This window comes from Streptomyces sp. 8N114, from assembly GCF_052245835.1.
Classification (GTDB): Bacteria; Actinomycetota; Actinomycetes; order Streptomycetales; family Streptomycetaceae; genus Streptomyces.
Map to the genome: position 1 here is coordinate 1 of NZ_JBQQBT010000016.1, position 110,152 is coordinate 110,152.

Sequence of the window (110,152 nt, forward strand, 5' to 3'; positions counted from 1 at the left end):
CAACAGCGGCGTGGTTCCGGTCTCCCCCTTGACCCCGGCACCCGCACTACCGGAAGGAGTCGGCGATCAGCTCTGGCCGGCCTTCTTGCGCTTGGCCAGGAAGAGGGCCGCGCCGCCGATCACGACGAGGGCACCCGCACCGCCGACGAGCATCGGGGTGTTGGAGTTGCCACCGGTCTCGGCGAGGTCGCCGCCCTTGCCGCTGTCGCCCTTGTCGGAATCACCTGCGGGCGCCGGGGTGTTGGCGTCCGAGGCGTCGTCGCTGGGCTTCGACGGCTTGCTGGTGGGCTTGTCCGAGGGCTTCTCGGTCGGCTTCGGAGCCGGCTTCTCGGTGGGCTTCTCGGTCGGCTTCTGGGTGGGCTTGTCCGGGTCCCAGTCCGGAGCGTCGACCGAGTAGTTCATGGTCTTGGTGTTGTTGCTCGGGTCCGGGTCGGTCGTGTCGCCCTTGATGCTGGTGCGCAGCGTCTGCTTCTTGCCGGAGATGTAGCCCGGGACGTCGACCTTCTCGAGCTCGTCGCCGTTCCCGGCCAGGTCGACCGTCATGACGACCTGCTTCTCCGTGACGGACTTGACGGTGAAGTTGTGCTTGTCGTTCGCGGCGTCCTCGTCGAACGTCGGCTTCTTCTTGGTGTCGAAGTGGATGTTCTTGACCGCGGTCACGGTGAGGGTGGCCTTGGTGGCGTCGGGGCCGTAGCTGCCCAGGTTGATGCCGAAGCCGCCCCGGACCTCGCCGGTGCTCTTGTTGTACATGAAGCCGGTCGCGGCGCCCGAGTTGAGGTCGGCGCCGCCGGCCGCGAACGCGCTGCCGGCGGTGGCGAACTGAGTGACCGCCAGTCCGCCGACCAGCGCGACGGTGGCTGCTGCGGAAGTGATGCGAGAACGATTCACAGAAAGAGCCTTTACCCCGTTAGGGCAGCCGAGTGCAGCGGCGAGCGGGCGCGGGAACGCGCGACAGGGCCTCGCCGGCGCTCGTGCCGGTGAATGGATTAACGCCATTCTTATCACTCGGGGGTACGCATTAGCCTATCCACAAAGAGTGATCGATGAGACACAGTGAGTGCACGCAACCGCTGTGACCTGGAGATTTGCAGTGTCTCCGGCGTCAAAAGAGAGTTCCCTTACAGCGCACGAACAACGCGCTATTTCATAGCTTTCACAATCGTGACACCGTCGAGACGTCCGATGACCTGTCAGTTCGGCTGACGGAGGACGGTTGTTCAAGAAGAAAGGGCAGCTGTCGGCCGACAACTGCCCTGGGAAGGCGGGCATCTGCGCCCTGGGAAAAGGTCAGCGGAAAAAGGCGATTCCGTCGTCGGGAAGATCCACGACGTCCTTGGCCCACTCCTTGGGGTCGACGACCTTCTTCAAGTGCGCCGACATGTAGGGCCGTAGCGGCACCTGGGGTGTGGACTTCTCGCCGACCCACATCAGATCGCCGTTCACATATCCGTACAGCCGCTTGCCGCCGCTGTACTCGCCCGCGGCAGCGGTACGGGCTACCGCGTCGGTCGCCAGGTCGATCTGCGGCTTCTTCTCGGCCAGCTCGCCGTACCAGACCTCCGCGATGCCCTGGTCGCGGATCATGACGACCTCGACCTTGCGGTCCTTGTCGATCCGCCAGTAGCCCGTTTCGGTCTCCAGCGGGCGGACCTTCCTGCCCTCCGCGTCCAGCTCCCAGGAGTGCGAGACGTACTCCAGGAAGTCACGGCCGTCATGGGTGAAGGTGACTTCCTGCCCGAAGTTGCACTTGTCCTGTCCCTCGAACTCCGCCACTCCCGCCCCGGTCCAGTTGCCGAGGAGGAAGGCGAGGGGCACGAGGTCCGGGTGGAGGTCGGACGGAATCTCGATCATGGAGCTGGTCGATCCCTAGGAGTGGCGGGGCGGCGAGCGGTCAGCGCTGGCCCTGGTAGAGCTTCTTGAAGGTCAGCCCGGCGAAGGCCACGGTGCCGACGCAGACCAGGACCATCAGGGCGGTGAAGAATGCCTCAAGCACGGGGTGGCTCTCCTTGCGCGGTATTCGGTGACCCGGCCGAGTCTAATCGCCGCGGCCGGGAGCGGCCTCCGGAGGGTACGGCCCCCGCGCTGAGGGGCCGCTCGGCGGCCCTTCGGTGCCCCTCGGAGGACTCTCAGTAGACGAGGGCCTGGACGCCCTCGGGCATGATCTCGCTCACGAAGAGCTGGGCGCCCGCGATACGGACCCCTTCGATGACGTCCTTCTCCTCGATCCCCCTGCGGGCCGCGCACTGGGTGCACAGGGTGATCCGGCCGGTCGCCTGGACCGCGGCCATCAGATCGGGCAGCGGCGCCGCGTGCGGCAGCTCGAACTCCGCGGCGCGGCCCGGGAGGGCGAACCAAGCGGATTCGCCGGTCAGCCACAGGCTGACCTCGGTGCCGCTGGCCGCCGCGACGGAGGCGACCGTGAACGCCTGCGAACACCTTTCGGGTGCGTCCGCGCCCGCGGTGACCTTGATGACGAGCTTGCTACGGGGTGCCATACACCCAGCATATGGGGGCTCCGCCCCTGGTCCCCTGCGCCGGGGCCCAGGGGCGGAGCCCCCGGAAGGAAGGGTCAGACCGCGATGGTGACCTCGGCCAGGCCGCCGTTCTGGGCGACCACGGTGCGGTCCGCGGTGCCGCCGGGCACCAGGGCGCGGACCGTCCAGGTGCCCTCCGCCGCGTAGAAGCGGAACTGGCCGGTGGCGGAGGTCGGGACCTCCGCGGTGAACTCGCCGGTCGAGTCCAGCAGCCGCACGTAGCCGGTGACGGGCTCGCCGTCACGGGTCACGTTGCCCTGGATGGTGGTCTCGCCGGGCTTGATGGTGGAGGCGTCCGGGCCGCCTGCCTGTGCTCCGCACATGGGGGTGTTCCGTCCTTTCGGGGAATGCCGCGAGGGCGTCAGTTGGAGCCCAGCTCGACGGGCACGCCGACGAGGGAGCCGTACTCGGTCCAGGAGCCGTCGTAGTTCTTGACGTTCTGCTGGCCCAGCAGCTCGTGCAGCACGAACCAGGTGTGCGCGGAGCGCTCACCGATGCGGCAGTAGGCGATGGTGTCCTTGCCCAGGTCGACGCCCTCGGTCTCGTAGAGCTCCTTGAGCTCGTCGTCGGACTTGAAGGTGCCGTCGTCGTTGGCCGACTTCGACCAGGGGATGTTGCGCGCGCTGGGCACGTGGCCGGGGCGCTGCGACTGCTCCTGGGGCAGGTGCGCGGGGGCCAGCAGCTTGCCGCTGAACTCGTCGGGGGAGCGGACGTCCACCAGGTTCTTGGCGCCGATGGCGTCGACGACCTCGTCGCGGAAGGCGCGGATGGAGGTGTCCTGCGGCTTGGCCTTGTAGTCGGTGGCCGGACGCTCGGGGACCTCGGCGACCAGGTCACGGGAGTCCAGCTCCCACTTCTTGCGGCCGCCGTCCAGGAGCTTGACGTCCTGGTGGCCGTAGAGCTTGAAGTACCAGTAGGCGTACGAGGCGAACCAGTTGTTGTTGCCGCCGTAGAGCACGACCGTGTCGTCGTTGGCGATGCCCTTGGCGGACAGGAGCTTCTCGAAGCCCTCCTGGTCCACGAAGTCGCGGCGTACCGGGTCCTGGAGGTCCTGCTTCCAGTCGATGCGGATCGCGCTCTTGATGTGGTTCTTGTCGTAGGCCGAGGTGTCCTCGTCGACCTCGACGATCACTACCTTCGGGTCGTCGATGCGGGCCTCGACCCAGTCGGCGTCGACCAGAACGTCGCTGCGGCTCATGCTGTCTCTCCTCGTGAGGTGGGTGGATGCGGCGGAGGGCGAACAGGGGTACGCGTACGCGGTGGCGCCGGCGGGGCGCCGATACGGGTCGGGCGCACAGCGGAGTGCGGCCGTGCGCGGGGAGACGTACGCGGGAAACTGCTCTGCGGCACGTACGCGCTGTGGTGCGCCGGGTGTTCCGGGGCGCGGATGCGCCGGACACCGGCGGCGTCAGCGGACGCGCGGACGGTCGGCGGTCAGCGGGAGCCGCGACAGAGCATGGCGGCGATGCGACACAGGTCCACTGCCCGGCGCTTCGTGAGGTCCGCCTGTCGCTTCATGCGCTCGATCGTAAGGACGAGAGCGGGGCTGTGTCACCGCTGATCCACCATTTGAGACGCACCCGTCCGCAATGTGAGAGTGATCGCTCCGGGTGAGGGCGGCGGAAGCGCCGCCGGGCAGAACGGGGCGCGGCGGGCGGAGCCGCGTGGACCTGGCTGTCTCGGATGCCGGACCGAAGATCTCGTGCCCGGCACGGGTGGCTGCGCTTGCCCACCCTGCGCCCTGGGGGTACCCCCTGCTCGAAGAGCTTGGGGGAGCAGACTGCCCAAGCTTCGCGGAATGAGTTGCGCCCCTAAGGGGCGCGGGGAACTGCGCGAGCGGCCACGACGCGCCCGCAGTCTGCGACGGACAGCCAGGGGCAGCCTCTCCCCAGGAAGCCCGCGCCGGGCACGCCTCAGCCGGCCAGGTTGACGCCGGTGCCCGCCATGGAGACGTCCACGCCATCCTTGGTGGCCTCGACCTTCTCCAGCTTCAGGCCGTCGGGGAGGCTGTCGATCTCGCGCTCGAAGTCGATCTTCTTACGGATCGCCTCCTCGACGCCGGGCACCTTGGAGCCGGGCACCTTGTCGGCGTGCAGCCGCACCGTGTCGCCGCCCGAGACGCTGACGGTGCTGTAGACGCTGCGCTCGACGGCGCGGCCCACCAGCGGGAGGGCGACGCTGGCGGTGACCTTCACCTGGTCCTTGCCGGAGGTGCTCTTGCCGCCGTAGCCGACCCGCACGCCGTCGTCCGCGGCCTTGGACAGATCGGCGTAGGAGAGGTGGACCGTGCCGGTGGCCCGGTCCGCGACGGCCGAGCCGTAGTTGTCCGACAGCTTGACGTCCTCGGCCGTCATATTGACCTTGCTCAGCCGCACCTGGCGGTCGCTCGCGGTGGCGGTGACGCCCTCCACCTCGACGGTCACCTTGTCCAGGTCCTTGCCGGCGATCTGGGTCAGGAAGGGGAAGCCCTCGATGGAGACGGACGGATCGCCGGACGAGGTCGATCCCAGCTGGCTCTTCAGCTTCTTGGCCACCTCGTCCTCGGCGAGGTTCACCGCGATGCGGTCGGCCGCCACGAAGAGCCCGGCGAGTACCACCAGGATCACAAGCCCTATGCGTAGTGCGCGCATCGCGTCCGTATCCCCCCAGAGTCGGCTGACCACGAGTCGGCTGGCTAGCTGCGAGCGTAACCCGCAGGCTGCCAGGCACTCCTGGGGCGGTTGCGGTTGGTGGGGCGTTGTTACATCAGAGTACGGCCCAGCAGATAGAGAGCCGGGGTGGCCAGGGTGAGGGGGAGGGCGACTCCCGCCGTCATATGGACGAACCGGGAGGGCCAGTCGTAACTGGCCACCCGCAGACCCAGCAGCGCACACACGCCGGCCCCCAGGCCGAGCAGCGCGGCCGGGACCGGATCCACGCCGCCCAGCTGTCCCGTCGCTGCCCCGGCCCCCGCGGCGGCGGCGAGCGCGAGCAGGACCGAGAGCGGCGCGGGAAGCGGCACGGCACGCGCCAGGGTGCCCAGCGCGACGGCGGTGGCTCCCACCGTCACGGCCTTGGGATCGGTGGGGAGCAGCCCGGCGGCCAGCACCGTCAGGCCGGTGGCGGCGAAGCCCGCGCTGAGCGCGTAGAGGCGTTCGTCGGGACTGGAGTTGTTGCGCAACTGCAGCACGAGGGAGAGGACGCACCAGACGCCGGCCGCGCCGAGCAGCACCGTCGGCGCGTCCTTGCCGTCGGTCAGCAGCAGCCCGGCGTCGGCCGTCAGCCCCGCCATGAACGCGAGGGCGATGCCCTGCCGGGCCGGCCACATCCCGTTCAGCCGGTACCAGCCGGCCGCCGTCAGCGCCTGCAGCAGTACGAGGGCGCCGGTGAGCGCGCCGTGCCCCAACGGCGCGGTCCCCGCGAGCAGCGCCGCCAGCACCGTGGTGACGGCCGCGGGCTGGAAACCCGGCGCGATGATCGGCGACCCGGTGCGCGGCCGCGTACCCGGCGCGGGGGACGGGGCGGCAGCCTGCGGGGGCTGGGCGGGCTGTGGGGCCGGTGCGGCCTGTGGGGCCTGTGGGGGTGGTGCTGCGGTGCCGTACGGCTGAGGCTGTGGTTGGGGATGTGGCTGTGGTTGGGGATGCGGCTGTGGCTGGGCGTACGACTGCGGCTGCGGCTGGGGTTGTGGCTGTGCGTACGGGTGCGGCTGGGGCTGGGGCATCGGCTGTGGCTCGGAGTGGTCTTCCGGGGGGAGGGGGCCGGGTGCTCCGGGCAAGGGTCGGCCGGAGGGTGCGGGGAGGGGCTGGTGTGCGTGCGGAGTCCCCGGGGGCAGCGCTCCGGTGCTGTCCCAGGCGGCCCCCCGCCAGTGCTGCGGAGCCTGGGAGTACGGGGGTGCGTCGGCCCGGGTCACTTCGTACGTCACGTCGTACGCGCTCTCATAAGAGTTCTCGTAGGAGCCCTCGTACGACGGGTGGTGCGGAGGCAGCGGCTGGACCTCGGCGTGCGGGAGGGGGCGGCCGTACTCGTCGTACGCGCCGCGGTAGGGGTCCTCGTACCGGCCGTCGTTCATCGGGCGCCCCCGGCGAACGGGGGGAGGACCTCGACGGTGCCGCCCTCGCTGAGCCGGACGGTCTCGTGGGCACGGGTGCCGACCGGGTCGCCGTCGACCAGGAAGGAGCAGCGCAGCAGTACGCGGGCGAACTCGGGCTGCTCGGCGTGTGTCTCGCGGGCGCGCTGCAGCGCGCCCGCCAGGGTGCCGGCGTCGTACGGCTCCTCGGCGGTGCCTGCCGCGGCCTTCGCCGCCGCCCAGTAGCGGATCGTGCCGCTGGCCATGGTGGGGTCCCTCTCAGCCGTCCGTGCCCTCTATCGCGTCCTGTTGTCGCGGCTCCCATGATGCGGCCTCGCAGCGGGTGCTTGTAGCCGGGTGGCCGCCCAGTCGCCGATCCGGTCCAGCAGTGCGGGGTCGGCGGAGTTCTCCGCGTGTCCGAAACCGGGCACCAGCCACAGCTCGCACGTTTCCGGATCCGCCGCCTCGGCGAGCGCGAGGGGGTGGTCGACGGGGAAGTACGGGTCCTGGTCGCCGTGGACGACCAGCAACGGCACCGGAGCGATCAACGGTGCCGCGGCGACCGGCGAGAGGGGAACCGGGTCCCAGTCCCGGTGGTGGACCCGGGTACGGAGTCCGTAGCGCGACACGAGCCGGCCGACCGGATGCTGGATCGCCCAGTGCAGCCGCCGCATGGGGGCCGTGCCCCGGTAGTACCAGCGGGCGGGTGCGCTGACGGCGACCACGGCGTCGGCGTACGCACCGCCTTGTGACTCCTCCACGCCCTGTGTGCCGCCCCTGTCTGCCGTGCGCGCGACCGTGCGCCCCCTGTGCATCACCGAATCGAGGGTTGACACAGCGTGACCGGTTCCGTGCTCCGTGCGGTGCAGCGCCCCGTGCCGCAGGACCACCGAGCCGCCCATCGAGAAGCCGACGGTCGTCACCCGGCGGTGCCCGAACGAACGCGCCCACGTCACGGCCGCAGCCAGGTCCAGCACCTCCCGGTCGCCCACCGTCGAGCGCCCGCCCGAGCGGCCGTGCCCCCGGAACGAGAAGGTCACGACGGCCGCGTACGCGGTGAACGCGGTGGCAGCGCGGCGCAGCGCAGGCCGGTCCAGGGCGCCGGTGAAGCCGTGCGCCAGCACGATCGCGCCAGGGGCCTCTTCCGCACCGGCGCCCTGCTCGCCCGCCCCCGGGCCCGCGCCCCGGCCCGCGTACGGCTCGTACCGGGCCTCGATCCGCACCCCGTCCGCCGTCCGCAAGTCCGCGCGAACCGCGCCCATAGGGATACTCTCCGTAACGCTCTGCTGGTGATCGCGAGCGACGTCACATGCCACTCGGTCTCTCATGCGGGTATTCTGCAAGGCAAGCAGGATCCGGGCAGCGTCGCCCCCGGGTCCTTTTGTGCTTTCTGGGGGCCGGGCCGGTGGACAGGCCGTGGCCAGGTCCTCGGGCAGTGCCGTACGAAGCAGTGCCGCCATATTCCCCCGGGCGCCAGCCCGGGTGGCGCCCCCGGCGCAGGGCGCCAGGAGGGAACTCGACGTCATGGGCAAGCGAACCGTGCAGAACCGAGACCGGAACCGAGGCCGTTCGAAAGCGCACCAACCACGTGCCACGTGGGTCCTCTCTGCGAGGGAGGGTGTCACCGCATGAGTTCACTGCTTCTCCTCACCAACGCACTCCAGCCCTCCTCCGAAGTGCTGCCGGCGCTGGGGCTGCTCCTGCACAACGTGCGCGTCGCCCCGGCGGAGGGGCCCGCGCTGGTGGACGCGCCGTCCGCCGACGTGATCCTCGTCGACGGCCGCCGCGACCTTCCGCAGGTGCGGTCGCTGTGCCAGCTGCTGCGCTCCACCGGGCCCGGCTGTCCGCTGATGCTGATCGTGACGGAGGGCGGGCTCGCCGCCGTCACGGCGGAGTGGGGCGTGGACGACGTCCTGCTGGAGACCGCGGGGCCCGCCGAGGTGGAGGCCCGGCTGCGGCTGGCCACCGGTCGCCAGCAGATCGCCGCCGACGACAGCCCGATGGAGATCCGCAACGGTGATCTGTCGGTCGACGAGGCGACCTACAGCGCGAAGCTGAAGGGGCGGGTCCTGGACCTGACCTTCAAGGAGTTCGAGCTGCTGAAGTTTCTCGCGCAGCACCCCGGCCGGGTGTTCACCCGCGCCCAGCTGCTCCAGGAGGTGTGGGGCTACGACTACTTCGGCGGCACCCGCACCGTGGATGTCCACGTACGGCGCCTGCGGGCCAAGCTGGGCCCCGAGCACGAGGCGCTGATCGGCACCGTGCGCAACGTCGGCTACCGCTTTGTCTCTCCCGAGAAGGCCGAGAAGAGCGAGAGCTCCGCGGAATCCGTCGCGGATGAGGCGGAGCGTGTTGCGAGGGAGGCCGCGGCTTCCGGGAGGGGCGGCGACTAGGCCGTTTCCAGCACCTTTGTGCCGGTAGGGGGTGCCCCTGCCCGTTGCTTGCGGGGTGCGGGTGAGCTGTGGCTGGGCGCGCCCACGCGGCGGAGCCGCACATGAACACAGCCTCCCGCCCCTTGGGGCGCAGTTCGTCCCGCCCCTTCGGGGTGCAGCCCCGTGCCCGCGAGGATGTGCGCGGCGGGAATGAGTGCGCCGTGGAGAAGAGGTGCGGGGCGGGAAATGGGGCGGCGGAAAAGAGGCTCATCCCGCGTAGACTCTCGGCGTGGCCAAGGTGACGCGGGACGACGTGGCGAGGGTGGCGGGGACCTCGACAGCCGTTGTCAGCTATGTGATCAACAACGGTCCCCGACCGGTCGCCCCGGCGACGCGCGAGCGGGTGCTCGCCGCCATCAAGGAGCTGGGGTACCGCCCCGACCGCGTGGCCCAGGCCATGGCGTCGCGGCGTACGGACCTCATAGGGCTGGTCGTCCCGGACGCCCGCCAACCGTTCTTCGCGGAGATGGCGCACGCCGTCGAACGCGCGGCGGCCGAGAGCGGAAAGATGGTCCTGGTCGGCAACTCGGACTATCTGGACGCGCGTGAGGTGCACTATCTGCGCGCGTTTCTCGGGATGCGCGTCTCCGGCCTCATTCTGATCAGCGCCGGCCCCAGCGAGCACGCGGCGGCGGAGATCGACGCGTGGGACGCTCGCGTCGTACTGATGCACCGGCGGCCCGAGGCCATCGACGACGTCGCCGTCGTTCTCGACGACGTCGGCGGCGCCCAGCTGGCGACCCGGCATCTGCTGGAGCACGGGCACGACTACGTCGCCTGCCTCGGCGGGATGGAGTCCACTCCGGAGCAGGGCGACCCCGTCACCGACCACATAGAGGGCTGGGCCCGGGCGATGAAGGAGGCGGGCAAGTCCGTCGAGGGCCGGCTCTTCCAGGCCCCGTACAACCGGTACGACACCTACCGGATCGCGCTGGACCTGCTGCGCCGTCCCGACCGGCCCACGGCGCTGTTCTGCGCCACCGACGACCAGGCCATCGGGGTGCTGCGGGCCGCGCGCGAGCTGGACATCGACGTACCCGGCGAGCTGGCGGTGGCGGGCTTCGACGATGTGAAGGAGGCGGGGCTGACCGATCCCCCGCTGACCACCGTCGGTTCGGACCGCGAGGCGATGGCGAAGGCGGCCGTGGACCTGGTGCTGGACGACTCGCTGCGGATTCCCGGTACGCGCAACGGCGGCGTTCCCGGCAGCAAGGGCAGGGTGCGGCAGTTCCCCTCCGGCCTGGTCATCCGGCGCTCCTGCGGGTGCGATCCGGCGTGACGCGGATCCGGCACAGCTCGGATCCGGCATAACTCGGAGGTTTCTCAGGACGCCTTCAGGGAGCTCTCATTTTGCCGGAGCACTCTCAGTGGCATGGAAAGCTTCGAGCGGGAGCACCCGCACACCCCGCAGAACACCACGTCCTTCGGCGCCGTACCGCCGCCGCCGGCCGAGCCGCCGTACGCGAGGTTTCCCGTAGCGTCCGGGCGCCCGCCGCGGCGCCGGATGCGGCGGCCCGCCGCACTGCTCACCACCGTGGCCGTGGCCGCGGCAGTGATCGGCGGAGGCACCGCTTACAGCATGGAGCAGCTGCTCGGCGGCGACGGCGGGTCGAGCGGGTCGGTGCTCACCGCCTCCGGCACCAACGCGACCGCCAAGGGCAATGTGTCCCAGGTGGTGGAAAGCGTCCAGGACAGCGTGGTGGAGATCAAGGCGACCAGCGGTTCGGAGCAGGCGACTGGCTCCGGCGTCGTCATCACCAAGGACGGCCAGATCGTCACCAACAACCACGTCGTCTCCGGCGCCGACACCGTGAAGGTCACCTTCAGCAGCGGCAAGACCGCGCAGGCCCAGGTCGTGGGCACCGACGCCGACAAGGACCTGGCACTTCTCAAGGTGAACGGGCAGAACGATCTCCAGCCCGCCACGCTGGGCGACTCCGACGCGGTGGGCGTCGGCGACCAGGTCGTCGCCATCGGCTCGCCCGAGGGCCTGTCCGGGACCGTGACCAGCGGCATCGTCTCCGCCAAGAACCGCGAGGTGAAGGTCCCCAAGGAGGACGGCGACCACAACGAGCTGCAGGGCGGCCAGAGCGACGGCGACGGCGGCTTGCCGTTCGAGTACGGCGGCGGCCAGTACAACGGCGGTGTCCAGGGGGAGACCACCACCTACAAGGCCATACAGACCGACGCCTCTCTCAACCCGGGCAACTCCGGTGGCCCGCTGTTCAATATGTCCGGGCAGGTCATCGGGATCAACTCGGCCATCTTCTCGGCCGGTTCGGGCGACGGGCAGGCGTCCCAGGCGAGCGCGGGCAGTGTCGGGCTGGGCTTCGCCATCCCGGTCAACGACGTGAAGCAGGACCTGGGCTCGTTGCGGGACGGCGGTGCGTGACCCGCACGGCGGCACGGCGGTGCATGACCCGCACGCCGTTCAGGACGGTGCCAAGCTGGTAGCCATGCCCTCCGAGATCACCGCCTCCTCCCCGTCGGGCCCGGCGTCCGAGAAGCAGACCATCCTCGTCGTCGACGACGAGCCCGCCGTCCGGGACGCGCTGCGTCGCAGCCTGAGCTTCGAGGGGTACGAGACGCAGCTGGCCGCCGACGGCGCCGAGGCCCTGGAGAAGGTGGCCGAGCACCGGCCCGACCTGGTCGTCCTCGATGTGCTGATGCCCCGTATGGACGGACTGACCGCCGCGCGGCGGCTGCGGGCCACCGGAGTGCGGGTGCCCATCCTGATGCTGACCGCGCGCGACACCGTCGGCGACCGCGTCACCGGGCTGGACGCGGGCGCCGACGACTACCTCGTCAAACCCTTCGAACTGGATGAACTCCTCGCCCGCGTCCGGGCGCTGCTGCGGCGCAGTTCGTACGCGCGTGCCCAGGCGCAGGCCGAGGCGGCTGCGGAGCCCGAGACGCTGTCGTTCGCCGATCTGCGGATGGATCTGCGGACGCGCGAGGTCACCCGGGGCGAGCGCCCGGTGGAGCTGACGCGCACCGAGTACACGCTGCTGGAGATGTTCCTCGCCCACCCGCGGCAGGTGCTCACCCGGGAGCAGATCCTCAAGGCCGTCTGGGGCTTCGACTTCGAGCCGTCGTCCAACTCGCTGGATGTGTATGTGATGTATCTGCGCCGCAAGACCGAGGCGGGCGGCGAACCGCGCCTGGTGCACACGGTGCGCGGCGTGGGCTATGTCCTGCGGGACGACACGTGAGCTCTCCCGGCAGTGCCGACTCTCCCGGCAGTGCCGACTCCGCCGGCGGCGCCGAGTCCCCCGACGGCGTCGGCGGCGTCGGCGATACCCGCAGTGCCGAGGGTGCCCGCAGGGCCCGCAGTGCGCTGTTCCGGCTGCGCCGGCAGGGTGCCCGGGCCGTCTCCATGCCGCTGCGCGGGCGCCTCGCGCTGCTGGCCGCGGCGACGGTGGCGCTGGCGGTCGCCGCGTGCGCGGTGGCCTGCTGGTTCCTCGTACGCGCACAGCTGCTCGGCTCGCTGGACGACTCGCTGCGGGACAACTCCGTCTCGCCCAGTACCGTCGTCGACCGGGTGCAGTCCGGCCAGTGCGCCCCGCCCGACCAGCCCGCGCCCAACCCCTTCGGCGCCACCGTGCAGGTGGTGGACACCTCCGGCGGCAGCTGCGTGATCGTCGGCAGAAAGCTGGATGTGACCGACTCCGACGTACGGGTGGCCGGGCAGCGGCGCGGTGAGTCCCTGCACACGGCGCGCGCCTCCAACGGCACCGAGTACCGGGTGCGCACCACGCCGGTGGCGGGCACCGGGCTCGCGGTGTCGGTGGCCCGGCCGATGGCCGAGATCCAGGAGTCGCTGCGCAACCTCGCGCTGATCCTCACCCTGGTCGGCGGGGCCGGTGTGCTGGGGGCCGCGGGCGCCGGTGTAGCGCTGGCCCGCGCCGGGCTGCGGCCCGTGGACCGGCTCACCGAGGCCGTCGAGCACATTGCCCGCACCGAGGACCTGGCCGTACGCATCCCGACGGACGGCCACGACGAGATCGCCCGGCTGTCCCGCTCCTTCAACGCCATGACCGAGGCGCTGGCCTCCTCGCGCGAGCTCCAGCAGCAGCTGATCGCCGACGCGGGCCACGAACTGCGCACCCCGCTGACCTCGCTCCGTACCAACATCGATCTGCTGGTGCGCAGCGAGGAGACCGGGCGGGCGCTGCCCGAGGAGGACCGCAGGGAGCTGCTGTCGTCGGTGCAGGCACAGATGGCCGAGCTGGCCGAGCTGATCGGCGACCTCCAGGAGCTGTCGCGCCCGCAGGCGATGCCGGAGGGCGCGGGTGACCCGGAAGAGCCGGGCGCTCCCTCCCGGACGGGCGTCGTCGGGTTGCACGAGATCGTCGAGCGCGCCGTGGAACGGGTGCGTCCGCGCGGGCCGCGGCTGACCCTGACCACGGACCTCGCCCCCTGGTACGTACGGGCCGAGTCCGCGGCGCTGGAGCGGTCGGTGGTCAATCTGCTGGACAACGCGATCAAGTTCAGCCCCGAAAGCGGCACCGTGCACACCGTGCTGCGGGACGGCGAGCTGACGGTACGCGACGAGGGGCCGGGCGTTCCCGCCGACGAACTCCCGCACGTCTTCGACCGCTTCTGGCGCTCCCCCTCCGCGCGGAGCCTGCCCGGCTCGGGGCTCGGGCTGTCGATCGTCGCCCGCACCGTGCGGCAGAGCGGCGGCGAAGTCCGGCTCCAGCGGCCCGCGGACGGCGGCCCGGGGACCGAGGCGGTACTGCGGCTGCCCGGCGCACCCACGCCACCGCCTGCCGAACCGCCCGGCTGACCGCTTTCGGCAGGCAGGCACCGGTCCGCTCGCCCGCGTTCGGCCGTAGGGTCGTTCCCATGAGTGACGTGGATGTTGTGGACGAGGTGTCCGCGGAGGGCGTACGAGAGGTCCAGGCGCTGATCGACGCCGCCGCGCGGGAGGACGGTCAGGCCGCCGTCTCCGAGCAGGGCAGACTCCAACTGCGCGGCGGCCCGCGCCCGGGCGTACGCCACCTGCTGCTGCGCGACGGCGACGGGGTTCTGGCCGGTTACGCGCAACTGGAGGACACCGACCCGGTGGAGGCCCCTGCCGGGGAGCTCGTCGTCGCACCCACGCGCCGCGGCAACGGCTTCGGCCGGCGGCTCGGCCAGGTACTGCTGGAGCAGTCCGGGCGGCGGCTGCGGGTCTGGGCGCACGGCGGCCATCCCGCGGCCCGGCATCTGGCCCAGAGCCTGGGCATGACCCTCTTCCGCGAGCTGCGGCAGCTGCGGCGCCCGCTGGCCGGGTTGGACCTGCTCGATCCGTCACTGCCTGAGGGGGTGACGATTCGCAGCTTCCGTCCTGGGGAGGACGACGCGGCGTGGCTGGCCCTCAACGCCGCCGCCTTCGCCCACCACCCCGAGCAGGGCAATCTCACCCAGCGTGATCTCGAGGACCGCAAGGCCGAGCCCTGGTTCGACCCGGTCGGCTTCTTCCTCGCCGAACGGGAGGGGCGGCTGGTCGGCTTCCACTGGACGAAGGTCCACTCGGCGGAGGAACTGGGCGAGGTCTACGTCCTCGGCGTCAGCCCCGAAGCCCAGGGCAGCGGCCTGGGCAAGGCCCTCACCACCATCGGCCTCCGCTACCTCTCCCACGAGCGCGGCCTCCCCACCGCCATGCTCTACGTCGACGCCGACAACCCCGCCGCCCTGCGCGTCTACGAGGGACTCGGCTTCCGCACCCATGAGACGGACCTGATGTACCGCACGGAAACGTGAGGGCTCCGGCCCTCACCGCGGCGGATCAGGGCACCGCTCTCCGTCGCGCGGGCACACCAGCGCGCACCGGACCACCAGCTGCCCCTGCGCGTAGTAACCGGCGTACGCATCGGCACCCCGCTCGATACAACCCCGCAGATGCTCCAGCTTCCCCTCGACGTCGCGGGGCGGCGCAGCGCGCACTTCCCTCTCCAGCCAGGCCCACGCCTCGCCCGGATCGGTGAAGGTCCCCGCCCGCATCTGCTGCGGTTTGCGGAACCAGTGGCTGATCGTGTTCGGGGGAACGGCTGCCTGGAGGCTCCGGGCCTCGCTGTCCTTGGGCCACTGTCCTCCGGTGTAGGCGTACGCGTGCCAGTGCACCGTCCGGCGTTCCTTCCTGGCAGGCGTGGCGCCCCGCTCCGCGAACGGGGCGCCACGCGTGACGAGTTGTTACCGGTCGCCGCCACAGCCCTGGACGCTGCCGCAGTCAGGGTCGTCAGCCGGATGGGTAGGCTCCTCGTCCTCGGGATCGGCGGCCAGGATCAGCGCATGCATGGTGCTCCTCCTTCTGCTGGATTTCTCGGGGACCCGCCTCCGGGGCCGCGACCGTCACGCGTTGGAGTGGAAGCCGTGCGCGACGGCCCGCCCGGGGGCGGGGGTCAGGTGTCCTTTTGCCGGCTCCTCACGGGTGACCCCCACGTGGGGCGCGGGCGCGGGTACGGACCCAGCGAACGATCGTCCTGTTGCTCCTTCGGAGCTTGTTCGCCCCGGACGAGGGTGAGGTGGTGTGGCGCGGCATGCTTGTCCTGCCGGTGCTTGACCAGCACATTGCTCAGCACCGTTGCGATCTCGGTCTCTCCCCGGTTCTGCGCGAGGGCGATCATGTCGCGTACCTGCTCGCATAAGCCGCACGGAGCGGCGGTGCCACTCATGCAGGGCCAGTTCCGTCCTTGCCGGAGGCGGCGCGTTCCTTGAGCGAGGCGATGGCCTCGAATGCGGCCTGGCCGTAGTGGGTCAACGGGAGGCGTGCGGCGCACGGCAGGCAGGCGTATTCCCCGCCACCCGGGCCCGATCCCTGTTCATGGACGACGATCAGTGCAACGTCGTCCGCAGGGCCCTGGTGCCATGTGCAGTGTCCGTGATGCATTCGGTTCTCTCTCATTGCGTTGAAGGACAGGCACATGTGCCCCGCACGGTGACCCAGTCGGGGCAGTCCTCGCCCGGCGACGGCTCCGTGCTGATCACGACGGTCGGCAGTTGGCAGCAGTGCGGGCACGGCACACCTTCTTCTTCGACAACCGCGCGTACGGCAGCCACAGCAGGGTCACGCTTCACGAATGCCACGTCCCTGACGGGAGCGGAGGTATCGGCAGGGCCGACAGGCCGAGGTGACGGCGAGCGTGCGGGCGCGGATGGTGCGCCATCTCGTCCAAGAGCGGCGGGAGTTGCGGGAGAAGCGAATCGTCACGGGGAGCAAGCTCAGGAGGTGCGGCATTCTCGTCGGCTTCACACGCACAGCATGTTGTGACGGAACGTACGCACTCGATACCGTGACGGTTATCTCACGGTGAGATGACTTCCCATCCCGTCATGAAACGGGGGCCTGATGTCCGCACTTGTACCTGTGGAACTTCCTGAATGGGCCTGGCAACGTGCGGAGGTGCGGCAGGCATTGCGGGCTCGCGACGTTGGCGCCGTGTTCCGATACGTCCAACAGTACGGAGGCACCAGCCAGTCGAGAATCGCCACCGCTACGGGTATGACCCAGGCCCGCGTCAACGAGATCATCAACGGTCGCCGGGAAGTTATCCGGCTCGATGTCTACGAACGCGTCGCCGACGGCCTCGCCATGCCGGACGACGCACGCCATCTGCTGGGTCTGGCTGCCGGCCGAGACACATGGAACGGTGGCCCCGCCTTCGACCTGGCACCCTTCCCGGAAGTCATCCGGGTCTATTCCGCTCAGGCTGCTGCCGCTGAAGAGATCCGCAGCCAGGCCGCCACGGCTAAGGAACTCGACGTTCTGGCCGTGCGTGGCCTGGGGCTCATCGGTTTGAACGACTCGTTGCTGCGCTCCTCACTGGTCCGTGAAGCTGGGGAGCGCGTACGAGTGCGCGTGCTACTGCTCGATCCCGAATCACCCGCGCTGGCGCTGCGTGCTGCCGAGATTGGCGAGTCCGCCGAATCTCTTGCCGGCGGAGTGCACCTGACCGAAGCTCGGCTGCGCGAACTCTCCGCCTCGTGTGACATGCATGTCTACCGCTACCGCCTGCTGCCGACATGGCGCTTGGTCCGCGTTGACTCCATCGTGTTCGTCTCAGCGTTCGATGCGGGCTGGGAAGGCCACGAATCGGCTACATACAAGGTGGTCGAAACACCCCACGGGCCGCTGTACCGAGGCTTTCGCCGCATGTTCGAGGCGATGGCGGGCGAGGGTGTACGCACGGTCTGACGAGTGGGAGGTACCAGTGATCGAAGCGGAGCTGAAGGCGCGAGTGCGGGATCCGAAGGCCGTGAAACAGCGGCTGGACGAATACGCCCTCGGCCGCGCCGAGGTGTACCGGGACACCTACTACGACACAGCCGAGGGACAGCTGGAGTCGCGGGACGCCGAGCTGCGGGTCCGGACGGTGCACGGTGAGACGGAGACGCGCTCCTTCCTGACCTACAAGGAGGCGAAGGTCGACGAGGCTTCTGGCTCGAAGCCGGAGCATGAGACCCGCGTGGAGGACGCGGATGCGGTGCACCGAATGCTCCGTGGCCTCGGGTACCAGCCAGTCATTGCGTTCGAGAAGCGGTGCCGGAACTACGAGGTTCAGGCTGGTGGCCGACAGATGCTGGCGACGCTGGTGCGGGTCCCGGAGATCGATGGGACGTTCATCGAGCTGGAAACTCTGGTGGACGAAGAGGCCGACGTGCAGGCGGCGTTGGTCGACGTCCGCGCCGTCCTTGGAAGCCTCGGTATTGCGGACGCTGACCTGACGTGCGAGCTCTACACGGACGCTGTCGTCGCGCGTAGGGCAGGTGACGAGGAGCAATGAGGTAGACATGTCTGGCCGAGTGCAGAGTGCCCGGCTGAGGTCGTAGTGGCCAGGCTGGAGATCCGGCGTCGCGGGGCCGAGGGGCTGGACGAGATCAGGCCGCAGCTCCTCGCGGTGTATTCCGAGGTGTACGCGGACCGGCTGTCCGAGGAGTTCCACTCGGTCGCCCGATTCGACGAGCGGCTGGGCTGGAACGCTGAGGTGCCCGGTTTCGCTGCGGCCGTCGGGTACCAGCGCGATCAGCCGGTGGGCTATGCGTTCGGGTGCGTGTTGCAACCGGGCACGAACTGGTGGTCCGGACTCCGCACGCCGGTGCCGGACGGTGCAACCGCCGAGACGGGAACGCGGACGTTCGCCCTCTCGGAGCTGATGGTCGTCGAGTCGCTCCGCGGCAGTGGGGCCGCGAAGCAGATCCACGATGCGCTGCTGGATGGTCGAGCAGAGGAGCGGGTGACCCTGCTGGTGGAGCATGACCACCCTCGTGTGCGAGCCCGCTACGAGGAGTGGGGGTATCGGCGGCTCGGCGAGGTCGTGCCCTTTCCGGACGCCCCCGTCTACGACGCGATGCTGCTGACGCTCTGAAGTGAAGGGCGCACCCATGGCCACTCTCGCGGTGACAGGACACATGGATCTCACGGAGGCGACCGTCCCGCTGGTCCGGGATGCGTTGGACAAGCTGCTCGCCGACTATGAGCCGTACGACCTGGTCGGTGTCTCGTGCATCGCGAAGGGCTCGGATTCGTTGTTCGCCGAGGCTGTGCTGGCGGTGGGTGGCCGTCTCATCGTCGTGCTCCGTCCCGGGACTACCGCGAAGTGAAGGCCAAGGCCGAGCATGCGCCGACGTTCGATCGGCTCTGCGCGGCAGCGTCGGACGTAGTGGTGATGCCGCACGCGACCGCGGACCGGGCGACATACGAGGCTGCCAACGCAGAGCTGCTGCGCCGAGCAGACCGGCTGGTCGGTCTGGGATGGTGGTGAGCCGCCGCCCTCCGGGAAGGGCGGCGACATCGCGGACACCGTGCAGCAGGCGCGGGCCGCGGGGCTGGTAGTACGACCAGAACGGCGGTCGCCGGGCCGCCGCCGCGGGGCCGGGGGTTCCGGGGGCGAGCCCCCAGGAGAAACGGGCACATGCCCCCGGCGCGCAACCGTCGGCACCCCGCGATGCCATGTCGGCGTAACCGTTGATTCAAACTTTCGTGCGAGCCTCGCGGAATGGCCCGGTCCTCCCTGGCAGAGAGCCTCGCAGCGCACAGCACGGACAATGGCGGTATGAGCCAGCCCGGAAATGTCCACGGCAATGTCCCCGGCAAAGTTTCCAGCAATGTGCCCGGGGCGGGCCCCGACCTGGGCCTGGACCCGGACCTCGACTCCGACGCCGATGTGTACGAGGGGGACCGGGAGCACCCGGATGGCGACCCGGCGGCAGCCGATCTGCCGCCGGACCGCTTCCTGGACCGCGAACGCAGCTGGCTGGAGTTCAACGAGCGGGTGCTCGAACTCGCGGAGGACCCCGAGACGCCGCTCCTGGAACGGGCCAACTTCCTGGCGATCTTCGCGGGCAATCTGGACGAGTTCTTCATGGTCCGCGTCGCGGGTCTCAAGCGCCGGATAGCGACCGGTGTGGCGACCCGCAGCGCCTCCGGGCTCAAGCCGCGGGAGGTGCTGGAGGGGATCTGGAACCGTTCGCGGGAGCTCATGGGCCGGCACGCCGCCTGCTACCAGCGGGACATCTCCCCGGCCCTGGCCGCCGAGGGGCTGCATCTGATCCGCTGGGCGGAGCTGACCGAGAAGGAGCAGGCCCGGCTGTTCACCCTCTTCCGGCGGCAGATCTACCCGGTCCTCACCCCGCTCGCGGTCGACCCGGCCCACCCGTTCCCGTACATCTCGGGGCTGTCGCTCAACCTGGCGGTGGTCGTCCGCAACCCCGTCAGCGGGCACAACCACTTCGCGCGGGTCAAGGTGCCGCCGCTGCTGCCGCGCTTCCTGGAGGCGTCGCCGCACCGCTACGTCCCGCTGGAGGACGTGATCGCGGCGCACCTGGAGGAGCTGTTCCCCGGCATGGAGGTGCTGGCGCACCACATGTTCCGGGTGACGCGGAACGAGGACCTGGAGGTCGAGGAGGACGACGCGGAGAACCTGCTCCAGGCCCTGGAGAAGGAGCTGATGCGGCGCCGGTTCGGTCCGCCCGTACGGCTGGAGGTGGAGGAGTCCATCGACCCGTACGTCCTCGATCTGCTGATCCGCGAGCTGAAGGTGAGCGAGGCGGAGGTCTATCCGCTGCCCGGCCCGCTCGACCTGACCGGGCTGTCCGGCATCGCGTCCGCCATGGACCGGCCGGAGCTGAAGTACCCGAAGTTCGTGGCCGGCACCCACCGGGACCTGGCGGAGGTCGAGTCCGCCTCGCCGCCGGACATCTTCGCGGCGCTGCGCGAGCGCGACGTACTGCTGCACCACCCCTACGACTCGTTCTCCACCTCCGTGCAGGCGTTCCTCGAGCAGGCGGCGGCCGACCCGGACGTGCTGGCGATCAAGCAGACGCTGTACCGCACCTCGGGCGACTCGCCGATCGTGGACGCGCTGATCGACGCCGCCGAGTCCGGCAAGCAGGTGCTGGTGCTGGTCGAGATCAAGGCGCGCTTCGACGAGCAGGCCAACATCAAGTGGGCGCGGAAGCTGGAGGAGGCGGGCTGCCACGTCGTCTACGGGCTGGTCGGACTGAAGACGCACTGCAAGCTGTCGCTGGTGGTGCGCCAGGAGGGCGAGGTGCTGCGCCGGTACGCGCATGTGGGCACCGGCAACTACCACCCCAAGACGGCCCGGCTGTACGAGGACCTGGGGCTGCTGACCGCCGACCAGCAGGTCGGCGCCGACCTGTCCGACCTGTTCAACCGGCTCTCGGGGTACTCACGGCGGGAGACCTACCGCCGGCTGCTGGTCGCCCCGCGCTCGCTGCGGGACGGGCTGGTCTCCCGTATCCAGAAGGAGATCACCCACCACCGCGCCGGGCACGAGGCGTACATCCGGATCAAGGTCAACTCGATCGTGGACGAGACGGTGTGCGACGCCCTCTACCGCGCCTCCATGGCGGGGGTGCCGGTGCAGGTGTGGGTGCGGGGAATCTGCGCGCTGCGGCCCGGGGTGCCGGGGCTGAGCGAGAACATCCAGGTGCGCAGCGTGCTGGGCCGGTTCCTTGAGCACTCGCGGGTCTTCTGCTTCGGCAACGGCGGCGAGCCGGAAGTGTGGCTCGGCAGCGCCGACATGATGCACCGCAACCTCGACCGGCGGATCGAGGCGCTGGTGCGGGTCACCGACCCCGTGCAGCGCGCCTCCCTCAACCGGTTGCTGGAAAGCGGCTTGTCGGACACCACGGCGTCCTGGCACCTGGGCCCGGACGGCGGGTGGACCCGGCACGCGCACGACGAGAACGGGCAGCGGCTGCCCAACGTGCAGGAAATGCTGATCGAGGGGCGGCGGCGCAAGCGTGGTCCGACGACGACGTGACGTGCAGGGCCGCGTGGCTGTTGGGGGGCTGAGGGCTATGCAGCGACGTGAGTGCGGTTCGGCACGCGCGCGCGGTGCGGGGAACGTGCGCGGTGCGCGGAAGGGGACGTGAACGCGATGGGACGGAGCCGGGACGTGGTCGTCGGGTCCGGGCACGGCACGCGGGAGCCCGCGCAGCCGGCCGGGACGGGTACGGCAGGGGGCACGGCGACAGATCCGGCCACGGGTACGGCGACGAGTCCGCCCACGGCTACGGCGACGAGCGCGCCCACGGGTACGGCCGCCGAGGTGCTCGGCGGGTATCTGCACGAGCGCGCCGCGGAGTTCTTGCGCGGGCTGCGTGCTCATGCGCAGGGCACGGGTGCCGGGGGCGGCGCGGGCGGCGGAGGAGGGACCGGCGGGGGCGGTGCGGCGGACCCCGCGCGGGCCGCGGCGTCCGTCGACGTCCTCCGTTCGGCCGCACGCCGGCTGAACGGAGCGCTGGTGACCTACCGCGCGCTGCTCGACCCGGCCTGGGCCGACAACCTGCGTACCGAGCTGAGCTGGCTGGCGGGCGCGGTGGCCCGCGAGTACGCCTACGCGGCCCGGCTGGAGCGGCTGCTGGGCGCCCTGCACCGGCTGGCGAGCGGCGGGGGAACGGGCCGCGAGGGCGTCGAGACGGGTGGCAGGGCTGCGGGCTCGTCCGCGCCCCCGCCCAGCAGCGTGGGACGGCAGGCGACCGGTGGCGGCGGCCGGGGCGGCGCGGCAACGCATGAGCGGGGGGCGCTGCCGGTGGGCGCGGCCCGCGCAGGCGCGCTGCTGGAACGCCAGCTCACCCTCTCCCGTACGCGCGCTCATTCGGCCGCGCTCCAGGCGCTGGGCTCGTCCCGCTTCCATGCGGTCGCCGACGCGGTGGCGCTGCTCGCCTCCGAGGCCCCGTTCCGCCCGGGCGGCGAGAGTGCCGACCAGCCCGCCGGAGCCGTACTGGCCCCGCTGGCCGACCAGGCCCGCCGCCAGCTCACCGAGGCCGTCGCCGCGCTGCCCCTCTCCCGCGCCGGAGCCCCGTACAACGCCGACGGACTCTCCCGCTCGCTGGCCACCGAGGCCCGGCAGGACGCGGTCTGGGACCACGTACGGGTGCTGCTGCGGCTGCACCGTTACGCACAGGAGGTGCTGGGCCCCTCCGCCGAGCCCGATCCGCGGCTACGCCCTGCGGGCGACGCTCTGGAGCGGCACCGAGAGGCCGCCGCCGCGGCTGCTGCCGCCGCCTCTGCCGCTGCGACCCCGCGTATCGCTCCGGCCACCGCCTACGCGCTCGGCGTGCTCCACGCCGACCAACGCCTCGAGGTCGAGGCGGCCCGCTTCACCTTCGGCCACCATTGGATGGAGGTCTAAGGCTGCGTGCCCCGCGTGGGGTGCTGCGCTTGCCCACCCTGCGCCCTGGGGTACCCCCTGCTCGAAGAGCTTGGGGGAGCAGACTGCCCAAGCGCAGGGGGTGCGCCCCGTCAGGGGCGCGGGGAACTGCTCCCCCAGCCTCCGGCCGGGAGGTGCCCCCACCAGCCAGAACGCGCCCGCAGCCCGCGGACGGCGGAAAGGGGCACCCCCTCACCGCGGGGCCAGCGCAGGCCAGCGGACCGTCACCTCGCCCTGGCGCCAGCGCCGCGGGCCGTCGGCCAGCGGCCAGTCCGCGGCGAGGGCACGCACAGCGCGCACCCAGCGCTGGCGGGCACTGAGTGCGCCGTACGGTGCAGCCGTCGCCCAGGCGCGGTCGAAGTCGGCGAGGAAGGCGTGCACCCCCTCGCCGGGCACATTGCGGTGGATGAGCGCCTTCGGCAGCCGTTCGGCCAGGTCGGAGGGGGCTGTCAGGGCGGCGAGGCGGGCCGCGAAGGTGACCGTCCTGGGGCCCTCGGGACCGAGCGCCACCCACACGTGCCGACGGCCTATCTCGTCGCAGGTGCCCTCGACCAGCAGACCCCCTGGCGCCAGCCGCGCACACAGCCGCTGCCACGCCGGGAAGACCTCCGCCTCCGGGTACTGGCGCAGCACGTTCGCCGCACGGATCAGCGTCAGCCCGTGGCCGCCGGGGACGGGGAGCTCGAAGCCGCCACGTACGAAGCTGAGCCCCGTACGCTCGTACGGGCGGGCTGCCGCGACCCGCTCCGGGTCGATCTCGACGCCGTACACCCGCGCGTCCGCGCGCACCTTGCGCAGCCGTTCCAGCAGCTCGACGGCGGTCCAGGGCGCGGCCCCGTAGCCGAGGTCGACGGCGGCGGGCGGGGCGGCGGAGCGGCGGAGCGCGGGGCCGTGCGCGGCGGCGATCCAGCGGTCCATGCGCCGCAGCCGGTTCGGGTTCGTCGTTCCGCGCGTGACCGTGCCGACCGGGCGTCCGAGTGGACGGGACGGTGCAGGGGTACGCGGCATGGGTTCGAGGATACGAGGGCACCCCCACGGCAATCCGACTGTCACATTTTGGCAAAGTGAAGGGAAATACGGGAAGAGGAAGCAACCTTTCCGCTGTTCCCCGTCGAGGGCCGCGCCCGGCCCGGTCCCGTACCGCACCGTCCGCAACGGAGGAGGCATCGGAACCGTGAGCCATTACGTGTCCCGGCTCGACGTGTCCCGGCTCGGTCAGTGGCGCGGCGCACGCTCCGCGCTCCCGCACCCGCCCAGGACCCCGTTGCTGCGCTTCCCCGGCCCCCGCCGTGCCCGCCGCGTGGCGATGCTCAGCGTCCACACCTCCCCCCTCCACCAGCCGGGGACGGGCGACGCGGGCGGCATGAACGTCTACATCGTCGAACTGGCGCGGCAGCTCGCCGCGCAGGGCACCGAGGTCGAGATCTTCACCCGCGCCACGACCGGTGCGCTCGAACCCACCGTCGAGCTGGCCCCCGGCGTCCTCGTACGGCACATCGACGCGGGCCCCTACGAGGGCCTGTCCAAGGAGGAGCTGCCCGCGCAGCTGTGTGCCTTCACACACGGGGTGATGCAGGTGTGGGCAGGGCAGCGGCCCGGCTACTACGACCTGGTGCACTCGCACTACTGGCTCTCCGGGCACGTCGGCTGGCTCGCCGCGCAGCGCTGGGGCGTCCCGCTGGTGCACGCCATGCACACCATGGCGAAGGTCAAGAACGCGGCCCTCGCCGAGGGCGACACCCCTGAGCCGGCAGCGCGCGTCATCGGCGAGACGCAGATCGTGCGCGCCGCCGACCGCCTCATCGCCAACACGGCCGAGGAGGCGGGCGAGCTCGTGCATCACTACGAGGCACCCGCCGACCGCACCGCGGTCGTGCACCCCGGCGTCAACCTCGACCGCTTCCTCCCGGCGGACGGCCGCGCCGCGGCCCGCGCCCGCCTCGGCCTGCCCCAGGAGGCGCTGATCCCCCTGTTCGCCGGGCGCATCCAGCCGCTGAAGGCCCCCGATGTGCTGCTGCGCGCCGTCGCCCTGCTGGTGGACGAGGACCCCTCGCTGCGGCGCCGGATGGTCGTCCCGGTGGTGGGCGGGCCCAGCGGCAGCGGGCTGGCCAAGCCGGAGGGCCTGCAGAAACTCGCAGCGCGGCTCGGCATAGCCGACCTCGTGCTCTTCCGGCCGCCGGTCGGCCAGGAGCAGCTCGCCGACTGGTACCGGGCGGCGTCCGTGCTGGTCATGCCGTCCTACAGCGAATCCTTCGGCCTGGTCGCCGCCGAGGCGCAGGCGTGCGGCACCCCCGTGGTGGCCGCCGCCGTGGGAGGGCTGCCGGTCGCTGTCCGGGACGGGGTCAGCGGCTATCTGATCGCCGGTCACGACCCCGCCGAGTACGCCCGTGCCCTGCGCCGCTTCTCCGCCGACCCGGGTTTGGCCGAGAGGCTGGGCTCCGCGGCGGCCCGGCACGCGGAGGGCTTCGGCTGGGGCGCCGCGGCGGAGGCCACCGCGGAGGTGTACGCCGCCGCGTTGCAGGAACGGCGGCGTCGCCTACGATCGCCGCATGGGTGACGTTGACGTTGCTGCCGCCGCGCGGGCGGCGATCGAGCAGACGCTGAGGGACGCCGAGCTGGAGTGGGAGAGCCCTGCGGACGGCACGTACGTCGTCACGCTCCCCGGCACCCGCAAACTCCAGACGACCTGCTCCCTGGCGGTCGGCGCACACTCCCTCTCGGTCAACGCCTTCGTCGTCCGAAACCCCGATGAGAACCACGCCGCCGTGCACCGCTGGCTCCTGGAGCGCAACACCAAGCTGTACGGCGTCGCTTACGCCGTGGACGGACACGGCGACATCTATCTCGTGGGGCGGTTGCCCCTGGCCGCCGTCACCCCGCAGGAGATCGACCGCCTGCTGGGCAGCGTCCTGGAGAACGCCGACGGCTCTTTCAACACCCTGCTGGAGATGGGCTTCGCCACCGCCATCCGCAAGGAGTACGCCTGGCGCACCTCCCGCGGCGAATCCACCCGCAACCTGGACGCGTTCACGCATCTGACGGAACGGCAACGCTAGTTCCCCGCGCCCCGTAAGGGGTGCGGGGAACGGCGCGACAAACCACGAGGCACCCGCAGTCCGCGAAATACAGGCAGGGGCACCCCCTCATCGACGCCTTCTCCTCCCGTGCCGCGCCCTCCGGCTCCGCCGGACGAACAGCACGAGGGCGACCAGGGCCGCGCCCGCGGCAGCCACGGGCACGGACGGGCTGCCGCGCGTCGTCTTCGCCGCGCGCTGCGCCTTACTCTTGAACTCGGCGGCCTTGCGCCGCCCCTGCGCTTTGACGTCGGCCCGCGCTGCCAGCGCCTCGACGGTCTCGCCGAGCTCCCGGCGCGTCTCCTCCACCTGCGCCCGCAACTCCTCCGGGCTCGGCGCGGGCCCATGGCCGTTGGTCTTGGTGCTGTCCGTCATCGGTGCGACCTCTCCTTCACCTCGGCCACGTCGGCTTTCACGCTCTGTACGGTCCGTTCGGGTGTCGGCGGAGTGGCCTTGCTGAACTGGCTCTTGCCGGCAAGGGCCAGCGCGCCCGCGACCACCGCCAGCAGACCGGTCACCACCAGGGCCGCCAGCCACAGCGGCAGCACGATGTCGAGGGCCACGATGACCGTGGCGGCCAGCGCCTGCAGGGCGATGAAGCCCATCACTCCCGCTCCGCCGAACATGCCGCCGCCGATGCCGAAGCGCTTGCCCTTCTGCTGCATCTCCATCTGCGCCAGCCGCATCTCCTGCCGTGCGAGCTGGGAGATCTGCCCCGACGCCTGCTGCACCAGGTGGCCCACCGACTCGTCGGTGGCCGCCTTCTTGCGTATGTCCGTGCGGGGCGGGGCCTCAGGCGTCGTGGTCTGGCTGCGAGGCGGGGCCTCATGTGTCGTGGTCATGGCCGACTCCATTCGACTCTGTACGTCGGTCTGGTGTGGTGTCACCCAGCCCCCGGCGGTACCCCTGCGCTCCCTGCCTATGCGCCCGCCCCGCGATGAGGTGCGGGGCACCGGCTCGTGTTGCGGGTCTCAGGGCCCGGTGTGACGGTGGGAGGCGTGTCGACGGGCGTGGAGGGGTGCGCCTTCACGAGTACGAGAGGGGGGAGCAGACCGAAGCTCACAGAAAGCGGGTAATCAATGGCGAACGGACCTATGGACAGGCGCGCCTTCGGCGAGCAGCCCGGTCGGCCCAACGGGCACGTCACGGGCCAGGGATCGGAGTACACCGGTCGGTACGTGGTCCTGCTCGAGCCGGGTGACCAGGAGAGCGGGCTGAACGCACTGCGTTCTTCGGCCGACATCGCGTCCGTCGAGCGCGTCCGGGGAACCGAGACGGCGAACGTCGCCGAGCTCCTCGAACGTCCCGACGTCTCGGTGCTCTTCGAGGAACTCGGGGCCGCCGTCGTCGAGGTGCGGCCCGAGCAGCGCCAGGCGCTGGTGGCCACGGCCGAGGCGGAGTCCTCGATCATCGCTGCAGAGCCGGAGCGCAGGGTCTACGCCTTGCCGATCACCGCCCCGCAGCAGGCGCCGACCGAGTTCTTCCCGGCGTACCGCAGCGACGAGGAAGTGGTCGCCCACCACACCAGGGCCGAAATGGCCGCTGCCCAGGGCCCGTCCTTCGACGAGCGGGCATGGACCTGGGGCCTGCAGGCGATCCGGAGCAACCGGTCCAGCCTGACCGGCCGTGATGTGAAGATCGCCGTCATCGACACCGGTGTGGACACCCGCCACCCGGATCTGGCCGGCCGCATCGAGGCGGCGGCCTCCTTCGTGCCCGGCGAGACCGCCGAGGACGGCCACGGCCACGGCACGCACTGCATCGGCACCGCCGCCGGCCCGGCCGAGCCCCAGCAGGGACCCCGCTACGGCGTGGCCTGCGAGGCCAGGATCCTTGCGGCGAAGGCGCTCGACAACGCGGGTGACGGCAGCGACGGCCCCATCCTGGCGGCCATGGCATGGGCCGTGGCGCACGGTGCGCGGGTGATCTCCATGTCGCTCGGTGCCCGGGTCAGGCGGGGTGAGCTCTTCCCGCAGACGTACGAGAAGCTGGCCCAGCGTGCTCTCAGGCGCGGCACGGTGATCATCGCTGCCGCGGGTAACGACAGCCGTCGGCCCCCGCGCATCGAGCCCGTCAGCCGACCCGCCAACTGCCCCTCCATCCTTGCGGTAGGCGCGCTCGACAAGGCACTTACGCCGTCGTTCTTCTCCAACGGCGCCATCAACGGCCAGGGCGGCGAGGTCGACATCGCCGCGCCGGGCAGGGACATCCGCTCGGCTGCTCCTGGTGGCGGGTACGAGTCCCTGAGCGGTACCAGCATGGCCACACCGCACGTCGCCGGAGTCCTCGCGCTGCTGGCCCAGGCGAACTCCCAGGCGTCCGCGGCCGATCTCAAGGCCAGCCTGCTGACCGGTGCCTTCCCGCTGGCGCTGCCCGCCACGGACGTGGGCGCTGGTCTGCTCCAGGCGCCGTGAGCGAGTCGTCCCGGTCCGCGCCGGTCGGGGTCATCCTCGCGGTCGACCCCGACCGGTTCGCGGACGTGGTCGGAGCCCTGCGGCGAGCCGGACTGACGGTCACGGGGGAGCAGCCGGCCCTCGGTACACTCTCCGGCTCCGTCGCGGAGGACCGGATACCCGCGCTGGAGGCGGTCGACGGCGTCGAATCCGTCGACCGGGAGCGCACTGTCCGGCTCCCTCCGCCCGACTCCCCGATCCAGTGAGTCCGCGCTGCCGTCACGGCGAGCGCACCGGCCGCTCACGGTCGTGACGCGGGGAGGACGGCGGCGCCGAGGACGGTGGGTCGCTCTCCTCCCTCTCCTCCATGCCCTCCTGCTGGTCGTCCGCCCGCATGCTGCGCAGCAGCAACGCGTAGCCCAGCGCCGCGATGGTGCCCACCACAGCGCTGGCGGACCAGAGGGTGGTGGTGCCGAAGTGGTCGATGACGGTGCCGCCCAGCAGGGGGGCGCCGAGGTTTGCGGCGGACCAGGAGAGGGTGTACATGCCCTGGTAGCGGCCCCGGCCGTGGGTGGGGGAGAGACGGACGACCAGGCCCATCTGGGTGGGGGAGTTGATCATCTCCCCCAGTGTCCACACCACCACGGCGAGCGCGTAGAAGGCCGCCGAGCCGTCGGCGAACGCGTTCAGCCCGAACCCGTACCCCGTCAGCAGCGCCGAGACGATCAGCAGCTTGGCGGGATCGCGGTGCTCTATGAAGCGGGTGAGGGGGAGCTGGAGCAGCACGATCAGTACGCCGTTGACGGCGATGACGGTGCCGAAGTCCGTGCTGGACAGGCCCTGTTCGCCCATGGCGATGGGGAGCGAGACGAACGCCTGCTGGATGAGCGCTGCCAGCAGCAGGTTGAGCGCGACGACCACCATGAAGCGGGTGTCCCGCAGCACCGTCCACATGGAGATGTCGCTCTCGCGGTCGGCGCGGGGACCCCGTTCCGGCGCCGCGGTCTGCGGCCTGGACTCCGACAGCTTCCAGAAGGTGATCAGCGCGGTGGCCAGCACCATTGCCGCTTCGCCGAGGAAGAGCAGATGGTAGCTGTACTGCGCGATGAGCCCCGCGCTGGTGGAGGAGATGGCGAAACCGAGGTTGATCGCCCAGTAGTTGAGGGAGAAGGCCCGCACCCGGTCCTCGGGGCTGACGATGTCGGCCATCATCGCCTGCACGGCCGGCCGCGAGGCGTTGGTGGCCATACCGACGAGGCCCGCGACGGCCGCGATCGCCACCGGGTGGGTGACCAGGCTGAGCGAGGCGACGGACACCGCGGTCGAGAGCTGGGCGACCAGCAGGGTCGGACGCCGTCCGATGCGGTCGGTCAGTACCCCGGCGCCGATCGACGAGACGACCCCGCCCAGGCCGTAGAGAGCGCCGACGAGACCCGCGTACGAGGCCGAATAGCCGCGCTCGACGGTCAGATACAGCGCGAGGAACGTCGCCACGAAGGCGCCGAGCCGGTTGACGAGAGTGCCGATCCACAGCCACCAGAACTGCCGGGGCAGCCCACCGACGCTCTCGGCCGCAGCCCGTCCGAGCCTGCGGAACGACAGTTTCCCGCCCACGACCGCTCCCCCTTGGAAACCCGCACACCCGGTGAGGCGTAAGTGGCTTACCGGTGGCGTGCACGTTACTCGCGGCGCTCCTGAGGCCGCCAGCGAATTGACGACTCCCGTCAATCGGCCGCTCGGGGGCGCGGGTTGGGAACGGTCTGGGAAACTGCCGTCACAGCGGGACGGGATGGGGGATGGGGGCATCAGGGTGGCCGAGCGTGACACTTGGGAACCGCCGGACGATCTGACACCGGCGGAGTTGGGGATGTGGCAGGCGTACCGGAACGGCAGCACGTACGACCTGCGTACAGGGGATTCCCGGCATGACGAAGTGTGCAGCGACGTCCGCTGGGGGCCCGAACGCACCGTACGGGCCCGGATAGTGGCGCTGCTGCTGCTCGACGGCCCGCCTGCGCTGCCTGGCAGGGCGCCCGCGCTGAAACTGACGGGCTGCGTGATCGAGGGGCCGCTCGACCTGTCGAACTCCGAGATCACCGTGCCCGTCGAGCTGAGGCAGTGCCGCTTGGAGAAACCGGTGCGGCTCATCGACTGCCGGGCGGGCACGGTGATCCTGCACCAGTGCTGGGCGATGCAGCTGGAGGCGACGCGGCTGACGGTCGAAGGCGATCTGCGGCTGAACGAGAGCGAGCTGCCGCTGGGCCTGGTGCTGGCGCAGGCCAACATCGGCACGGACCTCACCATGGAGGGCCTGCGGTTGGGCCCTTCCAGGAGAGGTAAGTCGCTGGACGCCGACGGGCTGAACGTCGCCCAGGACGTGAACGCCGACCGGCTCGAGACGTCGAGCGAGCTGTCCCTGCGCGGTGCACGTGTGGGCGGCACGATGAGCTTGCGCGGTTGCCGGCTGAGTCATACCACCGGCAGGTCGGTGCTCACCGCGTCCCGGCTCACCGTCGAGGAAGATCTCATCGTCGCTCCCAGCATGCTTCCCACGGACCCCGACGCCGGTTCCAGGATCGTCACTCCCAGCATGCTTCCCACGGACCCCGACGCCGGTTCCAGGACGTGGGCCAGCCTGTGGCAGCGCCCGTCTCTCCAAGGCGGCGTCTGCCTGGACGGTTCCACCATCGGGGGCGCGTTGGTCCTGGAGAACGTAGAGCTGGAGCTGGCAGCGGACCAAGAACTCTCGCTGCGCACCATTCAGGCCACGGAGCTGACGTTCACTCCCAAGTGCCCGGAACGCGGCCTCGTCGATCTTCAGGACGCCGTCGTGAGCCGGCTGATCGACGACGCCGACAGCTGGCCGGGCGACGGCCGTCTGCGACTGCGCGGCTTCACCTACGAATCCTTGGCGCCGAGGGGCCCCTTCCCCCTGGTCCGCCGCCTGGAGTGGGTGCACGCGGCAACCCCGGAGTTCAACCCCGAGCCGTACGACCGCCTCGCCGCCTGCCTCCAGGCCGGCGGCGAGGAGGCCGATGCGCACACCGTCCTCCTCGCCAAGCTTCGGCGCCGGCGGGAGTCCCTGCCCCTGCTGCTCAGGATCTGGGACCACATCCAGGACCTCGCCCTGGGCTACGGATACCGGCCCGGCCGCGCCGTCCTGTGGCTGGTCCTGCTGCTGACGGGCGGGTCGGTGTGGTTCTCCAGCAATCCGCCCCCGCCCCTCAAACCCGACGAGGCACCGCACTGGGAGCCCTTCATCTACACCCTGGATCTCCTCCTGCCCGTGCTCGACCTCGGGCAGGAGGCGGCCTGGCGGACCACCGGGGCATCCCAGTGGATAGCGCTGACCCTTGTCATCCTCGGCTGGCTGCTCGCCACGATCGTCACGGCCGGAGCGGCAGCGGTCATCCTGCGGCGGAACTAGCACTCAGTTGCTCAGGTTCCAGTCCCGGGTGAGGTACGACGTCGAGCAGACGGTGTCCAGGAAGTGCGCGCCCGCCTTCCCGCACCCCTCGCCCGGTTTGACGGGCGTGCCGTGGTTCATGCCGTCCACCAGGTAGCTGCGTACCGCGACTTGGCCGTCGCTGTCCTGGTAGTCGGACTGCGTGGTGCCGCCGGGGAGTTGGTGGGTGGCGTCGGCGGTCTGATCGGCGCCCAGGACGTTGGTCCACTGCTTGACGGACTCGGTGGCATTGCGGGGGACGACGGTGGTGTCTGCAGTGCCGTGCCAGACCGAGACGCGGGGCCGCGGGCCGGTGTGTACGGGGTGCGCGGCGCGGACCAGGTCGCCCCACTGGTCCGGGGTCTTGCTGACGCCGGGGTTCATGCAGCTGTACGCGCCGACCAGCGAGGTCGCGCAGCCGTGCGGCAGCCCCGCGATGACGCCGCCGCCCGCGAAGGTGTCGGGGTAGGCGGCGAGCAGCGCGGAGGTCATTCCGCCGCCGGCCGACAGCCCGGTGACGTACACCCGGGAGGGGTCCGCGTCCAGGTCCCGTACGGTGCGGTCCACCATCTGCCGGACGGAGAGCGCCTCGCCGCTGCCCCGCCCGGTGTCGCCGGACTGGAACCAGTTGAAGCACCGGTTGGCGTTGTTGGCCGTCTCCTGCTGCGGCGCGACGACGGAGAAACCGTGCTTGTCGGCGGCCTGCTGCCAGCCCGCGCCGTCGAAGTACGTCGCCGCGTTCTGGGTGCAGCCGTGCAGGACGACGACCACGGGGCGCCCGGCGCCGAGCCCGTCAGGCGTGTAGCGGTACATGGACAGGGCGCCGGGGTTGGAGCCGAAGTCGGTGACCGGTTCGAGCGCTGCGGTCGCGGAGTGCCGTCGGCTTTCGTCGGCGGAGGACGTACCGGTGACGCCCAGCGCGGAGAGGGTGAGGGCGGCCAGCAGGGCTGCCGCGGTGCGCACGGAGGTTCGCATGAGGGGTTCCTTCCGTGGTGCTGGTGTGGGGGATACGGGCACGGGGCCCGGACAGCCGCAACGTAGAGCGCGGGCCGCGACGGGCGAACGTGCCGGTCCGCCAGCCGTCCCGGCGCGCCGCTGTGGGGCAGCCACATTGCCGCCGCCGGACCGCACCGGATGTGTCCCCGGCACATATGAGCCGGGGAAAGTGCGGACAGCCACCACATCCGGGCGCCCGCGGAGCGGCCCTAGGCTGCGGCCATGACGCCTCAGTCGCCTCGGCCCGCATCCCCCGGCCGCGGGCCCGCCGGGTCCCGTTCCGTCGACCTGGACCTCACCGGCCGTACGGCCCTGGTCACCGGCGCGGCCAGCGGTATCGGGCGGGCCTGCGCGGTGCGGCTCGCGGCGGCGGGCGCACGGCTCCGCGCGGTGGACCTGGACCCGGAGGGGCTCAAGTCGCTCGCGGCTCAGGTGGCTGCGGAGGCGGCCCGGGGCACCGCGGGGGAGGAATCGGTCGAGATCCACCCCCTCGATCTGACGGCCCCCGCGGGACTGGACGCGGTCGAGCGTGCTGCGGACGGCGTCGATGTGCTGGTCAACGCGGCCGGCACCCAGCTCGTGCGGCCGATCGAGGAGTTCCCGCCCGAAGCGTTCCGCCGGATGCTCACCCTCATGCTGGAGGCGCCCTTCCGTACCACCCGGGGCGCGCTCCGCCATATGTACGCGCAGGAGTGGGGCCGGATCGTGCACATCTCCTCCGTGCACGGGCTGCGGGCCTCGGCGTACAAGTCGGCGTACGTGGCGGCCAAGCACGGGCTGGAGGGGCTGTCCAAGACGACGGCGCTGGAGGCGGCGGCGCACGGGGTGACCGCCAACTGCGTCAACCCGGCCTATGTGCGGACGCCGCTGGTGGAGCGGCAGATCGCGGACCAGGCCGAGGCGCACGGCATTCCGGCCGAGCGGGTCGTCTCCGAGATCATGCTGGCGGATTCGGCGGTCAAGCGGCTGCTGGAGCCGTACGAGGTCGCCGAGGCGGTCGCCTATCTGTGCACTCCCGCCGCCGCGTTCCTCACGGGATCCGCTCTGCCCCTCGACGGCGCGTGGACCGCTCACTGACCCTGTGGCCATGCAACGCCCCACCGACAACAGCCCCGAATCCCTCGACCGCGACGCCGAGGCCGCCTGCCTCGGCTACCTCGAACTGCTGACCCGCGGCGCCCCGGCCGAGGCGTACGACGGCCCGGCGGCGCACAGCGCCGACCCGCTGCCCCCAGGCACCGTCCCCGCCGAGCGCGGCAGGCAGCTGGCCCTGCGCATCCGCGCCGAGCTGGAGGGCAGGCGGCGCCGGGAGGCCGAGCTGACGGCGCTGTTCGAGACGGTGCACGACTTGGCGGGCCTGCGCGACCTGGACGATGTGCTGCAGGCGATCGTGCAGCGGGCCCGCCGCCTGCTGGGCACCGAGGTCGCCTATATGACGCTCAACGACTCCGAGCGCGGCGACACCTATATGCGGGTCACCGCAGGCTCCGTCTCGGCCCGCTTCCAGCAGCTGCGGCTCGGCATGGGGGACGGGCTGGGCGGGCTCGTGGCGCAGACCGCGCGCCCCTACGCGACCCAGAACTACCCGCGCGATGCCCGCTTCCAGCACACCGACACCATCGACCGGGCCGTCGGCGAGGAAGGGCTGATCGCCATTCTCGGGGTGCCGCTGCTGCTCGGCGCGCGGGAGGTCATAGGCGTGCTGTACGCGGCCGACCGCCGGGAGCGTGTCTTCGAGCCCGAGCAGATCGCCCTGTTGCGCTCGTTCGCCGCGCACGCCGCCGTCGCTCTCGACAACACCCGGCTGCTGACCGAGACGACGCAGGCGCTGGCCGGGCTGCGCGCGGTCAACGAGACCATCCGCCGCGCCTCCGACGTCCACGACCGGCTGACCGAGCTGGTGCTGCGCGGGGGCGGCGTGGACGAGGTGACACGGGTACTGGCGGAAGTGCTGGGCAGGAGGGTGGAGTTCACCGAACGCGTCCGGTTCGGAGAGCGCGGAGAGAGCGATGGGAGCGAAGGGAGCGGAGGGGGTGAAGCGGGCGACGGGACCGGCGAGTTCGGGCGGGACGGCGCGCGTACGGACTCCGCGTGGACGTCGGCCGTCGAGCGTTCCCGCCGCGACGGACACGCCGTACGCGAGGGCGACACCTGGGTGGCGGCCGTCACCGCGGGCGGCGAACTGCTGGGCGCGCTGCTGCTGCACGGGCACGCGGAGCTCGCCCCCGTCGACCAGCGCACCCTGGAGCGCGCCGCGATGGTGACCTCGCTGCTGCAACTCGCCCGCCGCTCGGCAGGCGAGGCCGAACAGCGGGTACGGGGCGAGCTGTTGGACGATCTGCTGGACGCCGCACACCGCGACCCCCATCTGCTGCGCGACCGTGCAGCGCGGGTCAACGCGGACCTGGACGTACCGCACACCGTGCTGGCCGCCCGCCTCGACGCCTTCCGGGAGGCGGCCTCCGCGCCCGACGAGGCCGACCGGCAGCGCCTCTGGTCGGCGGCCACCCACCTCGCCGCGACCCGGCACGGCCTGGCCGCCACCCGGGACGGCGGCCCGGTGCTGCTGCTGCCGCTGGAGGGGCCGCATGTGCAGTCCGTCGAGGGGACGCACGGCGGCGAAGGGGCCGCCTCCCGTACGGCCCGGCAGGTTGCCGCCGAGCTGGGCCGCGCGGTCGGCGGGCCCGTCACCGTCGGTGCCTCCGCGCCCGTACCGTCCCCGGCAGCCCACCCCGGCTCCGTCGCCGCCGCCTACCCGGAGGCCCGGCGCTGTCTGGAGGTGCTCAGCCTGCTCGGCCGCCGCGGTGAGGGCGCGGCGGCCGAGGACCTGGGCTTTCTCGGGCTGCTGCTGACACAGACCCGGGACGTCGGGGGCTTCGTACGCCGCACCCTCGGTCCCGCACTCGACTACGACGAGCGGCGCGGCACCGAGCTGGTGGCCACCCTGGACGCGTACTTCGCCAGCGGCATGAGCCCTGTACGGGCCAAGGACGTGCTGCACGTCCACGTCAACACCGTCGCCCAGCGGCTGGAGCGGGTGGGCCGGCTGCTGGGCGACGACTGGCAGGCACCGCACCGGGCGCTGGAGATCCAGCTCGCGCTACGGCTCCACCGACTGACGGGAGCCCTCGGCGGCTGAGGGTGCCGCGTCGAGGGGAGCGGCGCCCGGCGTGGTGGGCTCACCCACCGTCGCCAGGTCCCGCTGCCGGGTCTCGCTCGCACAGGCCAGCGCGACGACGGTGAGCAGCGCGGCAACGATCACATACACCGACACCAGCGCCGACCCGTCGTACTCGGCCAGCAGCGCCGTCGCGATCATCGGCGCGGGCGCACCGGCCGCAACCGACGAGAACTGCGCCCCTATCGAGGCACCCGAGTACCGCATACGGGTGGCGAACAGCTCGGAGAAGAACGCCGCCTGCGGCGCGTACATCGCGCCGTGCAGCACCAGCCCGACCGTCACCGCCAGCACGATCAGGCCGAAGCTCCCGGTGTCCAGCAGCGCGAAGAACGGGAAGATCCACCCGCCGACGCCGACCGCTCCGAGGAGATAGACGGGACGCCGCCCCAGCCGGTCGGAGAGCGCGCCCCACATCGGGATGACGGCGAAGTGCACGGCGGAGGCGATCAGCACCGCGTTCAGCCCGGTCTGCTGGGACAGGTCCAGGTGGTCGGTGAGGTAGACCAGCAGGAACGCCGTCAGTACGTAGAAGCTGATGTTCTCCCCCATCCGGGCGCCCATCGCCACCAGCACGTCACGCCAGTGATGCCGCAGTACGGCGAGCAGCGGCATCTCCTCCACCACGCTCCCCCGGCCCTTGCGGGCCTCCGCGCGGGCGCGGGCCTCCTTGAAGACCGGCGACTCGTCCACGGCCAGCCGCACCCACAGGCCGACCAGCACCAGCACTCCGGAGAGCAGGAACGGCACCCGCCAGCCCCAGCTCTCGAACGCGCCGTCGGACAGCAGCGCGGTCAGCGCCGCCAGCACCCCGGTCGCCAGCAACTGGCCCGCGGGCGCCCCGGTCTGCGGCCACGAGGCCCAGAAGCCGCGCCGCCGCGGATCCCCGTGCTCGGAGACCAGCAGCACCGCGCCGCCCCACTCGCCGCCCAGCGCGAAGCCCTGCACCAGCCGCAGCGCCGTGAGCAGGACGGGAGCGAACGCGCCCACCGTCGCGTGGGTGGGCAGCAGCCCGATGGCGAACGTGGCGCCGCCCATCAGCAGCAAGCTGATCACCAGCAGCTTCTTGCGGCCGACGCGGTCTCCGTAGTGGCCGAAGACCAGCGCCCCGATAGGGCGGGCCGCGAAGCCGACCGCGTAGGTGAGGAACGCCAGCAGGGTGCCGACCAGCGGATCGGAGTCCGGGAAGAACAGCTTGTTGAAGACCAGCGCGGCGGCCGAGCCGTAGAGGAAGAAGTCGTACCACTCGATAGTGGTGCCGATGAGGCTCGCGGCGACGATCCGGCGCAGCGACCGGGGACCGACAGCAGGCGCGCGCTCTGTCGACTCTGGGGACGAAGAAGGGGTGACCATGACGCCGCACGCTAGGGAAACCCGCCCCCGCCCCCCATGTGGCGGCGCCCCACACTTCGCCGCCCGGCTGTGCGGCGGGACCCCACCTGGGTCGGGGCCCGCAGGGGGGCGGCTAGGCTCTCGGGTATGGCCGACGCACCGTACAAGCTGATCCTGCTCCGCCATGGCGAGAGCGAGTGGAACGCCAAGAATCTGTTCACCGGGTGGGTGGACGTCAACCTCACCGCGAAGGGCGAGAAGGAGGCGGTCCGCGGCGGCGAGCTGCTCAAGGACGCCGGCCTGCTCCCCGACGTGCTGCACACCTCCGTGCAGAAGCGCGCCATCCGCACCGCGCAGCTGGCGCTGGAGGCCGCGGACCGCCTGTGGGTCCCCGTACGCCGCTCCTGGCGGCTGAACGAGCGCCACTACGGGGCGCTCCAGGGCAAGGACAAGGCGCAGATCCGCGACGAGTTCGGCGAGGAGCAGTTCATGCTCTGGCGCCGCTCCTACGACACCCCGCCGCCGGTACTGGAGGACGGCGCCGAGTTCTCGCAGAGCGACGACCCGCGCTACGCGGGCGTCCCCAGCGAGCTGCGGCCCCGCACCGAGTGCCTCAAGGACGTCGTCGAGCGGATGCTGCCGTACTGGTTCGACGGCATCATCCCGGACCTGATGGCCGGCCACACCGTCCTGGTCGCCGCGCACGGCAACTCGCTGCGCGGCCTGGTCAAGCACCTCGACGGCATCTCCGACGAGGAGATCTCCGGCCTCAACATCCCCACCGGCATCCCGCTGGCCTACGACCTGGACGCCGACTTCCACCCGGTCAAGAAGGGCGGCACCTACCTCGACCCGGACGCCGCCAAGGCCGCCATCGAAGCCGTCAAGAACCAGGGCAAGAAGTAGCCCACGCGCGAGAAGCAGCCCACGCCCGTCCCCGAGCAGCCCCCTGTCTGCGGTTCCGCCGCCGGGCAGGGGGCTGCTCGCTGCGGAGCCGAGGTGGTGGCGCTCCCCCTCCGCCCCGGATGCGATCACCTGGTGCCCGCCGGACGATGGCGGGGACGCACGGTCGACAAGGACGAGGGAGCGTGTCCGATGGCGGGAATCGTTCGCAAGAGCTTCGACTCACCCGAGGAAGTCCGGCCCTTCGAAGGGGGCACGGGGCAGCTCGAGGTCGTCGATCTGGACGGGGAACTGGGCAGGGCGACGTTCCAGCCGGGCTGGCAGTGGTCCAAGCACGTCAAGCCGATCGCCCAGACCGAAAGCTGCCAGGCGGCGCACGCGGCTTACGTCATCTCGGGCCGGATGAAGGTCGTCATGGACGACGGCGAGGAAGCCGAGATCGGCCCCGGCGACGTCCTCGACATCCCGCCCGGCCACGACGCCTGGGTCATCGGCCAGGAACCCTGCGTCATGATCGACTGGCGAGGCTTCGCAGGCTACGCCAAACGCTGACGCCTGACGCCTGACGCCTGACGCCTGACGCCTGACGCCTGACGCCTGACGCCTGACGCCTGACGCCTGACGCCTGGGCCCGGCCACCCCTCCCGCCCTTGACGCGGGCCCGCACCCGGCGAGCAATGGTGGCTCGGGCGGCGCTGAGCGGGGGGCAAGCGGCGAAGCGGTCGAGAGGCGGTGTCCGTTGTGCCGCATACGCTCGGAGCATGACCACTCATCCCACCTCGGCGCTGGCCCGGCGGTTGCTGCCGGGGGAGCTGACCGCCGGGGGGCCGCCGCGCCCCGGGCGGGTGCGGCGGAGTGCGCGGGACTGGGTCGTGGACGTACTGCTGTTCCTGTGGGCCGTGCTGTGCTGGGCGGCGCTGTTCGAGCAGGCCGAGTCGAAGACGTATCTGCCCGGGTGGCTGGTGGCGCTCGACCCGCCGCTGGGGGCGCTCGCCTGCCTCTCGCTGTGGCTGCGGCGCCGCTGGCCGCTGGGGGTGGCGCTGGTCGCGGTGCCGGCCGCGGCGCTGACGGACACCGTCGTGGGCGCGCTCGCCGTCATCATCTTCAACCTGGCACTGCGCATCCCGCCGCGTACGGCCGCGCTGGTGCTGCTGCTGCATCTGGCGGCCACGCTCCCGTATGTGCTGCTCTACGGGGTGCCGCACGACGAGCGCTGGACGGTTGCCGCGTTCGTGCTCATCTTCTACCTGCTCTTCTTCACCTGGGGCAGCGCGACCCGGGCCCGGCGCCAGCTGGTGCTCAAGCTGCGGGAGGACGCGGTGCGCGCCCAGGCGGACCACGAGCGGCGGCTGGCCGACGTACGGCGGGCCGAGCGGCGGGCGATCGCACGGGAGATGCACGACGTACTCGCGCACCGCGTCTCGCTGCTGTCCGTGCACGCGGGCGCGCTCGCCTACCGTACGCAGCGCACGGCGGCGGGCGAGGGCACAGCACTGGACGACTCGGAGATCGCCGAGAGCGCCACCGTCATCCGCGACAGCGCGCACCAGGCGCTGGAGGAGCTCCGCGACGTGCTGCATGTGCTGCGCGAGGACGAGAAGGAGGAAGAAGCTCCCCTCGGGGCGCCCGGTGTGCCGGGTGCGCCGGACGGCGCGCGACCGCAGCCGGACCTTTCCCGGCTCGGGGAGCTGGTCGACGAGGCGCGGGCCGCGGGCCAGACCGTACGTTTCGACCAGGACCTGCCCGAGCGGGCCGACGGCGAGGGCGGCTACCCGCTCCGCCCCCAGCTGCAGCGCACCGCATACCGCGCGGTGCAGGAGGGGCTCACCAACGCGCGCAAGCACGCCCCTGGCCGGCCGGTGGAGGTGCGGGTTGCGGGTGCCGTGGGAGGCGAGCTGACGGTACGGGTCAGCAACCCCCTGCCGGAGGGACGTGAACCGGCGGGTCCTGCCGGTTCGGCGATCCCCGGCGCCGGTGCCGGGCTGACCGGGCTGCGGGAGCGGCTGGAGATCGACGGCGGCACCCTCGTCTACGGTCCCAGGAACGGGCACTTCACGCTGGACGTCCGGCTGCCGTGGCCTGCTCCGGAGTCCGGGTACGACGCGGGGCCCTGACCCGTCGAACCGGTCAGGGCCCCGCGCCGTGCTTCGGCGGGGCTGCGCGGGGTCAGCCGCAGGAGCCTCCGCAACTACAGGGACCGCCGGACTGGCAGCCGCATCCGCAGCCGGGACCGCATCCGCAGGCCCCGACAAGGGGCAGGTGCCGCGCTTCCGGGGGTGCGGTCGGCGGCTGCTCGGCCGTGGTCCGGGGCGATCGGGGGGAGTCAGCCATCGTGCCCTCCTCGGCAGGGACAGTCATGGACAGGCATGACACAGCCCTATTGCACGCCGGACGGGCATGGGCGCATCAAGGGCGCGCGGTTGCACACCCCAGCTGCGCCCCGACGTCTCCTTCGGTCCGTACGGCCCTTCGGCCACAGCCCCGGTCATGGTCCCCGGCCTCAGCCCTGGCCTCAGCCCTCGGCGGAGGCGCCCTCCGAGCCGGACGCAGCCTCGCCCCCGGAGGGATTCGCACCGGTCGCGGCGGCCAGCGCGGGGTCGATCTCGTCCGCGTAGTCGCCGGTCACCAGGTAGACGACCCGGCGGGCCACCGACACCGCGTGGTCGGCGAACCGCTCGTAGTAGCGGCCCAGCAGCGTGACGTCCACGGCGGTCTCGATGCCGTGGTGCCAGCGGTCGTCCATCAGGTGCTGGAAGAGGGTGCGGTGCAGCAGGTCCATGGCGTCGTCGTCCTGCTCCAGCTGCATCGCCAGGTCGACGTCCTTGGTGATGATGACCTCGGCCGCCTTCGCCATCAGCCGCTGTGCCAGCTGCCCCATCTCCAGCAGCGTCGCCTGGAGGTCCTGGGGGACGGCCGACTCGGGGAAGCGCAGCCGGGCGACCTTCGCCACGTGCTGCGCCAAGTCGCCCGAGCGCTCCAGGTCGGCGCTCATCCTCAGCGAGGTGACGACGATCCGCAGATCGGTGGCGACCGGCTGTTGCCGGGCCAGCAGCTGTATCGCCCGGGTCTCCAGATCGCGCTGGAGGTCGTCGACCTTCTCGTCGGCGGCGATGACGCTTTCGGCGAGCTTCAGGTCCGCGTCCAGCATCGCCGTGGTGGCGCGCCCGATCGCGGAGCCGACGAGCCTTGCCATCTCGACCAGGCTGTCCCCGATCGAGTCCAGCTCCTCGTGGTACGCGTCCCGCATGGCTGTCCTTCCCTCGCACGAATGTTCTCGTGGGGCGCTCGCCCCGGCCGTTCTCCTGGGGCCGCTCGGGCCCCTACGTTCTCAACGATGCGCCCGAAATGCGACCGGTTCGGCCCCCCACGGTGAACCGAAGGCGCCCTGAGGGTAAACACTGGGCGACAGCTCTTTCGGTCGCCCCCTCCAGGACTGGGGCACTGTCGTAAGAGGCGCATAACCTGGCTGTATGGACGTTAATGCGGCGGTCGCCGCGGCAGCTGCGATCGCCGGTGTGTGTACCGGCGTGATCGCGATGCTGGCGTTCCGGTGGAGCGAGCGGGAGCAGGCCCGCCCCACCCGCACCTCCCTGCACACCGAGCCGGGGCTGCCCCCGGGCGTCGACACCGTTCTGTCGGTGCTCCGCTCCTCAGCCGTGGTGCTGGATGAGAGCGATGCCGTCGTCAAGGCCAGCTCCGCCGCCTACGCGCTGGGTCTGGTACGCGGCGGCAAGCTCGCCGTGGAGCCTATGCTCCAGATGGCCAGGGACACCAGGCGCGACGGCGAGATACGCCAGGTCGAGTTGGACCTGCCCCGGCGCGGCACGGGACGGGGTGATGCCCTCGCGGTCTCCGCGCGGGTGGCTCCGCTCGGCTCCCGGCTGGTGCTCCTGCTGGTGGAGGACCTGACGGAGGCCCGCAGGATCGAGGCGGTGCGGCGCGACTTCGTCGCCAACGTCAGCCATGAACTCAAGACCCCCGTCGGCGCCCTCTCCCTCCTCTCGGAGGCGGTGCTGGACGCCTCCGACGATCCGGAGGCGGTGGAGCGCTTCGCCGGGCGGATGCAGAACGAGGCCACCCGGCTCACCAACCTCGTCCAGGAACTGATCGACCTCTCCCGGGTGCAGAACGACGACCCGCTGGAGGACTCGGAGTCGGTCCGGGTGGACGAACTGGTCACCGAGGCCATAGAACGCAGTCGGCAGAGCGCCGACAGCAAGCAGATCACCCTCCTCGCGGGGGGCACCGAGGGGCTGCACGTATGGGGCAACCGCGGCCAGCTCGCCGCGGCCCTCGGCAACCTCGTGGAGAACGCCGTCAACTACTCACCCGCACGCACTCGCGTCAAGATCGCGGGACGCCTTGCCCAGGCCCCTGGCGGAGACCTGATAGAGATCTCCGTCACCGACCAGGGCATCGGTATCTCCGATCGCGACAAGGAGCGCATCTTCGAGCGGTTCTACCGCGTCGATCCGGCCAGGTCCCGGGCTACCGGTGGCACCGGGCTCGGCTTGTCCATCGTCAAACATGTGGCCGCCTCGCACGGCGGGGAAGTCACCGTATGGAGCGCCGAGGGACAGGGCTCCACCTTCACCCTGCGGCTGCCCGAGGCGGGCAGCGCGCGGGAGCAGGCCGAGGCGGACCGGCTCGGCCGGAACCGCCTGTCCGGCGCACTGCAGGAACCGGCCGCCTTCGACGAGGAGGAGCGGCCGTATGTCGACCAGGCTGACGAACAACTTTCCGCCCCGGAGGTCCTCCCGTGACCCGAGTGCTTGTCGTCGAGGACGAGGAATCGTTCAGCGACGCACTGTCGTACATGCTCCGTAAGGAAGGCTTCGAGGTCGCCGTCGCGGCCACGGGTCCCGACGGGCTCGACGAATTCGAACGCAACGGCGCCGATCTGGTGCTGCTCGACCTGATGCTGCCGGGGCTGCCCGGCACGGAGGTGTGCCGCCAGCTGCGCGGCCGCTCCAACGTCCCGGTGATCATGGTGACGGCCAAGGACAGCGAGATCGACAAGGTCGTCGGCCTGGAAATAGGCGCCGACGACTACGTGACCAAGCCGTTCTCCTCCCGCGAGCTGGTCGCCCGCGTCCGCGCGGTGCTGCGCCGCCGCGGCGAGCCGGAGGAGGTCGTGCCCGCGGCCCTGGAGGCAGGACCGGTCCGGATGGACGTGGACCGGCACGTGGTCACCGTAGGCGGTGGCAAGGTCGATCTGCCGCTCAAGGAGTTCGACCTGCTGGAGATGCTGCTGCGCAACGCGGGCCGGGTGCTGACCCGGATGCAGCTGATCGACCGGGTCTGGGGCGCGGACTATGTGGGCGACACCAAGACGCTCGACGTCCACGTCAAGAGACTCCGCGCCAAGATCGAGCCCGACCCCGGCGCGCCCCGCTACCTGGTGACGGTCCGCGGCCTCGGCTACAAGTTCGAGCCGTAAACCGGCAAAACCGCGCCCCTTCGGGGCGCGCCCCGCAGGGGCGCGGGGCTCTGACATGTGCGGCTCCGCCGCGCGGGCGCGACCAGCCACAACGCGCCTGCACTCGGCGCTGCACACCAGCCCATACGGCGGGAGGCCGCACCCAAGCCCTGGTGCGGCCTCCCGCCGTATGTGTTACGGGCTCAGTGCCCGGCGTGCTCCCCCTGCTGCTCCTCGGCGCCCGCCGTGGCCGAGGAGGACGGGCTCGCGGAGCGCTCACCAGGCTTGGCGGAGCCGCCAGGCTTCGCGGACCCGCTCGGCTCGGCGGAGCCACTCGGCTTGCCCGACCCGGAGGGTGACGCCGAGCCGGAGGGGCCCTGCTCCGGAGTCCGGGGGGACGGCGAGGAGCTCGGGCCGACCGTCTCGTACGCGTCCTCCGCGGGCACCACCGTCGCCCGCAGCTTGACCGGGCCGGTGCGGCTGAGGTCGAAGGTGAGCGGCTGCGCGTTGCCGTCCTTGACGCCCGCCTTCTCCGCGTCGGTGAGCAGCGCGGACGCCTTGCCCTTGCCGCCCAGCGCCAGCGAGCCGCCGGCCGGCACGACGAGCCTCTTCTTGCCCTTGGCGGGGCTCAGTTCGGCACGGGCGCCCTTGATGTAGATGCCCTTGAGGGTCTGGTCCTTCTCACCGTCGTTGAAGATCCGCGCCGTGACGGTCGCCTCGCCCGACCCCTTGGTGTCGGTGACGAGGTTGGCGTTCTGGATCTTGATGACCCCGACGTGCGTCGCCGCGTTGTCGGGCTTGACCTCCAGCGTCTGCGCGTCGTTCCCCGCGCCGCAGGCGGTCAGCGAAACGGCGGCGAGCGCGAGGGTGGTGGCGGCGAGGGTGCCGCGACGAAGGCTGCTGCTCACGGCGGCGGCAACTCCTAGGCGAGCTATGGCGGCGGGCACGCTCCTCAAGCGCGTGCCGGTCGCGTACGGATGGGCTTTCGCGTGCGGGCTCAGGTTACCGACAGCCTGTGGACGCCCCGCACCCGACCCTCCGGCCCGGGCTTCCGGCGGCGTGCTGCACCCTGCGCGGTACGCCGCGCCGTACGCCGTCGAATAGCGACGGCCGATGTGCGGGTGACCTCCGTACGGGCGATTCCACGGGAATGCGAGAGGTTGATGAAGAATTGATCAACAGGCTCTTACACGGCCATTGATCAATTCTTGGGAAAGCCGGAAGGCGCAGCGAAGATGCCGCTCCCTACAGTCGGACAAATCGGTCACCGCGGACGTGTCGCGAGCGTCTTCCGGGAGCTGGCCGGGCCCGTTTCTGCGGGCGCGCAGAACCGCTCTCACCTGCGAATACCCGCTTGCATTGACCGGTCGATGCACGATAGAGGGTCGCTTGTCAAGCCCCGAGATATGCCCTGACCTGCGAAAACGCCATTCAGAAGACGTCGTTCCCGTGTTACCCTGGATAGCCACGGAAGGGGTACCTGACACATGACGTTCAAGGTTGGCGACACCGTGGTCTATCCCCATCACGGGGCCGCGCTGATCGAGGCTATCGAAACTCGCCAGATCAAAGGCGTGGACAAGACCTACTTGGTTCTGAAGGTCGCGCAGGGCGATTTGACCGTTCGCGTACCGGCGGACAATGCGGAGTTCGTAGGCGTGCGCGACGTCGTTGGTTCGGACGGGCTGGACAGGGTCTTCGAGGTGCTCCGCGCGCCGTATGCCGAGGAGCCGACCAACTGGTCCCGCCGCTACAAGGCAAACCTCGAAAAGCTTGCGTCCGGCGACGTGATCAAGGTCGCCGAGGTGGTGCGTGACCTGTGGCGCCGTGAGCGTGAGCGCGGTCTGTCCGCCGGTGAGAAGCGGATGCTGGCCAAGGCCCGTCAGATCCTGGTGAGCGAGCTGGCTCTGGCGGAGAACACGAACGAGGACAAGGCCGAGGCGCTGCTCGACGAGGTTCTCGCTTCCTGACACTCGATATGCCCCACGATGCCGCGGTGCCCGGATGACATCAGTCGTCACCGGGCGCTGCGGCATGTTGTGACACATTCGGTGTGGGCATGCTGCCCGGTGTGGGCATGCTGCCCGGTGTGGGCATGCTGCAACACGGTCAAGCATGGTGCCCGCATATACAACTGCGCATCGCTGGCCGAGGAGCCGGCGTGCCGGGCCCGGGCAGCCGGCTCGACCGATGTTCACGGAAGGGCTCGGTCGAGCGGTCGCGCCCGGCACTCCCCAACCCGTGGCCGGGGGTACCCCCAGGCCATACCCACCCCGGCTGAGGACACAAACCCTGAACGCGCTACCGATGTCAATCGATTCCACAGACTTTGCCCCTTCCGGGGACCCCCGGCCCTCCGCTGACGCCGGTCCTCGCACCGCTGTCGTCATCCCGGCCGCCGGCAAGGGCGTACGGCTCGGCCCGGGGGCGCCCAAGGCGCTGCGCGAGCTGGGCGGTACACCGATGCTCGTCCACGCCGTACGGGCGACCGCGCGGGCGCGCGCCGTCGAGCTGGTCGTCGTGGTCGCACCGCCCGACGGCGCACCCGCCGTCCGCACCCTGCTGGACGGGCACGGGCTGCCCGAGGTCGCCGTCGTACCCGGCGGCGACACCCGCCAGGACTCCGTACGCCTGGGGCTGGCGGCGCTGCCCGACACCGTCGAGACCGTGCTGGTGCACGACGCGGCCCGGCCGCTCGTCCCGGACGAGACGGTGGACGCCGTCGCGCGGGCCGTCCACGAAGGCGCGCCCGCCGTGGTGCCCGCGCTGCCCGTCACGGACACCGTCAAGCAGGTGGAGCCCCGTACGGGCGGCGAGCCCGAGCCGGTCACCGGCACCCCGGACCGGGGCCGGCTGCGCGCCGTGCAGACCCCGCAGGGCTTCGCCCGCAAGGTGCTCGCCGAGGCGCACTCCCGGCTGGTGGCGGAGGGCGACGGCGCCACGGATGACGCGGGGATGGTCGAGCGGCTCGGCTTCGAGGTGGTCGTCGTCCCCGGACACGAGGAGGCGTTCAAGGTGACCCGCCCCCTCGACCTCGTGCTCGCGGAGGCCGTGCTGGCCAGGAGGAGGAGGCACGATGCGTACTGAGGACGCCGCCCGGCCGGCCGCGCCCGGAGCCGCCCTGCCCCTGGTCGGCATCGGCACGGATGTGCACGCGTTCGAGGAAGGGCGCGAGCTGTGGTGCGGCGGGCTGCTGTGGGAGGGCGAGCGGTACGGACTGGCCGGGCACTCCGACGGCGACGTGGCGGCGCACGCGGCATGCGATGCGCTGTTCTCCGCCGCCGGACTCGGCGACCTCGGCGCCCACTTCGGTACGGACCGCCCCGAGTGGTCCGGCGCCTCCGGCGTCACGCTGCTCACGGAGGCGGCGCGCATCGTGCGCGCGGCGGGGTACGAGATCGGCAATGTGGCCGTGCAGGTCATCGGCGTCCGACCCAAGATCGGCAAACGGCGTGCGGAGGCCATGAAGGCGCTGTCCGATGCTGTGGGTGCCCCCGTCTCGCTCTCCGGCACCACCACCGACGGGCTCGGCCTGACCGGTCGTGGCGAGGGCCTGGCAGCCGTCGCCACCGCGCTGGTTCTGCGACGCGCGTAAGGCTCCGCGACTGACGGTGCGTGAGATACGGTCCCAAGAGGCAAGACCTCCGCAGCGAGAGAAAGAGGAGCCGTTTCCGTGGCCCAGCAGGTGCTCTCCGACCAACTCAAGAAGGTCCTCGACAGCAAGGTCTTCATCGCCGTCGCCACCATCCAGCCCGACGGCAGCCCGCAGGTGTCGCCGGTGTGGGTGAAGCGCGACGGCGAGGACCTGCTGATCTCCACCACCGTCGACCGCCGCAAGACGAAGAACCTCAAGCGCGACCCCCGCGTGACGATCTTGGTGCAGCCCGCCGAGGAGCCGTACACCTACGCCGAGCTGCGCGGCACCGCGACCCTCACCACCGAGGGCGGCCAGGAGCTCATCGACGAGCTGGCGCACAAGTATGCCGGGAAGAGCTACGCCGAGTTCAACCCCGCCTCGGGCCAGGACGCCGAACGCGTCGTCGTACGCGTCACCGTCAACAAGGTTGTCGGCTGGCTCTGAGCGGTCCCGGCCCCGGGCCCTGCCGCCTCTCTTCCGGGAGGCGCACAGCGGGGCCCGCCGGGCTACTACCCTTGGCCCCGTGACCCTTCGCCTGTACGACACCAGCGCCCGGCAGATCCGCGATTTCAGCCCGCTCGAACCCGGCTGTGTCTCGATCTACCTGTGCGGTGCCACCGTGCAGGCGCCCCCGCACATCGGGCACATCCGCTCCGGGCTGAACTTCGACATCATGCGCCGCTGGTTCAGCTACCGCGGCTACGAGGTGACATTCGTCCGCAACGTCACCGACATCGACGACAAGATCATCGCCAAGTCCGCCGAGCAGGGCCGCCCCTGGTGGGCGATCGGCTACGAGAACGAGCGTGCCTTCAACTCCGCGTACGACGCGCTCGGTTGCCTGCCCCCCACCAACGAACCGCGTGCCACCGGCCACATCCCCGAGATGGTCGAGATGATGCGGGTGCTGATCGACAGCGGCCACGCCTACGCCGCCGACGGCAACGTCTACTTCGACGTCCGCTCCTTCGGCGACTACCTCTCCCTCTCCAACCAGGAGCTCGACAACCTCCTCCAGCCCGCGGGCGAGGGCGAGACCGGCAAGCGGGACCCCCGCGACTTCGCCATGTGGAAGGCCGCCAAGCCCGGCGAGCCCTACTGGGAGACCCCCTTCGGCCCCGGCCGCCCCGGCTGGCACCTGGAGTGCTCCGCGATGGCGCACAAGTATCTCGGCCGCGCCTTCGACATCCACGGCGGCGGTGTCGACCTGGTCTTCCCGCACCACGAGAACGAGATCGCCCAGTCCCGCGCCTTCGGTGACGACTTCGCCCGCTACTGGGCGCACAACGCCTGGGTCACCATGAGCGGCGAGAAGATGAGCAAGTCGCTGGGCAACTCGGTGCTCGTCAGCGAGATGGTCAAGCAGTGGCGCCCCCTCGTGCTGCGCTACTACCTGGGCGGCCCGCACTACCGCTCCACCATCGAGTACAGCACCGAGTCGCTGCGCGAGGCGGAGTCCGCGTTCGGCCGGATCGAGGGCTTCCTCCAGCGCGGCACCGAGCTCGCGGGCCAGGTGGCGCCCGCGGAGCGCGTGCCGGACACGTTCGCCGAGGCCATGGACGACGACTTCGCGGTGCCGCAGGCGCTGGCCGTCGTCCATACGACGGTGCGGCAGGGGAACGCCGCGCTGGGCGAGGGCGACAAGGCCGCTGTCGCGACCGCGATCGCCGACGTCCGCGCCATGCTCGGCGTCCTGGGGATGGATCCGCTGGACGCCACCTGGTCCGGTGGCGCCTCCGGCAGCGGCGCCGAGCTGCACTCCGTGGTGGACTCGCTGGTCGGGCTGGTGCTGGAGCAGCGGCAGGCAGCCCGGGCACGCAAGGACTACGCGACGGCGGACGCCATCCGCGACGAGCTCAAGCGCGCCGGCCTGACGATCGAGGACACCCCCTCCGGCCCCCGCTGGGAGCTCAGCGGGGAGTGAGGGTCTCTTCGGTACCGGTACCGTTGTAAAGCCGTACGTACATCCGAGCGCGCGTACTCGACGCGCAAGCCGCTAAGAGCAAGGTAGGTGCCCCAGCATGCCCGGGAAGAAGAAGGGGCCGCAGATCGGCAGCGGCGGCAACCGCCGCCGTGGCCTGGAGGGCAAGGGCCCCACCCCGCCCGCCGAGATGCGCAAGGGCCACGCCAAGCAGCGCGCCGCGCAGGCCAGGGCGCGCCGCACGCAGAGCCGCCAGCAGCGTGGCGGCAAGGGCACCTCGGAGCTGGTCGTGGGCCGTAACTCCGTCGTGGAGGCCCTCCGCGAGGGCGTGCCGGCCAACGCGCTCTATGTGCAGCAGTTCATCGACAACGACGAGCGGGTCCGCGAGGCCGTCCGCTTCGCGGGCGAACGCGGCGGCATCCGGCTGGTCGAGGCCCCCAGGCCCGAGCTGGACCGGATGACCAACGGCCTCAACCACCAGGGCCTCGTCCTCCAGGTCCCGCCGTACGAGTACGCGCACCCCGAGGAACTGGCGGCTGCCGCGTTCGACCGCGGTGAGGACCCGCTGATCGTGGCGCTGGACGGGGTGACCGACCCCCGGAACTTGGGCGCCGTCGTCCGCTCCGTCTCCGCGTTCGGCGGGCACGGTGTGGTCGTACCGGAGCGGCGTGCGGCCGGGATGTCGGCCGGCGCGTGGAAGACGTCCGCAGGTACGGCGGCGCGCACGCCGGTCGCGCGCGCCACCAACCTCACCCGTGCGCTGGAGGGCTACCAGAAGGCGGGCCTGATGGTGGTCGGGCTCGCGGCGGACGGCGAGGTGGAGCTCGGCGATACCGCCGCGCTCGACGGTCCGCTCGTGGTGGTCGTCGGCAGCGAGGGCAAGGGCCTGTCGCGGCTGGTCGGCGAGACGTGCGACCTGAGGGTACGCATCCCGATGCCGGGCGGCGCCGAGTCGCTGAACGCCGGCGTCGCGGCCGGTGTCGTGCTGTACGAGGCGGCGCGGCGGCGCGGCTGAGGCGGGTCCGCGCTGCGGCCCGGACCCGCGAGCGGTCGATGATCTATTGACGGGCCTCGGACAGATCGGGCCGGTCAAGGCAGTGTCCTAACCGTCCGTCACTCGGTTAGATGAGTGTGGACACCAGAACACCCCGCGCACCCGGCGCTTCGGGCCGCGGCTCCGGGCACAGCCCAGGGGGAAGCCCACGCGGTTTCTTCGACGACGAACCGGTGCTGAGCACGGTCAAGGTCCCGTCCGACCCCGCTGAGGTGGTCGTCAATCACGCGAGTTTCCGAGTGCGGCTCGGCGCGGCGTCCGCCACGTCGGCCATGCCGGCCGCACCGTCCGTCGCCTCGCCCTCCGTAAGCGCGCGCGGCGCCCTGTCGCCTGCGGCCACCACCGCTGCCGTGGCCGCCGGAACGTCCGCGTCGGCAACGTCCGCGTCGGCAGGGCGCGAGGCGGCGGCGTTCGAGGACACCGAGCCCATTCCCGTCGTCACCGGCGGCACTGCTTCGGCCGGGGCCCGCCGTCCCGGCTCCGGCCATGCCGGGCGCCGCGCACCCGTGGTGTGGAGCGGCGGCCCCGAGCCGGACGACACGGGCGCCACGAAACTGATCCAGGCCGCCCGCACGGCCGGTCTCGTCGGCTACGAGGGCCCCGCCACCGGCGAGTCCGACCCCTCCGCCACCCAGACCCTGCCCCGCGTCAAGGGTCCCGGCGGGCCCGGCCGTTCCGGGAGCGGGGCCACCGGGAGCGGCCCCGCCACCGTGGTCGGCCCGCCCCGTGGTCCGCAGCCGTCCGAGAGCGGGCGGCCGGTGCCGCACCAGCCCGAGCCCCTGCAGCCCGAACCACTGTTGAAGGGCGTACGCCCGGCGCGCGGCGCCTTCGACGAGGACACCGGCGAACTCGTAGCCGCCCAGCAGGACACCGGAGAACTGGCGCCGGTCGGCTACCAGGGCCACCGCTACCGGGGCGACGGAGGCTCCGACGGCTACGGCCCTCACGTCCGCTACGCCCGTTTCGAGGAGCACGAAGGCTACGGCTCGGAGGGCTACGAGAGCGACGACGGTTCGGCGGACGCCGAGGATCGGCGCCGCCGCGACGCCGTACGGCACGCGTACTACCCGGGCCGCCGGATGAACCTGGGCGTCGTCCTGCTCCCGCTGCGGCTCTTCCTCGGCTTCATCACCGTCTACGCCGGAATGGGCAAGCTGTGCGACCCCGTCTACTTCGACGGCGGCGAGCGCGGCTCCATGGTCACCTGGCTGCGCTCCCTGGACCCGTGGACGGTCGCCTCCCCGCTGCGGGACTTCGCCCTCGCCCATCCGGTCGGCGCCGGACTCACGGTGGCCTTCCTCCAGGTGATCGTCGGCGTGCTGACCATGTTCGGGCTGTGGCAGCGCGTCGCCGCGGGCGTCGGCGCGCTGCTGTCGGCGGCGCTGCTGATGACCGTCAGCTGGAGCAGCGTCCCCGCCTACGAGGCGCCGGACATCATCTACCTCGCCGCCTGGAGCCCGCTGATCATCGCGGGCGCTCCTGTCTACTCCGTCGACGGGCGGCTGGCGAGCGAGGCATGGCGGAAGCTCGGGCCTCGCGTCGAACTGCGCGATCTGCGGCGCCGGGTGCTGCGCAGGGGCACCGTCATCGCCACGGTCGTCGTCGGTCTCGCCCTGCTCGTCGGCTCGCTGCTGGGCAGCGCCGTCCGCTCCTCGCAGCCGGCCACGGCCCCCGAGCGCGGCAAGACGCCCACCAACCGGCTGCCGGGCTCCCCGATGCCCCAGGGGCCGGGCGGCTCGGGCGCCGGCCAGGCGACCCAGGGCCCGGCCGGTCTCGACGGGCGGCGCGGCGATCTGGACCGGCGCCGCAAGGACGGCCGCCCCTCCGCGCACGAGACCAGGCCGGGCGAGCGCCGGGCCAGCAGCGGCCCCGAGTCCACCCCCAGCCAGGGCCGGACGCAGGGCGCGAACGAGGGCGGCCCGCAGGGCGCCACGCCGGGTCAGCAGGGCACCACAGCACCGCCGGCCCAGCAGCAGTCAGGACAGCAGCCGCAGGCCACCACCGGCTCGGGCTCCCGCACCGGTATGTCCCGCGAGTCCTCCTCCACGAGTGACGACTCGTCGTCCGGCTCCGGCGGCGGAGCGTCCTCGTCCGGTGGTGGCGGACGCGGCGCGCTGGGTGGGCTGTTTGGCCACTGAGCTGTTGGGCCACTGAGCCGCGCGGGCGCGCCTTGCGGGGCGCGCCCGGGTTGTTGCGCGTACGGCCATACGGAAGGGCCTTCGGCGCTCCCCGGGGAGGGAAGCCGAAGGCCCTTCCGCGTGCGCGAGTGGCCGTATGCCGCATGGCCATTTGGCCTTACAGCCGTACGGCCGTACGTGTGCGGGACTCAGCGCGGGTTGCCGTCCGCGAGTTCCTTGGCGGCCTCGCGCAGGTCCTTGGCGGTGTCGATGGCCCGCCAGTAGGAGCCCTGGGGGAGCGGGAAGCCCGCGAGGGCGCGCTCGCGCGCGAGGCGGGGGAAAGTGGTGCGCTCATGGTCCCCGCGCTCGGGCAGCAGCCCGGTGAAGCGGGGCGAGAAGACGTAGACGCCCGCGTTGATCAGATACGGGGAGGGCGGCGCCTCGATGAAGTCGAGTACGTGGCCGAACCGGTCGGTCTCCACGGCGCCCCAGGGGATGCGGGGGCGGGCGAGCGCGAGCGTGGCGGTCGCGTCGCGCTCGGCGTGGAAGGCGGCCATCTCGCGCAACGAGAAGCGGGTCCAGATGTCGCCGTTCGTCGCGTACCACGGCTCGTCGGGACGCGGGAGGGAGCGCGCCGCGAACTTCAGTCCGCCGCCGCGCCCCAGCGGCTCGCGCTCGATCACCGTAGTGACGCGGCAGGGGAGTTCGGCCTTGGCGAGCCACTCCTCGAGCACCTCGGCGAGGTGTCCGCAGGAGACGACGACGTCGGTGACGCCCTCCGCCGCGAGCCAGGCCAACTGATGGCCGATGATCGGGACGCCCGTACCGGGGATCTCCACCATCGGCTTGGGACGGTCGTCGGTGTACGGCCGCAGCCGTGATCCCTGTCCACCGGCAAGGATCACGGCCTGGGTCGGGTGCTGGGTCATGTGCCGCAGCCTATGCGCGCGGGGCAGGCGCCGGGCGCCGCACCCACAGCTCGGGCCGGCCCGAATCGGGCTGGCCCGGTTCCGGCTGTCTCCGCGCGGGCTGCCTCAGCTCAGCTGCGCGACGCCGGAGGCGAAGGACGTGTCGCAGACGGGCCGCGCGAAGCGCTGGGCGCGCTGGGCACCGTACTTGTGGACGGCGGCCTTGCCGAGCGCCCGCGCGATCGTGGCGCAGTGGCGGGCCAGGGACGGCTTGCGGGTGATCGCGCGCTGAAGACCGCTCAGCGCCGCCCCAGGGTGCTGCTCCTGGAGTTCGGCGATGAGCCGGTCACGGAGTACGTCCTGCGGGGCGCGACGCGTCGTCGGCCCGGCCGGCGTCGAGGCGGTGCGCGCCGACGCCTTGTGCGCGGAGTCCGGCGCCGAGTCCTCTGCCGAGGAGGCGAGGACCGGCGAGTCCGCGGGCGCTGGCGCCCATGGGACATGGGTGACGGCGAGGGTCCCGGACAGGACGAGCATGACCGGGAGTACGAGGGCGAGGGATCGGCCGATACGGCGGGCTGCGTGGTTCACGACCGCGATGGTAGCGAGCGGTAGTGATTTGGCGACATTTTGTCACCACATCGAGCGACGGGAAAAGTGGGTTGTTCGAGCGGTACCGGATGGGGGGGAGCCGGGAGGCGGGGGAAACGGGCGGCCGGGCAGCAGGGCGGCCGAGCGGTGGGGCGGAAACGGGCGGCGGGGCGGAAATGGGCGGCGGGGCAGTGGGGCGGTGGGGCGGAAACGGTGAAGGGCCGTGACGGGGATGCCGTCACGGCCCTTCACGCCCCACAGGCAGGGGTCGGGCGTCGTCAGTCGCTCAGCCGCTCGCCGGAGGAGGTGGAGAAGACGTGGGTCTCGCCACCCTGCGGCACCACGTGGATCGTGGTGCCCTTCTCCGGGACTGCGCGGCCCGGAACGCGGACCACCAGGTCACGCTTGTCGCCGCCGATCTCGGCGGTGCCGTAGACGTAGCCGTCGGCACCCAGCTCCTCGACGACGTTCACGGTGACGGGGACGCCGGCCTTCTCGTCCTTGGACAGGGCCTTGCCATTGCCGTCCCCGTTCACCAGGTCGAAGTGCTCGGGGCGGACGCCGACCGTGACGGTCTTGTCACCCTTGTCCGAGGCGGCAGTGAGGGCCTCGCGCTCGACCGGCACCACGCTGTTGCCGAACTTGACGCCGCCGTCGGTGATCGGGACCTCGACCAGGTTCATGGCCGGGGAGCCGATGAAGCCCGCGACGAAGAGGTTGTTGGGACGGTCGTACATGTTGCGCGGGCTGTCGACCTGCTGGAGCAGTCCGTCCTTGAGCACCGCCACGCGGTCGCCCATCGTCAGGGCCTCGACCTGGTCGTGGGTGACGTAGACGGTGGTGATGCCGAGGCGGCGCTGGAGGCTGGCGATCTCGGTACGGGTCTGGACGCGGAGCTTGGCGTCCAGGTTCGAGAGCGGCTCGTCCATCAGGAAGACCTGAGGCTCACGGACGATGGCCCGGCCCATCGCGACCCGCTGCCGCTGACCACCGGAGAGCGCCTTGGGCTTGCGGTCCAGGTACTTGGTCAGGTCGAGGATCTTGGCCGCGTCCTCGACCTTCTTGCGGATCTCGGCCTTCGGCACACCCGCGATCTTGAGCGCGAAGCCCATGTTGTCGGCCACGGTCATGTGCGGGTACAGCGCGTAGTTCTGGAAGACCATCGCGATGTCCCGGTCCTTCGGCGGAAGGTGGGTGACGTCGCGGTCACCGATGCGTATGTTGCCCTCGTTCACGTCCTCCAGCCCCGCGAGCATCCGCAGCGAGGTGGACTTACCGCAACCGGAGGGACCGACGAGAACGAGGAACTCCCCGTCCGCGATCTCGATGTCGAGCTTGTCTACGGCGGGGGTCTCGGCGCCGGGGTACACCCGGGTCGCCTGGTCGTAGGTGACCGTGGCCATGTTCTCTTCTCCTTCACCGGCAGGTACGTGCCGGACGATCCGTCGTAAAGGGAGGTGTAGTCCACCGCGTGGACCTGGCGAGACGCTAGCCCCTCCCCGCGCTTTTGTCAGTAGCCCCAGACATCACGATCCCGCTCCCAGGTACACTGCTCGAGCGACGACACCCCGCCGCCTTAGCTCAGCTGGTTAGAGCATCTGTCTTGTAAACAGAAGGTCGTCGGTTCGAATCCGACAGGCGGCTCCGCAGGTCAGAGGCCCCGTACCGGGATTGGTACGGGGCCTCTTCAGTGCCGTACAGCAGCGAAGTACGGCAACCGGGGTGATCGCTATGGGCCGGTAACTACTTGGCAGCTCGCTTCGCTCGCGCAGGGCGCAGGGCTGCGCCATTGCTGCTGGGGACGACGAACCCGCATTCAGTCATCTGGCGAAAACGGTGGTCGGGGGCTCGTGGTGTCTGGACGTCCGGGGTGGTGTCAGCCCCACTCGGTGTAGGTGGTGTCAACGCCCGATGCCTCGGGACCTGACCGGTGTGTGGTGCGTCGTGCTCTGCAAGAGCATCGGAGGCGCCAGAAGCAGACCGGCGACCGAGCTACCGGATGGAGACTGTGGTGACGCCTTTCACCGACCCGATGACGAGCTCTCAGTTCGGCTCCCACGCTGGCTCGCGGTCCGCCGCTGCGCCCCCAGGACCAGTTCATTGGGCATTCGTGTGGTGGGTGACGGCTGTGGCCGCCGGAGCCTTCGAGACGGTGCTGACCGTCGGGCGGATGGTTGCCGACGGCTCAGGATCAGTCCCTGGGATCGCCGTCGGTCTCCTGCTGCGGCTCGCCGTCTTCACCGCTGCGCTGCTTGTCGCTGCCCGCATGCGCCGTGGACGTGCCTGGGCCCGCGTCACTTTGGCGCTCGGGCTCGGCGTGGTGGGGACGGCGTCGATGGTGGTCGAGCCCCTTCGTGCCCTTGCCGGAGATGAGACCCTGCGGACGGCGCTGGCGGAAGCCAGCGCGCTGGACCTGGTGTTCGGTGCCAGCCGTACGCTGCACGTGACCGCCGTGCTGACTGCGGTGGTGCTGATGTTCCTTCCGGCCGCCAACGCCTACTTCAGTGCCGCGCGGATGGCCGGGGCGGCCGAGCCGAGCTCGTAAACAGAAGGTCGTCGGTTCGAATCCGACAGGCGGCTCCGCAGGTCACAGGCGCCGTCCCGGTAATCCGGAGCGGGCCTCTGCGGTGGGGGCAGCAGTGACGTACGGCAACCGGGGTGATCGCTGCGAGCTCGGGTGTCTCACGGTGGTGACCCAGGAGAGAGTGCCCGTCGCGTGAAGCGGGCCGCTGTCGGACGCGCCGAAGGTCGCCCGTCGGCCTCGAACACGGTGAGCCACCGGTGGCGGGCCAGTACGCGACGATGCTCAGAGACGCCGCCAGTGAGTCTGCTGGTGGATGGCCCGGGCCTTTTCTTCGGCGGCGAGGCCACGTTCCCGCTCCTCCGGCGTCAGGGTCCCGCCGGAACCACCGACGCCACGACGATGGGCAACGTAGACCACCGCACCTACGAGAGCCAGGCATATGACTATTACGAGCACGACCATGTCCGTCTCCATCTCCCGACTCCCAACTCTGTTGCCAGAGTAGCCCGTTGGGTAGCGGTGTCCCATTCCGGATCGGTACGGGGCCTGTGTGGTGCCGAGCAGTGGTGCCGAACAGCAACCGGCCGTTGCCTTGGCCTGGCCTGGGGCGGTGCCGGGTCGGCGGAGGGGACGTTAGGCTCGCCGTTTTCGTGCTGATGGTGAGCAAGAGGGGGCCCCTTGTTCGATGACAGGTTGGAAAGCTTTTCCCGTGAACGGCTGGGTGGACGCCCGGTACCGAAAGATTTGCGGGTGCTGCTGATTGCGCAGTGGGAGGGACGCCAGGCGTTCTACGAGCAATTCGGCATCACATTTCTGGAGCCGGGAGAGATCGACCCTCTGCTGGAACAGAGTTCCCGTGATGAGCGGGCCCCCGCCGCACCCACCACCGTGGGCGGCGTAGCCGACAGTCAGATGGCCCAGTACCTCAAGGTCGTCGCCAAGCATGAGGACGGGGACTGCTACGGATACTGGGTGCACCCGGACGAGCCGACAGACCGGCCGGCGCGGATCGTCCACCGCGACACCGAGGGAAGTTTCACGCTCATGGGAGGGAATAGCTTCGCCGGGGCGATCGTGGACGACTATTTCAGCGTCCCGGAGGAGGAGTTCGCGGAAGCGGCCAAACATTTCAGTGCTGAGGTGGTCGAATTGCTCACCGAGTTGGGCATTCCGGTTCCCGCCCGTTCCACCGCTGACCTGGATTGGCCCGAGACGCTCCTCGACCCGGACGACGTTTACGCCGTGCTCTTCGACGCCGAATGCGAAAGGCGGGGATTGAAATAACGCCGGGGCCGTCGCTGAACGGGCGCCGTCAGGGCACGAGGAGGAGACCGAGGAGGAGGGAGGCGGTGTTGGCGGTGAGGGAGAGGGCGTAGGGGAGGGGGCCGCGTAGGCCCAGGCCGTAGCGGAGCAGGAGCGCCTCTGCCAGCCACACCGCGGCCTCGCTCAGCAGAAGAACCACCGGGTACGCTGCCGAGGTCGTACCCGTCGCAGGTGCCCCGCTCGGGAAGCCGCTGGTCAGGAACCACCAGAGCGGCGGATGCGTCAGGCAGTTGACGAGCAGGGCTGCGGTGAGAGCCCGGCCGGCGCTTACGCGTCCGAGTGCCGGCAGCGCCACCGAGTAGACCGGTACCTCGACGAGCAGGGTGAGGCCGAGGGCCAGGGCGTAGGGCACGACCGGGATCGTGTCATGGGGGAGGGGTGACATGGCCACGGGGGTGACGGGCGTACACCTCGCCGGTGCGGCGCAGGACGCGGCCGGGGGCGGTGGCCCGCCAGGGACCGTGCCGCGGAGGACCGTGCTGGGGCCGGTGGCGATGGTCGGGTTTCCGCTGGCGGTGGTGGGTGCGCTGGCCCTGGCGTTGCGGCTGCCCGTGGGGACGACGGTGTTCGGGCTGGCGCTCTTCGGCATTCTGCACAACGTCACGGAGCTGCGTTATGTGCTGGGCCGCTTCGACGCCATACTGGCCGGTCGGTTTCTACGCCTGCTGCTTCTCCTGATCTCCGGGATCGTGCTGTGCCGCCTGCTGCCGGCCGGCGAACTGCCGCGGGTGGCGGAAATCCTGCTGGCCTACGGGCTGCTGGGCGCCGCCTGTGTGCACGGGCTGCGCGGGCGGCCCGGGTTGTGCGTGGCGGCCGGCGGGGTGCTGGTGTGCGCGGCTGCCTGTTCGCTGGCCTATCCCGACTACCACTTCGTGGTCCTCGCTCACCTGCACAACGTGGTGCCGCTGCTGTTCCTGTGGGAGTGGTCACGTGGGCTGGAACGGGGGAGGCGGCTGTTCCGCGCGGTGCAGTGCGGGTGGGTGCTGGTGGTGCCCGGGTTGCTGCTGGCGGGCGCGTTCGACGGCTGGTCGGCACCGGGAACGGCGTGGGCGGACCGGCTGTCCGCGGCGTACACGCCACCGGCCTGGCTGGACTCGGCGGTGGCGTTGCGGTTCCTGGCGCTGTTCGCCTTTCTCCAGACGATGCACTACGTGGTGTGGGTCTGGTTCCTTCCGCGGTACGCGCCGGAGACGACCGCCTCCTTCGAGCGGCGGGTACCGCTGCTGCAAGGGTGGCGAGTGTGGGCGCTGGGGCTCGCTGGCGGCGCGGCGCTGGCGGCGCTGTTCGCCAGCGACTACGCCTCGGGGAAGCAGCTGTACGCGGCGGTCGCCACGTATCACGCGTACCTGGAGTTCCCCGTGCTGTTGATGCTTGTGCTGGGGCTCGGCGCGGGGTCTCGCCCACTCGTACGACCTGACGATGCGCCCCTGAGGGGCCGAGCAACCATGGAGACAACACGATGAATCTCGCTGATATCGCCCCCGACGAGCCGACCGTGCCCGGCGGGGACGGCGGAGACGGCGGCGCCATGGGCGTCGTCATCGTGGTGGTGGGCGTACTGCTGGTGGCCGGGGTGATCTGGCTGGCCCTGATGGCGGCCCGCAATCGGCGCCGAGACGGCCAGGGTCCGACGGGCCTGTCGTGAACGAGCGTGCCCCGTAAGGGGCGCGGGGCTGTATTGATGTGCGGCTCCGCCGCGTGGGCGCGACCAGCCACAACGGAAACCCGCAGCCTGCGCGCATAGGGAAGGGGCACCCCCTCACCGGAACAAGGGCGCAGGCTGCGGCTCAGGCGCCGTTGGCCTGTTCCGAGTTGAACTCCTCCACCCACTTCTTGTGCTGCTCGTAGTCGTCCGTGAAGCGGGTGTCGCCCGGTTTGACCGTGACGAAGTAGAGCCAGTCACCGGAGGCGGGGTGCTGGGCGGCTTCGAGCGCTTCGGAGCCCGGGTTGTCGATGGGGGACGGTGGCAGGCCCTTGTGACGGTAGGTGTTGTAGGGGGAGTTGACGCGGGTGTCTGCGTGGCTGGTGTTGAGGGTGGAGCGGTCGAGGGCGTAGTTGATGGTCGAGTCCATTTGGAGCGGCATATCGCGCTTGAGGCGGTTCTGTATGACGCGGGAGACCTTGGCCATGTCCTCGGGGTTGTCCGCCTCGGCCTGGATGACGCTGGCGATGGTGAGGGTGGTGTAGTCGGGCGCGCCTGCCGCGGCGTGCCGCTCATGGGCCCTCTTGGTCATGGCCTTGACCAGTGCGGTCGGGGTCGTCTCGGGCCGTACGACATACGTGGAGGGGTGGAGATACCCCTCCGGGTTGCCCTTCGCCGCCGCGGGCAGCCTGAGCTTGCCTTGGCGGGCGGCGCGCTTCGCCGCTTTCTCCGTCGTCCCTTCGGGTACGGAGAGCGCCTTGTCGGCCTCCTCGTATACCTGGGAGGCACGCCAGCCTTCCTGCACGGAGAGGGACGTGGACTGCCACTCCCGCTGGTACTGCCGGATCAGCACCACGGCTGCCGTCACCACGGCCAAGGCGCACAGCAGGGTCACCCCGACGAGCCAGCGCTTCCGGTTCCCGGTCCTGGTGGTCATGGGAGGAACGCTAGGCCAGCGCACCGGTTCTCCGCGCCCGAACGGCGGTTATGGGACCAGCACCACCTTCCCCGAGGTGGCCCGCGTCTCCAGTGCACGGTGGGCGTCCGCCGCCTGCGCGAGCGGAAACGCGTCCACGAGCGGCGTCAGCACCCCCTTGGCGGCCAACGCCAGCGACTCGTCCTCCAGTTCCCGCTTGTGCTCCATCATGAAGGCGCCTTCCAGGGGACGGACGGTGATGCCCCGGGACGCGAGTTCCTCGGGGGTGAGGGCTTCCACGGGCGGCGGCTGCTGGCCGTCGCCCGCCGACAGCGTCGACGAGCCGCCGTACGCGTAGTGCGTGCCGCCGGGCGCCACCAGGTCCAGCGCCGTACGGGCGAGCGTGCCGCCGGGGCCGTCGAACAGATGGCGTACGGGGCGTTCGCCGTACGCCGCGCGGATGCTGTCGGCCCAGTCGGGAAGCGTGTAGTCGACGGCGAGATCGGCGCCCAGCTCGCGGACGGTCGCCGTCTTGGCCGGGCCGCCCGCCGCACCGATGACGCGGGCGCCGCGGTCCTTGGCGTACTGCGTCAACAGTGCGCCCATGCCGCCGGCGGCGCTCAGTACCAGAACGGTGTCCTCGGGATCGATCTCGGCTCCGCGCAGTACGCCCATGACGGTGCGCCCGGTGCCGACCATGGCGACGGCCTGCGGTGCGGAGAGCGGGTCGGGTACGGGCTGGAGGGCGTCGGCGTCGGCGACGGCCAGCTCCGCGTAACCGCCGGGCGCCGCGCCCAGATGCACGGTGACGCGGCGGCCGAGCCAGTGTGCGGGCGTGCCCTCACCCAGCGCCTCGACGGTCCCGGCGACCTCACGCCCGGGGATGGTGGGCAGCTCGGGGAGGGGCAGCGGGCCGCTTCTGACACCCGCGCGCAGAGTGGTGTCGATCAGGTGCACGCCGGCCGCCTGGACGGCGATCCGCACCTGGCCGGGGCCTGGGAGGGGGTCGGGCACCTCCTCGTACGTCAGATTCTCGGCGGGCCCGAAGGCGTGCAGGCGTACGGCATGCATGGGCGTTCGCTCCTTTGCGGAGGGGCGGTGGACGGGTCGGTCCGGAGCAACCGGCTCGCCCAAGACTCCGACTTGAAGTGTGGTTCAAGTCAACTGGCCACCGGCTGAGCGGCTCGATGGCTCGATCCCGTGCGCCGTTGTCAGTGGCCGAGGGCAGCATGAGGGCATGGCGACATCGGCAGTACGTGAAGCACGGCGCCCAAAGGTCTCCCTGCCCGAGCTGCGGCCCTTCGACGGCCGGGGCCTGGAGCCGGACGGGGACTACGACGGAGTCCGGTTCGAGGGGCTCGATCTGAGCGGGGCCGACGGGGGCGGGGCCACGTTTCTGGATGTGGGGATGTACCGGTGTGCGCTCGACGAAGCCCGCCTCGACCGGCTGAGAGTGATCGACTCGGTGCTGGAGGGGGTCTGGGGCGTCGGCGCCCAGCTGGCGAGGGCTGAGCTGCGCGATGTGGAGCTGCGGGACGCGCGTCTGGGCGGCATCCAGTTGCACGGAGCGCGGCTGAACCGGGTCCTGGTGCGGGGCGGGAAGATCGATTACCTGAACCTGCGTCAGGCACGGCTGACCGATGTGACGTTCGAGGGCTGTGTGCTGAATGAGCCGGATTTCGGCGGCGCTTCGCTCGAGCGGGTGGCGTTCCGTGACTGCGTACTGCGTCGTGCTGAGTTCAACCAGGTACGGCTCACGGATGTGGACCTGCGCGGGGTGACGGAGCTGGACCTCATCACGGGGGTGGACCGGCTGGCGGGCGCCGTCATCAGTCCGGGGCAACTGCTGGAGCTGGCCCCGGCGTTCGCGGCGCAGATCGGGGTGCGGGTGGAGCCCTGAGAGAGGGGAAGGCGAGGAACCGCACGGAAACAAACATTTGACCAGAGGGTTCCAACAAGGCCGAACACAGTTCTACGGTGTGGCCGTCAACAGGGCTGCCCTGGCGCCCGGTTCATGGGTGAGCGGGGGACGGGGAACAGTCTGCCGAGCCTTGAGGAGGACGGGAATGCGCCCCACCGTATTGCACCGTGCCACCCACCCGAGACCGACCAGCGCCCTCGTCGCCGTGCTGCTGTGCGGCGCGGGACTGGCCGCGCCTGCTGCCGCGGCCGGACCTGCTGCCGCCGCCAGCGGTCCTGCCGGCGCCGACGCACGGATCCCGGCATCGGCGGCACCTCCCGGTGACGATCTCGCCAAGACGCCGCCCATGGGGTTCAACAACTGGAACGCCACGCACTGCGGGCCCGAGTTCGACGAGGAGATGGTCAAGAAGACCGCCGACATCTTCGTCGAGAAGGGCCTCAAGGAGGCGGGCTACGAGTACGTCAACCTCGACGACTGCTGGGCGGAGCCGGAACGCGACGCCGACGGCAAGCTCGTCCCCCACAAGGAGCGGTTCCCCGGCGGCATCAAGGCCCTCGCCGACTACGTACATGCGAAGGGGCTCAAGCTGGGCATCTACACCAGTGCCGGCACCCGCACCTGCAACACCGAGCCGGGGATGCCGGGCGCGCTCGGCCACGAGGAGAGCGACGCACGGCAGTTCGCGGACTGGGGCGTGGACTACCTCAAGTACGACAACTGCAACAACGAGGGCGTCCCGGCCCAGGAGCGGTACCAGGCGATGCGCGACGCGCTGGACAAGACCGGCCGCGACATCGTTTACAGCATTTGCGAGTGGGGCGAGAACAAGCCGTGGGAGTGGGCCGGCGCGATGGGCCATCTGTGGCGCACCACAGGCGACATCTCCGACAACTGGGACAGTATGCTGGGCATCATGAAGCAGAACCTGCCGCTGGCCCCGTACGCCGGTCCCGGGCGGTGGAACGACCCCGACATGCTGGAGGTCGGCAACGGCGGTATGAGCGAGACCGAGTACCGCACCCACTTCTCCATGTGGTCGGTGATGGCCGCCCCGCTGCTCATCGGCTCCGACCTGCGCAAGGCCGACGGCAAGACGCTGGAGATCCTCGGCAACAAGGAGGTCATCGCCGTCGACCAGGATGCGCTCGGCAAGCAAGGGGAGGTCGTCTCGCAGCAGGACGGGCGCTGGGTCGTGGCCAAGGAGATGTCCGACGGCAGCCGGGCCGTCGCGCTCTTCAACGAGACCGACAGGCAGCAGACGATCTCCACCGAAGCCACCGACACCGGCTTGCCGCAGGCCGGTTCGTACGACGTACGCGACCTGTGGAAGCACGAGGACAGCACCTCGACAGGGCAGCTGTCGGCAACCGTTCCCGCGCACGGGACCGTGCTGCTGCGGGTGTCCGCGGACGGCTGACGCGGAGCGGTGCCGGGAGCCGGCGCGAGCCGCGCGCCCTCCCCGCACCGTCGCGCGGTCACTGCATCCGCGGGAAGCGGGCCGTCAGGGTCCACAGGGCCGGGTTGCCGTCCAGGCCCTCGTGCATGTCGGTGAGGTCCGCGACGAGATCGTGCAGGAAGTCGCGGGCCTCCCGGCGCAGCTCGCTGTGGGAGAAGGAGAGCGGGCCTTCGTCGTCCGCCGACCAGTCCGCGGTGATCTCCACCCAGCCGAAACGGCGGGTGAAGCGGAGCAGTTCGGCGGACTCGGTGAAATCCAGGGTGGCCCGGTGCGGGCCGGGAGAACGACTACCGCGGTTGTCGCGGTCCAGCTCTTCGACGATGTCGCACAGCGCCCATGCGAAGTCGAGCACCGGCACCCATCCCCAGCCTGTGGACAGCTCGCGGTCGGCGGCGGTGTCGGCGAGATAGATGTCCCCGCAGAAGAGATCGTGCCGCAGCGTGTGTACGTCAGCGCTGCGGTAGTCCGTCTGGGGCGGATCGGGGAAGCGGCGGGAGAGGGCGTAGCCGATGTCGAGCACGGCGCGATCGTGTCACGGCCACCCAGCCGTCCGCCGGGGCGGTGGGCACCGGAGTGGCGCGGGTGGCGCTCCCTCGGCGGAGAGCGCCACCCGCGTCGCGTGGGCCGCTTCAGACGTTGACGCCGAAGTCCTGGGCGATGCCCACCAGGCCGGAGGCGTACCCCTGGCCGACGGCGCGGAACTTCCACTCCGCGCCGTTGCGGTACAGCTCGCCGAAGACCATGGCGGTCTCGGTGGCGGCGTCCTCGCTCAGGTCGTAGCGGGCGATCTCGGTGCCGCCGGCCTGGTTGATGATGCGGATGAAGGCATTCCGCACCTGGCCGAAGTTCTGGCTGCGGCTCTCCGCGTCGTAGATCGAGACCGGGAAGACGATCTTGTCGATCTCGCCGGGCAGCGCGGCCAGGTTGACGTTGATCTGCTCGTCGTCGCCCTCGCCCTCACCGGTGACGTTGTCACCGGTGTGCACGATGGACTGGTCCGGCGTCGCCTTGTTGTTGAAGAAGATGAAGTGCTGGTCGGAGTAGACCTTGCCCTCTGCCGTCACCGCGATGGCGCTCGCGTCGAGGTCGAAGTCCGTGCCGGTGGTGGTACGCACGTCCCAGCCGAGGCCGACCGTGACGGCGGTCAGGCCCGGTGCCTCCTTGGTGAGCGAGACGTTGCCGCCTTTGGACAGGCTTACAGCCATGGGGTGCCCTTCTGTCGTGTCTGGCTCTGATGGTGATCCCTGAGGAAATCACCGGCGTCGGATCGCAACCACACCGGGGTCTGCGGCCGCACGCCTCACACCCTCCACAACGCTACCGAGGGACGGACGGGTTCCAGCTTTCCGGTCGGACTTTGCATTCTTTACCGTCGCGGCGCTTTTCCGTAGCCGTACGGAAAAGCGGATGACGGCCGCGCCGGGAGGCCGGACCATGGAACCCATGTCCGGTCCCTACTACATCCGAGGCGCGGTCGCCCTGCCCGAGGCCGAGCTGACGTGGCGCTTCACGCGTTCGTCGGGGCCGGGCGGCCAGCATGTGAACACCAGCGACAGCCAGGCCGAGCTGCGCTTCGACCTGGCGCGCACCCAGGCGCTGCCCGAGGTGTGGAAGCGCCGCGCGCTGGAGCGGCTGGCGAACCGCCTGGTGGACGGCGCCGTGCTGGTCGTACGGGCGAGTGAGCACCGTTCGCAGTGGCGTAATCGGGAGACGGCGGCGGTGCGGATGGCCTCCCTGCTCGCGGAGGCGACGGCGCCCCCGCCGCCCCCGCGGCGCAAGAAGAAGATGCCCCGCGGGATCAACGAGCGCAGGCTCCGCCAGAAGAAGCAGCGCAGCGAGGTGAAACGGGGCCGCACGGGGCGCGGCTGGGACTGACACATGGGGGCTGCGCCCCGTCAGGGGCGCGGGGAACTGCGCGATCAACCACAACGGACCCGCAGCTCGCAACCGTCGGGTATGGGCACCCGCTCCCCGGAACCGGCGAAGCCCCGCAGGGTCAGCGCAGCGACCGGTAGCGCCCGCTGTAATACAGCAGCGGCCCGCCCTCGCCGTGGGTGAGCCGCGTGGCCAGGACGCGCCCGATGACCAGGGTGTGGTCGCCCGCCGTCACCCGCTGTTCCGTACGGCACTCGACGGCTGCCAGCGCGCCGTCCACCAGGGGTGCGCCGCTGGCGGTACCGCGGGTGTGGGGGAGCTCCTGGAAGAGGAGCCGGTCGCTGAGCCGCGCCTTCATAGCGAAGCGACCGGCGGTCTGGTGCTGGGCGTCCGTGAGCAGGGAGACGGCCCAGTGGTCCTGGCGGGAGAGCAGCTCGTCCATCCGCGACTCCTCGCGCACGCTGATCAGGACCAGCGGCGGGTCCAGCGAGACGGACATGAACGCGGTGGCCGTCATGCCGACGTCCTCGCCGCGTGCTCCCTCCTCGGGGTCGTGCGCGGTGACAAGCACCACGCCGGCCGCCAGCCGCGCCATCGCCGCGCGGAACTCCTCGTCGCTCACCCCATCAGCATGGGGCATCGGGTGGGCCTGGGGCACGGGGGTCGTTTGCTGCTGCACTGCGTGGGACACGCTGGCTACGCTAGCCGCCACCTTTTCGGCCCCGCATCGGGCTCCGGGACCAGGCAGGGACTAGGACCATCGGCACTCTCCCCGGGTATGACGAGACACCACGGGCATGTGCGGCGGCTGCCCAGGGCACACGTTGCGCAATCAACTAGTCGCGGACTGTTGTGACTTGAGTCACAGAGGGCATTAATTGTTGACCCTGTGTACCGGGTGAACAGCTCGCTGTGATTCAGTGGCCATGGCAGCCGAGAACGCAGCCGAGACGCTGAGGCAGTGAGGCCCCGAAGCGACGCCACGAGCATCTGGAGTTGACGAGCAAGGCTCAGGGGGAGGGCTATGGAAACCGAGTCGGAGCCCTACGTCCGCCTCGCCAGTCTGCGCCAGCTGCACCGCGTCGTGGCGCAGCTCAACACGGCCCGCAGCCTCGCCGACACCCTGCAGACGGTCGCCGACGGGGTGGTCGAGGGCCTCGGCTTCGAGATAGCCGCGGTCAACCTGGTGCGCGCCGACGGAGACCTCGTCGTGGCCGCCGTCGCGGGCAGTGCCGCCGCCGAGTCGGTGATGGCGGGCCGAGTCGGTTCCCGCGCCTCCTGGGAACGCCGGCTGACGATGGGCGAGCAGTGGGGAGTGCTCTGCTTCATCCCCTACACCGAGGGCTGGGTGCTGGACAACGACGAGGTGCCCGAGTGGCACGCGCCCTCCGCGGTGCGGGACACGCCTGACGCCTGGCACCCCATGGACCGTCTCTTCGCACCGCTGTACGCCCCCGACGGCGAGCTGCTGGGCGTGCTCTCGGTCGACCGGCCCCGCAACGGCCGCCGCCCCGGCGCATGGGGCTGCGAGGCGTTGCAGATGTACGCGTCGCAGGCCGCCATCGCCATCAGCAACGCGCGGCTCCGCTCGAACATGCAGCGGGCCTTGGTGCGGCTGGAGCGCGAACAGCAGGCGCTGCGGGCCAGTGAGGAAAGCTTTCGACAGGCGTTCGAGTACGCGCCGAGCGGGATGGCCGTCGCCGAGATGGGCGGTGACCAGCAGGGGCGGCTGCTGCGGATCAACGACGCGCTGTGCCGGCTGCTGGGCCGCCCCGCCGCCGCGATGCGCCGCTACTCCTTCTCCGACCTGGTCCACCCGGAGGACATCCGTACGCTGCTGCGCACCTCGGCCGAGGGCGGCCGGGCCGAGCTGCGGCTGCAGCGGCGCGACGGCAGCTATGTGTGGGTCTCGCTGCGCAACTCCGTGGTCGCCGACACCGCCGACGGGCCGCGCTATCTGCTCACCCACGTCGAGGACATCGAGGAGCGCAAGCGGCACGAGCTCCAGCTCGCGCACCGCGCCAGCCACGACTCGCTGACCGGGCTGCCGAACAGCGCCGAGCTGCGGGCCCGGCTGGCCGGCAGGCTGTGCTCCATGCCGGGCCGGCCGGTGGCCCCGGCGGACGCCGCATCCGGCGCCGACCCAGCCGCCGGGCACCCGGGCGGCGGGCCCGGATACGGGTACGGACCCGGGGACGGCTTCTGGGACCTGGAAGGGCTGGGCGGGATATCCGGCGCGGGCCCCGGAACGGAGCCGGGAGCGGGCACTGCCGCGGGCCCCGGGGGCGGGAGCCCGGACCCGCACCATGTGCACGCGGTGCCGCCGAAGGGCGACGGGCCCGGTGAGAAGGGGCTCGCCGTCCTCTTCTGCGATCTGGACGGTTTCAAGTCCATCAACGACCGCTACGGCCACCACTGCGGCGACGCGGTGCTCATCGCGGTGGCCCGCCGCCTCGAGGCCGGGGTGCGGGACGACGACACGGTCGCCCGGCTGGGCGGCGACGAGTTCGTGGTGCTGGCCGATGGGCTGGGCCCGGCGGAGGCCCAGGACCTGGCCGTACGGCTGCGGAACGCGATCATCCCCCCGATCCAGGTTGACGGGCGTGCGGTGCGGGTAGGCGCCAGCTTCGGCATCGGCTGGGCGGGCTGCGGAATGACGGCCGAAGAGGTCCTGCAATCCGCTGACCAGCGCATGTATGTGGAGAAGCGGTCCCGGTCCAAGGGGCAGCGCCGGGCGGGCTAGCACAGTCCGGGTCCTTCGGCCAGCAACCGTGCCAAGCCGTTCACCCAGGAGAGGTAGGCTCGCCCGGATACCTGACGCAGTAGGGAGTGAGGGGATGACCGCCGAGAACAACGGCACGGGGGCTGCGCCGGAAGGGGGCGACGAGGACCCGTTCGCGTATCTGTACCGGCAGGAGGGCGACGCCCAGCAGTCCGCCGCACCCGGCCAGCAACCCGGCGTTCCCCGTCGCTCCTTCAACCAGGTCCGTGCCGTCGGCGAGCGGCAGTACGGCTACGGCTACCCGCAGCAACAGCAGCGCTCCGGCTACGGCTATCCGCAGCAGGGATCCGGCTACGGTCACCCCCAGCAGCAGTCCGGTTACGGCTATCCGCAGCAGCCCCCGCCGCCGGAGAGCCGGCCCAGCCCGCACTATGCGGCGCCCGAGACGGTGCCCGGCGGGCGAGCGGCGGCACGGCAGCAGGGCGGAGCGGGCAACGGTCGCGGCGGCCGCAACCGGACCGGCCTGCTGGTGGGCGCGATAGCCGTCGTCGCCGCGGTGGTCCTGGGTATCGGCGCCGCCATCGTCTTCAACGACGACAACACCGCCGAGGACCCGCAGGCCAACGACACCGGCGGCAGCAGCCAGCAGGACGACCAGAACCAGGGCAACGACGGCAACGGCGACAAGAAGGACAAGAAACCCGCGCCGAAGACGCTGCCCAAGGAGGACGCGGCCAGCCTCAACCTCAACGGCGCCACCGTCGCCAAACAGGTGCCGGGCGCCCAGGCCCGTGGCGGCGCGTACGTCGACATGAACCAGCCGGGTGCCGCGGCGACCTGGGAGATGAAGGGCGTACCCGCAGCCGGCAAGTACACCCTGCACGTCCGCTACGGCGTGCCCGGCAAGGACACGGCCGCCGACCTCACCGTCAACGGGAAGCCCGAGAGCCGGCCGGTGCGGCTGAAGAACTTCTCCCACGCCAAGGAAGGCGACTGGGAACAGGGCTGGACGGATACGTATTCGTACATCCTGCTCGAAAAGGGCCAGAACTCGATCAAGATCGCCTGCGGCTCCGGGTGCGAGGCCAACCTGGACAAGGTCTGGCTCACCAAGGGCTGGAAGAGCGACGGCTGAGAGGCCGCAGGCCGGGCGGAGGTTCCACGGCCGTCACCGCAACCTCTGCTCACCCCCTCAAGGGGTCTCCGCCTTGCGGACCCGTACCGAGGTGAGCATCCGCGTGTAGGTCGGCTCGTCGAACTCGCCGGCCACCGGAGAGCGCACCGTCGCCGCGGACAGCGCGACCGCGCGGGTCAGCCGGTCCGGCCAGGGCAGGCCCTCGGCGAGGCCGGAGAGCAGGCCCGCGACCGCGGAGTCGCCCGCGCCGGTCGGGTTGCCGGCCAGCCGCTCGGGCACCGCGGCGCTCCAGGCGCCGTCCTGGGTGACCAGCAGCATCCCGTCGGCCCCCAGCGAGGCCGCCACCGCGTGGGCGCCGCGCCGCTGGGCCGCGCGGGCTGCGCGCAGCGGTTCCGCGGTGCCGGTGATCCCGGCCAGCTCCTCCGCGTTGGGCTTGACGATGTCGGGCCGGGCGGCCAGCCCGCGGCGCAGCGGCTCCCCGTCGGTGTCCAGCAGGACGGGAATCCCGGCCGTACGCGCCTCGCGGACGAGCGTCGCGTACGCACCGACGGGCACGCCCGGCGGCAGGCTGCCGCACAGTGCGACGGCCTCGGCGCCGCGGCCCAGCAGCGCGCGGTAGGCGGTCAGGAAGCCGTCCCACTCCTCGGGCGTGATGTGCGGTCCGGGCTCGTTGAACTGGGTGGTGTCGCCGGTGGTCTCGTCGACGACAGCGACGGTGCGCCGGGTGCGCCCGGCCACCTGGAACAGCGCGTCGGTGACGGTGGCGGTGCCGCCGCCCGCGATGTGCTCGGCGGCGTCCGCCGCCAGCAGAGCCCGTAGGACGCGGCCCATCTCGCCGCCGACGAAGCCGGTGACGGTCGTCCTGAAGCCGAGCGCACCGAGCACCCGGGCGACGTTCAGCCCCTTGCCGCCGGGGCGCTCGGTCACCTCCCGCACCCGGTGCGAGGCGTGCGGTACGAGGTGGGGCACACGGTAGGTGAGGTCGAGTGCGGCGTTGAGCGTGACGGTCAGGATCATCTGCTCGCACCACCCTCACCCGGCTGACGACGGTTCATGACATACAACCCACGGCTTACAACCACGACATACGACACTTCGGCGGCCCGCGACCGCACGAGCGGCTCCACAGCCCGCGAGCGATCCGCGACCGCGCGAGCGATCATGCCATTCGAACCCGTGCCGGGCGACCCCTCGGCCCGGCTCAGCGGGTGCGCGGCGGCACGATCCAGCTGCCCTGGCGCATGACTCCGGCCAGCGTGAACTCCTCGTCCAGCACCACCAGGTCCGCCAGCTTCCCGGTCTCGATCGAGCCCACCCGGTCGGCCATGCCCAGCAGCCGCGCCGGGGTGGCGGACAGCGCCGTGACGGTGTCGGTGACCGGCAGCCCGTCCACGGTGACCGCGCGCTTGAACGCCTGATCGAGCGTCAGCGTGGAACCGGCGATGGAGCCGCCCTCCACCAGCCGGGCCACGCCGCCCCGCACCTCGACCTCCAGGTTGCCCAGCGGGTAGCGGCCGTCGCCCATGCCCGCCGCGCCCATCGCGTCGGTGATGAAGGCGACCCGGTCGGCGCCAGCCGCCTCGAACGCCAGGCGGAGGACGGCGGGGTGCAGATGGATGCCGTCGTTGATCAGCTCGACGGTGACGCGCTCGTCCGCCAGCAGCGCGGCGACCGGTCCGGGCTGCCGGTGGCCGAGCGGCGGCATCGCGTTGAACAGATGGGTGGCGACCGTGGCTCCGGCGTCGATGGCCTCCTGGGTGCCCTCGTAGCTGCCGTCGGTGTGGCCGACGGCGGCGATCACGCCGTTGTCGACGAGCAGCCGTACCGAGTCCAGCCCGCCGGGCCGTTCAGGCGCGAGCGTCATCATCACCGCCCGGCCGCGGGCCGCGTCCAGCAGCTTGCGTACGTCGCCGGGGTCGGGGTCGCGCAGCAGCGACTCCTCGTGCGCACCGCGCCGTTCGCAGGAGATGAACGGGCCCTCGAAGTGGATGCCCGCCAGCTCGCCCTGTTCGACCAGTTCGCTCAGCGAACCCGCCTGCCGGGACAGATCGTCCAGGTCGCCGGTGACCGTGGAGGCGACCATGGTGGTGGTGCCGTGCTCGCGGTGGGTGCCGATGGCGGTCAGCGACTCCTCGTGGCTGCCCGCCGAGAAGGAGGCGCCCCCGCCGCCGTGTACGTGGGTGTCGACGAAGCCGGGCACGATCCAGTGCCCCGTCAGATCGAGCGTCCCGGCGCCCGGTTCGGGACTCCCGGCCGCCGGTCCGGGCCCATGACCGACGGCGGTGAGGGTGCGGCCCTCGACCGTCAGCCTGCCGTTCTCCCGCACCCCTTCGGGCAACACCACCCGGGCACCGGTCAGCACCGTTCGCTTGCTCATCGGCTCGCAACCTCCGCGGAGAGTAGATCCCAGGCGAGGAGCCCCGCGCCCAGGCAGCCCGCGGCATCACCCAGGGCCGCGGGCACGATGGCCGGGAGTGGCTGAAAGGTGACCTTCTCGCGCACCGCCTCCCGGAGCGGAACGAAGAGGGTGTCGCCCGCCTCGGCGAGGCCGCCGCCGATGATCAGTGTGCGGGGGTCGAGCAGGGTAAGTCCCGTGACCAGGCCGCTGGCCAGCGCATCGATGGCGTCGGCCCACACCCGCTGGGCACGTGGGTCGCCCGCCTCGACGGCCTTCGCCGCGTCGGCCGCCGTCGCCTCGGGGTCGCCGCTGGCCGCCGCCCAGGCCGCGCCGACAGCGGACGCCGAGGCGAGCCGTTCCAGACAGCCGCGCTGTCCGCAGCCGCAGGGCGGGCCGTCGGGCCGTACGACGATGTGGCCGATCTCCCCCGAGCTGCCGTGCGCGCCCGGTTCGACCCGGTCGCCGATGCCGATGGCGCCCGCGATGCCGGTGCCCAGCGGCACGAAGAGGTAGCGGTCCACGCCCTCCCCGGCGCCGATGCGGCCTTCCGCGAGCCCGCCGGTACGCACGTCGTGCCCGAGCGCCACCGGCAGCGGCGGCAGTTGGGCATCCCGCCCCTGGCCGAGGCGGTCGCTCAGCAGGGCGCGCATGGGGACGTCGCGCCAGCCGAGGTTGGCGGAGAAGACGGCGACGCCGCCCTCTTCGTCGATGGTGCCGGGGATGGCGACGCCCGCGGCGGACGGCTCGGTGCCGTACAGCTCCAGGCCCAGGGCGCGCAGTTCGGCGGCGAAGTCGAGGATTCCGGCCACCACGGCCTCGGGCCCGCGCTCGCGTCCGGTGGCCCGACGTGCCTCGTGCAGCAGTTCGTTGCCGGTGCCGATGAGAGCGGCCTTCATGCCGGTGCCGCCGACATCCAGGGCGATGACGTAACGCACGGCAGAGGTGTGGGGGGCCTCGTCACGGGTGTTCACGGGAACAGTTTCCCGTGCGAGAGCCCAAAAGGTCTAGTCCACTCTGCCGGCTTCCGGTTCCGGATCACCGAATGGAAGCCAAGCTGATTCCTTACCGGTATCCGGTTTCGGTAGACGCTCGGGCCCTCCTGGGGGGAGACTCCCGCCCATCGGGCCGGGGCCGGTGGTGCCAGGGGGGAGAGTGTGGGCATCGGGGCCTGTGGCACCTTCTGAGGTCTCAGGGTTGAGGGGTAGTAGAGAATGGATCGGCGTCGTTTCCTGGGGATGGCCGCGACCGGAGTGGCCGGAGCGGCCGGGATGACCGCACTGTCCGGCTGCGGCGGTGGCCCGGGATCGGGAGAGGTGAAGCTGAAGCTCGTCGCCGCCGACTACGGGAACCCAGGTGCGGAGAACAGCTCGAAGATCTACTGGCGGAAACTCGCCGACGCTTTCACCAAGAAGAACCCCGACATCACTGTCGACGTCACCGTCTACAGCTGGAACGACATCGGCAAGAAGCTCACCGAGATGGTCGAGGCGGGCGACCCGCCGGACATCGCCCAGGTCGACTCGTACGCCAACTGGGCAGCAGAGGGAAAGCTGTACAAGGTCAGCGAGCTCCTTCCGATACCGGCGCAGGCCGAGTTCCTCGTCGCACTCGCCGAGGCGGGAGAGGTACGGCGCGTCCAGTACGGTCTGCCGTTCGTCGCCAGCACCCGGGTGCTCTTCTACAACAAGGACCTCTTCAAGAAGGCCGGGCTGGACCCCGACGAGCCGCCGGAGAGCTGGCGCGACCTCAAGACCGCGGCGCGAGCCCTCAAAGCGGCCGGCGTCAAGATCCCCTACGGTCTGCCGCTCGGCCCCGAGGAAGCCCAGGGCGAGTCCCTGATGTGGATACTCGGCAACGGCGGAAGCTTCGTCGACAGCGTGGGCAACTACACCCTCAACTCCCCCGAGAACGTCGAGACGTTCCAGTGGCTGCGCGACAACCTCGTCACCCCCGGCTACACCGAACCCAGCCCCCAGCGCGTCGACCGGCAGAAGATGTTCGAGGCGTTCACCGAGGGCGACGTGGGCATCCTCAACGGCCACCCCACCCTGATGCAGCAGGCCGACAAGAAGAACATCTCCTACGGCACCGCCAAGCTGCCCGGCAACGACGGCCCCGCCGAGGGCACCCTCGGCGTGGCCGACTGGATGATGGCCTTCAACAAGAACGGCCATCGCGAAGCGTGCGGCAAGTTCCTCGCCTTCGTCTACGAGGAGAAGAACCACTACGCCTTCACGTCCCAGTACGGGCTGCTGCCCGTCACCAGCAGCGCCTCCCAGCGGATGCGCAAGGACAAGAAGCAGAAGAAGCTCTGGCCCTTCCTCGACCAGCTCGCCGGGGCCGAGTTCTACCCGGTGGGCAAGGTGTCCTGGGCGGACACCAGCGCGATCATCAAGAAGACCATCGGCCAGGCGGCCATGAAGGACGGCGACCCGAGGGGCGTCCTGACCACGCTGCAGCGCAAGGCGGCGGCCGAGGAGGACGCGGCGCCGTCCTGATGCGGGCCGCTCCTGGCGCGGCGTCGCCGCTGATGCGGGGCCGCTCCTGACACCCCTCCCGCGTACGGTGGAGGGGTGAGCGGTACGGAAGACGAGCGTGACGGTGCGGACAGCGGCGAGGCGGTGGCGGAGCTCTCGGACGAGGACCGGATGGCGGAACTCTCGGACGAGGACCGCGCCGTGCTCGCCTTCGCCGCCCGCGGGTGGGCCTCCCCCGGCGAGAAGGAACGCGCCGTCCGGGAGCGGCTCGGCATGTCGCCCGTGCGCTACTACCAGTACCTCAACGCGCTGCTCGACGACCCCCGCGCTGCCCGGCACGATCCCGTGACCGTCAACCGGCTGCGGCGCGTCCGACAGGCCAACCGGGACCGTACCCACCAGCCGTAACCACAGCTGGTTATGGTGCGGCCATGTCGCTTCCCTCGCTCCCGGAGACGGAGGCCGGGCGTGCCGGGCTCGCCGCCCTGCTCTCCGACCCCGCGCGCGCCGTGCTCGCGTTCGACTTCGACGGGACGCTCGCGCCCATCGTCACCGACCCGCAGGACGCGCGGGCCGACCCCGAAGCAGTGCACGCGCTGGCGCGGCTGGCCCCGCGGCTGGCCGGCGTCGCCGTCATCACCGGCCGGCCCGCGGCTGACGCCGTACGGTACGGCGGCTTCGAGAGCGTCGCCGGGCTGGAGGGACTGACGGTGCTCGGTGCGTACGGGGCCGAACGGTGGGACGCCGCGGACCCGGTCGTGCGGGCACCCGACCCCCCCGCAGGGGTCGCGGCGGTACGGGCCGAACTCCCCGCCGTGCTCGCCGAGTCGGGAGCGCCGGAGGGTACCTGGACGGAGGACAAGGGCCGGGCGCTCGCCGTACACACCCGCCGCGTGACCTCGCCCGAGGCCGCCCTCGACCAGCTGCGCACCCCGCTGTACGCCCTTGCCGAGCGGCATGGACTCATGGTGGAGCCGGGCCGCATGGTGCTCGAACTCCGCCCGCCGGGCGCCGACAAGGGCGCGGCACTCGCGGACTACATCCGCGAACGGGCCGCCACCACTGTCGCCTACGCCGGTGACGACCTGGGCGACCTTCCCGCGTACGCCACCGTCGCGGCGCTGCGCCGGGAGGGCGTGCCGGGGCTGCTGGTGTACAGCGCCCCCGAGACGGCGACGGAGTCGGTCGAGCAACTCCGCACCGCGGCCGACGTCCGCGTCACGGGCCCTGCCGGGCTGGCGGCCTGGCTGCGTGCGCTGGCGGACGCGCTGTAGCGGTCCGCGGCCGTCAGCGGAGCGCTTCCAGCTGGTTCAGCAGCCAGCGGGTCGGGGGCTGGGAGGTGGCGGTCTTTGCCAGGCGGCGGGTCCGCTCCGCGCGGGTGGAGGCGTCCAGTTCCAGCGCTGTCCGCAAGGCGGCGGCCGTCTCCCGCACATCGAAGGGGTGCACACAAATGGCGTCGGGCGCCAGTTCCTCGTACGCTCCGGCCTCCCGGGAGAGGACCAGGGCACAGCCCTCGTCGGAGACGACGGGGATCTCCTTCGCCACGAGGTTCATCCCGTCGCGGATCGGGTTCACCAGCGCGACGTCCGCCATCCGGTAGGCGGCCAGCGAGCGTGCGAAGTCATCCTTCACATGCAGCAGGACCGGCGTCCAGCCATCGGTGCCGAACTCCTTGTTGATCGCGTCGGCGACCCGGCCGACCTCGGCCGTGTAGTGGCGGTAGACGGCGAGATCCTGCCGCGAGGGGTAGGCGAACGCCAGATGGACGACGCGTTCGCGCCACTCGGGATGGTCGGCGAGCAGCCGCCGGTACGCGTACAGGCCGCGGACGATGTTCTTGGACAGCTCGGTCCTGTCCACCCGAACGATGGTCCGGCGGGGGCTTCCGTCCGGGCCCGTACCCACCTGTTCGCGCAGCTGTGCCATCCGCTCGGCGACGTCGTCCCGGTGCGCCCGCTCGCGCAGGAAGTCGCCGTCCGCGCCGAGCGGGTGCACCCCGATCTGCGTCGTACGGCCCTCGTAGGTCACCGAGAGCGCATCGCCCGCTCCCTCCCCGGTGACCGTCGCGCCCAGCACCCGTTCGCAGCACTCGGTGAACAGCCGGGCCCAGCGTGCGGTCAAGAACGCGGTGCGGTCGGCGCCGAGCATGCCGCGCAGCACCTGCGTGGCGACCTCGTCCGGGAGCAGCCGGAAGTAGTCGGCGGGCGCCCAGGGGGTGTGCGAGAAGTGGCCGATCCGCAGATCGGGGCGGCGCTCGCGGAGCATGCCGGGGACGAGGGTGAGGTGGTAGTCCTGCACCAGCACCGTGGCGCCCCGCCCGGCCTCCTGCGCCAGCGCCTCGGCGAAGGCGGCGTTGTACGCCTCGTACTCCGCCCACTGGCGGCTGAAGTCCTGGTCGAAGACCGGTTCCAGCGGCGTCTGGTACAGCATGTGATGGGTGAACCACAGCACGGAGTTGGCGATGCCGTGGTACGCCGCCTCGAAGGTGCCGGGCGGGATGTCGAGCATCCGTACGGACTGCCCGCCGACGTCCCCGCCGTCCAGGTGACCGCCCGAGCGCCGGACCGCCTCGCGATCGCCCGCACCGAGCGCCGCGCACACCCACACCGCGTCGGTCCCGGAGCCGATGGCCGACAGTCCGGAAACCAGGCCGCCGCCTCCGCGCTTCGCGGTGAGCGTGCCGTCGTCGCCCAGCGTGTAGGACACCGGTCCACGGTTGGACGCGACGAGGACCATCGCGGATGTCACCCGCGGTCCCTGTGCTCCCTGCGATGTTGCTGCTCCAGCGACCATGCGGCGAGCCTAGCCGCCGCCGAAACCGCTCAAACGTGCCCGTACCGCAGCCTCGTCCGCCGACGCCCTCACGCCGCCACCCGCTGCCCGTACTCGGGCACCGTGCACATCGGAGGGCGCTCCTCCGCATCCACCAGGTGGCCGCGGGGGACGAAACAGCCCGCCTCGTCCCGCTCGAACTGGGTCAGCGCCGTCCCGCCGGACCGTCCCTCGAACACGCTCCGCGCACCGTGCGCCACCGTCGGGCCGCCCCGGCCGATGCGGCGCTCGGCCGCCGCGTAGATGGCGGTGGCCATCCGGCCGAGTGCCTGCCCGTCCTGGTTGCGGTGCAGCCGTACGCCCACATCGACCTGGGCCAGCGCGTCCAGCCCCACCAGCTCCAGCGCGTCGACCAGCAGCGCCAGCTCCACCCCGTAGCCGACCGGGAAGGGCAGCCGCTCCAGCAGCGAGCGGCGCGCCGCGTACTCGCCGCCCAGCGGCTGGACGAGCCCGGCCAGCCGCGGCCAGTGCAGATTGAGCAGGGGGCGCGCCACCAGCTCGGTCACGCGCCCGCCGCCGGCCGGGCTGCCGGGCAGCGGGCGGTCGTACATCGCCTTGACCAGCTGTACGTCCGGCTCCGTCAGCAGCGGCCCGACGATGCCGGTGACGAAGTCGGGCGAGAACTCGCGCAGGTCCGCGTCGACGAAGCAGATGATGTCGCCGCTGGTCGCCAGCAGGGAGCGCCACAGCACCTCACCCTTTCCGGGGCGGGTCGGCAGCCTGGGCAGCACCTCGTCCCGGTGGATCACCTTGGCCCCGGCGGCTGCCGCGACCTCGGCGGTGCGGTCGGTGGAGCCGGAGTTCATCACGATCAGCTCGTCCACCAGCGGTGTCCCGGAATCGAGGTGGGGCGAGGCCAGCTCGCGGCGGATCACCGAGACGATGTCGCCGACCGTGGCCTCCTCGTTGAGCGCGGGCAGCACCACGCTGACGGTGGTGCCGGTGCGGCGCTTGGCCGCCAGCAGCGCCTCCAGCGGCCGGTCGGCGACGCGCCAGGAGCGGCGCCGCAGCCATTGGCCCACTTCATCGAGCACGTGCGCCGCCTTCCTGTAGTCGGGTCCCGCTGGTCGGGCTGAGGTGGGACGGGTGGTGCGGTGGCCGGCCCCGGGCGAGGGCCCCAGGCCATGGCCCCAGGGCCGCGGAGGCGAGCGACGGGTGATCCATCTCGCGGTTCGGACGTCCCTCTCAAGCGTGACCGCCGTCAGTTACAGTCTTGAACAACGCAGGTGACCTCCGCATCTCGGGGTCGCCGCGACAAACGCCCGAGCGGCCCCTGGCCGCCCGGCGCCATAGTGCAGCTCATCCAGAGGGGCAGAGGGAACGGCCCGTTGAAGCCCCGGCAACCATCCCGCGATCCGCGTGTACGCGGACCCTCCAGGCGAGACCGCCTCGTGGGGACGGTGCCAATTCCGGCCCGTGACGAGATACGCCACGGGGAAGATGAGGAGAAAGGGCCTCGCCTCCATGGCTGTGCAGACAGTTGCAGCGAACAGCACCACTTCCACCGACGCCTCTGACGCGTCCGGCGCCACCTCGCACGATCTCGGCGCCGCTGTGGCCCTCTCCTGTCGCGAGTGCGGCACCCGCACCGAGCTGGGGCCCAGCTTCGTGTGTCTGGAGTGTTTCGGCCCGCTGGAAGTCGCCTACGAGCTGCCCACCGGTGACCCGGAGGGCCTCCGCAGGCGGATCGAGGCCGGTCCCGCCTCGATGTGGCGTTACGCACCGCTGCTGCCGGTACCGGCCGACGTCGCCGAGAAGCCGAACCTGAACCCCGGCTTCACCCAGTTGGTGAAGGCCGACCGGCTGGCCGCCGAGCTGGGAGTGACCGGCGGTCTGTACGTCAAGGACGACTCCGGCAACCCCACCCACTCCTTCAAGGACCGTCCGGTCGCCATCGCCCTGGAGGCAGCCCGGGCGTTCGGGTTCACCACCCTCTCCTGCTCCTCGACCGGCAACCTGGCCGGTGCGGTGGGCGCCGCCGCCTCCCGGGCCGGGCTGCGCTCGTGCGTGTTCATCCCGGACGGGCTGGAGCAGTCCAAGGTGGTGATGGCCGCGATCTACGGCGGCGACCTCGTCGCGATCGACGGCACCTACGACGACGTGAACCGCTTCTGCTCCGAGCTCATCGGCGACCCGCTGGGCGAGGGCTGGGGCTTCACCAACGTCAACCTGCGGCCGTTCTACGCCGAGGGCTCGAAGTCCCTGGCGTACGAGATCTGTGAGCAGCTCGGCTGGCGGCTGCCCGACCAGCTCGTCATCCCCGTCGCCTCCGGCTGCCAGCTGGTGAAGATCGACAAGGGGCTGCGGGAGCTGATCCAGCTCGGGCTCGTCGAGGACAAGCCGTTCCGGATCTTCGCCGCGCAGGCGGAGGGGTGCTCGCCGGTCTCCCGCGCGTACAAGGAGGGCACCACCGCCGTCCGCCCGGTCAAGCAGCCCGACACCATCGCCAAGTCCCTCGCCATCGGCGACCCGGCGGACGGTCCGTACGTCATCGACATCTGCCGGCGCACCGGCGGGGCCGTCGAGGACGTGAACGACGCGGAGATCGTGGACGCGATGAAGCTGCTCGCGCGGACCGAGGGCGTGTTCGCGGAGACGGCCGGAGGTGTCACGCTGGGCGTGACCCGCAAGCTGATCGAGTCCGGCGCCATCGACCCGAGCCTCACGACCGTCGTGCTGAACACGGGTGACGGCCTCAAGACCCTCGACGCCGTGGCCCCCACGGCGCGGCCCACCGCCGTGATCCGCCCCAACCTGGCCGCCTTCCGCGAGTCCGGCCTGGCCTGACCGAGGTGCCCCGGGTGCCCTGGGCGCCCAGGTTGCCGGAGGCGCCTCAGACGGCTGAAATCGGCCCCCCGGTGTTTAGCGGGTGGGAATGCCGGAGCGGGGCCCCCTGGGGTGCTTTCCCTCTTACGTTAGGAAGATCGACATGAGCGTCAACGTCCGGATCCCGACCATCCTCCGTACCTACACGGGCGGTCAGGCCGAGGTCACCGCCGAGGGCGGCACCCTCGCCGAGGTCCTGGCGGACCTGGAGAAGAACCACGCGGGCATCAGCGCCCGTGTCCTGGACGACGCGGGCAAGCTCCGCCGCTTCGTCAACGTCTACGTCAACGACGACGACGTCCGCTTCGAGCAGGGCCTGGAGACCCCCACCCCGGACGGTGCGGGCATCTCCATCATCCCGGCGGTGGCCGGCGGCTGACCCGTCCGGCCGCGCGGTCGGGGCTGCGGCCCCGCAGCCGCCCGCCGCTGCCCCGCCGACCAGCGCTCGGGCTCTGTGATCGCCCCTTCCGAGGAAAAACGGAAGGGGCGATTCCATGTGACGAGAGGCGGTTCGGGAGACGGTAGAGTTACGGCAGTTCCCCCTCCCGGCGGTTGCCGGACGCGTATGAGAACGCGCCAGGGGCGGATCAACACCGCGACAACAACGGGACAAGTTGCTGTCGAAAACCGGACGGCAATTGTCGTGAAGGCCCCGAATGTCTGGCCCGACTTGCCCTGCTCCGACGGCAGTTGAGGCTTATTTCCGATCAGTCGTGCCCAGAATTCTCGTCCGATTGACCTGTTGCACAGGGCGTCCGTGCAGATACATTCAGCGGCGGTCGACGCGTTCCGGCGCACGCCCCCGCTTGCTTGTGGGGGTGAGGTCTGACCCGGGTTCGCGAAGTGCGGGCTCGTGCAAGGGCCAGTAATAGGGGAGTTAGGAATGGCTCAGGGCACCGTCAAGTGGTTCAACGCGGAGAAGGGGTACGGCTTCATCGCGGTCGACGGTGGTGCGGACGTGTTCGTCCACTACAGCGCGATCCAGATGGACGGTTACCGCACCCTGGACGAAGGGCAGCGGGTCGAGTTCGAGATCTCGCAGGGTCAGAAGGGGCCGCAGGCGGACATGGTCCGCGTGACCGGCTGAGTGTCGCCGGACTGCGCAGAGCTTGTAGACACAGCAGAGAAGAGAAGGGGCCGCACCCACGGTGCGGCCCCTTCTTCGTGCCCAAGCTGCGAGGGAGGAGTTTCCCCCCGGAGGGGGCCCGGGGCTGTGCTTACATGCGGCTCCGCCGCGTGGGCGCGCCCAGCCAGGGAGCACCCGCAGCCCGACGGACAGGGGCACCCCCTCATCGGCATGGCGAGCCCCGCCAACGTCGCTTGCACTCTCCATGCCCGAGTGCTAATCATTGGGTTAGCACTCTGCGAGTGAGAGTGACAAAGAAGGACCGGGTCGGTGAGGCCGCAGGCCGGTGGGGAAGGAACCGCCGGGTCGCAGGCCGTCCGTCGCGGGCGCCACGCGGTCCGGAGAAATCCAACCCTCCCCTTGCGCTCGGCGCATGGGGGAATCCAGGGAGGACCAACCCACATGGCCAAGATCATCGCCTTTGACGAGGAGGCGCGGCGCGGTCTTGAGCGTGGCATGAACCAGCTTGCCGACGCCGTCAAGGTCACGCTCGGCCCGAAGGGCCGCAACGTCGTTCTGGAGAAGAAGTGGGGCGCCCCCACGATCACGAACGACGGTGTCTCCATCGCCAAGGAGATCGAGCTCGAGGACTCCTACGAGAAGATCGGCGCCGAGCTGGTCAAGGAGGTCGCCAAGAAGACGGACGACGTCGCCGGTGACGGCACGACGACCGCCACCGTGCTGGCTCAGGCGCTCGTGCGGGAGGGTCTGCGCAACGTTGCCGCGGGCGCCAACCCGATGGCCCTCAAGCGCGGTATCGAGCAGGCCACCGAGGCCGTCTCCGCCGCTCTTCTGGAGCAGGCGAAGGACGTGGAGACCAAGGAGCAGATCGCTTCGACCGCCTCCATCTCCGCTGCCGACACCCAGATCGGTGAGCTGATCGCCGAGGCCATGGACAAGGTCGGCAAGGAAGGCGTCATCACCGTCGAGGAGTCGCAGACCTTCGGGCTCGAGCTCGAGCTCACCGAGGGCATGCGCTTCGACAAGGGCTACATCTCCGCCTACTTCGCCACCGACATGGAGCGCATGGAGGCGGAGCTCGAGGACCCGTACATCCTCATCGTCAACTCCAAGATCAGCAACGTGAAGGACCTCCTTCCGCTGCTGGAGAAGGTCATGCAGTCGGGCAAGCCGCTGCTGATCATCGCGGAGGACGTCGAGGGCGAGGCGCTGTCCACGCTGGTCGTCAACAAGATCCGTGGCACCTTCAAGTCCGTCGCCGTCAAGGCCCCGGGCTTCGGTGACCGCCGCAAGGCCATGCTCGGCGACATCGCCATCCTCACCGGCGGCCAGGTCATCTCCGAGGAGGTCGGTCTCAAGCTGGAGAACGCCACCCTCGACCTGCTGGGCCGGGCGCGCAAGGTCCAGATCACCAAGGACGAGACCACCATCGTCGACGGTGCGGGCGACAGCGAGCAGGTCGCGGGCCGGGTCAACCAGATCCGCGCCGAGATCGAGAACAGCGACTCGGACTACGACCGCGAGAAGCTCCAGGAGCGCCTGGCGAAGCTGGCCGGCGGCGTGGCCGTCATCAAGGCCGGTGCCGCCACCGAGGTTGAGCTCAAGGAGCGGAAGCACCGCATCGAGGACGCCGTCCGCAACGCGAAGGCGGCCGTCGAGGAGGGCATCGTCGCCGGCGGTGGCGTGGCCCTGCTGCAGGCTTCCTCGGTCTTCGAGAAGCTGGAGCTGGAGGGCGACGAGGCCACCGGTGCCGCCGCCGTCAAGCTGGCTCTCGAGGCCCCGCTCAAGCAGATCGCGGTCAACGCCGGCCTCGAGGGCGGCGTCATCGTGGAGAAGGTGCGCAACCTGACCCCGGGCCACGGTCTGAACGCGGCCACCGGCGAGTACGTCGACATGATCGCCGAGGGCATCCTCGACCCGGCCAAGGTGACGCGCTCCGCGCTGCAGAACGCCGCCTCCATCGCGGCGCTCTTCCTCACCACCGAGGCCGTCATCGCCGACAAGCCGGAGAAGGCCGCCGCGGGCGCCGACGCGGCTGCCGGCGGTGGCATGGGCGGCATGGACTTCTGATGAGTCCGAGCCGTTCGCACGGCTCCGCCGCCTGCTGAGGCAGTACGAAGGCGGGTACCCCCGAGGGGGTGCCCGCCTTTGCCGTTCCGGCGGTTTCTGGAGTCGGCGGCGTTGTGGCGGTTCAGCCGACCTCGATGTCCGGGAAGCAGAAGTAGCCCTTGATCTCGGACACCTGGTCGAAGGGCTCGGGGTAGGACCAGGCGATGTCCTGGGCCGTACCGTCGGCCAGCGACCAGTAGTCGGCGGTGCCTTTGAAAGGGCAGCGGGTGTGGGTGTCGGACAGGGCGAGCAGGTCGGTGCGTACGTCCTCGGCCGGCAGGTAGTACCGCACCGGGTAACCCGTCTCGCTCAGCAGCAGCGGTCGCCGGCTGTCCGCCAGCACCTGGCCGTCGCGCGCGACCGCTCGCACGCGCTCGGTGCCTTCCTCGATGGTGATCGTGTGACCTTGTGCGGTCATGGCGCGGTCCTTCCGTCGGGGGTTGTCACGCGGGGGTTGTCACGGCGCAGCCTCGGCCTCAGACCCCGAAGAGGGCCAGGGCCGACCGTTCCAGCCCCGCCATCTTCACCGGTACCGCGCGGTGCGCCTCCCAGTCGACACGGTCCAGTCGGAGCCGCTCGAAGGTGCGGGCCTTGCCCAGTACGGCCTCGGTCAGCAGACCGTCCGGTCGGTAGCCCAGCTTCTCCGAGACTCGCCGCGAGCGCGGGTTGTCCGTCATGGCGGCGGACGTCATGCTGCGCGCGCCCAGCCCTTCGAAGGCCAACTGCAGTGCGGCCGCCCGCATCTCCGTACCGAACCCCTTGTTCTGGTGCGCCGCGCCGAGCCAGGAGCCGGTCTCCGCTTCCCGTACGACCGCGAAGTCGGTGCTGCTCACATCCTGACGCCCGATCACCCGCCCCTCGTGCAGTACGGCGAGGCTCAGCGTCCACGCCTCCGGCCGCCAGTTCGCAATGGTGCTCAGTACATGCTGGAAGCAGCCGCGCTTGCGCTCCTCCGGGCTCGCGGCGGTCCACGGGATGCTGAACGGCATCTCGGCGTCGTCATGCACCTTTCCGGCGGCGAGCTGCGCCAGCTCGGCGAGCGTTTGTTCGTCCGGAAGGCGCAGCTGAAGGCGGGGAGTTGTCAGGCGCAGCGCGTACAAGGGCCAGATGTCAGCTTCCATGACGAGAGCTTGCCGAAGAGGGGGAGCAGGGTCGAACGAATTACCTCCCCCTGCGGCTCGTCTCACGGTACGTATTGCGCGCCCAGTTTCACGGCTCGTCGATGAGTCCACCGCGCTGCCCCGCTACGAGGAGCGCATGCGCCCCTACGCCGCCCTCAACCAGGCCCTCGCCACCGAGAACCCCGGCAAGGGCGCCTCCGAGGAATCCCTCACCCACGCGAAGAATGCCCTCACCCTGGGTGATGCGGGCGGGGGTGGATTGTGAGGGCGCCCATAGGACCCAGATCACTTACGAAGCAGCTTCGTATGTCCGCGTTGCTCCGACCTGGGGCGGGCGGGGAGTGATCGACCCTCTGTCCGGATTGTTCCGATTCTGGATCGTACGTCACATATTTGCCGGGTGGGGGAGCCGGTTCCCAGGGTGGGTGCCAGGCCGCGACAAGACCGGGACAACGCACCACTCCCGGGACGCGCGGCCGGAACGTCCCCCCACGAAAGGCTCCCCGCTCGCATGCGTAACGCCCTGCGTACCCTCAAGCCCGCCCGTATCGCCACCACCGGCCTGACCGCGCTGGGCGCGGCCGGTATCGCCGCCACCACGCTGGCCGGAACCGCCCACGCCACCCAGGCCCCCGCCAAGCCCGCCGCCAAGCCCGCAGCGATCGAAAGCGCCGCCTCGACCGCGCAGCACGTGAGCATGCAGGCCGCACACGCAAAGAAGGCGCAGAAGGCGGACGACCAGCAGGCCGACGGCAAGTACGCGGACAACCTGGACGGCTGGATCCGCGAGGCACGCGCCATCATGGCCAAGCACGACATCCCCGGCTCCTACGACGGCATCAAGCGCAACATCATCCGCGAGTCGGCCGGCGACCCCAACGCGATCAACGACTGGGACATCAACGCCAAGAAGGGCACCCCCTCCAAGGGCCTGCTCCAGGTGATCCAGCCCACCTTCGACCGCTACCACGTCGAAGGCACCCCTAATAAGCTCACCGATCCCGTAGCCAACATCGTCGCCGCCTGCAACTACGCAGCCGACCGCTACGGCACCATGGACAACGTCGACTCCGCCTACTAAGACAGGCCGCGCCGACACCACACACCACACGCGGCACACGCCCCCGCGCATGCGAACAGGAGCGGGTGGGAGGAACACCTCCCACCCGCTCCTTCGCTATGCCGGCTCGGCTCATGCCCCTGGTCATGCCCCTGGTGGGGCCCGGTCTCGGGTAGTGCTAGGTACACCCTCGGTTCGGGTCCCAGCGGTATGGGATCGGGCTCGCGGCGCGGCGAAAGTGGACACATGACAACGACGACGAACGTGCAGCCCGCCCCGCATTCCCTTTCGGCCCCTGTCGCGATGGCGGACGGCAGCCGCCGCGGGGGACGTTTTGGCCGGGAGGTGGGCTATCTGCTTTCCGGCCTGCCGCTGGGCATCGCCGCGTTCACGCTGGCGGTGACGGGGTTCGCTCTCGGTGTCTCGACGCTTGTCCTGGTCATCGGCCTGCCGGTGCTGGCCGGAACGCTGTCCATGACCCGGTATCTGGCTCGCGTGGAGGCGGACCACATAGCGGCCGTCACGGGCCGCCCGCTCCCGGCGCGCTCGGAGAGGCCGGCACCGGAGAGGGAGGGGAGCGGCAGCCGCGGCGGTCGGTGGAAGGCAGTGCGGGATCCGCAGGCGTGGCGCGAGCTGGTGCACGCGGTGCTCGCCTTCCCCGTGCGGGTGGTGACCTTCGCCCTGACGCTGACCTGGCTGGTCGGCGGGCTCGGCGAATTCACCTACGGGCTGTGGTCGTGGTCGATACCCCGGGACGGGCACGACGGTCTGGTGGACCTGGCCTTCGGGGTTACGGGACGGGGCGCCGACATCGCCTTCAACACCGCGGTCGGCGTGTTCTTGCTGGCCACGTCGGTGCCGGTGGTGCGCGGGCTCACGGTGATGCAGGCGAGCCTGGGTCGGGTGCTGTTGCGCCGCGGCGAGCTGTGACCGGGGCTTCCGGTCGGTCCGGCCGGGGCGGTCCTCACATCGGGGGCGGGCTTCCGAGCGGCGAGTCGGCCGAACTGCTGCCATCCTGAGGCGGCGGGCAACTGCGAAGCGCGGGCACTGGCACGCTTCGCAGTGCAGGACGCCCAGCAGATAGCAGGTACGCACTCAGTAGTGACGCGCCCAGCAGAGATGCACACAGCGCGCAGTACACAGTCCCCGTCTGCCGGAGGATCCGCATGCTGACCACCAACTTCGTTCCCGGCACCCCGAACTGGCTCGACCTCGGTGCGGCCGATGTGGACGCCGCTGTCGCCTTCTACACCAGCGTCTTCGACTGGCAGTTCCAGTCGGCGGGCCCGGAGGCCGGGGGGTACGGGTTCTTCCAGCGTGGCGGCAAGACCGTCGCCGCGGTCGGACCGCTGATGGAGGAGGGGGCGAGTCCCGCGTGGACGGCGTACTTCCACACGGGCGACGCGGACACGACCCGCGCCCAAGTGGAAGGCGCGGGCGGCACCGTACGGGTCGAGCCGATGGATGTGTTCACGGCCGGCCGCCTGGCGCAGTTCACCGATCCGACCGGCGCTGACTTCGCCGTATGGCAGCCGAGGGACACGGGCGGCCTGGAAGTGGTCATGGAGCCGGAGACGCTGTGCTGGACGGAGCTGTACACGACCGACGCGGCAAGGGCGAAGGACTTCTACAGAGCGGTGTTCTCGTGGAGCTACGAGGACATGCCGATGGGTGACGACCTGGTCTACACCGTCGCCTCGGCGCCCGGTGGCGGCACAGAGGACGACACCGGGCACGGCGGCATCATGCAGCTTCCGCAGGAGAATCTGAGCGCCGGGTCGACCTCGGAGTGGCACCCGTACTTCGCCACGGAGGACTGCGACGCGACGTGCACCCGGGCGACCGGGGCCGGGGCCAAGGTGCTGATCCCGCCGACGGACGCACCCGGTGTGGGCCGGCTCGCAATGCTCCGGGACCCGGCGGGCGCGCCGTTCGCCTTGATCAAGGGAGATCCGAACATGGGGTGAGGCGAGGAAGGCTTGACCCTCGCACTGTGTGAGGCCGTGGAGTGGGGGAGCCATGTTCACCAGCGGAGACTTCGCGACCCACGGCAGGGCGTCGGTGCGGATGCTGCGCCACTACGACGCGAGGAGGCGTCCGGAACTCTTCGGCGCGGGCCGAAGAGTTCCGGTCCTAGCGTTCGATGCATGTCGCGAACCGTGCACGAACTGGACCGGAGCGAGGACGTACGAGCGGCGCTGGCCAACCCGCACCTGGTGCCGGAGCTGCCGCCCGCAGCCGAGGCGCGGGGCCCCCTGCCCGAGCGAAGGGAGAGCTCGGGGGAGGGCGCTTCGATGGCCTGGCTGCGGGCAACGGTGCCCCGGTTCAGCTCCGGGGAGACGCATGCGCGGCGCCGAGCGTTGGTGGAGGCCGAGTTGCGCCGCGTCGATCCGGCGGAGCTGCGACGGGCGGTGGCCTCGCGGCCGGGGGCAGCCGAAGCCGACGTACGGATCCGGGTGGTCGCCGCCCTCGCTGAGGCGCTGGGGCTACGGGAACCGGACGCTGTGGCGGAGGCCGTCACGGTGGTGGCGGGGACCTACTTCGGCGGTACGGACCCCGCCGCCGACGCGGCGGTGGCCGAGCTGGTGGGACTGGTGCTGGGGAAGGAGGGCGCCGGTGAAGAGGATGAGATGGAGGTGGCCGCAGGTCGGATCTGCCTCCTTGTGCAGGCGTGCGACGCCACAGCCGCGCTGGTGCGGCACGCGACCGCCGCGGGCGGCGTGACCGCCGGGACCGCCGTGGGCTCCGCGGAAGCTGCTCGGGCCGGTGCGGTCGGTGCCAGTGCGACCGGTGCGGCTGGGGGCGCCGGTGAGGCTGCGGGTGCCGATGCCGTCGTCGGCGCGGATACCGCGGGTGCCGGTGCTGCCGTCGGCGTTGATACCGCCGGGGGCGCTGGTGCCGCCCCGGGTGCCGTTGCCGCCGGGGGCGCTGGTGCCGCCCCGCGCACAGCTGTCGCCGCTGGCGCTGATGCCGCCGCTAGCGCCGGTGCTGGTCCGGGCGCCGTTGCCGCCGCGAGCGCCCGCGATACCGCCGCGAGCGCCCGCGATACCGCCGTGGGCGCCGATGGCGGCGGGCTCCGCGTTGGCGGTCCGTTGGTGGAGGAGGTGGTGAAGGAGGTGCTGGGGGAGACGTTGCGTCGGGATCCGCCGGTCCGTGTGCTGCGTCGTGTTGCCGTGCGGGACACCCGCGTCGGGGGGCAGGAGATCGCGGAGGGGGAGGTTGTTGTGCTGGATATCGCCAGGGCGGGTCGTGGCGAGGCCAGGGGGTCACTGGCGTTCGGGGCTCCGCCGCGGGAGTGTCCCGGGCGGGAGCATGCGCTGGCTCTGGCGGCGGGCCTCCTGGCGCCCGGTCCGCGTACTCCCTTCGCGCGGCTGCATCACCGGGACACGCCGCTGCTGCTGCCCAACGCGTGGGACTACGTGTCGGCGGCGGCGCTGGTTGCCGACGGTTTCGAGGCGGTCGGCACCACCAGCCTCGGCGTTGCGGCGGCGGCGGGGCTGCCGGACGGTGTGGCCGCCACCGCGGAAGCCACGCTGGCTCTGGCGCGGCAACTCGGCGGCGGGCGCTTCCTGTTCACCGTCGATGCCGAAGGGGGGTTCAGCGACGGCCCGGCGCAGGTGGCGGAGCTGGCCCGGCAGCTGCGGGCCGCGGGTGCCGCCGGGCTCAACATCGAGGACGGCCGCGGCGACGGCACGCTCGCCCCTGCCGAGCTGCACGCGGCGAAGATCGCGGCGGTCAAGGCGGCAGTGCCGGAGCTGTTCGTCAACGCGCGTACCGATACGCACTGGCTGGGCTGTCGGCAGGACGAGACCGAGGCCCGCCTCGTGGCGTATCAACGGGCGGGGGCCGACGGGGTGTTCGTGCCCGGGCTGTCCGACCGCACCCGGATAGGGGCGTTGACCGCTCGCCTCGATGTACCGCTGAACATCCTGTACACCCCCGACGGTCCCGGCCTGGCGGAGCTCGCCGCGCTGGGTGTACGCCGGGTCAGCCTCGGCTCGCTGCTCTACCGCACGGCGCTGGGCGCGGCCGTGGCGGCGGCCCGAGCCGTCCGGGAAGGTCGGCACCCGGCGGGCGGCGACAGCACTCCCTCCTACGCGGAGGTGCAGATGCTGAGCTCGGGCGCGGGTCAGGACCGTCGATCCAACCGTCGGTCCGACCGTCCGTCCGGCTGAAGGAGGTTGAGCACGGCTTGCCGGTAGACGGCGTGGACCCGGGGCAGTTCGGCGAGGTGAGCGCGCTCGTCGATGCCGTGCAGCCCCTCGTACGGCACGCCGAAACCGGCGGTTGCCGGGATCCCCTCGCCCGCCAGCAAGTTGCCGATGTTGGACGGCCCCGCGATCTTCGGCCGTACGGCGAGGCCGGCGTCGGCAGCGGCGTGCAGCAGCGCGCGGGCGGGCTGCTCGTCCTCGGCCAGGTGGAAGGGCGGCCAGGAGGCGACGGGGGTGATGTCGGTCGGCCGAGGGGCGGGCAGTTCCGTGTCGAGTCGGGCGACGGCGTTGCTGACCAGGGCTTCCGCGTCGTGGGCTTCGAAGTCGGGGGTGGTACGGACATCGACGTTCAGTTCGCACAGGTCAGGGGTGACGGAGAAGCCCTGGCCGCCGTGGAGGGCGGTCACCGACAGCTTCGGCGGCAGCGGGAAGCCGGAACCGGCGTCTGCGGCAGGCAGTTCGGCCTCGTCGAGAAGGCGTACGAGGTGGGCGGCGCGGGAGATTGCCCCGACCACCGTCCGGCGCGATCCCGAGTGCCCGGAGGTGGCGTGCACGGCGAGAGTGGCCCGCCACAGGCCCCGGCCCCCGACCACGACTTCGTCCGTTCCCGGGTAGCCGATCAGCACCCCGGCGGGGCGGGCCGCGGCGGGGTCGGCGAGGTAGGCGCGGGCACCGCCGAAGCGGCCGGTGTGTTCGTCGACGTCCAGCAGCACGGCCAGCCCGCCGTGCAGCGCTTCGGCACGGGGCTTCAGCTCGGCCGCGATGTGGCAGAACATCGCCGCGGCCAGCTTGGAGTCGGCGGCGCCGCGCCCCAGCAGCCGGCCGTCGGCGATGTCGCCGCAGGCCGGTGGGAAGGACCAGGCGGCCTCGTCGCCGTACGGGGCGGTGTCCACACAGGCGTCCAGCGTCCACCACCTGCCCGGCCGGCCCCCGGGGAGTTCCACGAGCAGTCCTACGGGCTCACGGGCGTTGCCGGTGTCGTCGTATAGCCGGCGGTGCGGCAGGGCGTGGGCGGAAAGCCATTCCTCCAGTACGGCCAGGACGGGCCCGTAATCGTCGATCCCGGCCCGGCTGGGACGCCGGATCAGCTCCTGGGCGAGCCGCGCCACGGATGCTGCACGGGCCTCCGCGGCCTCCCCCGCCTGTTCCGGCTGCCGAAAGTTCTCCCTCATGCGCACATGGTGGCCCCGGCGGAGTATTAGAACGAGGAGTCCATAACTGTGCTACCGTGCTGCGCATGGCCCGGCCACGACTGTTCGACGAGGAGCGGGCCCTGGACGCGGCGATGCGGGCGTTCTGGGAGAAGGGGTACGAAGCCACTTCCACCCAGGATCTGTGCGAGGCGACCGGTCTGGGGCGCAGCAGCATCTACAACACCTTCAGCAGCAAACACGACCTGTTCCGACGGGCGTTGGCGCGGTACATCGACACCATGACCGCGCTCCAGCTGGAGATCCTGGAGGACGCGGAGCGGCCTCCGCTGGAGCGGATCGGGGCGCTGTTCGAGCGGGTCGTCGAGCAGGAGTTCACGGAGCGGCCGGAGGGGAGGAGTATCGGCTGTCTGTCCGTCAATGCCACGGTGGAGCTGGCGGCGCGGGACCCGGAGGTCGACCGGGTGCTGGCCCGGGATCTGCGGATGCGGCTCGACGCGCTGCGGGCCGTCGTCGAGGCGGGGCAGCGGGCCGGTGAGATCGCGTCCGACCGCGACCCGGAGGCCCTCGCCCGCTTCGTGAACGCCGTCATCGGCGGTATGCGGGTCTCCGCGCAGGGCGGCGCCGACCGCCCGTCGCTGGAGGGGATCGCCGCCACGGCGGTGGGGGCGCTCAGGCGCTGAGCGACGCCGCGCACCGAACCGCGGTCGTCCACAACGCGTCGAACCGCAGTCGCGCCACAACACATCGAACCGCGGCAAGCCGCGCCACAACACATCGAACCGCGGCAATCCGCGCAAGGGTGCGCCGCAGGGGCTGTCTGCTCCTGCGGCTCTCTTCTGGGCAAGTTTTGTACTGATCCATCCATAACGATCCATCCATAACCAGCGGTGGGCGAACCACCGGACGTACTCGGGGAGTCACGGATGCCACTGACCGTCTATCTCATGGCCGCGGGGATCTTCTCCATGGTCACCAGCGAATTCCTTGTCGCGGGGCTGATGCCGCAGATCGGGGACGGGCTGGATGTCACCGTCTCGCAGGTCGGCTACCTTGTCACCGCCTTCGCCGCCGCGATGACCGTCGGCGGCCCGTTCCTCGCCGCCGGGGTGCTCCGGCTGCGGCCCAAGTCGGCGCTGTTGCTGTTGTTCGGGATCTTCCTGGCCGGCAATGTGCTGGCCGCCGTCGCCTCCAGCTACGCGGTGATGCTCGTCGCGCGGCTCGTCACCGGCACCGCATCCGCCGCGTTCCTGGGCGCCGCGATCTCGCTCAGCGTGCGGCTGGTCCGGCCCGAACTCGCCGGGCGCGCCGTGTCCGTGGCGCTCAACGGGCTGATGCTCGGCACACTGCTCGGACTGCCGATCTCCACCTTCATCGGCGAACGGTACGGCTGGCGCAGCGCGTTCTGGGCCGTCACCGCCATGACCGTGCTTGCCGCCGTGGCCACGCTGGTGTGGGCGCCGCGGGTGGAACGGCAGGAGAGCGGCGGCAGCAGCGCGGGCGGCGGTCTCCGCCAGGAACTGGGCGTCTTCCGTAACCGGAGGCTGTGGCTGGTGCTGTCCACCAGCACGCTGGTGATCGGCGCGACGTTCTCGGCGTTCAGCTACTTCAACCCGATCCTGACCGAGATCTCCGGCTTCTCGGCCGGCAGCGTGCCGCTGCTGCTCGTCGCCTACGGCGCCGCCAACCTGGTTGGCAATGTGATCGTCGGCCGCCTCGCCGACCGGTACACCATCCCGGTCCTGCTGACCGGGCTGATCAGCAACGGCATCTTCCTCGCCGCCTTCGCACTGCTGGCCGACGTGCCCGTCGCCGCCCTCGTCTTCATGCTGGCCATCGGACTGGTCGGCATCACCATGAACCCGGCCATGGCCACCCGCGTCCAGCGCGCGGGCAACACCGGCCCCCTGGTCAACACCGTCCACTCCTCCTTCATCACCCTCGGCATCATCATCGGCTCAGCCCTCGGCGGCCTCGCCATCCCCCACTTCGGCCTGATCGCGCCGGTGTGGATCGGCGTGGGAATGGCCGCCCTGGGTGTCGTCACCCTGCTGCCGGATCTGCGGCGCAGCCGCCACTCGTCGCGGGTGGCCGCCGAACGACCGGTAGCGGCTTCGGCTGCAGGAGGAGCGGACGAGGACGCGAACCGCCCTGCGGCGAAGGTCGGTTGAGGCTCCACCGACGGCTTGCGCGGCCGAAGGCCCCAGCGTGGCTGGGGCCTTCGGGGCTGCCTTGGTCATACGGGTCGGTCATACGGGTCGGTCATACGGGCTCAGTCATACGAGCGAGCCGGGGCCGCCCGCGGGGGCCGGAGCCGGGTCGGGGTTCGGCTTCCCGGACGGCGGGGGTTCGGGGGAGGGACCCTCGGGGGCGGGGCCCTCAGAGTCGGCGGCACCCTTCGCCGGCGCGTTCAGCTCACTCAGCATCTGCTTGCTGAAGCCGAAGAAGTAGGTGGCCACGAAGCCGACCAGATAGCCCGCGGCCAGGCCGAGGGCGTAGATGGCGGCAATGGCGCCGAGCCCGTGGTTGCCCTTGAGGAGGGGGAAGAGGGCCCAGCCGGAGGGGCCGATGGCGGTCGAGCCGACCGAGGTGCCCAACTGGTAGAAGAGGCCCACGACCCCGCCGCCGAAGGCACCGCCCACGCACGCCGTGATGAAGGGGCGGCCCAGCGGCAGCGAGACGCCGTAGATCAGCGGTTCGCCCACACCGAGGAAGCCCGCGGGAAGTGCGGAGCGGATGGTCTTGCGGACCGAGGTGTTGCGGCGCAGCCGCAGATAGATGGCGACTGCCGCGCCGACCTGGCCTGCGCCCGCCATCGCGAGGATGGGCAGCAGCACGGTGTAGCCGCTCTGCTCGATCAGCGTGGTGTGGATGGGGATGAGCGCCTGGTGCAGCCCCAGCATCACCAGCGGCAGGAACAGCCCGCCCAGTACGAACCCGGCCGCCGCGCCGCCGTGCTGGAGCAGCCAGTCGGCGAGATGCCCGATGCCGGTGGCGATCTCGCCGCACACGTACATCAGCCCGAACAGCGTGACCAGCCCCGCGACCAGCACCGTCACCGTGGGCGTGATCAGTACGTCGACGGCGGACGGTACGAAGCGGCGGCACGCCTTCTCCACGTACACCGCCAGCACTGCCGCAAGCAGCGCGCCCAGCACACCGCCCTGCCCGGGGGCCAGTTTCTGGCCGAACGCCGTCACCTCCGCGACCCCGGGGAAGACGATGACGGCAGCGGCGGCCCCTCCCAGCACCGGCGTTCCGCCGAACTCCCGGGCGGTGTTCAGCCCGACGAAGACGGCGATCAGCGACATGAAGCCGTTCGCGATCGCCGTCAGCGCCGGGGTGAGTGCCGGGAGCCAGCCCGCGTTGGTGAACAGGCCGTTGAGGCCCGCGACGATGCCGCAGCCGATCAGCGCGGGAATGAGCGGTACGAAGATGTTGGCGATGCGGCGCAGCAGCAGCTTCACCGGCGTCGCGTTCTTCTCCTTACGTGCTGCGCGGATCGCCGCTCCCTCGGCCGCCAGGTCGTCGGCCGACTTGGCGGCGGTGGGGGCCTCCCCGGCTGACACCGGGTCCGGTGCCGCCTGGACCAGCGCTTCGAACTCCGGCGTGATCCGGGCGACCTTCCCCGGGCCGAGCACGATCTGGTACGTGTCGTCCTCCACCACGCCCATCACGCCCGGCAGCGCCTTGAGGGGCTCGTCCTGGACGAGGGAGCGGTCGGCCAGGCCGAGCCGCATCCGGGTCATGCAGTGGCTGACGGAGGTGACGTTCGCGGCGCCGCCCACCAGGGGGAGGATCGCCTCGGCGAGCTGTCTGTTCGGGTTGCCCTCAGGGCTTTCTTCGGTGCTGTCTGTGCTCATGGTGCAGTCGCTCTTCTTCGAGTGGTGCCATGGTGCGGATGGTTGAGGGATTGCTGTGGGGTCGGTCGGGCGCGCTTCACGCCTCGTCGGCGGCGGACCGCAGTGCCGCGCGCAGGTGGCCGTGCGAGGCAGCGAGCAGCCCTTCCGCGGTCGGGCCGTCGACGCCGCCGAGAATGGTGAGGATCGCCGCCTTGACCTCGCCGTCCGTGGCCGCCAGCGCCGCCTCGATCTCCTCGTCCGGCGCGCCGGTGGCCAGCGAGACGATGCGCCGCGAGCGCGCCCGCAGCTTCTCGTTCGAGGCGCGCACGTCCACCATCAGGTTTCCGTAGGTCTTGCCGAGCCGGATCATCGTGATGGTGGAGAGCATGTTGAGCACGAGCTTCTGCGCCGTGCCCGCCTTGAGCCGGGTGGAGCCGGTCAGCAGCTCCGGCCCGACGACGACCTCGATGCCGTGCTCGGCGGCCGCGCCGAGCGCCGAGCCCTCGTTGCAGGCGAGCCCCACCGTGAGCGCCCCACGGGAGCGCGCGTACTCGACGGCGCCGACGGCGAAGGGCGTACGGCCGGACGCGGAGATGCCGACCACCGTGTCGTCCGCCGCCAGGCCGAGCGCCACCAGGTCGGCCACCGCCGCCTCGGCGCTGTCCTCGGCGCCCTCCACCGAGTCCACCATCGCGTCGGGGCCGCCCGCGATCACCCCGGTGACCTGGCCCGGAGCCGCGTTGAAGGTGGGCGGGCACTCGCTGGCGTCCAGCACCCCCAGCCGGCCGGCCGTGCCCGCGCCCGCGTAGAGGAGCCGGCCGCCACGCGCCATCCGCTCCGCGATGGCGTCGATGGCGGCGGCGATCGCGGGCAGCTGCGCGGCGACGGCCGTGGGCACGGTGCTGTCCTCGCCGTTCATGATCTTCGCGATCTCCAGCGTGGGCAGCTGGTCGATCTCGGCCAGCTCGCTGCGGAACGCCTCGGTGGTGAGCGTGTCCAACTGCTGGCGCAGCTCGTCGTAACGGGAGGGCCCGGAGTCGGGATCGAGGCGGTCGGCGGACCGCGAGCCGGCCGACCGGGAGGCCGCCGACTGCGGCGCAGCGCCCTGCGCGGTGGCGGGCTGCCCGGTGCCGGAATGTGAGGTGGTCGTCTGTGAGGTGGTCATCGAGGCGCAGCTTTCTGTGGCTCGGGGCGGCGGGGTCCGGTGGCCTGGCGGCGGGCGCGTGCGGCCGGTCGGGGACGCGGTGCGGGTCGGCGGGAAACCTCAGCGGTGCGCGGCTGTCGGCGGAAACCTCAGCAGTACGCAGCGGTCGGCGGAAGCCGCAGCGGTGCGTGCTGTCGGCAGGGCCTCAGCGGGTGCGCGGGCGGGGGGAGTGGCGGTGCGCCAGTGCCTCGTACGAAGCGGAGAGCGCGGGCGCCGCCGTTTCGTATGTGCGCTGGGCCACCCCTATGAACAGGCAGTCGACCACGAGCAGCTGGCTCGTCCTGCTGGACATCGCCGCCGGGCGCAGCTCGCTCTCCCGCGCCGTGGAGGTGGTCAGTACGTGGTCGGCGTACTGGGCGACCTCGCCGTCCGGGCGGCCCGTGATCGCGATGGTCGTCGCGCCCCGGTCGAACGCGACCCGCAGCGGCTCTATGACATCCACCGTCCGACCCGAATGGGTGATGGCGAGCGCGACATCGCCCGCCCGCATCTGGACGGCGTTGGTGACGGCCAGATGGGGGTCCACATGGCTGTGCGCCACCATGCCGATGCGCAGCAGCTTCTGCGCCAGGTCCTGGCTGACGAGCCCGGAGGCGCCGACCCCGTACACATCGATCCGGCGGGCCGTGGCCATCGCCGAGACCGCAGCCTCGACCTGTGCGACATCGAGCGCTGCCGCGGTGTCGGCGAGGGTCTGCTGCTCGTCGAGCGCCAGCTTGGCGACGACATCGGCGATCGGATCGTCGACGACGATGTCGGCGGTCACGGCCGGGGCCGCGCCCGACTCCTGCTGCGCCGCGAGCCCGGCGAGGGCGAGCCGCAGATCGCGGTAGCCCGGATAGCCGAGCAGCCGGGAAGTGCGTACGACGGTGGCCTCGCTAGTGCCCGTGCGCTCGGCGAGCCCCGTGACGGTGAGCTGGGCACATCCCGCGGGGTCGTTGGCGACGGCCTCGGCGACGCGCTGCATCGAGCGCGTCATCGACGGCGCCATCGTGCGGACCTTGGCCGCGAGCGCGGTGGGGCCCGGGCGGTTGGCGGCGGTTGCGGAGGGGGCGCCGCTGCCGGTTTCACGCGCGCTGCTGCCGCTCTGGCGCGGGCCGTTGCGGGCGGTCTCGCCCGCGCTGCGGGGGGCCGGAGGCTGGGTGCCCGGCCCTGCCGCCCGGCGCCCCGGGCGGAAGGCGAAATTTTCCTTCAGATCGCTGCTCACGGGTGGAAGGTATTTTCATATCGGTCCTTCGTCAATGCCCGACGCGGCGCGAGCTGTGATCGTTTCGGGCTCGCAGTGGTGCAATGGAGGTATGGAACCGAAGGAATCCGCATCCGACTCGGGTCCCCCCGAAAAGGGCCCCCACGGCGAGGGCCACCAGAACGCGCTGGAGCGGGCGCTGCACGCGGCCCGCGCACTGATCCTCGCCGACCTGGAGGCGAGCGATGTCGCGCGCGCCGACATCGTCTCGCTCGTCGAGGCAGCGGTCACCCACCGCCGCTGGTGGGTCGGCCAATGGCCGGAAGGCGTGGCCTTCGTCGACGGCCTGGTGGCGCAGGACGTGCAGGACGCGCTGCTCGAACGGTACGGGCGCTGGCCCGTCTGCCCCGTATGCGTCGGCCCCGACTTCCACGCACTCGACGTCGAACCCGAGCTCGGCGAGGAGCCGCACTGGGTCTGCGGCAAGACCTCGACAGTGGTGGCCCGGGTGGGTTACCTGGGCAGCAAGCTGTGAGCCCGGGGCCCACGGGGTGACCGTCTATATCGACCCGCCGATATGGCCGGGGCACGGCCGCATGTGGTCACATCTGGTGAGCGACGTCTCGTACGAGGAACTCCACGCGTTCGCGGCGCTCATCGGCTCCCCACCGCGCGCCTTCGACGGGGACCACTACGACGTTCCCTCGACGCTGTACGACACCGCGGTGCGCGCCGGAGCGGTCCCGGTCGGCTCCAAGGAACTCCTGCGCCGCCTCACGGCCGCGGGCCTCCGCCGCCGCAAACGCTGACGCGGGCGCGCCCCGAAGGGGCGCGGGGAACGGCGCGCTCAGCCACTGTGCAGCCGCAGTTCGCGTACTGCATCAGCCCCTACGGCGGGTTTCGCCCGGTCCGGCACCGCCGGTTACGTCTCGTACGGTGCGCGCCGTTGCGGCGGGAGCGGCAGCAAGAGGGGGCTGCCCCGCCCCCGGGGCCCCGGCGACCACGCGGGACCGCGCATGCACCCGGGAGCCGACGGCAGTCATCAGCACCGCGCCCGCCGCCATGACCGCGCCGACCCAGGCCACCGCCGCGTATCCCCACCCCGCGGAGATGGCCAGGCCGCCCAGCCAGGGCCCCACCGTGTTGCCGATGTTGAACGAGGCTGTGGCCGTGGCCCCCGCGAGGGTCGGGGCCGCGTCGGCGGCGCTGAACATCCGGGCGTTCAGCGCGGGCCCCGTCGTGAAGGCCGTGACGCCGAGCATCAGCGCCAGCGCGATCGCCACCCAGCGGTACTCGGCGAGCAGCGCCAGCAGGGCCAGCACGGTGGTCGACGCCGCGATGCCGCCGTACATCGTGCCGAACAGATGTGCGTCCGCGATCCGCCCGCCGATCACCGTGCCGATCAGCCCGCCGAGCCCGAACAGCGCGAGCACGCTGGGTACCCAGCTCTCCGGCAGCCCGGCCACATCGGTGAGCAGCGGTGCGAGGTAGGAGAAGAGCGCGAAGACAGCGCCCGCGTTCAGCGCGATGGTCAGCAGTGCGAGCCACACCTGCTTGTCGCGGTAGATCCGCAGCTCACGCCGGAGGTTGGGCGCGTCGGCACCCGTCGGCACGGCGGTACGCGGCACCAGCGCCAGCACCCCGACCAGCCCGACGGCCGCCAGCGCGGCGACCGCCCAGAACGCCGAGCGCCACCCGGCCTGCTGCCCCAGGAACGAACCTGCCGGAACGCCCGCGACGTTGGCGATGCTCAGCCCGCCCAGCATGATCGCCATGGCGCGGGCCCGTGCGTTCTCCGGCACCAGCGAGACGGCGACCGCGGCACCCACCGCCCAGAACCCGGCGCAGGCCAGCGCGCTCACCACTCGCGAGACGAACAGCACCTCGTAGGTGGGCGCGAGCGCCCCCGCGACCTGCCCCAGCATGAACGCGGTCAACAGCGCGATCAGCGTCGTACGGCGCGGCAGCTTCAACGTCGCCGCCGCCAGCACCGGCGCCCCGACCACCATCCCCACCGCGAACGCCGACACCAAAAGCCCCGCCTTCGGAATCGACACCCCCAGATCCCGGGCCAACGGCTGAAGAATCCCCGAAAGCATGAACTCCGAGGTCCCCAGCGCGAAGACGGAGAGCCCCAACACATAGACCGAAACCGGAACACGAGCGGAAGCCGCCCCACCCCGTACGAGATCGCCAGGCATGCCCCCTCAACCGGTGGTGCCACCTCCGCATTCCCGGCCGCCGACATCCGACTCACGCCTGGAGCAGTTGCAGCTCCGTCGTCAGGTTATGGCGGGCGGTGGGTTCCCATTGGGTGCGGCCGTAGGGGGTGCGGAAGAGGTGGGGGAGGCCGAGGAGTTGGCGCAGGACGGTGGTGCGGCCCTCGCGGAAGGCGGCGTCGGGGACGAAGGCGTACTCCTGGCGGACCTCGGCGGCGTAGTGCGCGTAACTCTCGGGGGAACCGGCCAGGACAGCGAGGTCCGCGTCGCAGAGCAGTTCACCGTTGAGATCACCGGGGGCGGGGTCATGGCTGATCGTGAGGCGGACGAGGCGGGCGACCTCGGCGGTACGCGCCTGAGGCACCCCTGCCTCGGGCAGCGCGCGTTCGGCGAGCCGGGCGCTGCGCTCCTCGTTCTCGCTGCGGTCGGGACGGTAGACGGCGTCATGGAACCAGGCGGCGAGGCGTACGGCGTCCAGGTCCGCACCCGGGAGCGGGCCGGGAACAGTGCTCGCGGTGGTGGGCTCCTGCCCCGCGGGTGTGAGGGAGGAGGCGGGGGAGAGATGCGCGGCGAGTTCGTCGACGCGGTCGAGCACGGCGCGCAGGTGGGTCGTGGTGTGGTAACGGCGGTGGGGCTCGGCCCAGCGGCCGAGCAGCTCCTCGCCGTACGGTGCGGGGTCGGGACCCTCGGCGCCTTCGCGGGCACTGACCAGCAGCGCGTTCCAGCGTTGGAGCAGCGCGCGGTGCACGCCGTCCGACGGGCTGTTCCCGGCCCGGTCGCCGTCTGGGGGGTCTGTTGTCGGCATCGGGCAATTGTCGTCCGAAGGGAGCGCCGTCTTCCAGCGCACTCCGCCGTATGGCAATCTGTTCGGCATGTCTAGACCAATTCTCGAGGTGGTTGCGCTCAGCGCGGAAGACGCTGCTGCCGCGGAGGCCGGAGGAGCGGACCGCCTTGAGGTGGTCACCGACATGGCTGCCGACGGGCTCACCCCGTCCTTGGAGACCTTCACCGCCGTCCGGGAGGCCGTCGGCATCCCCCTTCGGGTGATGCTGCGGCTCGCCGACGGCTTCAGCGCCGGGGGCGACGCCGGGATCGAGGAACTGCGCGCCCGGGCCGACGCGCTGCGTACGGCGGGCGCCGAGGAGTTCGTTCTCGGCTTCCTCGACGACGCCGGGCAGGCGGACCTGCGTGCGGTCGAGGCGGTGACGGCCGTCGTCCCCGGCTGCCGATGGACGTTCCACCGCGCCCTCGACCGCGCCGCCGACCGCGACGCCCTGCGCAAGCAACTCGCCGACACGCCCGGTCTCGACACGTACCTCACCGCGGGCTCCCCGGACGGTGTCGCCGAGGGATACCGGACGCTGCTCGCCGAAGCCGCCCGCGGCGCGGCGCACGAGCCCGGTTACGGCCCCCGGCTGCTGGTCGGCGGCGGCCTGACCCTCGCTCACGTCCCCGGCCTGCGCCAGGCAGGCATCGACGCCTTCCACATCGGCAGCGCGGCCCGCCCCGAGGGCTGGACGGCCCCGGTCGACTCCGGAGCGGTGCGCACCTGGCGCCGGGCCCTGGACCAGCCCTGACGCGCGGCGACAACCCCGCGCGGGCCGCCGTCACCCTTGTCCCTTTCGCGGAGCACAGCCACCGCCCCCGCCAGGGACAGCCCGGCGACGGTGGCGCCGAACAGCAGGGTGGCCGTATTCAGTGAAGTCGCATCGCTGAGGGCACCGGCGGCCACCGGAAGGGCACCGGCCAGCAGATATCCGCCCGCGGTGAGGGCGGCGTTGGCCTCGGCGAGGCGTCCGGCCGGGACGCCCGCGCTGAGCATGGTCAGGGCACCGAGCTGGGTGAGGCCCTGGCCGAGTCCGGCGAGTACGGCGGAGGCGACGAGCGCGGGTACCGAGGTGGTACGGACGGCGAGGACGAGCGTGGCCATGCTCACCACGGTCAGCGCAGCCCCGGTCAGCAGATCCGTCCGCACCCGCAGCCGGCGCGCGGCGAACTGGATCCCCGTCGCGGCGGCGAACAGGACGAAGATGGTGGCCCCGGAGAGTATCCGGCTGCTGGTGTGCAGCAGGTCGGCGAGCAGGGTTGGGCCGAGCGACAGCACGAAACCGGTGGCCGCGATCGCGGGTGCGAACACAGCGAGACCGAGCAGGAGCTGACGCCGGTTGGCGCGCGGCGCGGAGGGGATACGCACCCAGCGCCGCGACCCCGAGTGCACGGCCCCGGCGGCCCGGCGCGGCAGCGGCATCCGCAGTACGACCACCAGCGCGGCCAGCAACAGGCCGAGCTGGACCAGGAAGACGGTGACGGACGGCCCGGGCACCAGCTCGGACAGCAGCCCCGCCAGCAGTGGGCCGACAGCGGCGCCGCCGACCATCGAGGACGAGGCGACGAGCCCCGCGGTTCGCTTCTGCGTACGGTCCGCGAGGTCGGAGACGGCTGCCATCCCGGCGGAGAGGAACGCGCCGACCGCGATCCCGCTCAGCAGCCGCGCAACGAGGAGTACAGGTACGGAGTGCGCGGTGGCGAACATCGCGGAGGCGACCAGGCCGAGCGCCAGTCCGGGCAGCAGCACCGGCTTGCGGCCGAAGCGGTCGGAGAGGGTGCCCGCGACGGTGAGGGTGCCCAGGAGTCCGGCGATGTAGAAGGCGTAGATCGCCGTCAGCGTGGCGGCGGAGAAGCCGATCCGGTCCTGCCACAGCACATAGAGCGGCGCGGGTTCGTTGGAGAGGGCGAGCACGGCGACGACGGGCCAGGCGGCCAGCCACATCCAGCGTACGGATCGTGCGGACAGCGTGGACATACGGGGACTCCTGGGCAGGGGAGGGCGCGGAGGGGTGTACGAGTAGACTCGTACAAGTAGTACGAGAGAATTCGTACCAGCGGCGAGTAGTACGATGCAACTCGTACTTCTTGAAATGCGCTGCCCAGTCGCCGTACCGTCCGCCGAGGATCCGCCGAGCGGTCCGTCGAGAGGTCAGCAGTACGGTCCGCTGTCGAAGGAGAACCGATGAGCGACACGGCCCTCGCCCGGGACTTCCGCATCCCGCCGCCCCCACCCGGTGCCGAGCTCCCCGAGCCGCTGCCCGAGCCCGCCCGGGACGAGATCCGGCTGGAGACGGTGATGGCGGCACTCAGTGATCCGCTCCGGATCGGCGTGGTCCGCAAGCTTCTGCTGGAGTCGGTCGATTTCGACCACACCTGCACCTGGTTCGAGCTGGACCGCCCCAAGTCCTCGCTCACCCACCACTTCCGCGCCCTGCGCGAGGCGGGGCTCATCCGGCAGCGCCAGTACGGCCCTTCCCGTCGTAACCAGGTCCGTATCGAGGACCTGGAGGCGCGCTTTCCTGGGCTCCTCGCCTTGGTCGCCGACTGGACGCCAGGCGGCTGAGCCGCGCCTTCGCCTGTTCTGGGTAGGGGCTGCCCCTGTCTGACGTTCACAGGCTGCGGGTGTGTTTTGGTTGAGCGCTCCCCCAAGTTCTCGGCTTCGCTCGAACAGGGGGCACCCCCATCGCGGCGGAGCCGCACATGAACACAGCCCCGCGCCCCTGACGGCGCGCCGCCCCGTTGACAGCCCTCAACGGCCCCCTCTAGCTTGCCTTTTGAATCGTTTCACGAGCGAAGGAAGCGCATGCCCTCCTCGTCCCACCACCTCGCCGTGGCCGCTCTCCTCGGCCGCGCCCATACGCTCGGCGCCGATCCGCGCAACACCAACTACGCGGGAGGGAACGCCTCCGCCAAAGGTGCCGCCACCGACCCCGTCACCGGGCAGCCCGTCGAGCTGATGTGGGTCAAGGGGTCGGGCGGAGATCTGGGGACGCTCACCGAGCAGGGGCTGGCCGTGCTGCGGCTGGACCGGCTGCGGGCGCTCACCGCCACCTACCCCGGCGTGGAGCGCGAGGACGAGATGGTCTCGGCGTTCGACTACTGCCTGCACGGCAAGGGCGGCGCCGCACCGTCCATCGACACGGCCATGCACGGACTGCTGGACGCGGCGCACGTCGATCATCTGCACCCGGACTCCGGCATAGCCCTCGCCTGCGCGGCCGACGGCGAGAAGCTGACCCGGGAGTGCTTCGGCGAGTCCGTCGTATGGGTGCCCTGGCGGCGCCCCGGATTCCAGCTCGGGCTGGACATCGCCGCCGTCAAGGAGGCCAATCCGCAGGCGGCCGGCGTCGTACTCGGCGGGCACGGGATCACCGCGTGGGGCGGCACGTCCGAGGAGTGCGAGCGCAATTCGCTGTGGATGATCCGTACGGCGGAGGAGTTCCTGGCGCGGCACGGCGCACCGGAACCGTTCGGTCCGCTCCTCGGTGACGGTTACCTGCCGCTGCCCGAGTCCGAACGCCGGGCGCGAGCAGCCGCGTTGGCGCCCGTACTGCGCGGGCTGGCCTCGAACGTCAACAGTCGGACCGGTGACGCCGATAGCTTCAGGGCTGGAGGGCTCGTCGGGCACTTCACCGACGCCGAGCCCGTACTGGACTTCCTCTCCCGCGCCGAGCACTCCCGGCTTGCCGCGCTCGGCACCTCCTGCCCGGACCACTTCCTGCGTACCAAGGTCCGCCCTCTCGTCCTCGATCTGCCCGCCACCGCGCCCCTCGACGAGGCGATCTCCCGGCTGCGCGAGCTGCATGCCGCGTACCGCGAGGAGTACGCCGCCTACTACGCCCGGCACGCCACCGCCGACTCACCCCCGATGCGGGGCGCCGGCCCGGCGATCGTTCTCGTACCCGGCGTCGGCATGTTCTCGTTCGGCAAGGACAAGCAGACGGCGCGGGTGGCGGGCGAGTTCTATCTGAACGCCGTCAATGTGATGCGGGGCGCGGAAGCCGTCTCCTCCTACGCGCCGATCGAGGAGTCGGAGAAGTTCCGGATCGAGTACTGGGAGCTGGAGGAGGCCAAGCTGCGGCGCATGCCCGAGCCCAAGCCGCTGGCGGCCCGGATCGCGCTGGTGACGGGGGCCGCCTCCGGTATCGGCAAGGCGATCGCCCGGCGGCTGTCGGCCGAGGGTGCGTGTGTGGTGGTCGCGGACCGCAACGGTGCGGACGCGGCTGCGGTCGCCGAGGAGTTGGGCGGGCCGGACAAGGCCGTCGCCGTCACCGTCGATGTGACCGGCGAGGAGCAGATCGAGGCCGCGTTCGCCGCGGCGGCACTGGCGTTCGGCGGCGTGGACCTCGTCGTCAACAACGCGGGCATCTCCCTCTCCAAGCCCCTCCTGGAGACCACCGCCGCCGACTGGGACCTCCAGCACGACATCATGGCCCGCGGTTCCTTCCTCGTCTCCCGCGAGGCGGCCCGGCTGATGCGGGCACAGGGGCTGGGCGGCGACATCGTCTACATCGCCTCCAAGAACGCGGTCTTCGCGGGCCCCAAGAACATCGCCTACGCCGCGACCAAGGCTGACCAGGCCCACCAAGTGCGGCTGCTCGCCGCCGAACTGGGGGAGTACGGCATCCGCGTCAACGGCGTCAACCCGGACGGCGTCGTCCGCGGCTCCGGCATCTTCGCCGGCGGCTGGGGCGCCCAACGCGCGGCCGTCTACGGGGTGGACGAGGACAAACTGGGCGAGTTCTACGCCCAGCGGACGCTGCTGAAGCGCGAGGTCCTGCCGGAACACGTCGCGGCAGCCGTCTTCGCCCTCACGGGCGGCGATCTGACCCGTACGACGGGGCTGCACGTCCCGGTGGACTCGGGGGTGGCAGCGGCGTTCCTGCGGTGAGGGCCCGGGGCGTCGTTTCCCGAGGCCCGGGGCGGCGCTTCCCGAAGTCCGGGACGGTCGCTTCTCGAAGCCCGAGGCAGCGTTTCCCGAAGACTGGTCAGAGCATTCCGACGAAGGAGAGGACGATCAGTCCGACGACGAAGACGGTGAAGCCGAGCCGGGTGCGACCGCGCCGCCCCAGCTCGATCATGAGGGCCGACAGGGCAGTGGCGGCCACGAGTACGCCGATGATCAGCGCGGACTTGTTCCCCTGTACCGCCTGGACCGTCTCGCCGATCCCGCCGAGCAGATACACGGCGCCGGCCAGCATGAGGGCCCGTCGTGCGTTGGCAGGGGTGTTCCTCCGCTGCCGGAGGAACGCCCTCCGCTCGGCCGGGGAGGACGTCCGCATCCGCAGGACGTCCTGCTGGAGTCTCTCGTAGTCATTGCTGCCTGGGGCGCTCATGCCCGCACGATAACGCCATCCGGCGCTGCGTACGCTGGCCGGGTGGGCGGCCAGGGTGAGGGGATCGTGAAGGCGGCGATGGGTCCGCTGCTCCGCCATGAGGACCGGTACGGCGGCGACGCGGTGGCATCCGCGGCCCGGCGGATATGGACGACCGAACGGGCACGACTGGGTCCGACGGCCGACAAGGGGCGGGCGGCCGAGGTCGCGGAGCTCGCCCAGATCGCCGGCTGGCTCCTCTTCGACGCGGGCCGGAAGCACGAGGCCCGCCATGCCTTCGCCGACTCCCATGCGCTGGCCGTGCGCGCCGGTGACCGCCCCCGACAGTGGTTCGCCCTCGACATGCTCGCCATGCATGCCGTCGGCACCGCCGCCCCGGCCCAGGCCCTCGCCCTCTCCCAGGAGTTGCTGACCCGCCCCGGCGTACCCCCGCGGGTCGCCCTGCTGGCCCACGTACGACAGGCCCGCGCCCTGGCGCAGACGGGCGAGCGCGCCCGAGCCCGCGAGGTGATGCGCCGGGCACGAGGCGGACTCCAGGACTCCCTGGCCCCGCGCGACCCCGCCTGGACCTGGTGGGTCGACGAAACGGAAGTCCTCGGCCACGAGGCGGCGATGCTGCTGGCCCTGGGAGAGCCGGCCGCCGCCGTCCCCCTCTTCCACCGCGTCAATGAACTGACCCCGCCCGGCCGCGCCGCCCTCTACCACTCCGTCGCCGAGCTCACCGCCCAGACCCACGCCGGCGCCTGGCCTGAAGCCGCCACCACCCTGACCCGCACCGCCCACCTCCTCCCCACCGTCTCCTCCACCCGCACCACCACCCGCCTCCACCGCACCCTGCACACCCTGAACCGGAGTGCCCCGAAATGGCTCTCGGACCATGCCCACGACATGCTGAGGGCCGTCGCGCGGCCTGTTCACCCAGCCCTCGCGCAGGGCAATCCCTAAGCTGAGAAGGGAAGTCGGCTGGAAGGGGTGGGTGCGGTGGTGATGGGTGGAAACTGTGAGAACGAGCCCGTGGCGTTCGGGCAGCGGGTTCGGGTGTTGCGGGTGCGGCGCGGGTTGAGCCGCGAGGTGCTGGCCGGGCTGCTGGGGCGGTCCGCGAGCTGGGTGAAGCAGATCGAGGGCGGACGGCTGCAGATGCCGAAGCTGCCGATGGTGTTGCGGATCGCCGAAGTGCTGCGCGTGGGCGATCTGGCCGAGCTGACCGGGGAGAGCTCCATGGCCACAGCGCTGTTCACCGGCCCGGGACACCGGCGGCTGCCCGAGGTGCGGGCGGCCATCGACGCCTTCCCGTTCAGCGCGCGGAGCCGCGAGGCCCCCAGCGCGATGTATCTGCGCGAACGCCTCGCCAGGGCGTGGGCGGCGCGGCACGCGGCACCGCACCACCGCGACGTGGTCGGCGCGTTGCTCCCCGCGCTGGTCGAGGACGCTCAACTCGCCGTCCTCCAAGCCGACACCGCACCCCAGCGCCGTGCCGCGCAGGCCGTGCTGGCCGAGACGTACGCGCTCAGCCAGTTCTTCCTGGCCTATCAGCCCGACGCCGCGCTGCTGTGGCGGGCCGTCGAGCGCGGCATGGTCGCGGCTCAGGAGTCGGAGGACCCGCATGCGATCGGCGTCGCCGCGTGGCTGGGGGCCCAGGCCCACCGGGACAGCGGGCACGCCCACTTCGACACCGCTGACGCGGTCACCCATGCCACGCTGCGTCACCTGGAGCCGCTGCTGCCGGACGCGGACGACGACGTACGGGCCATCGCGGGAGCCCTCCGCTTCGAGGCCGGGTACACGGCCGCGCGCCGCGGCGAGACCGGCACCGCCTGGCACCACTGGGATGCGGCCCACGCCGTGGCCCGGCGACTCCCGGCCGACTACTTCCACCCGGTGACATCCTTCTCCCGCGCGGTCATGAGTGCCCACGCCGTGACCGTCGCGGTCGAGCTGCACGCCGGCGGCGAGAGTGCACGTCAGGCGGGTGCGGCCGACACCCTCGGGCTGCCGTCCCGACCCCGCCGGGCCCGCCACCACATCGAACGCGCCCGCGCCTACCAACTCGACGGCCGTTCCGAGGAATCCCTCACCGCCCTGACCCACGCCTACGACGCCGCCCCGGAAACCGTCCGCTACAACGGCTACGCCCGCCGCATCCTCTTGGAGGAGACGGCCGCCAAGAGCCCGTCCCGCCGCCGCCGGGCCGGGGAGCTAGCTGCTCGCGTGGGCGTCCTGACCGCCTGAGCGACAGAACAGGCCAGGGGGGCACAAACTGTGCCCTTTCCTCGGTAGCCCCTCTCCTACGGTCCTGCCATGGATGATTACGAACAAATGCGGCTGCTGCCGTGGGTGAGTGACATGGGCAAGCCGTGCTATCTGGTCGGCGATCCCGACGGCGTGGTGGCGACATTCGCGGACCGCGTCGAGGAGCACCAACTGGCAGCCGCGCAGGCGGTCCTCGCGGAGGCGCACGCCGTGTTGGACGAGCCCGCGGCCGGGGCGCTCGCGCTGCGGCTGGCGCTCAAGAAGGTGGTGGCGAGCCTCGCCGACGTACTCCGGATCGTGGAGAGCAGGTGGAAGGAGCTTCGCTGAGGGGCGGCCCGGTCAGAGGGAGTCCAACCAGCGCAGCAGGCGCGCTCCCTCGCGGGTCATGATGTCCGGGTCGCGGAGGGCGTTGGCCAGGAGGGACATGCCCTGGTAGGTGGAGACGAGGGTGATGGCGAGGTCGTCCGGATCGGACAGGCCCAGGGCGCGGAACTGGTGGCCGGCCCAGTCCAGCAGCTGCCGGAGCACGGCGCCGACCTCCGCGTCGAGGGTCCCGTCCGCCCGCTTGTCGAGCTCGACGGCCAGGGTGCCGGTGGGGCAGCCGTGCCGGGCGGCGAGATCGCGCTGCTCCAGCCAGGCTTCGACCAGGCCCTTGAGCCGCTCACGCGGGTCCGGCAACTCGTCCAACCGACCGGTCAGTTCGTCCAGGTGCGCGCTGTGCTCGGACAGCGCCGCCTGGACCAGTTCGTCCTTCGTCTTGAAGTAGTAGTAGACGTTTCCGACGGGTACGTCGGCCGCGCGCGCGATGTCGCCGAGGGTGGTGCGTTCGACGCCCTGCTCGTGCAAGACCCGGGCCGCCGCCGTCGTGAGCCGTCGACGCTTCTCCGAGCCCCGCGCCCGCGGCTTCGACGCTCGGGGCTTCGACGCCCGCGTCTCCGGCTTTGCTGAGTCAGTCACCCGACTAACTATAGACGGCTCCCGGTCGAGCTGTGCTACGGTCCGTCCAGGTAACTAAGTCAGCCAACTAACTTATTTAGGGGATCGTCATGATCGTGGTGACTGGAGCGACCGGCAACATCGGAGGGACGCTGGTGCCGCTGCTGGCCGAGGCGGGGGAAGAGGTCGTCGCGGTCTCGCGGCGAGCACAGATCGAAGGGCTCCCGGCAGGGGTGCGGCACGCCCAGGCAAACCTGGGGAACTCCGCGAGCATGCGGCCGGTCCTCACAGGCTCCGACGCCCTCTTCATCCTGCTGGGCGGCGAACTCAACGGCCCCGGCGAAAGCGCCGAGGCGCTGCTGGACGTGGCCATGGAGGCAGGAGTCGAGCGGGTCGTCCTGCTCTCCTCGCAGATCAACTCCACCCGCCCACACGCCCCCTCACACGCGCGCCTGCAAGAGTTCGAGGCCGCTGTGGGTGCGTCAGGGGCGGAGTTCACGATTCTGCGCCCGGGCGGGTTCGCCTCCAACGCCTACGCCTGGGCCGAGTCGGTCCGTACGAAGCGCACGGTGTTCGCCCCGTTCGGCGATGTGGCACTGCCGGTCGTCGACCCGGCGGACATTGCCGAGGTCGCCGCCGCCGCGCTGCGCGAGGACGGTCACGCGGGGCGTACCTACGAGCTGACCGGCCCCGAGGTGATCAGCCCGCGTCACCAGGCCGCGGTGATTTCCGAGGCTCTGGGCGAGGAGGTGGCCTTCGTGGAGTTGTCCCGCGAGGAAGCCCACGCCCACCTGGCGCAATTCATGCCGGAGGAGGTCATCGGCAGCACCCTGGACATCCTCGGCGCCCCGCTTCCGGCGGAGCAGGTGATCAGCCCGGACATCGAACGGGTCCTCCGCCGTCCGGCCAGGCCGTTCGGCGAGTGGGTGGCGCGCAACCTGCCCGCCTTCAAGTAGCTGCCCAGCGCGGCGACCCCCGGGCCCCGAAACCGCCGAAGCCACCACTGCCGGCTGCCTCGTCTCAGTGAAGGGTCGGCGCCCAGGGGCGCACGCCGACCCCCCGCACAACTTTCAAAAAAGGAGACCCCCACCCCCGGCCCGACCGGCCACCGGCGTGCCACGAGCGGAGCGAGAGTACGAAACCGCAACCCCAAGGCGGCAGCAGCCAGCTCCCCCGCAACCCATACCGACCGCCCGGTCGGCTCACGAACCCCAACCCCGCGACGGCGGCGGCACGGCGCCCAGCCCCCCACTCACCCGCACCGGCAACCAGCACGCACCGCAACCCACGACCCCTCCCCCCGTAGCCAGCCCCAAGGCGCGTTCGCACGAAACAAAAACCCGGCAACCAACGCCAAATTTACGCATCCCAGCAAACCCGCCACCCCAGGACGGAGCCCTCACCCCCCGAGCTCACCCGGATCCGCATTGCCCCCGCACAACACCACAACAACCCGCTCCCCAGCGGAAGGCACATAAGCTGCCCCCTCCCCAACTCCCACCGCCCCCTCAACGGCGGCAACGGCAGTAGCCGCCGCATTCTCGACGGCCAACCGATACCGCTCCCACAACTCCCGCCGCGCCGACACCACCGCCTCATCCCTCACCAACACCGACCGCACATTCCGATGCCCCGCAGCGGACAACGCCATCGGCGTGGCCCGCCGCGCCCCCAACGCATCAGCGGCGACGGAGTCGACCGTCACATCGACCACGCGCCCCGCCTCCAGCGCGGCGTTCAGCGCCCGGCACCGCTCGGGCTCGACAGCCACCACCCGGATCCCGTGGTGCTCCGCGGCCGCCGCGACCCCGGCGAACAGGCCGCCCCCGCCCACCGACACCACCACGGTGTCGACGAGCGGCACCTGAGACCGGATCTCCTCCACCAGCGTTCCGGCCCCCGCCGCGATCAGCGGATGGTCGTAC

General features: G+C 71.3%; 107 protein-coding genes, 1 tRNA gene, 3 pseudogenes and 1 riboswitch (1 of these 112 cut by a window edge). Of the genes and pseudogenes, 64 read left to right on the plus strand and 47 right to left on the minus strand.

Annotation, left to right across the window (positions count from 1 at the left end; all coding sequences use genetic code 11):
- Positions 1-66 precede the first annotated feature (66 nt).
- The 9 genes from ACTWQF_RS26340 to ACTWQF_RS26380 form a co-directional block, all read right to left on the minus strand.
- Entirely contained in the window at positions 67-888 is an 822-nt protein-coding gene (locus ACTWQF_RS26340; protein ID WP_443282182.1) for an LAETG motif-containing sortase-dependent surface protein, read from the minus strand.
- A 399-nt stretch (positions 889-1,287) separates the two neighbouring features.
- Positions 1,288-1,851 carry an FABP family protein gene (locus tag ACTWQF_RS26345; protein ID WP_443282183.1) on the minus strand — a complete coding sequence of 188 codons (564 nt, stop codon included), beginning with the start codon at positions 1,849-1,851 and terminating at the stop codon, positions 1,288-1,290.
- A gap of 275 nt (positions 1,852-2,126) precedes the next feature.
- Entirely contained in the window at positions 2,127-2,495 is a 369-nt protein-coding gene (locus tag ACTWQF_RS26350) for a DsrE family protein (protein WP_443282184.1), read from the minus strand.
- A gap of 74 nt (positions 2,496-2,569) precedes the next feature.
- Positions 2,570-2,857, minus strand: a complete 288-nt coding sequence (locus ACTWQF_RS26355) for a DUF1416 domain-containing protein (RefSeq protein WP_443246299.1) — start codon at positions 2,855-2,857, stop codon at positions 2,570-2,572.
- Positions 2,858-2,895: 38 nt separating this feature from the next.
- Positions 2,896-3,732 (minus strand): sulfurtransferase, encoded by an 837-nt coding sequence (locus ACTWQF_RS26360; RefSeq protein ID WP_443282185.1) that lies wholly within the window; start codon positions 3,730-3,732, stop codon positions 2,896-2,898.
- Between the two features lie 715 nt (positions 3,733-4,447).
- Positions 4,448-5,164: an LmeA family phospholipid-binding protein gene (locus tag ACTWQF_RS26365; RefSeq protein WP_443282186.1), complete on the minus strand. Its 717-nt coding sequence runs from the start codon at positions 5,162-5,164 to the stop codon at positions 4,448-4,450.
- Positions 5,165-5,274: 110 nt separating this feature from the next.
- The gene (locus ACTWQF_RS26370; RefSeq protein WP_443282187.1) at positions 5,275-6,582 is read right to left on the minus strand and encodes a hypothetical protein; all 1,308 of its coding nucleotides are present in this window, start codon (positions 6,580-6,582) and stop codon (positions 5,275-5,277) included.
- Positions 6,579-6,845 (minus strand): MoaD/ThiS family protein, encoded by a 267-nt coding sequence (locus ACTWQF_RS26375; RefSeq protein ID WP_443246303.1) that lies wholly within the window; start codon positions 6,843-6,845, stop codon positions 6,579-6,581. The genes ACTWQF_RS26370 and ACTWQF_RS26375 overlap by 4 nt, the downstream gene beginning before the upstream one ends.
- 30 nt (positions 6,846-6,875) lie before the next feature.
- Complete coding sequence (locus tag ACTWQF_RS26380) at positions 6,876-7,841, minus strand: alpha/beta hydrolase (protein ID WP_443282188.1); 966 nt, start codon at positions 7,839-7,841, stop codon at positions 6,876-6,878.
- 366 nt (positions 7,842-8,207) lie between these two features.
- Between ACTWQF_RS26380 and ACTWQF_RS26385 the strand changes: the two genes are divergently transcribed.
- The 6 genes from ACTWQF_RS26385 (at position 8,208) to mshD (ending at position 14,759) form a co-directional block, all read left to right on the plus strand.
- Positions 8,208-8,972: a winged helix-turn-helix transcriptional regulator gene (locus ACTWQF_RS26385; RefSeq protein WP_443282189.1), complete on the plus strand. Its 765-nt coding sequence runs from the start codon at positions 8,208-8,210 to the stop codon at positions 8,970-8,972.
- Between the two features lie 268 nt (positions 8,973-9,240).
- Positions 9,241-10,290, plus strand: a complete 1,050-nt coding sequence (locus tag ACTWQF_RS26390) for a LacI family DNA-binding transcriptional regulator (protein WP_443246306.1) — start codon at positions 9,241-9,243, stop codon at positions 10,288-10,290.
- A 93-nt stretch (positions 10,291-10,383) separates the two neighbouring features.
- Positions 10,384-11,403, plus strand: a complete 1,020-nt coding sequence (locus tag ACTWQF_RS26395) for a S1C family serine protease (RefSeq protein WP_443282190.1) — start codon at positions 10,384-10,386, stop codon at positions 11,401-11,403.
- A gap of 64 nt (positions 11,404-11,467) precedes the next feature.
- The gene (locus ACTWQF_RS26400; RefSeq protein ID WP_443282191.1) at positions 11,468-12,223 is read left to right on the plus strand and encodes a response regulator transcription factor; all 756 of its coding nucleotides are present in this window, start codon (positions 11,468-11,470) and stop codon (positions 12,221-12,223) included.
- A gap of 164 nt (positions 12,224-12,387) precedes the next feature.
- Positions 12,388-13,800: a HAMP domain-containing sensor histidine kinase gene (locus ACTWQF_RS26405; RefSeq protein ID WP_443282300.1), complete on the plus strand. Its 1,413-nt coding sequence runs from the start codon at positions 12,388-12,390 to the stop codon at positions 13,798-13,800.
- 59 nt (positions 13,801-13,859) lie between these two features.
- Entirely contained in the window at positions 13,860-14,759 is a 900-nt protein-coding gene (gene mshD / locus ACTWQF_RS26410; RefSeq protein ID WP_443282192.1) for a mycothiol synthase, read from the plus strand.
- 12 nt (positions 14,760-14,771) lie between these two features.
- Here the strand turns inward: mshD and ACTWQF_RS26415 are convergent, their stop codons facing one another.
- From ACTWQF_RS26415 to ACTWQF_RS26425, 3 genes are all read right to left on the minus strand, one after another.
- Positions 14,772-15,119: a hypothetical protein gene (locus ACTWQF_RS26415; protein WP_443282193.1), complete on the minus strand. Its 348-nt coding sequence runs from the start codon at positions 15,117-15,119 to the stop codon at positions 14,772-14,774.
- A 278-nt stretch (positions 15,120-15,397) separates the two neighbouring features.
- On the minus strand, positions 15,398-15,622 hold the full coding sequence (locus ACTWQF_RS26420; RefSeq protein WP_443282194.1) for a hypothetical protein: 225 nt from the start codon (positions 15,620-15,622) through the stop codon (positions 15,398-15,400).
- Between the two features lie 44 nt (positions 15,623-15,666).
- Positions 15,667-15,885, minus strand: coding sequence for a hypothetical protein (locus ACTWQF_RS26425; protein WP_443282195.1), 219 nt, complete (start codon positions 15,883-15,885; stop codon positions 15,667-15,669).
- Between the two features lie 459 nt (positions 15,886-16,344).
- On the opposite strand from ACTWQF_RS26425, the gene ACTWQF_RS26430 reads away from it, so the two are divergent.
- The 6 genes and pseudogenes from ACTWQF_RS26430 (at position 16,345) to ACTWQF_RS26455 (ending at position 22,654) form a co-directional block, all read left to right on the plus strand.
- Entirely contained in the window at positions 16,345-17,190 is an 846-nt protein-coding gene (locus ACTWQF_RS26430; RefSeq protein ID WP_443282196.1) for a helix-turn-helix domain-containing protein, read from the plus strand.
- A gap of 16 nt (positions 17,191-17,206) precedes the next feature.
- On the plus strand, positions 17,207-17,779 hold the full coding sequence (cyaB, locus tag ACTWQF_RS26435) for a class IV adenylate cyclase (RefSeq protein WP_443282197.1): 573 nt from the start codon (positions 17,207-17,209) through the stop codon (positions 17,777-17,779).
- A gap of 45 nt (positions 17,780-17,824) precedes the next feature.
- Entirely contained in the window at positions 17,825-18,361 is a 537-nt protein-coding gene (locus ACTWQF_RS26440) for a GNAT family N-acetyltransferase (protein ID WP_443282198.1), read from the plus strand.
- 16 nt (positions 18,362-18,377) lie between these two features.
- A pseudogene (locus tag ACTWQF_RS26445) lies at positions 18,378-18,857 on the plus strand (hypothetical protein); the annotation flags it as partial.
- Positions 18,858-19,048: 191 nt separating this feature from the next.
- Positions 19,049-21,280, plus strand: a complete 2,232-nt coding sequence (locus ACTWQF_RS26450; protein ID WP_443282199.1) for an RNA degradosome polyphosphate kinase — start codon at positions 19,049-19,051, stop codon at positions 21,278-21,280.
- 117 nt (positions 21,281-21,397) lie between these two features.
- Positions 21,398-22,654: a CHAD domain-containing protein gene (locus ACTWQF_RS26455; protein ID WP_443282200.1), complete on the plus strand. Its 1,257-nt coding sequence runs from the start codon at positions 21,398-21,400 to the stop codon at positions 22,652-22,654.
- Positions 22,655-22,864: 210 nt separating this feature from the next.
- On the opposite strand, the gene ACTWQF_RS26460 is transcribed toward ACTWQF_RS26455, so the two are convergent.
- Complete coding sequence (locus ACTWQF_RS26460) at positions 22,865-23,680, minus strand: class I SAM-dependent methyltransferase (RefSeq protein ID WP_443282201.1); 816 nt, start codon at positions 23,678-23,680, stop codon at positions 22,865-22,867.
- Positions 23,681-23,846: 166 nt separating this feature from the next.
- Here ACTWQF_RS26460 and mshA point away from each other — a divergent pair, with 166 nt between their 5' ends.
- Positions 23,847-25,229, plus strand: a complete 1,383-nt coding sequence (gene mshA / locus ACTWQF_RS26465; RefSeq protein ID WP_443282202.1) for a D-inositol-3-phosphate glycosyltransferase — start codon at positions 23,847-23,849, stop codon at positions 25,227-25,229.
- Positions 25,222-25,728, plus strand: coding sequence for a YbjN domain-containing protein (locus ACTWQF_RS26470; protein WP_443282203.1), 507 nt, complete (start codon positions 25,222-25,224; stop codon positions 25,726-25,728). Before mshA ends, ACTWQF_RS26470 begins: the two co-directional genes overlap by 8 nt.
- Before the next feature lie 87 nt (positions 25,729-25,815).
- Here the strand turns inward: ACTWQF_RS26470 and ACTWQF_RS26475 are convergent, their stop codons facing one another.
- Both ACTWQF_RS26475 and ACTWQF_RS26480 read right to left on the minus strand, forming a co-directional pair.
- Entirely contained in the window at positions 25,816-26,121 is a 306-nt protein-coding gene (locus ACTWQF_RS26475; protein WP_443282204.1) for a DUF3618 domain-containing protein, read from the minus strand.
- The gene (locus ACTWQF_RS26480) at positions 26,118-26,588 is read right to left on the minus strand and encodes a phage holin family protein (RefSeq protein WP_443282205.1); all 471 of its coding nucleotides are present in this window, start codon (positions 26,586-26,588) and stop codon (positions 26,118-26,120) included. Before ACTWQF_RS26480 ends, ACTWQF_RS26475 begins: the two co-directional genes overlap by 4 nt.
- Before the next feature lie 237 nt (positions 26,589-26,825).
- Here ACTWQF_RS26480 and ACTWQF_RS26485 point away from each other — a divergent pair, with 237 nt between their 5' ends.
- Both ACTWQF_RS26485 and ACTWQF_RS26490 read left to right on the plus strand, forming a co-directional pair.
- A complete protein-coding gene (locus ACTWQF_RS26485; protein WP_443282206.1) occupies positions 26,826-28,160 on the plus strand; it encodes a S8 family serine peptidase in 1,335 nt (444 codons plus the stop codon).
- Positions 28,157-28,405: a hypothetical protein gene (locus ACTWQF_RS26490; protein WP_443282207.1), complete on the plus strand. Its 249-nt coding sequence runs from the start codon at positions 28,157-28,159 to the stop codon at positions 28,403-28,405. The genes ACTWQF_RS26485 and ACTWQF_RS26490 overlap by 4 nt, the downstream gene beginning before the upstream one ends.
- A 13-nt stretch (positions 28,406-28,418) precedes the next feature.
- Here ACTWQF_RS26490 and ACTWQF_RS26495 read toward each other — a convergent pair whose 3' ends face one another.
- Positions 28,419-29,741: an MDR family MFS transporter gene (locus ACTWQF_RS26495; protein ID WP_443282301.1), complete on the minus strand. Its 1,323-nt coding sequence runs from the start codon at positions 29,739-29,741 to the stop codon at positions 28,419-28,421.
- Between the two features lie 187 nt (positions 29,742-29,928).
- Here ACTWQF_RS26495 and ACTWQF_RS26500 point away from each other — a divergent pair, with 187 nt between their 5' ends.
- Positions 29,929-31,566 carry an oxidoreductase gene (locus ACTWQF_RS26500; protein ID WP_443282208.1) on the plus strand — a complete coding sequence of 546 codons (1,638 nt, stop codon included), beginning with the start codon at positions 29,929-29,931 and terminating at the stop codon, positions 31,564-31,566.
- Positions 31,567-31,569: 3 nt separating this feature from the next.
- Here the strand turns inward: ACTWQF_RS26500 and ACTWQF_RS26505 are convergent, their stop codons facing one another.
- Positions 31,570-32,559 (minus strand): extracellular catalytic domain type 1 short-chain-length polyhydroxyalkanoate depolymerase, encoded by a 990-nt coding sequence (locus tag ACTWQF_RS26505; protein WP_443282209.1) that lies wholly within the window; start codon positions 32,557-32,559, stop codon positions 31,570-31,572.
- Positions 32,560-32,802: 243 nt separating this feature from the next.
- Between ACTWQF_RS26505 and ACTWQF_RS26510 the strand changes: the two genes are divergently transcribed.
- Positions 32,803-33,657: a 3-hydroxybutyrate dehydrogenase gene (locus ACTWQF_RS26510; RefSeq protein WP_443282210.1), complete on the plus strand. Its 855-nt coding sequence runs from the start codon at positions 32,803-32,805 to the stop codon at positions 33,655-33,657.
- A 10-nt stretch (positions 33,658-33,667) separates the two neighbouring features.
- Positions 33,668-35,719, plus strand: coding sequence for a helix-turn-helix domain-containing protein (locus tag ACTWQF_RS26515; RefSeq protein WP_443282211.1), 2,052 nt, complete (start codon positions 33,668-33,670; stop codon positions 35,717-35,719).
- Here ACTWQF_RS26515 and ACTWQF_RS26520 read toward each other — a convergent pair.
- Positions 35,681-37,111, minus strand: coding sequence for an MFS transporter (locus ACTWQF_RS26520; protein WP_443282212.1), 1,431 nt, complete (start codon positions 37,109-37,111; stop codon positions 35,681-35,683). The two genes, ACTWQF_RS26515 and ACTWQF_RS26520, sit on opposite strands and share 39 nt — an antisense overlap.
- A gap of 126 nt (positions 37,112-37,237) precedes the next feature.
- On the opposite strand from ACTWQF_RS26520, the gene ACTWQF_RS26525 reads away from it, so the two are divergent.
- From ACTWQF_RS26525 to ACTWQF_RS26535, 3 genes are all read left to right on the plus strand, one after another.
- On the plus strand, positions 37,238-37,996 hold the full coding sequence (locus ACTWQF_RS26525; RefSeq protein WP_443282213.1) for a phosphoglyceromutase: 759 nt from the start codon (positions 37,238-37,240) through the stop codon (positions 37,994-37,996).
- A 189-nt stretch (positions 37,997-38,185) separates the two neighbouring features.
- Complete coding sequence (locus ACTWQF_RS26530) at positions 38,186-38,545, plus strand: cupin domain-containing protein (RefSeq protein ID WP_443282214.1); 360 nt, start codon at positions 38,186-38,188, stop codon at positions 38,543-38,545.
- A gap of 209 nt (positions 38,546-38,754) precedes the next feature.
- Positions 38,755-40,107 (plus strand): sensor histidine kinase, encoded by a 1,353-nt coding sequence (locus tag ACTWQF_RS26535; RefSeq protein ID WP_443282215.1) that lies wholly within the window; start codon positions 38,755-38,757, stop codon positions 40,105-40,107.
- Between the two features lie 398 nt (positions 40,108-40,505).
- Here the strand turns inward: ACTWQF_RS26535 and phoU are convergent, their stop codons facing one another.
- Positions 40,506-41,240 (minus strand): phosphate signaling complex protein PhoU, encoded by a 735-nt coding sequence (phoU, locus tag ACTWQF_RS26540; protein ID WP_443248124.1) that lies wholly within the window; start codon positions 41,238-41,240, stop codon positions 40,506-40,508.
- Between the two features lie 223 nt (positions 41,241-41,463).
- Here phoU and ACTWQF_RS26545 point away from each other — a divergent pair, with 223 nt between their 5' ends.
- Both ACTWQF_RS26545 and ACTWQF_RS26550 read left to right on the plus strand, forming a co-directional pair.
- Positions 41,464-42,756 carry a sensor histidine kinase gene (locus ACTWQF_RS26545; RefSeq protein WP_443282216.1) on the plus strand — a complete coding sequence of 431 codons (1,293 nt, stop codon included), beginning with the start codon at positions 41,464-41,466 and terminating at the stop codon, positions 42,754-42,756.
- On the plus strand, positions 42,753-43,433 hold the full coding sequence (locus ACTWQF_RS26550) for a response regulator transcription factor (protein WP_326689525.1): 681 nt from the start codon (positions 42,753-42,755) through the stop codon (positions 43,431-43,433). The genes ACTWQF_RS26545 and ACTWQF_RS26550 overlap by 4 nt, the downstream gene beginning before the upstream one ends.
- Before the next feature lie 182 nt (positions 43,434-43,615).
- Here ACTWQF_RS26550 and ACTWQF_RS26555 read toward each other — a convergent pair whose 3' ends face one another.
- Positions 43,616-44,320, minus strand: a complete 705-nt coding sequence (locus ACTWQF_RS26555) for a DUF461 domain-containing protein (RefSeq protein ID WP_443282217.1) — start codon at positions 44,318-44,320, stop codon at positions 43,616-43,618.
- A 579-nt stretch (positions 44,321-44,899) separates the two neighbouring features.
- On the opposite strand from ACTWQF_RS26555, the gene ACTWQF_RS26560 reads away from it, so the two are divergent.
- The 7 genes from ACTWQF_RS26560 (at position 44,900) to ACTWQF_RS26590 (ending at position 52,162) form a co-directional block, all read left to right on the plus strand.
- Positions 44,900-45,382, plus strand: a complete 483-nt coding sequence (locus ACTWQF_RS26560; RefSeq protein WP_016472332.1) for a CarD family transcriptional regulator — start codon at positions 44,900-44,902, stop codon at positions 45,380-45,382.
- A 337-nt stretch (positions 45,383-45,719) separates the two neighbouring features.
- On the plus strand, positions 45,720-46,499 hold the full coding sequence (ispD, locus tag ACTWQF_RS26565; protein WP_443282218.1) for a 2-C-methyl-D-erythritol 4-phosphate cytidylyltransferase: 780 nt from the start codon (positions 45,720-45,722) through the stop codon (positions 46,497-46,499).
- Positions 46,489-47,007 carry a 2-C-methyl-D-erythritol 2,4-cyclodiphosphate synthase gene (gene ispF / locus ACTWQF_RS26570; protein ID WP_443282219.1) on the plus strand — a complete coding sequence of 173 codons (519 nt, stop codon included), beginning with the start codon at positions 46,489-46,491 and terminating at the stop codon, positions 47,005-47,007. Before ispD ends, ispF begins: the two co-directional genes overlap by 11 nt.
- Positions 47,008-47,085: 78 nt before the next feature.
- Complete coding sequence (locus ACTWQF_RS26575; RefSeq protein WP_443282220.1) at positions 47,086-47,493, plus strand: PPOX class F420-dependent oxidoreductase; 408 nt, start codon at positions 47,086-47,088, stop codon at positions 47,491-47,493.
- Between the two features lie 79 nt (positions 47,494-47,572).
- Positions 47,573-48,973, plus strand: a complete 1,401-nt coding sequence (gene cysS / locus ACTWQF_RS26580; RefSeq protein WP_443282221.1) for a cysteine--tRNA ligase — start codon at positions 47,573-47,575, stop codon at positions 48,971-48,973.
- A gap of 97 nt (positions 48,974-49,070) precedes the next feature.
- Positions 49,071-49,985: a 23S rRNA (guanosine(2251)-2'-O)-methyltransferase RlmB gene (gene rlmB, locus ACTWQF_RS26585; protein ID WP_443282222.1), complete on the plus strand. Its 915-nt coding sequence runs from the start codon at positions 49,071-49,073 to the stop codon at positions 49,983-49,985.
- 110 nt (positions 49,986-50,095) lie between these two features.
- Positions 50,096-52,162 carry a DoxX family protein gene (locus ACTWQF_RS26590; RefSeq protein WP_443282223.1) on the plus strand — a complete coding sequence of 689 codons (2,067 nt, stop codon included), beginning with the start codon at positions 50,096-50,098 and terminating at the stop codon, positions 52,160-52,162.
- A gap of 188 nt (positions 52,163-52,350) precedes the next feature.
- Here ACTWQF_RS26590 and ACTWQF_RS26595 read toward each other — a convergent pair whose 3' ends face one another.
- The 3 genes from ACTWQF_RS26595 to ACTWQF_RS26605 form a co-directional block, all read right to left on the minus strand.
- Positions 52,351-53,070, minus strand: a complete 720-nt coding sequence (locus tag ACTWQF_RS26595) for a nucleotidyltransferase family protein (RefSeq protein ID WP_443248133.1) — start codon at positions 53,068-53,070, stop codon at positions 52,351-52,353.
- Between the two features lie 105 nt (positions 53,071-53,175).
- Complete coding sequence (locus ACTWQF_RS26600) at positions 53,176-53,637, minus strand: hypothetical protein (RefSeq protein WP_443282224.1); 462 nt, start codon at positions 53,635-53,637, stop codon at positions 53,176-53,178.
- 278 nt (positions 53,638-53,915) lie between these two features.
- A complete protein-coding gene (locus tag ACTWQF_RS26605; RefSeq protein ID WP_443282225.1) occupies positions 53,916-55,040 on the minus strand; it encodes an ABC transporter ATP-binding protein in 1,125 nt (374 codons plus the stop codon).
- Between the two features lie 167 nt (positions 55,041-55,207).
- Between ACTWQF_RS26605 and ACTWQF_RS26610 the strand changes: the two genes are divergently transcribed.
- Positions 55,208-55,281 (plus strand) — tRNA-Thr (locus tag ACTWQF_RS26610).
- A gap of 484 nt (positions 55,282-55,765) precedes the next feature.
- A complete protein-coding gene (locus ACTWQF_RS26615) occupies positions 55,766-56,182 on the plus strand; it encodes a hypothetical protein (protein ID WP_443282226.1) in 417 nt (138 codons plus the stop codon).
- A gap of 261 nt (positions 56,183-56,443) precedes the next feature.
- Here ACTWQF_RS26615 and ACTWQF_RS26620 read toward each other — a convergent pair whose 3' ends face one another.
- A complete protein-coding gene (locus ACTWQF_RS26620) occupies positions 56,444-56,635 on the minus strand; it encodes a hypothetical protein (protein WP_443282227.1) in 192 nt (63 codons plus the stop codon).
- A 204-nt stretch (positions 56,636-56,839) separates the two neighbouring features.
- Between ACTWQF_RS26620 and ACTWQF_RS26625 the strand changes: the two genes are divergently transcribed.
- Positions 56,840-57,445, plus strand: coding sequence for a hypothetical protein (locus ACTWQF_RS26625; RefSeq protein ID WP_443282228.1), 606 nt, complete (start codon positions 56,840-56,842; stop codon positions 57,443-57,445).
- A 28-nt stretch (positions 57,446-57,473) separates the two neighbouring features.
- On the opposite strand, the gene ACTWQF_RS26630 is transcribed toward ACTWQF_RS26625, so the two are convergent.
- Positions 57,474-57,836 (minus strand): hypothetical protein, encoded by a 363-nt coding sequence (locus tag ACTWQF_RS26630; protein ID WP_443282229.1) that lies wholly within the window; start codon positions 57,834-57,836, stop codon positions 57,474-57,476.
- Positions 57,837-57,867: 31 nt separating this feature from the next.
- Between ACTWQF_RS26630 and ACTWQF_RS26635 the strand changes: the two genes are divergently transcribed.
- Together ACTWQF_RS26635 and ACTWQF_RS26640 are read left to right on the plus strand one after the other, a co-directional pair.
- Entirely contained in the window at positions 57,868-58,947 is a 1,080-nt protein-coding gene (locus ACTWQF_RS26635) for a hypothetical protein (RefSeq protein ID WP_443282230.1), read from the plus strand.
- Positions 58,944-59,129: a hypothetical protein gene (locus tag ACTWQF_RS26640; protein WP_443282231.1), complete on the plus strand. Its 186-nt coding sequence runs from the start codon at positions 58,944-58,946 to the stop codon at positions 59,127-59,129. The genes ACTWQF_RS26635 and ACTWQF_RS26640 overlap by 4 nt, the downstream gene beginning before the upstream one ends.
- Before the next feature lie 142 nt (positions 59,130-59,271).
- Here ACTWQF_RS26640 and mltG read toward each other — a convergent pair whose 3' ends face one another.
- Positions 59,272-60,063, minus strand: a complete 792-nt coding sequence (gene mltG / locus ACTWQF_RS26645) for an endolytic transglycosylase MltG (RefSeq protein WP_443282232.1) — start codon at positions 60,061-60,063, stop codon at positions 59,272-59,274.
- A gap of 48 nt (positions 60,064-60,111) precedes the next feature.
- On the minus strand, positions 60,112-61,113 hold the full coding sequence (locus tag ACTWQF_RS26650; protein ID WP_443282233.1) for a zinc-binding dehydrogenase: 1,002 nt from the start codon (positions 61,111-61,113) through the stop codon (positions 60,112-60,114).
- 166 nt (positions 61,114-61,279) lie between these two features.
- Between ACTWQF_RS26650 and ACTWQF_RS26655 the strand changes: the two genes are divergently transcribed.
- Together ACTWQF_RS26655 and ACTWQF_RS26660 are read left to right on the plus strand one after the other, a co-directional pair.
- A complete protein-coding gene (locus ACTWQF_RS26655) occupies positions 61,280-61,942 on the plus strand; it encodes a pentapeptide repeat-containing protein (protein WP_443282234.1) in 663 nt (220 codons plus the stop codon).
- 166 nt (positions 61,943-62,108) lie between these two features.
- Positions 62,109-63,377, plus strand: a pseudogene (locus tag ACTWQF_RS26660) (glycoside hydrolase family 27 protein); the annotation flags it as partial.
- Positions 63,378-63,441: 64 nt separating this feature from the next.
- On the opposite strand, the gene ACTWQF_RS26665 reads toward ACTWQF_RS26660, so the two are convergent.
- Positions 63,442-63,942 carry a hypothetical protein gene (locus ACTWQF_RS26665; protein WP_443282235.1) on the minus strand — a complete coding sequence of 167 codons (501 nt, stop codon included), beginning with the start codon at positions 63,940-63,942 and terminating at the stop codon, positions 63,442-63,444.
- Between the two features lie 109 nt (positions 63,943-64,051).
- Positions 64,052-64,627 carry a TerD family protein gene (locus tag ACTWQF_RS26670; protein WP_443248145.1) on the minus strand — a complete coding sequence of 192 codons (576 nt, stop codon included), beginning with the start codon at positions 64,625-64,627 and terminating at the stop codon, positions 64,052-64,054.
- 229 nt (positions 64,628-64,856) lie between these two features.
- Between ACTWQF_RS26670 and arfB the strand changes: the two genes are divergently transcribed.
- The gene (gene arfB, locus ACTWQF_RS26675; RefSeq protein ID WP_443282236.1) at positions 64,857-65,297 is read left to right on the plus strand and encodes an alternative ribosome rescue aminoacyl-tRNA hydrolase ArfB; all 441 of its coding nucleotides are present in this window, start codon (positions 64,857-64,859) and stop codon (positions 65,295-65,297) included.
- Between the two features lie 121 nt (positions 65,298-65,418).
- On the opposite strand, the gene ACTWQF_RS26680 is transcribed toward arfB, so the two are convergent.
- Positions 65,419-65,892, minus strand: a complete 474-nt coding sequence (locus tag ACTWQF_RS26680; RefSeq protein ID WP_443282302.1) for a flavin reductase family protein — start codon at positions 65,890-65,892, stop codon at positions 65,419-65,421.
- A 429-nt stretch (positions 65,893-66,321) separates the two neighbouring features.
- On the opposite strand from ACTWQF_RS26680, the gene cdgB reads away from it, so the two are divergent.
- Both cdgB and ACTWQF_RS26690 read left to right on the plus strand, forming a co-directional pair.
- The gene (cdgB, locus tag ACTWQF_RS26685) at positions 66,322-68,040 is read left to right on the plus strand and encodes a diguanylate cyclase CdgB (protein WP_443282237.1); all 1,719 of its coding nucleotides are present in this window, start codon (positions 66,322-66,324) and stop codon (positions 68,038-68,040) included.
- 94 nt (positions 68,041-68,134) lie between these two features.
- A complete protein-coding gene (locus ACTWQF_RS26690; RefSeq protein ID WP_443282238.1) occupies positions 68,135-69,154 on the plus strand; it encodes a hypothetical protein in 1,020 nt (339 codons plus the stop codon).
- 57 nt (positions 69,155-69,211) lie between these two features.
- On the opposite strand, the gene ACTWQF_RS26695 is transcribed toward ACTWQF_RS26690, so the two are convergent.
- The 3 genes from ACTWQF_RS26695 to ACTWQF_RS26705 form a co-directional block, all read right to left on the minus strand.
- The gene (locus tag ACTWQF_RS26695) at positions 69,212-70,171 is read right to left on the minus strand and encodes a 1-phosphofructokinase family hexose kinase (protein WP_443282239.1); all 960 of its coding nucleotides are present in this window, start codon (positions 70,169-70,171) and stop codon (positions 69,212-69,214) included.
- Positions 70,172-70,355: 184 nt separating this feature from the next.
- Positions 70,356-71,531, minus strand: a complete 1,176-nt coding sequence (nagA, locus tag ACTWQF_RS26700; protein WP_443282240.1) for an N-acetylglucosamine-6-phosphate deacetylase — start codon at positions 71,529-71,531, stop codon at positions 70,356-70,358.
- Positions 71,528-72,487 carry an ROK family protein gene (locus tag ACTWQF_RS26705; protein ID WP_443282303.1) on the minus strand — a complete coding sequence of 320 codons (960 nt, stop codon included), beginning with the start codon at positions 72,485-72,487 and terminating at the stop codon, positions 71,528-71,530. The genes nagA and ACTWQF_RS26705 overlap by 4 nt, the downstream gene beginning before the upstream one ends.
- Before the next feature lie 276 nt (positions 72,488-72,763).
- Between ACTWQF_RS26705 and ACTWQF_RS26710 the strand changes: the two genes are divergently transcribed.
- From ACTWQF_RS26710 to otsB, 3 genes are all read left to right on the plus strand, one after another.
- Entirely contained in the window at positions 72,764-74,050 is a 1,287-nt protein-coding gene (locus tag ACTWQF_RS26710; RefSeq protein WP_443282241.1) for an extracellular solute-binding protein, read from the plus strand.
- A gap of 75 nt (positions 74,051-74,125) precedes the next feature.
- Positions 74,126-74,437 (plus strand): DUF3263 domain-containing protein, encoded by a 312-nt coding sequence (locus tag ACTWQF_RS26715; RefSeq protein ID WP_443282242.1) that lies wholly within the window; start codon positions 74,126-74,128, stop codon positions 74,435-74,437.
- A 23-nt stretch (positions 74,438-74,460) separates the two neighbouring features.
- A complete protein-coding gene (otsB, locus tag ACTWQF_RS26720; RefSeq protein WP_443282243.1) occupies positions 74,461-75,303 on the plus strand; it encodes a trehalose-phosphatase in 843 nt (280 codons plus the stop codon).
- Between the two features lie 13 nt (positions 75,304-75,316).
- On the opposite strand, the gene ACTWQF_RS26725 is transcribed toward otsB, so the two are convergent.
- Together ACTWQF_RS26725 and ACTWQF_RS26730 are read right to left on the minus strand one after the other, a co-directional pair.
- Complete coding sequence (locus tag ACTWQF_RS26725; RefSeq protein WP_443282304.1) at positions 75,317-76,765, minus strand: alpha,alpha-trehalose-phosphate synthase (UDP-forming); 1,449 nt, start codon at positions 76,763-76,765, stop codon at positions 75,317-75,319.
- A gap of 125 nt (positions 76,766-76,890) precedes the next feature.
- The gene (locus ACTWQF_RS26730) at positions 76,891-77,895 is read right to left on the minus strand and encodes a glucosyl-3-phosphoglycerate synthase (protein ID WP_443282244.1); all 1,005 of its coding nucleotides are present in this window, start codon (positions 77,893-77,895) and stop codon (positions 76,891-76,893) included.
- 262 nt (positions 77,896-78,157) lie between these two features.
- Positions 78,158-78,308: riboswitch (SAM riboswitch) on the plus strand.
- Positions 78,309-78,325: 17 nt separating this feature from the next.
- Between ACTWQF_RS26730 and thrC the strand changes: the two genes are divergently transcribed.
- From thrC to groL, 4 genes are all read left to right on the plus strand, one after another.
- On the plus strand, positions 78,326-79,648 hold the full coding sequence (gene thrC, locus ACTWQF_RS26735; RefSeq protein WP_443282245.1) for a threonine synthase: 1,323 nt from the start codon (positions 78,326-78,328) through the stop codon (positions 79,646-79,648).
- Positions 79,649-79,790: 142 nt separating this feature from the next.
- Positions 79,791-80,066 carry a MoaD/ThiS family protein gene (locus tag ACTWQF_RS26740; protein ID WP_443282246.1) on the plus strand — a complete coding sequence of 92 codons (276 nt, stop codon included), beginning with the start codon at positions 79,791-79,793 and terminating at the stop codon, positions 80,064-80,066.
- 504 nt (positions 80,067-80,570) lie between these two features.
- Positions 80,571-80,774, plus strand: coding sequence for a cold-shock protein (locus ACTWQF_RS26745; RefSeq protein WP_016472377.1), 204 nt, complete (start codon positions 80,571-80,573; stop codon positions 80,772-80,774).
- Positions 80,775-81,215: 441 nt separating this feature from the next.
- On the plus strand, positions 81,216-82,844 hold the full coding sequence (gene groL, locus ACTWQF_RS26750; RefSeq protein WP_433108156.1) for a chaperonin GroEL: 1,629 nt from the start codon (positions 81,216-81,218) through the stop codon (positions 82,842-82,844).
- A gap of 121 nt (positions 82,845-82,965) precedes the next feature.
- On the opposite strand, the gene ACTWQF_RS26755 is transcribed toward groL, so the two are convergent.
- Positions 82,966-83,301 carry a DUF427 domain-containing protein gene (locus tag ACTWQF_RS26755; protein WP_443282247.1) on the minus strand — a complete coding sequence of 112 codons (336 nt, stop codon included), beginning with the start codon at positions 83,299-83,301 and terminating at the stop codon, positions 82,966-82,968.
- Positions 83,302-83,359: 58 nt separating this feature from the next.
- A complete protein-coding gene (locus tag ACTWQF_RS26760; RefSeq protein WP_443282248.1) occupies positions 83,360-84,004 on the minus strand; it encodes a GNAT family N-acetyltransferase in 645 nt (214 codons plus the stop codon).
- A gap of 136 nt (positions 84,005-84,140) precedes the next feature.
- Here ACTWQF_RS26760 and ACTWQF_RS26765 point away from each other — a divergent pair, with 136 nt between their 5' ends.
- The 5 genes from ACTWQF_RS26765 (at position 84,141) to ACTWQF_RS26785 (ending at position 89,239) form a co-directional block, all read left to right on the plus strand.
- Positions 84,141-84,269, plus strand: coding sequence for a hypothetical protein (locus ACTWQF_RS26765; protein WP_443282249.1), 129 nt, complete (start codon positions 84,141-84,143; stop codon positions 84,267-84,269).
- A gap of 246 nt (positions 84,270-84,515) precedes the next feature.
- Positions 84,516-85,085, plus strand: coding sequence for a transglycosylase SLT domain-containing protein (locus tag ACTWQF_RS26770; RefSeq protein WP_443282250.1), 570 nt, complete (start codon positions 84,516-84,518; stop codon positions 85,083-85,085).
- Positions 85,086-85,310: 225 nt separating this feature from the next.
- Entirely contained in the window at positions 85,311-85,994 is a 684-nt protein-coding gene (locus tag ACTWQF_RS26775) for a sensor domain-containing protein (protein WP_443282251.1), read from the plus strand.
- 236 nt (positions 85,995-86,230) lie between these two features.
- Positions 86,231-87,031: a VOC family protein gene (locus ACTWQF_RS26780; RefSeq protein ID WP_443282252.1), complete on the plus strand. Its 801-nt coding sequence runs from the start codon at positions 86,231-86,233 to the stop codon at positions 87,029-87,031.
- A 180-nt stretch (positions 87,032-87,211) separates the two neighbouring features.
- Positions 87,212-89,239 (plus strand): isocitrate lyase/phosphoenolpyruvate mutase family protein, encoded by a 2,028-nt coding sequence (locus ACTWQF_RS26785; RefSeq protein ID WP_443282253.1) that lies wholly within the window; start codon positions 87,212-87,214, stop codon positions 89,237-89,239.
- Here the strand turns inward: ACTWQF_RS26785 and ACTWQF_RS26790 are convergent.
- A complete protein-coding gene (locus tag ACTWQF_RS26790; RefSeq protein WP_443282254.1) occupies positions 89,194-90,447 on the minus strand; it encodes a M20 family metallopeptidase in 1,254 nt (417 codons plus the stop codon). The two genes, ACTWQF_RS26785 and ACTWQF_RS26790, sit on opposite strands and share 46 nt — an antisense overlap.
- Positions 90,448-90,512: 65 nt before the next feature.
- On the opposite strand from ACTWQF_RS26790, the gene ACTWQF_RS26795 reads away from it, so the two are divergent.
- Entirely contained in the window at positions 90,513-91,109 is a 597-nt protein-coding gene (locus ACTWQF_RS26795) for a TetR/AcrR family transcriptional regulator (protein ID WP_443282255.1), read from the plus strand.
- Positions 91,110-91,352: 243 nt separating this feature from the next.
- Positions 91,353-92,597 carry an MFS transporter gene (locus ACTWQF_RS26800; RefSeq protein WP_443282256.1) on the plus strand — a complete coding sequence of 415 codons (1,245 nt, stop codon included), beginning with the start codon at positions 91,353-91,355 and terminating at the stop codon, positions 92,595-92,597.
- Positions 92,598-92,702: 105 nt separating this feature from the next.
- Here the strand turns inward: ACTWQF_RS26800 and ACTWQF_RS26805 are convergent, their stop codons facing one another.
- The 3 genes from ACTWQF_RS26805 to ACTWQF_RS26815 all read right to left on the minus strand — a co-directional run bounded on the left by ACTWQF_RS26805 (position 92,703) and on the right by ACTWQF_RS26815 (position 96,679).
- Positions 92,703-94,289 carry a PTS transporter subunit EIIC gene (locus ACTWQF_RS26805; RefSeq protein ID WP_443282257.1) on the minus strand — a complete coding sequence of 529 codons (1,587 nt, stop codon included), beginning with the start codon at positions 94,287-94,289 and terminating at the stop codon, positions 92,703-92,705.
- A gap of 76 nt (positions 94,290-94,365) precedes the next feature.
- Positions 94,366-95,433, minus strand: coding sequence for an N-acetylmuramic acid 6-phosphate etherase (murQ, locus tag ACTWQF_RS26810; RefSeq protein ID WP_443282258.1), 1,068 nt, complete (start codon positions 95,431-95,433; stop codon positions 94,366-94,368).
- Between the two features lie 184 nt (positions 95,434-95,617).
- On the minus strand, positions 95,618-96,679 hold the full coding sequence (locus ACTWQF_RS26815; RefSeq protein ID WP_443282259.1) for a MurR/RpiR family transcriptional regulator: 1,062 nt from the start codon (positions 96,677-96,679) through the stop codon (positions 95,618-95,620).
- A 91-nt stretch (positions 96,680-96,770) separates the two neighbouring features.
- Here ACTWQF_RS26815 and ACTWQF_RS26820 point away from each other — a divergent pair, with 91 nt between their 5' ends.
- Together ACTWQF_RS26820 and ACTWQF_RS26825 are read left to right on the plus strand one after the other, a co-directional pair.
- Complete coding sequence (locus ACTWQF_RS26820; protein WP_443282260.1) at positions 96,771-97,193, plus strand: hypothetical protein; 423 nt, start codon at positions 96,771-96,773, stop codon at positions 97,191-97,193.
- A 16-nt stretch (positions 97,194-97,209) separates the two neighbouring features.
- Entirely contained in the window at positions 97,210-97,467 is a 258-nt protein-coding gene (locus tag ACTWQF_RS26825) for a DUF4031 domain-containing protein (protein WP_443282261.1), read from the plus strand.
- A gap of 72 nt (positions 97,468-97,539) precedes the next feature.
- On the opposite strand, the gene ACTWQF_RS26830 is transcribed toward ACTWQF_RS26825, so the two are convergent.
- Both ACTWQF_RS26830 and ACTWQF_RS26835 read right to left on the minus strand, forming a co-directional pair.
- Positions 97,540-98,859, minus strand: coding sequence for a Cmx/CmrA family chloramphenicol efflux MFS transporter (locus ACTWQF_RS26830; protein ID WP_443282262.1), 1,320 nt, complete (start codon positions 98,857-98,859; stop codon positions 97,540-97,542).
- Positions 98,860-98,911: 52 nt separating this feature from the next.
- The gene (locus tag ACTWQF_RS26835) at positions 98,912-99,682 is read right to left on the minus strand and encodes an HD domain-containing protein (RefSeq protein WP_443282263.1); all 771 of its coding nucleotides are present in this window, start codon (positions 99,680-99,682) and stop codon (positions 98,912-98,914) included.
- A gap of 67 nt (positions 99,683-99,749) precedes the next feature.
- Between ACTWQF_RS26835 and ACTWQF_RS26840 the strand changes: the two are divergent.
- Positions 99,750-100,187 (plus strand): annotated as a pseudogene (locus ACTWQF_RS26840) (copper homeostasis protein CutC); the annotation flags it as partial.
- A gap of 134 nt (positions 100,188-100,321) precedes the next feature.
- Here ACTWQF_RS26840 and ACTWQF_RS26845 read toward each other — a convergent pair.
- Entirely contained in the window at positions 100,322-101,680 is a 1,359-nt protein-coding gene (locus tag ACTWQF_RS26845) for an MFS transporter (RefSeq protein ID WP_443282264.1), read from the minus strand.
- Between the two features lie 207 nt (positions 101,681-101,887).
- Between ACTWQF_RS26845 and ACTWQF_RS26850 the strand changes: the two genes are divergently transcribed.
- Together ACTWQF_RS26850 and ACTWQF_RS26855 are read left to right on the plus strand one after the other, a co-directional pair.
- Positions 101,888-102,268: an ArsR/SmtB family transcription factor gene (locus ACTWQF_RS26850; protein WP_443282265.1), complete on the plus strand. Its 381-nt coding sequence runs from the start codon at positions 101,888-101,890 to the stop codon at positions 102,266-102,268.
- 240 nt (positions 102,269-102,508) lie between these two features.
- Entirely contained in the window at positions 102,509-104,596 is a 2,088-nt protein-coding gene (locus ACTWQF_RS26855) for a bifunctional aldolase/short-chain dehydrogenase (protein ID WP_443282266.1), read from the plus strand.
- Positions 104,597-104,693: 97 nt separating this feature from the next.
- On the opposite strand, the gene ACTWQF_RS26860 is transcribed toward ACTWQF_RS26855, so the two are convergent.
- Positions 104,694-105,041 (minus strand): hypothetical protein, encoded by a 348-nt coding sequence (locus tag ACTWQF_RS26860; protein ID WP_443282267.1) that lies wholly within the window; start codon positions 105,039-105,041, stop codon positions 104,694-104,696.
- Positions 105,042-105,083: 42 nt separating this feature from the next.
- Here ACTWQF_RS26860 and ACTWQF_RS26865 point away from each other — a divergent pair, with 42 nt between their 5' ends.
- The 3 genes from ACTWQF_RS26865 to ACTWQF_RS26875 all read left to right on the plus strand — a co-directional run bounded on the left by ACTWQF_RS26865 (position 105,084) and on the right by ACTWQF_RS26875 (position 107,618).
- Complete coding sequence (locus ACTWQF_RS26865) at positions 105,084-105,986, plus strand: helix-turn-helix domain-containing protein (RefSeq protein WP_443282268.1); 903 nt, start codon at positions 105,084-105,086, stop codon at positions 105,984-105,986.
- A gap of 42 nt (positions 105,987-106,028) precedes the next feature.
- Positions 106,029-107,270 carry a helix-turn-helix domain-containing protein gene (locus tag ACTWQF_RS26870; RefSeq protein WP_443282269.1) on the plus strand — a complete coding sequence of 414 codons (1,242 nt, stop codon included), beginning with the start codon at positions 106,029-106,031 and terminating at the stop codon, positions 107,268-107,270.
- 69 nt (positions 107,271-107,339) lie between these two features.
- Complete coding sequence (locus ACTWQF_RS26875; protein WP_443282270.1) at positions 107,340-107,618, plus strand: hypothetical protein; 279 nt, start codon at positions 107,340-107,342, stop codon at positions 107,616-107,618.
- 12 nt (positions 107,619-107,630) lie between these two features.
- On the opposite strand, the gene ACTWQF_RS26880 is transcribed toward ACTWQF_RS26875, so the two are convergent.
- A complete protein-coding gene (locus ACTWQF_RS26880) occupies positions 107,631-108,248 on the minus strand; it encodes a TetR/AcrR family transcriptional regulator (protein WP_443282271.1) in 618 nt (205 codons plus the stop codon).
- Positions 108,249-108,337: 89 nt separating this feature from the next.
- Here ACTWQF_RS26880 and ACTWQF_RS26885 point away from each other — a divergent pair, with 89 nt between their 5' ends.
- Complete coding sequence (locus tag ACTWQF_RS26885) at positions 108,338-109,183, plus strand: SDR family oxidoreductase (protein ID WP_443282272.1); 846 nt, start codon at positions 108,338-108,340, stop codon at positions 109,181-109,183.
- A 443-nt stretch (positions 109,184-109,626) separates the two neighbouring features.
- Here ACTWQF_RS26885 and ACTWQF_RS26890 read toward each other — a convergent pair whose 3' ends face one another.
- Positions 109,627-110,152 carry the 3' portion of a serine/threonine dehydratase gene (locus ACTWQF_RS26890; RefSeq protein ID WP_443282273.1) on the minus strand. The gene runs 443 nt beyond the window's last position, so the window shows 526 of its 969 coding nt (coding positions 444-969); the start codon falls outside the window, past its right edge — the gene reads right to left on this strand; it ends in the stop codon at positions 109,627-109,629.

Excerpts from the sequence above, each read along its gene's own strand:
- ACTWQF_RS26775 (WP_443282251.1), top strand. The coding sequence starts at position 85,311 with ATGACAACGACGACGAACGTGCAGCCCGCCCCGCATTCCCTTTCGGCC.
- mshD (WP_443282192.1), top strand. The coding sequence starts at position 13,860 with ATGAGTGACGTGGATGTTGTGGACGAGGTGTCCGCGGAGGGCGTACGA.
- ACTWQF_RS26795 (WP_443282255.1), top strand. The coding sequence starts at position 90,513 with ATGGCCCGGCCACGACTGTTCGACGAGGAGCGGGCCCTGGACGCGGCG.
- ACTWQF_RS26505 (WP_443282209.1), bottom strand. The coding sequence starts at position 32,559 with ATGCGAACCTCCGTGCGCACCGCGGCAGCCCTGCTGGCCGCCCTCACC.
- ACTWQF_RS26590 (WP_443282223.1), top strand. The coding sequence starts at position 50,096 with ATGAGTGTGGACACCAGAACACCCCGCGCACCCGGCGCTTCGGGCCGC.
- ACTWQF_RS26790 (WP_443282254.1), bottom strand. The coding sequence starts at position 90,447 with ATGAGGGAGAACTTTCGGCAGCCGGAACAGGCGGGGGAGGCCGCGGAG.
- ACTWQF_RS26500 (WP_443282208.1), top strand. The coding sequence starts at position 29,929 with ATGGGGGATGGGGGCATCAGGGTGGCCGAGCGTGACACTTGGGAACCG.
- ACTWQF_RS26475 (WP_443282204.1), bottom strand. The coding sequence starts at position 26,121 with ATGACGGACAGCACCAAGACCAACGGCCATGGGCCCGCGCCGAGCCCG.
- groL (WP_433108156.1), top strand. The coding sequence starts at position 81,216 with ATGGCCAAGATCATCGCCTTTGACGAGGAGGCGCGGCGCGGTCTTGAG.
- ACTWQF_RS26530 (WP_443282214.1), top strand. The coding sequence starts at position 38,186 with ATGGCGGGAATCGTTCGCAAGAGCTTCGACTCACCCGAGGAAGTCCGG.
- ACTWQF_RS26395 (WP_443282190.1), top strand. The coding sequence starts at position 10,384 with ATGGAAAGCTTCGAGCGGGAGCACCCGCACACCCCGCAGAACACCACG.
- ACTWQF_RS26725 (WP_443282304.1), bottom strand. The coding sequence starts at position 76,765 with ATGGTCCTCGTCGCGTCCAACCGTGGACCGGTGTCCTACACGCTGGGC.
- ACTWQF_RS26460 (WP_443282201.1), bottom strand. The coding sequence starts at position 23,680 with ATGCCGCGTACCCCTGCACCGTCCCGTCCACTCGGACGCCCGGTCGGC.
- ACTWQF_RS26885 (WP_443282272.1), top strand. The coding sequence starts at position 108,338 with ATGATCGTGGTGACTGGAGCGACCGGCAACATCGGAGGGACGCTGGTG.
- ACTWQF_RS26875 (WP_443282270.1), top strand. The coding sequence starts at position 107,340 with ATGGATGATTACGAACAAATGCGGCTGCTGCCGTGGGTGAGTGACATG.
- ACTWQF_RS26480 (WP_443282205.1), bottom strand. The coding sequence starts at position 26,588 with ATGACCACGACACATGAGGCCCCGCCTCGCAGCCAGACCACGACGCCT.
- ACTWQF_RS26785 (WP_443282253.1), top strand. The coding sequence starts at position 87,212 with ATGTCGCGAACCGTGCACGAACTGGACCGGAGCGAGGACGTACGAGCG.
- ACTWQF_RS26535 (WP_443282215.1), top strand. The coding sequence starts at position 38,755 with ATGACCACTCATCCCACCTCGGCGCTGGCCCGGCGGTTGCTGCCGGGG.
- ACTWQF_RS26635 (WP_443282230.1), top strand. The coding sequence starts at position 57,868 with ATGGCCACGGGGGTGACGGGCGTACACCTCGCCGGTGCGGCGCAGGAC.
- ispD (WP_443282218.1), top strand. The coding sequence starts at position 45,720 with ATGTCAATCGATTCCACAGACTTTGCCCCTTCCGGGGACCCCCGGCCC.
- ACTWQF_RS26360 (WP_443282185.1), bottom strand. The coding sequence starts at position 3,732 with ATGAGCCGCAGCGACGTTCTGGTCGACGCCGACTGGGTCGAGGCCCGC.
- ACTWQF_RS26770 (WP_443282250.1), top strand. The coding sequence starts at position 84,516 with ATGCGTAACGCCCTGCGTACCCTCAAGCCCGCCCGTATCGCCACCACC.
- ACTWQF_RS26430 (WP_443282196.1), top strand. The coding sequence starts at position 16,345 with ATGTCCGCACTTGTACCTGTGGAACTTCCTGAATGGGCCTGGCAACGT.
- ACTWQF_RS26620 (WP_443282227.1), bottom strand. The coding sequence starts at position 56,635 with ATGGAGACGGACATGGTCGTGCTCGTAATAGTCATATGCCTGGCTCTC.
- ACTWQF_RS26655 (WP_443282234.1), top strand. The coding sequence starts at position 61,280 with ATGGCGACATCGGCAGTACGTGAAGCACGGCGCCCAAAGGTCTCCCTG.
- ACTWQF_RS26755 (WP_443282247.1), bottom strand. The coding sequence starts at position 83,301 with ATGACCGCACAAGGTCACACGATCACCATCGAGGAAGGCACCGAGCGC.
- ACTWQF_RS26515 (WP_443282211.1), top strand. The coding sequence starts at position 33,668 with ATGCAACGCCCCACCGACAACAGCCCCGAATCCCTCGACCGCGACGCC.
- ACTWQF_RS26345 (WP_443282183.1), bottom strand. The coding sequence starts at position 1,851 with ATGATCGAGATTCCGTCCGACCTCCACCCGGACCTCGTGCCCCTCGCC.
- ACTWQF_RS26845 (WP_443282264.1), bottom strand. The coding sequence starts at position 101,680 with ATGTCCACGCTGTCCGCACGATCCGTACGCTGGATGTGGCTGGCCGCC.
- ACTWQF_RS26690 (WP_443282238.1), top strand. The coding sequence starts at position 68,135 with ATGACCGCCGAGAACAACGGCACGGGGGCTGCGCCGGAAGGGGGCGAC.
- ACTWQF_RS26760 (WP_443282248.1), bottom strand. The coding sequence starts at position 84,004 with ATGGAAGCTGACATCTGGCCCTTGTACGCGCTGCGCCTGACAACTCCC.
- ACTWQF_RS26605 (WP_443282225.1), bottom strand. The coding sequence starts at position 55,040 with ATGGCCACGGTCACCTACGACCAGGCGACCCGGGTGTACCCCGGCGCC.
- ACTWQF_RS26560 (WP_016472332.1), top strand. The coding sequence starts at position 44,900 with ATGACGTTCAAGGTTGGCGACACCGTGGTCTATCCCCATCACGGGGCC.
- ACTWQF_RS26680 (WP_443282302.1), bottom strand. The coding sequence starts at position 65,892 with ATGGCGCGGCTGGCGGCCGGCGTGGTGCTTGTCACCGCGCACGACCCC.
- ACTWQF_RS26835 (WP_443282263.1), bottom strand. The coding sequence starts at position 99,682 with ATGCCGACAACAGACCCCCCAGACGGCGACCGGGCCGGGAACAGCCCG.
- ACTWQF_RS26385 (WP_443282189.1), top strand. The coding sequence starts at position 8,208 with ATGAGTTCACTGCTTCTCCTCACCAACGCACTCCAGCCCTCCTCCGAA.
- ACTWQF_RS26545 (WP_443282216.1), top strand. The coding sequence starts at position 41,464 with ATGGACGTTAATGCGGCGGTCGCCGCGGCAGCTGCGATCGCCGGTGTG.
- ACTWQF_RS26650 (WP_443282233.1), bottom strand. The coding sequence starts at position 61,113 with ATGCATGCCGTACGCCTGCACGCCTTCGGGCCCGCCGAGAATCTGACG.
- arfB (WP_443282236.1), top strand. The coding sequence starts at position 64,857 with ATGGAACCCATGTCCGGTCCCTACTACATCCGAGGCGCGGTCGCCCTG.
- ACTWQF_RS26355 (WP_443246299.1), bottom strand. The coding sequence starts at position 2,857 with ATGTGCGGAGCACAGGCAGGCGGCCCGGACGCCTCCACCATCAAGCCC.
- phoU (WP_443248124.1), bottom strand. The coding sequence starts at position 41,240 with ATGCGGGACGCGTACCACGAGGAGCTGGACTCGATCGGGGACAGCCTG.
- ACTWQF_RS26855 (WP_443282266.1), top strand. The coding sequence starts at position 102,509 with ATGCCCTCCTCGTCCCACCACCTCGCCGTGGCCGCTCTCCTCGGCCGC.
- ACTWQF_RS26350 (WP_443282184.1), bottom strand. The coding sequence starts at position 2,495 with ATGGCACCCCGTAGCAAGCTCGTCATCAAGGTCACCGCGGGCGCGGAC.
- thrC (WP_443282245.1), top strand. The coding sequence starts at position 78,326 with ATGGCTGTGCAGACAGTTGCAGCGAACAGCACCACTTCCACCGACGCC.
- ACTWQF_RS26670 (WP_443248145.1), bottom strand. The coding sequence starts at position 64,627 with ATGGCTGTAAGCCTGTCCAAAGGCGGCAACGTCTCGCTCACCAAGGAG.
- ACTWQF_RS26405 (WP_443282300.1), top strand. The coding sequence starts at position 12,388 with ATGCCGCTGCGCGGGCGCCTCGCGCTGCTGGCCGCGGCGACGGTGGCG.
- ACTWQF_RS26420 (WP_443282194.1), bottom strand. The coding sequence starts at position 15,622 with ATGATCGCCCTCGCGCAGAACCGGGGAGAGACCGAGATCGCAACGGTG.
- ACTWQF_RS26380 (WP_443282188.1), bottom strand. The coding sequence starts at position 7,841 with ATGGGCGCGGTTCGCGCGGACTTGCGGACGGCGGACGGGGTGCGGATC.
- cdgB (WP_443282237.1), top strand. The coding sequence starts at position 66,322 with ATGGAAACCGAGTCGGAGCCCTACGTCCGCCTCGCCAGTCTGCGCCAG.
- ACTWQF_RS26470 (WP_443282203.1), top strand. The coding sequence starts at position 25,222 with ATGGGTGACGTTGACGTTGCTGCCGCCGCGCGGGCGGCGATCGAGCAG.
- ACTWQF_RS26850 (WP_443282265.1), top strand. The coding sequence starts at position 101,888 with ATGAGCGACACGGCCCTCGCCCGGGACTTCCGCATCCCGCCGCCCCCA.
- ispF (WP_443282219.1), top strand. The coding sequence starts at position 46,489 with ATGCGTACTGAGGACGCCGCCCGGCCGGCCGCGCCCGGAGCCGCCCTG.
- ACTWQF_RS26485 (WP_443282206.1), top strand. The coding sequence starts at position 26,826 with ATGGCGAACGGACCTATGGACAGGCGCGCCTTCGGCGAGCAGCCCGGT.
- ACTWQF_RS26520 (WP_443282212.1), bottom strand. The coding sequence starts at position 37,111 with ATGGTCACCCCTTCTTCGTCCCCAGAGTCGACAGAGCGCGCGCCTGCT.
- mltG (WP_443282232.1), bottom strand. The coding sequence starts at position 60,063 with ATGACCACCAGGACCGGGAACCGGAAGCGCTGGCTCGTCGGGGTGACC.
- ACTWQF_RS26455 (WP_443282200.1), top strand. The coding sequence starts at position 21,398 with ATGGGACGGAGCCGGGACGTGGTCGTCGGGTCCGGGCACGGCACGCGG.
- ACTWQF_RS26525 (WP_443282213.1), top strand. The coding sequence starts at position 37,238 with ATGGCCGACGCACCGTACAAGCTGATCCTGCTCCGCCATGGCGAGAGC.
- murQ (WP_443282258.1), bottom strand. The coding sequence starts at position 95,433 with ATGACCACCTCACAGACGACCACCTCACATTCCGGCACCGGGCAGCCC.
- ACTWQF_RS26805 (WP_443282257.1), bottom strand. The coding sequence starts at position 94,289 with ATGAGCACAGACAGCACCGAAGAAAGCCCTGAGGGCAACCCGAACAGA.
- ACTWQF_RS26830 (WP_443282262.1), bottom strand. The coding sequence starts at position 98,859 with ATGCCTGGCGATCTCGTACGGGGTGGGGCGGCTTCCGCTCGTGTTCCG.
- ACTWQF_RS26510 (WP_443282210.1), top strand. The coding sequence starts at position 32,803 with ATGACGCCTCAGTCGCCTCGGCCCGCATCCCCCGGCCGCGGGCCCGCC.
- ACTWQF_RS26860 (WP_443282267.1), bottom strand. The coding sequence starts at position 105,041 with ATGAGCGCCCCAGGCAGCAATGACTACGAGAGACTCCAGCAGGACGTC.
- rlmB (WP_443282222.1), top strand. The coding sequence starts at position 49,071 with ATGCCCGGGAAGAAGAAGGGGCCGCAGATCGGCAGCGGCGGCAACCGC.
- otsB (WP_443282243.1), top strand. The coding sequence starts at position 74,461 with ATGTCGCTTCCCTCGCTCCCGGAGACGGAGGCCGGGCGTGCCGGGCTC.
- ACTWQF_RS26800 (WP_443282256.1), top strand. The coding sequence starts at position 91,353 with ATGCCACTGACCGTCTATCTCATGGCCGCGGGGATCTTCTCCATGGTC.
- ACTWQF_RS26820 (WP_443282260.1), top strand. The coding sequence starts at position 96,771 with ATGGAACCGAAGGAATCCGCATCCGACTCGGGTCCCCCCGAAAAGGGC.
- ACTWQF_RS26425 (WP_443282195.1), bottom strand. The coding sequence starts at position 15,885 with ATGCATCACGGACACTGCACATGGCACCAGGGCCCTGCGGACGACGTT.
- ACTWQF_RS26400 (WP_443282191.1), top strand. The coding sequence starts at position 11,468 with ATGCCCTCCGAGATCACCGCCTCCTCCCCGTCGGGCCCGGCGTCCGAG.
- ACTWQF_RS26745 (WP_016472377.1), top strand. The coding sequence starts at position 80,571 with ATGGCTCAGGGCACCGTCAAGTGGTTCAACGCGGAGAAGGGGTACGGC.
- ACTWQF_RS26710 (WP_443282241.1), top strand. The coding sequence starts at position 72,764 with ATGGATCGGCGTCGTTTCCTGGGGATGGCCGCGACCGGAGTGGCCGGA.
- ACTWQF_RS26595 (WP_443248133.1), bottom strand. The coding sequence starts at position 53,070 with ATGACCCAGCACCCGACCCAGGCCGTGATCCTTGCCGGTGGACAGGGA.
- ACTWQF_RS26780 (WP_443282252.1), top strand. The coding sequence starts at position 86,231 with ATGCTGACCACCAACTTCGTTCCCGGCACCCCGAACTGGCTCGACCTC.
- ACTWQF_RS26375 (WP_443246303.1), bottom strand. The coding sequence starts at position 6,845 with ATGGCCAGCGGCACGATCCGCTACTGGGCGGCGGCGAAGGCCGCGGCA.
- ACTWQF_RS26695 (WP_443282239.1), bottom strand. The coding sequence starts at position 70,171 with ATGATCCTGACCGTCACGCTCAACGCCGCACTCGACCTCACCTACCGT.
- ACTWQF_RS26740 (WP_443282246.1), top strand. The coding sequence starts at position 79,791 with ATGAGCGTCAACGTCCGGATCCCGACCATCCTCCGTACCTACACGGGC.
- ACTWQF_RS26365 (WP_443282186.1), bottom strand. The coding sequence starts at position 5,164 with ATGCGCGCACTACGCATAGGGCTTGTGATCCTGGTGGTACTCGCCGGG.
- nagA (WP_443282240.1), bottom strand. The coding sequence starts at position 71,531 with ATGAGCAAGCGAACGGTGCTGACCGGTGCCCGGGTGGTGTTGCCCGAA.
- ACTWQF_RS26640 (WP_443282231.1), top strand. The coding sequence starts at position 58,944 with ATGAATCTCGCTGATATCGCCCCCGACGAGCCGACCGTGCCCGGCGGG.
- ACTWQF_RS26450 (WP_443282199.1), top strand. The coding sequence starts at position 19,049 with ATGAGCCAGCCCGGAAATGTCCACGGCAATGTCCCCGGCAAAGTTTCC.
- ACTWQF_RS26370 (WP_443282187.1), bottom strand. The coding sequence starts at position 6,582 with ATGAACGACGGCCGGTACGAGGACCCCTACCGCGGCGCGTACGACGAG.
- ACTWQF_RS26870 (WP_443282269.1), top strand. The coding sequence starts at position 106,029 with ATGGGTGGAAACTGTGAGAACGAGCCCGTGGCGTTCGGGCAGCGGGTT.
- ACTWQF_RS26765 (WP_443282249.1), top strand. The coding sequence starts at position 84,141 with ATGCGCCCCTACGCCGCCCTCAACCAGGCCCTCGCCACCGAGAACCCC.